The organism is Micromonospora sp. RTBAU3-60 (genome assembly GCF_054963695.1).
This window is the reverse complement of sequence record NZ_JBUEGB010000006.1, coordinates 112,029-225,536: the sequence shown is the minus strand read 5'-3', so window position 1 is coordinate 225,536 and position 113,508 is coordinate 112,029. Positions and strand designations below refer to the sequence as shown.

Annotated in this window: 100 protein-coding genes, 4 tRNA genes and 3 pseudogenes (2 of these 107 running past the window's edge); 71 read left to right on the top strand and 36 right to left on the bottom strand. The window is 73.8% G+C overall.

Going from position 1 to position 113,508, the window contains the following annotated elements; all coding sequences use genetic code 11:
• The 5 genes from ACY34I_RS08945 to ACY34I_RS08925 form a co-directional block, all read left to right on the top strand.
• Positions 1-14: the end of an ABC transporter permease gene (locus ACY34I_RS08945; protein ID WP_462754134.1), read on the top strand. It extends 1,171 nt beyond the left edge of the window; 14 of the gene's 1,185 nt are visible here — the last part of the coding sequence; its start codon lies off the left edge, out of view; it ends in the stop codon at positions 12-14.
• Between the two features lie 233 nt (positions 15-247).
• The gene (locus tag ACY34I_RS08940; protein WP_073834429.1) at positions 248-457 is read left to right on the top strand and encodes a helix-turn-helix domain-containing protein; all 210 of its coding nucleotides are present in this window, start codon (positions 248-250) and stop codon (positions 455-457) included.
• A gap of 220 nt (positions 458-677) precedes the next feature.
• The gene (locus ACY34I_RS08935) at positions 678-779 is read left to right on the top strand and encodes a 30S ribosomal protein bS22 (RefSeq protein WP_007465623.1); all 102 of its coding nucleotides are present in this window, start codon (positions 678-680) and stop codon (positions 777-779) included.
• 120 nt (positions 780-899) lie between these two features.
• Complete coding sequence (locus tag ACY34I_RS08930; RefSeq protein WP_462754133.1) at positions 900-1,970, top strand: NAD-dependent epimerase/dehydratase family protein; 1,071 nt, start codon at positions 900-902, stop codon at positions 1,968-1,970.
• A gap of 298 nt (positions 1,971-2,268) precedes the next feature.
• The gene (locus ACY34I_RS08925; RefSeq protein WP_462754160.1) at positions 2,269-3,126 is read left to right on the top strand and encodes a lysophospholipid acyltransferase family protein; all 858 of its coding nucleotides are present in this window, start codon (positions 2,269-2,271) and stop codon (positions 3,124-3,126) included.
• A gap of 12 nt (positions 3,127-3,138) precedes the next feature.
• Here the strand turns inward: ACY34I_RS08925 and ACY34I_RS08920 are convergent, their stop codons facing one another.
• The 3 genes from ACY34I_RS08920 to ACY34I_RS08910 all read right to left on the bottom strand — a co-directional run bounded on the left by ACY34I_RS08920 (position 3,139) and on the right by ACY34I_RS08910 (position 6,241).
• On the bottom strand, positions 3,139-4,017 hold the full coding sequence (locus tag ACY34I_RS08920; protein WP_462754132.1) for an HAD family hydrolase: 879 nt from the start codon (positions 4,015-4,017) through the stop codon (positions 3,139-3,141).
• 113 nt (positions 4,018-4,130) lie between these two features.
• Positions 4,131-5,000 (bottom strand): DUF5667 domain-containing protein, encoded by an 870-nt coding sequence (locus tag ACY34I_RS08915; protein ID WP_462754131.1) that lies wholly within the window; start codon positions 4,998-5,000, stop codon positions 4,131-4,133.
• Between the two features lie 278 nt (positions 5,001-5,278).
• Positions 5,279-6,241 (bottom strand): ECF subfamily RNA polymerase sigma factor, BldN family, encoded by a 963-nt coding sequence (locus ACY34I_RS08910; RefSeq protein ID WP_462754130.1) that lies wholly within the window; start codon positions 6,239-6,241, stop codon positions 5,279-5,281.
• Between the two features lie 550 nt (positions 6,242-6,791).
• On the opposite strand from ACY34I_RS08910, the gene ACY34I_RS08905 reads away from it, so the two are divergent.
• Genes ACY34I_RS08905 through ACY34I_RS08895 form a run of 3 tightly spaced genes read left to right on the top strand, consistent with a single transcriptional unit; the run spans position 6,792 to position 9,342 of the window.
• Complete coding sequence (locus ACY34I_RS08905) at positions 6,792-8,426, top strand: AMP-binding protein (RefSeq protein WP_462754129.1); 1,635 nt, start codon at positions 6,792-6,794, stop codon at positions 8,424-8,426.
• Positions 8,413-8,670 carry a glutaredoxin family protein gene (locus ACY34I_RS08900; RefSeq protein ID WP_462754128.1) on the top strand — a complete coding sequence of 86 codons (258 nt, stop codon included), beginning with the start codon at positions 8,413-8,415 and terminating at the stop codon, positions 8,668-8,670. Before ACY34I_RS08905 ends, ACY34I_RS08900 begins: the two co-directional genes overlap by 14 nt.
• A gap of 21 nt (positions 8,671-8,691) precedes the next feature.
• The gene (locus ACY34I_RS08895; RefSeq protein WP_462754127.1) at positions 8,692-9,342 is read left to right on the top strand and encodes an HAD family hydrolase; all 651 of its coding nucleotides are present in this window, start codon (positions 8,692-8,694) and stop codon (positions 9,340-9,342) included.
• 126 nt (positions 9,343-9,468) lie between these two features.
• On the opposite strand, the gene ACY34I_RS08890 is transcribed toward ACY34I_RS08895, so the two are convergent.
• On the bottom strand, positions 9,469-10,128 hold the full coding sequence (locus tag ACY34I_RS08890) for a response regulator transcription factor (protein ID WP_462754159.1): 660 nt from the start codon (positions 10,126-10,128) through the stop codon (positions 9,469-9,471).
• A gap of 52 nt (positions 10,129-10,180) precedes the next feature.
• The gene (locus ACY34I_RS08885) at positions 10,181-11,485 is read right to left on the bottom strand and encodes a sensor histidine kinase (protein ID WP_462754126.1); all 1,305 of its coding nucleotides are present in this window, start codon (positions 11,483-11,485) and stop codon (positions 10,181-10,183) included.
• A 376-nt stretch (positions 11,486-11,861) separates the two neighbouring features.
• Between ACY34I_RS08885 and ACY34I_RS08880 the strand changes: the two genes are divergently transcribed.
• Genes ACY34I_RS08880 through hemB form a run of 5 tightly spaced genes read left to right on the top strand, consistent with a single transcriptional unit; the run spans position 11,862 to position 17,540 of the window.
• Positions 11,862-12,632, top strand: coding sequence for a redox-sensing transcriptional repressor Rex (locus ACY34I_RS08880; RefSeq protein WP_462754125.1), 771 nt, complete (start codon positions 11,862-11,864; stop codon positions 12,630-12,632).
• Positions 12,629-14,002 carry a glutamyl-tRNA reductase gene (locus ACY34I_RS08875; RefSeq protein ID WP_462754124.1) on the top strand — a complete coding sequence of 458 codons (1,374 nt, stop codon included), beginning with the start codon at positions 12,629-12,631 and terminating at the stop codon, positions 14,000-14,002. Before ACY34I_RS08880 ends, ACY34I_RS08875 begins: the two co-directional genes overlap by 4 nt.
• Positions 13,999-14,967, top strand: a complete 969-nt coding sequence (gene hemC, locus ACY34I_RS08870) for a hydroxymethylbilane synthase (RefSeq protein WP_462754123.1) — start codon at positions 13,999-14,001, stop codon at positions 14,965-14,967. The genes ACY34I_RS08875 and hemC overlap by 4 nt, the downstream gene beginning before the upstream one ends.
• The gene (locus ACY34I_RS08865) at positions 14,964-16,544 is read left to right on the top strand and encodes a bifunctional uroporphyrinogen-III C-methyltransferase/uroporphyrinogen-III synthase (protein WP_462754122.1); all 1,581 of its coding nucleotides are present in this window, start codon (positions 14,964-14,966) and stop codon (positions 16,542-16,544) included. The genes hemC and ACY34I_RS08865 overlap by 4 nt, the downstream gene beginning before the upstream one ends.
• A gap of 12 nt (positions 16,545-16,556) precedes the next feature.
• Positions 16,557-17,540 (top strand): porphobilinogen synthase, encoded by a 984-nt coding sequence (hemB, locus tag ACY34I_RS08860; RefSeq protein ID WP_462754121.1) that lies wholly within the window; start codon positions 16,557-16,559, stop codon positions 17,538-17,540.
• Between the two features lie 25 nt (positions 17,541-17,565).
• Here hemB and ACY34I_RS08855 read toward each other — a convergent pair whose 3' ends face one another.
• Positions 17,566-19,089 (bottom strand): DHA2 family efflux MFS transporter permease subunit, encoded by a 1,524-nt coding sequence (locus ACY34I_RS08855; RefSeq protein ID WP_462754120.1) that lies wholly within the window; start codon positions 19,087-19,089, stop codon positions 17,566-17,568.
• Between the two features lies 1 nt (position 19,090).
• Positions 19,091-19,675, bottom strand: coding sequence for an NADPH-dependent FMN reductase (locus ACY34I_RS08850; RefSeq protein WP_462754119.1), 585 nt, complete (start codon positions 19,673-19,675; stop codon positions 19,091-19,093).
• A 57-nt stretch (positions 19,676-19,732) separates the two neighbouring features.
• On the opposite strand from ACY34I_RS08850, the gene ACY34I_RS08845 reads away from it, so the two are divergent.
• Positions 19,733-20,080, top strand: coding sequence for a MerR family transcriptional regulator (locus ACY34I_RS08845; protein WP_462754118.1), 348 nt, complete (start codon positions 19,733-19,735; stop codon positions 20,078-20,080).
• A 34-nt stretch (positions 20,081-20,114) separates the two neighbouring features.
• Positions 20,115-20,276 carry a hypothetical protein gene (locus ACY34I_RS08840; protein ID WP_462754117.1) on the top strand — a complete coding sequence of 54 codons (162 nt, stop codon included), beginning with the start codon at positions 20,115-20,117 and terminating at the stop codon, positions 20,274-20,276.
• Positions 20,277-20,310: 34 nt separating this feature from the next.
• Here the strand turns inward: ACY34I_RS08840 and ACY34I_RS08835 are convergent, their stop codons facing one another.
• From ACY34I_RS08835 to ACY34I_RS08825, 3 genes are all read right to left on the bottom strand, one after another.
• Positions 20,311-23,583, bottom strand: coding sequence for a lamin tail domain-containing protein (locus ACY34I_RS08835; protein WP_462754116.1), 3,273 nt, complete (start codon positions 23,581-23,583; stop codon positions 20,311-20,313).
• A gap of 93 nt (positions 23,584-23,676) precedes the next feature.
• Complete coding sequence (locus ACY34I_RS08830) at positions 23,677-24,693, bottom strand: GNAT family N-acetyltransferase (RefSeq protein ID WP_462754158.1); 1,017 nt, start codon at positions 24,691-24,693, stop codon at positions 23,677-23,679.
• 72 nt (positions 24,694-24,765) lie between these two features.
• Positions 24,766-26,160, bottom strand: a complete 1,395-nt coding sequence (locus ACY34I_RS08825; RefSeq protein ID WP_462754157.1) for a lytic transglycosylase domain-containing protein — start codon at positions 26,158-26,160, stop codon at positions 24,766-24,768.
• Between the two features lie 56 nt (positions 26,161-26,216).
• On the opposite strand from ACY34I_RS08825, the gene ACY34I_RS08820 reads away from it, so the two are divergent.
• Both ACY34I_RS08820 and ACY34I_RS08815 read left to right on the top strand, forming a co-directional pair.
• Entirely contained in the window at positions 26,217-26,438 is a 222-nt protein-coding gene (locus ACY34I_RS08820; protein ID WP_462754114.1) for an FmdB family zinc ribbon protein, read from the top strand.
• A gap of 159 nt (positions 26,439-26,597) precedes the next feature.
• Complete coding sequence (locus ACY34I_RS08815) at positions 26,598-29,384, top strand: ATP-binding protein (RefSeq protein WP_462754112.1); 2,787 nt, start codon at positions 26,598-26,600, stop codon at positions 29,382-29,384.
• 68 nt (positions 29,385-29,452) lie between these two features.
• Here ACY34I_RS08815 and ACY34I_RS08810 read toward each other — a convergent pair whose 3' ends face one another.
• Both ACY34I_RS08810 and ACY34I_RS08805 read right to left on the bottom strand, forming a co-directional pair.
• Positions 29,453-29,995 (bottom strand): phospholipase, encoded by a 543-nt coding sequence (locus ACY34I_RS08810; protein ID WP_462754110.1) that lies wholly within the window; start codon positions 29,993-29,995, stop codon positions 29,453-29,455.
• A 171-nt stretch (positions 29,996-30,166) separates the two neighbouring features.
• Positions 30,167-31,828, bottom strand: coding sequence for a glycoside hydrolase family 10 protein (locus tag ACY34I_RS08805; protein ID WP_462754108.1), 1,662 nt, complete (start codon positions 31,826-31,828; stop codon positions 30,167-30,169).
• A 554-nt stretch (positions 31,829-32,382) separates the two neighbouring features.
• Between ACY34I_RS08805 and ACY34I_RS08800 the strand changes: the two genes are divergently transcribed.
• The gene (locus tag ACY34I_RS08800; protein ID WP_462754106.1) at positions 32,383-33,888 is read left to right on the top strand and encodes an IS110 family RNA-guided transposase; all 1,506 of its coding nucleotides are present in this window, start codon (positions 32,383-32,385) and stop codon (positions 33,886-33,888) included.
• 4 nt (positions 33,889-33,892) lie between these two features.
• Here ACY34I_RS08800 and ACY34I_RS08795 read toward each other — a convergent pair whose 3' ends face one another.
• From ACY34I_RS08795 to ACY34I_RS08785, 3 genes are all read right to left on the bottom strand, one after another.
• Complete coding sequence (locus ACY34I_RS08795; RefSeq protein ID WP_462754104.1) at positions 33,893-34,618, bottom strand: methyltransferase domain-containing protein; 726 nt, start codon at positions 34,616-34,618, stop codon at positions 33,893-33,895.
• A 174-nt stretch (positions 34,619-34,792) separates the two neighbouring features.
• Positions 34,793-35,110, bottom strand: coding sequence for a hypothetical protein (locus ACY34I_RS08790; RefSeq protein WP_148793337.1), 318 nt, complete (start codon positions 35,108-35,110; stop codon positions 34,793-34,795).
• A gap of 38 nt (positions 35,111-35,148) precedes the next feature.
• A complete protein-coding gene (locus tag ACY34I_RS08785) occupies positions 35,149-36,786 on the bottom strand; it encodes an ABC-F family ATP-binding cassette domain-containing protein (RefSeq protein ID WP_462754102.1) in 1,638 nt (545 codons plus the stop codon).
• An 89-nt stretch (positions 36,787-36,875) separates the two neighbouring features.
• On the opposite strand from ACY34I_RS08785, the gene ACY34I_RS08780 reads away from it, so the two are divergent.
• The 3 genes from ACY34I_RS08780 to ACY34I_RS08770 all read left to right on the top strand — a co-directional run bounded on the left by ACY34I_RS08780 (position 36,876) and on the right by ACY34I_RS08770 (position 38,454).
• Positions 36,876-37,646, top strand: a complete 771-nt coding sequence (locus tag ACY34I_RS08780; protein ID WP_148793339.1) for an ROK family protein — start codon at positions 36,876-36,878, stop codon at positions 37,644-37,646.
• Positions 37,647-37,737: 91 nt separating this feature from the next.
• Positions 37,738-38,106 carry a tetratricopeptide repeat protein gene (locus ACY34I_RS08775; protein ID WP_462754100.1) on the top strand — a complete coding sequence of 123 codons (369 nt, stop codon included), beginning with the start codon at positions 37,738-37,740 and terminating at the stop codon, positions 38,104-38,106.
• A 93-nt stretch (positions 38,107-38,199) separates the two neighbouring features.
• Positions 38,200-38,454: a Smr/MutS family protein gene (locus ACY34I_RS08770; protein WP_148793341.1), complete on the top strand. Its 255-nt coding sequence runs from the start codon at positions 38,200-38,202 to the stop codon at positions 38,452-38,454.
• A 4-nt stretch (positions 38,455-38,458) separates the two neighbouring features.
• On the opposite strand, the gene ACY34I_RS08765 is transcribed toward ACY34I_RS08770, so the two are convergent.
• Positions 38,459-38,908, bottom strand: coding sequence for an iron chaperone (locus ACY34I_RS08765; RefSeq protein WP_148793342.1), 450 nt, complete (start codon positions 38,906-38,908; stop codon positions 38,459-38,461).
• Positions 38,909-39,054: 146 nt separating this feature from the next.
• A complete protein-coding gene (locus tag ACY34I_RS08760; RefSeq protein WP_462754097.1) occupies positions 39,055-41,433 on the bottom strand; it encodes a M28 family peptidase in 2,379 nt (792 codons plus the stop codon).
• Between the two features lie 268 nt (positions 41,434-41,701).
• Here ACY34I_RS08760 and ACY34I_RS08755 point away from each other — a divergent pair, with 268 nt between their 5' ends.
• The 7 genes from ACY34I_RS08755 to ACY34I_RS08725 all read left to right on the top strand — a co-directional run bounded on the left by ACY34I_RS08755 (position 41,702) and on the right by ACY34I_RS08725 (position 50,461).
• Complete coding sequence (locus ACY34I_RS08755; protein WP_462754095.1) at positions 41,702-42,943, top strand: PP2C family protein-serine/threonine phosphatase; 1,242 nt, start codon at positions 41,702-41,704, stop codon at positions 42,941-42,943.
• Positions 42,940-44,667 (top strand): sensor histidine kinase, encoded by a 1,728-nt coding sequence (locus ACY34I_RS08750; protein ID WP_462754093.1) that lies wholly within the window; start codon positions 42,940-42,942, stop codon positions 44,665-44,667. The genes ACY34I_RS08755 and ACY34I_RS08750 overlap by 4 nt, the downstream gene beginning before the upstream one ends.
• Positions 44,664-45,116, top strand: coding sequence for a response regulator (locus ACY34I_RS08745; protein ID WP_462754091.1), 453 nt, complete (start codon positions 44,664-44,666; stop codon positions 45,114-45,116). Before ACY34I_RS08750 ends, ACY34I_RS08745 begins: the two co-directional genes overlap by 4 nt.
• Complete coding sequence (locus ACY34I_RS08740; protein WP_462754089.1) at positions 45,109-45,918, top strand: inositol monophosphatase family protein; 810 nt, start codon at positions 45,109-45,111, stop codon at positions 45,916-45,918. The genes ACY34I_RS08745 and ACY34I_RS08740 overlap by 8 nt, the downstream gene beginning before the upstream one ends.
• A gap of 248 nt (positions 45,919-46,166) precedes the next feature.
• On the top strand, positions 46,167-47,207 hold the full coding sequence (locus ACY34I_RS08735) for a coiled-coil domain-containing protein (RefSeq protein WP_462754087.1): 1,041 nt from the start codon (positions 46,167-46,169) through the stop codon (positions 47,205-47,207).
• Between the two features lie 36 nt (positions 47,208-47,243).
• Positions 47,244-48,797, top strand: a complete 1,554-nt coding sequence (locus ACY34I_RS08730; RefSeq protein WP_462754085.1) for a fused MFS/spermidine synthase — start codon at positions 47,244-47,246, stop codon at positions 48,795-48,797.
• 71 nt (positions 48,798-48,868) lie between these two features.
• A complete protein-coding gene (locus ACY34I_RS08725; RefSeq protein ID WP_462754083.1) occupies positions 48,869-50,461 on the top strand; it encodes a serine/threonine-protein kinase in 1,593 nt (530 codons plus the stop codon).
• A gap of 62 nt (positions 50,462-50,523) precedes the next feature.
• On the opposite strand, the gene ACY34I_RS08720 is transcribed toward ACY34I_RS08725, so the two are convergent.
• Both ACY34I_RS08720 and ACY34I_RS08715 read right to left on the bottom strand, forming a co-directional pair.
• Complete coding sequence (locus tag ACY34I_RS08720) at positions 50,524-51,192, bottom strand: potassium channel family protein (protein WP_462754081.1); 669 nt, start codon at positions 51,190-51,192, stop codon at positions 50,524-50,526.
• Positions 51,182-52,516 carry a TrkH family potassium uptake protein gene (locus tag ACY34I_RS08715; protein WP_462754079.1) on the bottom strand — a complete coding sequence of 445 codons (1,335 nt, stop codon included), beginning with the start codon at positions 52,514-52,516 and terminating at the stop codon, positions 51,182-51,184. The genes ACY34I_RS08720 and ACY34I_RS08715 overlap by 11 nt, the downstream gene beginning before the upstream one ends.
• A 106-nt stretch (positions 52,517-52,622) precedes the next feature.
• On the opposite strand from ACY34I_RS08715, the gene ACY34I_RS08710 reads away from it, so the two are divergent.
• From ACY34I_RS08710 to ACY34I_RS08680, 7 genes are all read left to right on the top strand, one after another.
• Positions 52,623-53,738 (top strand): glycerophosphodiester phosphodiesterase, encoded by a 1,116-nt coding sequence (locus ACY34I_RS08710; RefSeq protein ID WP_462754077.1) that lies wholly within the window; start codon positions 52,623-52,625, stop codon positions 53,736-53,738.
• Positions 53,739-54,165: 427 nt separating this feature from the next.
• A complete protein-coding gene (locus tag ACY34I_RS08705) occupies positions 54,166-55,362 on the top strand; it encodes a substrate-binding domain-containing protein (protein ID WP_462754075.1) in 1,197 nt (398 codons plus the stop codon).
• A gap of 3 nt (positions 55,363-55,365) precedes the next feature.
• The gene (locus tag ACY34I_RS08700; RefSeq protein ID WP_462754073.1) at positions 55,366-56,109 is read left to right on the top strand and encodes an ABC transporter ATP-binding protein; all 744 of its coding nucleotides are present in this window, start codon (positions 55,366-55,368) and stop codon (positions 56,107-56,109) included.
• Between the two features lie 55 nt (positions 56,110-56,164).
• Positions 56,165-56,890, top strand: a complete 726-nt coding sequence (locus tag ACY34I_RS08695) for an ABC transporter ATP-binding protein (RefSeq protein ID WP_462754071.1) — start codon at positions 56,165-56,167, stop codon at positions 56,888-56,890.
• A complete protein-coding gene (locus ACY34I_RS08690; RefSeq protein ID WP_148793365.1) occupies positions 56,887-57,777 on the top strand; it encodes a branched-chain amino acid ABC transporter permease in 891 nt (296 codons plus the stop codon). The genes ACY34I_RS08695 and ACY34I_RS08690 overlap by 4 nt, the downstream gene beginning before the upstream one ends.
• Positions 57,774-58,889, top strand: coding sequence for a branched-chain amino acid ABC transporter permease (locus ACY34I_RS08685; protein ID WP_462754069.1), 1,116 nt, complete (start codon positions 57,774-57,776; stop codon positions 58,887-58,889). The genes ACY34I_RS08690 and ACY34I_RS08685 overlap by 4 nt, the downstream gene beginning before the upstream one ends.
• Positions 58,890-59,005: 116 nt before the next feature.
• On the top strand, positions 59,006-59,755 hold the full coding sequence (locus ACY34I_RS08680; protein WP_148793368.1) for an SDR family NAD(P)-dependent oxidoreductase: 750 nt from the start codon (positions 59,006-59,008) through the stop codon (positions 59,753-59,755).
• A 104-nt stretch (positions 59,756-59,859) separates the two neighbouring features.
• On the opposite strand, the gene ACY34I_RS08675 is transcribed toward ACY34I_RS08680, so the two are convergent.
• On the bottom strand, positions 59,860-60,672 hold the full coding sequence (locus ACY34I_RS08675) for a hypothetical protein (RefSeq protein WP_462754067.1): 813 nt from the start codon (positions 60,670-60,672) through the stop codon (positions 59,860-59,862).
• Positions 60,673-60,815: 143 nt separating this feature from the next.
• On the opposite strand from ACY34I_RS08675, the gene ACY34I_RS08670 reads away from it, so the two are divergent.
• From ACY34I_RS08670 to ACY34I_RS08655, 4 genes are all read left to right on the top strand, one after another.
• Positions 60,816-62,714: a BTAD domain-containing putative transcriptional regulator gene (locus ACY34I_RS08670; protein ID WP_462754065.1), complete on the top strand. Its 1,899-nt coding sequence runs from the start codon at positions 60,816-60,818 to the stop codon at positions 62,712-62,714.
• 37 nt (positions 62,715-62,751) lie between these two features.
• The gene (locus ACY34I_RS08665) at positions 62,752-64,938 is read left to right on the top strand and encodes a DEAD/DEAH box helicase (protein WP_462754063.1); all 2,187 of its coding nucleotides are present in this window, start codon (positions 62,752-62,754) and stop codon (positions 64,936-64,938) included.
• Between the two features lie 110 nt (positions 64,939-65,048).
• On the top strand, positions 65,049-65,279 hold the full coding sequence (locus ACY34I_RS08660) for a heavy-metal-associated domain-containing protein (RefSeq protein ID WP_148793376.1): 231 nt from the start codon (positions 65,049-65,051) through the stop codon (positions 65,277-65,279).
• Complete coding sequence (locus tag ACY34I_RS08655) at positions 65,272-66,267, top strand: hypothetical protein (protein WP_462754061.1); 996 nt, start codon at positions 65,272-65,274, stop codon at positions 66,265-66,267. The genes ACY34I_RS08660 and ACY34I_RS08655 overlap by 8 nt, the downstream gene beginning before the upstream one ends.
• Positions 66,268-66,280: 13 nt before the next feature.
• Here ACY34I_RS08655 and ACY34I_RS08650 read toward each other — a convergent pair whose 3' ends face one another.
• The 3 genes from ACY34I_RS08650 to ACY34I_RS08640 form a co-directional block, all read right to left on the bottom strand.
• Positions 66,281-66,697, bottom strand: a complete 417-nt coding sequence (locus ACY34I_RS08650) for a helix-turn-helix domain-containing protein (RefSeq protein ID WP_462754059.1) — start codon at positions 66,695-66,697, stop codon at positions 66,281-66,283.
• Between the two features lie 131 nt (positions 66,698-66,828).
• Positions 66,829-68,004, bottom strand: a complete 1,176-nt coding sequence (locus ACY34I_RS08645; RefSeq protein ID WP_462754057.1) for a class I SAM-dependent methyltransferase — start codon at positions 68,002-68,004, stop codon at positions 66,829-66,831.
• Positions 68,005-68,111: 107 nt separating this feature from the next.
• Complete coding sequence (locus ACY34I_RS08640; protein ID WP_462754055.1) at positions 68,112-69,758, bottom strand: DEAD/DEAH box helicase; 1,647 nt, start codon at positions 69,756-69,758, stop codon at positions 68,112-68,114.
• 302 nt (positions 69,759-70,060) lie between these two features.
• Between ACY34I_RS08640 and ACY34I_RS08635 the strand changes: the two genes are divergently transcribed.
• The gene (locus tag ACY34I_RS08635) at positions 70,061-70,705 is read left to right on the top strand and encodes a ferritin-like fold-containing protein (protein WP_462754053.1); all 645 of its coding nucleotides are present in this window, start codon (positions 70,061-70,063) and stop codon (positions 70,703-70,705) included.
• Between the two features lie 46 nt (positions 70,706-70,751).
• Here ACY34I_RS08635 and ACY34I_RS08630 read toward each other — a convergent pair whose 3' ends face one another.
• A complete protein-coding gene (locus tag ACY34I_RS08630) occupies positions 70,752-70,979 on the bottom strand; it encodes a DUF3107 domain-containing protein (protein ID WP_073834372.1) in 228 nt (75 codons plus the stop codon).
• Between the two features lie 65 nt (positions 70,980-71,044).
• On the bottom strand, positions 71,045-71,683 hold the full coding sequence (locus tag ACY34I_RS08625) for a TetR/AcrR family transcriptional regulator (protein ID WP_148793385.1): 639 nt from the start codon (positions 71,681-71,683) through the stop codon (positions 71,045-71,047).
• An 884-nt stretch (positions 71,684-72,567) separates the two neighbouring features.
• Here ACY34I_RS08625 and ACY34I_RS08620 point away from each other — a divergent pair.
• From ACY34I_RS08620 to ACY34I_RS08595, 6 genes and pseudogenes are all read left to right on the top strand, one after another.
• Complete coding sequence (locus ACY34I_RS08620) at positions 72,568-74,745, top strand: hypothetical protein (RefSeq protein ID WP_462754156.1); 2,178 nt, start codon at positions 72,568-72,570, stop codon at positions 74,743-74,745.
• Between the two features lie 46 nt (positions 74,746-74,791).
• A pseudogene (locus ACY34I_RS08615) lies at positions 74,792-75,763 on the top strand (alpha/beta fold hydrolase); the annotation flags it as partial.
• 158 nt (positions 75,764-75,921) lie between these two features.
• Positions 75,922-76,800: a DUF3152 domain-containing protein gene (locus tag ACY34I_RS08610; RefSeq protein ID WP_148793388.1), complete on the top strand. Its 879-nt coding sequence runs from the start codon at positions 75,922-75,924 to the stop codon at positions 76,798-76,800.
• A gap of 86 nt (positions 76,801-76,886) precedes the next feature.
• Positions 76,887-77,765: a DUF3152 domain-containing protein gene (locus tag ACY34I_RS08605; RefSeq protein ID WP_462754050.1), complete on the top strand. Its 879-nt coding sequence runs from the start codon at positions 76,887-76,889 to the stop codon at positions 77,763-77,765.
• Positions 77,766-77,872: 107 nt separating this feature from the next.
• The gene (gene moeZ / locus ACY34I_RS08600; RefSeq protein WP_148793391.1) at positions 77,873-79,054 is read left to right on the top strand and encodes an adenylyltransferase/sulfurtransferase MoeZ; all 1,182 of its coding nucleotides are present in this window, start codon (positions 77,873-77,875) and stop codon (positions 79,052-79,054) included.
• Positions 79,055-79,171: 117 nt separating this feature from the next.
• Positions 79,172-80,041, top strand: a pseudogene (locus ACY34I_RS08595) (prenyltransferase/squalene oxidase repeat-containing protein); the annotation flags it as partial.
• Between the two features lie 371 nt (positions 80,042-80,412).
• Here ACY34I_RS08595 and ACY34I_RS08590 read toward each other — a convergent pair.
• Together ACY34I_RS08590 and proB are read right to left on the bottom strand one after the other, a co-directional pair.
• On the bottom strand, positions 80,413-81,654 hold the full coding sequence (locus ACY34I_RS08590) for a glutamate-5-semialdehyde dehydrogenase (RefSeq protein ID WP_462754048.1): 1,242 nt from the start codon (positions 81,652-81,654) through the stop codon (positions 80,413-80,415).
• A 43-nt stretch (positions 81,655-81,697) separates the two neighbouring features.
• Positions 81,698-82,855 carry a glutamate 5-kinase gene (proB, locus tag ACY34I_RS08585; RefSeq protein ID WP_462754046.1) on the bottom strand — a complete coding sequence of 386 codons (1,158 nt, stop codon included), beginning with the start codon at positions 82,853-82,855 and terminating at the stop codon, positions 81,698-81,700.
• Positions 82,856-82,868: 13 nt separating this feature from the next.
• On the opposite strand from proB, the gene ACY34I_RS08580 reads away from it, so the two are divergent.
• From ACY34I_RS08580 to ACY34I_RS08570, 3 genes are all read left to right on the top strand, one after another.
• A complete protein-coding gene (locus ACY34I_RS08580; protein ID WP_148793399.1) occupies positions 82,869-83,180 on the top strand; it encodes an MGMT family protein in 312 nt (103 codons plus the stop codon).
• Between the two features lie 32 nt (positions 83,181-83,212).
• The gene (locus tag ACY34I_RS08575) at positions 83,213-84,583 is read left to right on the top strand and encodes an MFS transporter (RefSeq protein WP_462754044.1); all 1,371 of its coding nucleotides are present in this window, start codon (positions 83,213-83,215) and stop codon (positions 84,581-84,583) included.
• 120 nt (positions 84,584-84,703) lie between these two features.
• Entirely contained in the window at positions 84,704-86,176 is a 1,473-nt protein-coding gene (locus ACY34I_RS08570) for a pyridoxal phosphate-dependent decarboxylase family protein (protein WP_462754042.1), read from the top strand.
• 64 nt (positions 86,177-86,240) lie between these two features.
• On the opposite strand, the gene ACY34I_RS08565 is transcribed toward ACY34I_RS08570, so the two are convergent.
• The 4 genes from ACY34I_RS08565 to ACY34I_RS08550 form a co-directional block, all read right to left on the bottom strand.
• Positions 86,241-87,182 carry a hypothetical protein gene (locus ACY34I_RS08565; protein WP_462754040.1) on the bottom strand — a complete coding sequence of 314 codons (942 nt, stop codon included), beginning with the start codon at positions 87,180-87,182 and terminating at the stop codon, positions 86,241-86,243.
• A gap of 137 nt (positions 87,183-87,319) precedes the next feature.
• Positions 87,320-88,252: a hypothetical protein gene (locus ACY34I_RS08560; RefSeq protein ID WP_462754038.1), complete on the bottom strand. Its 933-nt coding sequence runs from the start codon at positions 88,250-88,252 to the stop codon at positions 87,320-87,322.
• Between the two features lie 160 nt (positions 88,253-88,412).
• Complete coding sequence (locus ACY34I_RS08555; RefSeq protein ID WP_462754036.1) at positions 88,413-89,600, bottom strand: hypothetical protein; 1,188 nt, start codon at positions 89,598-89,600, stop codon at positions 88,413-88,415.
• Positions 89,593-90,153: a SigE family RNA polymerase sigma factor gene (locus ACY34I_RS08550; RefSeq protein WP_462754034.1), complete on the bottom strand. Its 561-nt coding sequence runs from the start codon at positions 90,151-90,153 to the stop codon at positions 89,593-89,595. The genes ACY34I_RS08555 and ACY34I_RS08550 overlap by 8 nt, the downstream gene beginning before the upstream one ends.
• A 137-nt stretch (positions 90,154-90,290) precedes the next feature.
• On the opposite strand from ACY34I_RS08550, the gene ACY34I_RS08545 reads away from it, so the two are divergent.
• Both ACY34I_RS08545 and ACY34I_RS08540 read left to right on the top strand, forming a co-directional pair.
• Entirely contained in the window at positions 90,291-90,866 is a 576-nt protein-coding gene (locus tag ACY34I_RS08545; protein ID WP_148793411.1) for an NADH-quinone oxidoreductase subunit B, read from the top strand.
• Positions 90,867-90,925: 59 nt separating this feature from the next.
• On the top strand, positions 90,926-92,242 hold the full coding sequence (locus ACY34I_RS08540; protein WP_462754032.1) for a DUF2252 domain-containing protein: 1,317 nt from the start codon (positions 90,926-90,928) through the stop codon (positions 92,240-92,242).
• A 20-nt stretch (positions 92,243-92,262) separates the two neighbouring features.
• Here the strand turns inward: ACY34I_RS08540 and ACY34I_RS08535 are convergent, their stop codons facing one another.
• Positions 92,263-93,309 (bottom strand): glucose 1-dehydrogenase, encoded by a 1,047-nt coding sequence (locus ACY34I_RS08535; protein ID WP_462754030.1) that lies wholly within the window; start codon positions 93,307-93,309, stop codon positions 92,263-92,265.
• 106 nt (positions 93,310-93,415) lie between these two features.
• Between ACY34I_RS08535 and ACY34I_RS08530 the strand changes: the two are divergent.
• Both ACY34I_RS08530 and nuoH read left to right on the top strand, forming a co-directional pair.
• Positions 93,416-94,039, top strand: a pseudogene (locus ACY34I_RS08530) (NADH-quinone oxidoreductase subunit C); the annotation flags it as partial.
• Positions 94,040-94,311: 272 nt separating this feature from the next.
• A complete protein-coding gene (gene nuoH / locus ACY34I_RS08525; RefSeq protein WP_148793418.1) occupies positions 94,312-95,274 on the top strand; it encodes an NADH-quinone oxidoreductase subunit NuoH in 963 nt (320 codons plus the stop codon).
• A gap of 37 nt (positions 95,275-95,311) precedes the next feature.
• Here nuoH and ACY34I_RS08520 read toward each other — a convergent pair whose 3' ends face one another.
• Positions 95,312-96,358, bottom strand: a complete 1,047-nt coding sequence (locus tag ACY34I_RS08520) for a glutathione S-transferase family protein (protein WP_462754028.1) — start codon at positions 96,356-96,358, stop codon at positions 95,312-95,314.
• A gap of 152 nt (positions 96,359-96,510) precedes the next feature.
• Between ACY34I_RS08520 and ACY34I_RS08515 the strand changes: the two genes are divergently transcribed.
• The 9 genes from ACY34I_RS08515 to ACY34I_RS08475 all read left to right on the top strand — a co-directional run bounded on the left by ACY34I_RS08515 (position 96,511) and on the right by ACY34I_RS08475 (position 106,095).
• Complete coding sequence (locus ACY34I_RS08515; protein WP_462754027.1) at positions 96,511-96,942, top strand: ester cyclase; 432 nt, start codon at positions 96,511-96,513, stop codon at positions 96,940-96,942.
• A gap of 66 nt (positions 96,943-97,008) precedes the next feature.
• Entirely contained in the window at positions 97,009-97,617 is a 609-nt protein-coding gene (locus tag ACY34I_RS08510) for a NuoI/complex I 23 kDa subunit family protein (RefSeq protein ID WP_462754025.1), read from the top strand.
• Positions 97,614-98,213, top strand: coding sequence for an NADH-quinone oxidoreductase subunit J family protein (locus ACY34I_RS08505; protein ID WP_462754023.1), 600 nt, complete (start codon positions 97,614-97,616; stop codon positions 98,211-98,213). The genes ACY34I_RS08510 and ACY34I_RS08505 overlap by 4 nt, the downstream gene beginning before the upstream one ends.
• Complete coding sequence (gene nuoK, locus ACY34I_RS08500) at positions 98,210-98,653, top strand: NADH-quinone oxidoreductase subunit NuoK (protein WP_462754021.1); 444 nt, start codon at positions 98,210-98,212, stop codon at positions 98,651-98,653. The genes ACY34I_RS08505 and nuoK overlap by 4 nt, the downstream gene beginning before the upstream one ends.
• Positions 98,650-100,575, top strand: coding sequence for an NADH-quinone oxidoreductase subunit 5 family protein (locus tag ACY34I_RS08495; RefSeq protein WP_462754019.1), 1,926 nt, complete (start codon positions 98,650-98,652; stop codon positions 100,573-100,575). The genes nuoK and ACY34I_RS08495 overlap by 4 nt, the downstream gene beginning before the upstream one ends.
• Positions 100,572-102,077, top strand: coding sequence for a complex I subunit 4 family protein (locus ACY34I_RS08490; RefSeq protein WP_462754017.1), 1,506 nt, complete (start codon positions 100,572-100,574; stop codon positions 102,075-102,077). Before ACY34I_RS08495 ends, ACY34I_RS08490 begins: the two co-directional genes overlap by 4 nt.
• 114 nt (positions 102,078-102,191) lie before the next feature.
• Positions 102,192-103,655, top strand: coding sequence for an NADH-quinone oxidoreductase subunit N (locus ACY34I_RS08485; protein WP_462754015.1), 1,464 nt, complete (start codon positions 102,192-102,194; stop codon positions 103,653-103,655).
• Positions 103,656-103,806: 151 nt separating this feature from the next.
• The gene (gene htpX, locus ACY34I_RS08480) at positions 103,807-104,685 is read left to right on the top strand and encodes a zinc metalloprotease HtpX (protein ID WP_148793434.1); all 879 of its coding nucleotides are present in this window, start codon (positions 103,807-103,809) and stop codon (positions 104,683-104,685) included.
• Between the two features lie 150 nt (positions 104,686-104,835).
• Entirely contained in the window at positions 104,836-106,095 is a 1,260-nt protein-coding gene (locus ACY34I_RS08475; protein WP_462754013.1) for an MFS transporter, read from the top strand.
• Positions 106,096-106,382: 287 nt separating this feature from the next.
• Here the strand turns inward: ACY34I_RS08475 and ACY34I_RS08470 are convergent, their stop codons facing one another.
• Entirely contained in the window at positions 106,383-106,877 is a 495-nt protein-coding gene (locus ACY34I_RS08470) for a YajQ family cyclic di-GMP-binding protein (RefSeq protein WP_148793438.1), read from the bottom strand.
• A gap of 149 nt (positions 106,878-107,026) precedes the next feature.
• Between ACY34I_RS08470 and ACY34I_RS08465 the strand changes: the two genes are divergently transcribed.
• Positions 107,027-107,110: transfer RNA gene (locus ACY34I_RS08465), tRNA-Tyr, on the top strand.
• A gap of 129 nt (positions 107,111-107,239) precedes the next feature.
• Here ACY34I_RS08465 and ACY34I_RS08460 read toward each other — a convergent pair.
• Together ACY34I_RS08460 and ACY34I_RS08455 are read right to left on the bottom strand one after the other, a co-directional pair.
• Positions 107,240-107,974 carry a cation efflux transmembrane domain-containing protein gene (locus ACY34I_RS08460; RefSeq protein WP_462754011.1) on the bottom strand — a complete coding sequence of 245 codons (735 nt, stop codon included), beginning with the start codon at positions 107,972-107,974 and terminating at the stop codon, positions 107,240-107,242.
• Positions 107,974-108,303: an ArsR/SmtB family transcription factor gene (locus tag ACY34I_RS08455; RefSeq protein ID WP_462754009.1), complete on the bottom strand. Its 330-nt coding sequence runs from the start codon at positions 108,301-108,303 to the stop codon at positions 107,974-107,976. The genes ACY34I_RS08460 and ACY34I_RS08455 overlap by 1 nt, the downstream gene beginning before the upstream one ends.
• Positions 108,304-108,948: 645 nt before the next feature.
• Here ACY34I_RS08455 and ACY34I_RS08450 point away from each other — a divergent pair.
• The 8 genes from ACY34I_RS08450 to secE form a co-directional block, all read left to right on the top strand.
• Positions 108,949-111,477, top strand: a complete 2,529-nt coding sequence (locus ACY34I_RS08450; protein WP_462754007.1) for a putative bifunctional diguanylate cyclase/phosphodiesterase — start codon at positions 108,949-108,951, stop codon at positions 111,475-111,477.
• 95 nt (positions 111,478-111,572) lie between these two features.
• Positions 111,573-111,645 (top strand) — tRNA-Thr (locus ACY34I_RS08445).
• Positions 111,646-111,670: 25 nt separating this feature from the next.
• A tRNA-Met gene (locus ACY34I_RS08440) sits at positions 111,671-111,743 on the top strand.
• Between the two features lie 130 nt (positions 111,744-111,873).
• A complete protein-coding gene (gene rpmG / locus ACY34I_RS08435; protein WP_067301359.1) occupies positions 111,874-112,041 on the top strand; it encodes a 50S ribosomal protein L33 in 168 nt (55 codons plus the stop codon).
• Between the two features lie 123 nt (positions 112,042-112,164).
• Entirely contained in the window at positions 112,165-112,611 is a 447-nt protein-coding gene (locus ACY34I_RS08430; protein WP_462754005.1) for an FAS1-like dehydratase domain-containing protein, read from the top strand.
• Between the two features lie 2 nt (positions 112,612-112,613).
• Complete coding sequence (locus ACY34I_RS08425) at positions 112,614-113,006, top strand: MaoC family dehydratase (protein ID WP_148793712.1); 393 nt, start codon at positions 112,614-112,616, stop codon at positions 113,004-113,006.
• 126 nt (positions 113,007-113,132) lie between these two features.
• A tRNA-Trp gene (locus ACY34I_RS08420) sits at positions 113,133-113,205 on the top strand.
• A 212-nt stretch (positions 113,206-113,417) separates the two neighbouring features.
• Positions 113,418-113,508 carry the start of a preprotein translocase subunit SecE gene (gene secE, locus ACY34I_RS08415; RefSeq protein WP_148793447.1) on the top strand. The gene runs 305 nt beyond the window's last position, so only the first 91 of its 396 coding nucleotides appear in the window; it begins with the start codon at positions 113,418-113,420; the stop codon falls past the right edge of the window.

Genomic DNA, 113,508 nt, shown 5'->3' with positions numbered 1-113,508 from the left:
TGCGGGCCGAGTGACGCCTGCAGCGTCCGTGCCTGGGCGCGCCGGCACGAACCGGACGCGAGGCCCGCATGGGCGGAAAACACCAGGTCAAGGGCCAGGAAACGGCAAGCGTCCCATGATCAATCGGAGGAAGGGATCGCGCCGGTCACAGCCGCCCCGCTACCGTACTGGTAACACGCGCGTCGCTCGCCTGGCCGGAGCAACCGGCCCGGCGGCACGCGCCGGGCATGGGATGGGTCGGTGAGCCATGGCCGGGTCGCAATCCGACGGTCGGCTGTCGGATGTCAGGTTCCTGACCGTCGCCGAGGTGGCGACGGTGATGCGGGTGTCCAAGATGACGGTCTATCGCCTCGTGCACAGTGGTGAGCTGACCGCGGTCCGGGTCGGCCGCTCGTTCCGGGTGCCCGAGCACGCCGTGCACGAGTACCTCCGCGGCGCCTTCCAGGAGAGCGCCTGACCGCGGCGCCGGCCGCGCCGTCGAGTGCGACGTAACGGGCATCGACGGGGGCGCGTTGGTCCTGCTGACGCACTCCGGCTACCCTGGACCCGACCGTGACCGCACCCTGGTGTGCCCTGCCCACCACGTTGGTCCGGTCCGTTGTCCGCAAGCGGTCACCGGCACCACCCGCGGTGGTGTCATCTGGTCCGCCCCGCACGTTGCATCGAAAGGCTGTCGTATGGGCTCGGTGGTCAAGAAGCGCCGCAAGCGCATGGCTAAGAAGAAGCACCGCAAGCTGCTGCGCAAGACCCGCGTCCAGCGTCGCCGTCTCGGCAAGTGACCGGGGCCGGGCCCCGGCCCGGCGCTCGGCAGCACTTGCCAACTGTCGACCCTCGGAGGCTCAGGTGATCAGGCCGTGGACGTCCCGGCTCGATCCCGCCTGCCGCGCAAGGCGCATGACATGACCCCCGGTGGCACCTCGGGTGCTCCGGGGGTCGTCGTCGTGACCGGGGTCGGCCGCTACCTCGGCGCGCACGTGGCCGCCCGGCTCGCCGCCGACTCCCGCATCGACCGCGTCATCGGGGTCGACCCGGCGCCCAACCCCGAGTTCGCCGACCTGCTCGACGGCGTCGAGCGGATCCGTCTCGACCTCGACTCCCTCGGCGGTCTCCTCGCCGACCTCGAGGTGGACGCGGTGGTGCACCTGGCGCTGGTCACCGCGCCCGACCCGCAGCACGGCGGCCGGGCGGCGATGAAGGAACAGAACATCATCGGCACCATGCAGCTGCTCGCCGCCTGCCAGCGGGCGCCCCGGCTGCGCAAGCTGGTGGTCCGGTCGTCGACCGCCGCGTACGGCGCGTCGTTCCGCGACCCGGCGGTCTTCACCGAGGAGACCGAGCCGCGCGAGGTGCCGCGCGGCGGTTTCGGCCGCGACATCCTCGACATCGAGGGGTACGTCCGCGGCTTCCGCCGCCGCCGGCCCGACGTCACCGCGACCGTGCTGCGCTTCGCGCCGTTCATCGGCTCCACCGCGGACACCACCCTCACCCGTTACTTCGCCCAGCCGGTCGTGCCCACGGTCTTCGGCCGGGATCCCCGCCTCCAGTTCGTCCACATCGACGACGCCCTGGAGGTGCTGCACCGGTCGGTCGCCGAGGAGCACCCGGGGACCTACAACGTCGCCGGGCCGGGGGTGCTCTCCCTCTCGCAGGCGATCCGCCGGGCCGGCCGGGTGGCCGTACCGGTGCTGGAGCCGGGACTCTCCGGGGCCGTCGCGATCGCCCGCAGCCTGGGCTTCGGCCGTTACGGGTTGGACCAGGTCGACCTCTTCGTGCACGGTCGGGTGGTGGACACCAGCCGACTGGAGCACGAGTACGGCTTCACGCCCCGCTCGACCGCCGCCGCGTTCGACGACTTCATCCGCGCGCACCACGGCGGCGTGGTGGTGACCCGGGCCCAGCTCGCCACGGCCGAACAACTGGTGCTGGAGACCATCCGGCAGGTCCGCTCCACCCTCCGGGAGCGGCCGTGAGCGAGCGGAGCGAGCGAACCATCAGGCTCAGTAGCGCGGCGCCTCGCGCCGCCGCGGAGCGAAGCGAGGCGCCGGCGTGAGCGGCGCCGAGGAGCGGGGCGGGCCCCGTTACGACGTACCGCTGACCGTGCCCGGACCGGACGGGGAGCCCGCGCGGCGCAACGGACACCGCCGCCCGACGGCGACCGCCGCCGACCCGGCGCCGCTGGAGGAGCCGGACACCTCCGCGGACGAGCCGGCCGCGTCCGGGCCGGACGACGGCGCGACCGGCGGGCCGGTCGCCGCGCCGGGGCCGGCCGTGGCGGACCGCCCCGGGGACCACTGGGACCGGAAGGTCGCCAAGGGGCTCGCCTTCCTGCGGCGGCGGCTCTCCGGCGACTACGAGGTGGACGAGTTCGGCTTCGACCCGGACCTGACCGACGCGGTCTTCCACCCGCTGCTCCGGGTGCTCTACCGGGACTGGTTCCGCACCGAGGTCAGCGGCGTAGAGCACGTGCCGGACACCGGGGCCGGCCTGGTGGTCGGCAACCACTCCGGCACGGTGGCGCTGGACGCGCTGGTGCTGTCCGCGGCGCTGCACGACCGGCACCCGATGCGCCGCTACCTGCGGCTGCTCGGGGCCGACCTGGTCTTCCGGATGCCGGTGGTCTCCGAGCTCGCCCGTAAGACCGGCGGCACGGTGGCCTGCAACCCGGACGCGGAACGGCTGCTCGGCAACGGCGAGCTGGTCGGCGTGTTCCCGGAGGGCTTCAAGGGGGTCGGCAAGCTCTACGCCGACCGCTACAAGCTCCAGCGGTTCGGTCGGGGCGGCTTCGTTTCCGCCGCCCTGCGTACCGGCACGCCGATCGTGCCGGTGGCGATCGTCGGCGGCGAGGAGATCTATCCGATGCTCGCCGACATCAAGCCGCTGGCCCGGCTGCTCAAGCTCCCGTATTTCCCGGTGACCCCCACGTTCCCCTGGCTGGGGCCGCTGGGCATGGTGCCGCTGCCGAGCAAGTGGCTGATCGAGTTCTGCCCGCCGATCCCCACCGCGCACCTGCGCGACTCGGCCGATGACCCGCTGGTCGTGTTCAACCTCGCCGACCAGGTGCGGGAGACCATCCAGCAGACCCTGCACAAGCTGCTCGAACGCCGCCCCGACCCGTTCGGCCCCTGACCATCCGGGCGGTCAGCCGGGGCGGTGGCGGCGCCGGTGCAGCGCCAGGCCAGCGGTGACCGCGCCGGCGAGCAGCCCGGCGGCGGCCGTCGACGGTACCGCGATCTTGACCGCCCGGCGCCCGGTGCGGAAGTCGCGCACGGCCCAGCCGCGCTCGCGCGCCTGCCGCAACAGCGCCGCGTCCGGGTTGACCGCCACCGGGTGACCCACGGTGGACAGCATCGGCAGGTCGTTGGCCGAGTCGCTGTAGGCGGTGCAGCGGCCCAGGTCCAGCCCCTCCACCGCGGCGAGCTGAGTGATCGCCTCGGCCTTCGCCGGACCATGCATGAGGTCGCCGACCAGGCGGCCCGTGTACGCCCCGTCGACCACCTCGGCAACCGTGCCGATCGCCCCGGTCAGCCCGAGGCGGGCCGCGATCACCCGGCCGATCTCCACCGGTGCGGCACTGACCAGCCACACCCGCTCACCGGCGTCGAGGTGCCGTTGGGCCAGCCGGCGGGTGCCGGCCCAGATCCGCGGCGCCATCAGCTCGTCGAAGATCTCCTCGGCGAGCCGTTCCACGTCGTCCACCCGCCAGCCCTGGATGAAGGCGAGCGCCGCATCCTTCGCCTGGGACATGTCCCCGGCGTGCTCGGTGGCGAGCAGCCGGAACTTCGCCTGCTGCCAGGCGAACCGGGCCAGGTCACCCGTGGTGAAGTACTTTCGCGCGGCCAGCCCGCGGGCGAACCAGTAGATCGACGCGCCCTGCATCATCGTGTTGTCCACGTCGAAGAAGGCGGCGGCGGTGGGGTCGGGCGTCGGGGTGGTCGGGGATGCCTCCGGGGCCTCCGACCAGCCGGCGGTGTGGCCGTGGGCGTCGGTGCTGACCGTCACCTTCCGGCTCCGGGCCATGACCGCCTCCCTCCCCTCGGCGACCGCGGACGTCTTCCCCGGCGAGCCTATCCGGCGGCGTGTGACGGGCGGGTGTCCGCGCGGAGAAGTGTGGCGCGAACGGCGTCCAGTGGTCAGCGGTTGCCGGGGCAGCCGACCGGGGCGGGACCCAGCGCGTCGCTGGCGGCCGGCGCCGGTAGCCCGCAGGCGATCGCCGTGCGGAGCCCGTCGGACCGCCGACCCACCGCGTCGAGCAGGGCCAGCGACCGGCGGGTGCGGTCCCGCTCGGCGTGGTCCGCCCGGTCGAGCAGCCCGCTGACCGCGCGCCGCTGGCCGGTGAGGAACGCGTCGACCGCGTCCAGCGCGGCCAGGTCGGAGCGCTGCGCGGCCACAGTGGTCAGCAGGCGTACGCCCTGCCGGGTGTCGGCGTCCATGTCGTCGAGGACGGCGCTGAAGCCGAACCGGTCACCGTGGACGGTGGCCGCCTCGTCGAGCCGGGTCCGGGCGAAGTCGAGGAAGAGCTGGCCCCGGCTGATGTCCGAACTGGTCAGGGCGAGCTGGGCGCGCTCGGTCGAGCGCTTCATGCCGTACAGGGCGTCGCCGGGCAGCGCGTTCTCGCTTGCGAAGGAGATGCCGGAGAGGGCGACCGCCCCGGCGGCCACGCCGACCAGGATCGCGCCGCGGGCGCGGATCCGCCGGCCGGTCGCCGCCGGCAGCAGGGCACCACGGGTGCCGGTGCCCGCCGCGGCGGTCCCGCTCCGCGCCGGGCTGCCGACGCCCTCCCGCTCGGCGGTGGCGACCAGCGCCGCGCGCAGGCCGGCGCGGAAGTCCTTGTCGACCTCGACGGCCGGCCGGTCGGTGGCGAGCCGCTGGCCCACCGCGACGAGCGCGGCGAGTTCGTCGTCGGCCCGGGAACGGACGTGGTGCCGCCGGCCGCCGTTGGCCTCGTCGAGGAGTTGCGCGAATCGCTCGGCCCGCCGACGGGAGAAGAGGTTGCTGTCCACCGCAGGCACCCCCTCTCACTGGTCACGGCCGGGCGGCCGTGGTCGTCACCAGCGACCGGTGGCAGCGGACGCCGACGGCTGGCCGAGACGGCCGGCCGCGACCGCCGGACCGGGTGGCCCGGGGGACGCCGGACAACCACTGGTCGCACCCGGAGAAACGGACCGCGCCGGTCGGCGGTTACGGGGCCGTCGGCGACGAAATCACGAAGCGTGATCGTCGTCACGGACGGCGGACCCCGCGGCGCGGCGTCTCGTCCAGGTGCGGGGAGCGGTGCGGATCAGGGCTGGAAGCCGTCGGGCAGCAGCCGGGCCAGGGCCCGCACCGCCCGGTACTGCAACGCCTTGATGGCGCCCTCGTTCTTGCCCATGGCCCGGGCGGTCTCGGCGACCGAGAAGCCCTGGAGGAAGCGGAGCACGATGCACTCCTGCTGCTCCGGGTTGAGCTGCTTCACCGCGGTGAGCAGCGCGACGTTGGTGATGTGCTCGACGACCGCGGCCTCCGGGCTGCCCTCCGGGCCCCGGTCCTCCCGGTCGGCGTCGAGCACGTCGCCGGTGGTGACCTCCAGCCGGTAGCGGCCGGACTTGAAGTGGTCGGCGACCAGGTTGCGGGCGATGGTGACCAGCCACGCGCCGAGGTCGCGCCCCTGCCAGGTGAAGCTGCCGATCCGCTTGAGCGCGCGGAGGAAGGTGTCGGAGGTGAGATCCTCGGCGAGCTGCCGATTGCCGACCCGGAAGTAGACGAAGCGGAAGACCGTGTCGACGTAACGGTCGTAGATCAACCCGAACGCCTCGGCCTCGCCGGCCTGCGCCCGCTCGACCAGGGCCCAGACCTCGGTGGCCGGGTCGGACGGATCGGGGCGGCTCGGGTAGCCGGTGGCGGGTGCCGGGTCGGCGGGCACCTTGGGCAGCACCGCGGTGTCGGCGGCCGGCACCGCCGGCAGGATCGCGGTCTCCCCGGCCGACGGGTCGGCGGTCGCCGGGGTGTCGCCCGTGCGCCGGCCCTGCGCCGGCATGGTCGGCCGGGACGGGGCACCGAGTCGGCCGGCGGCCGGCTTCGCGTTGCCACCGGGCACCGCCGGGCGCTGCGGCGTCTCGTTGTGGTGGGAGCGGTTGCGCACCCGGCGGGCCCCCTCGCCGCGTGGCGCCCGGGCGGCGTCGTGCTCAAGCCGCTCGTTGACCGGGGTCCGCTGGGTCGGGCCGGTCAACCCGGTCGGCCGCTCCGCGTAGCCGAAGGTGGTCACCGCGCCTCCCCGATCCAGGTCGGGCACGGCCGCACCGGCCGCCGTGGCGTCGTGGCGGGGCCGGGTACGCCCCGGCCGGGCAGGATCGTCCCGGGACGTGCCGACGGGCGGCAGATCCCCTTGAGGTGCTGGTCCAATGCGCTCACAGGCACGGGGGCCTCCTCGGGCTGAGGGGTGTCGACTCACGGCAAATCGGGTGAGCCGACCCGAGTGATGATAGGGCCAACGTCACCCGCGCGTGGCAAGTCCGTTACACAGGGCGGAAGTATTTCCGCTCCCGTCGCACCGATGGCGGACCCGTTGTCCGTCGTGTGCGGTTGACTTTCGCATCGGAACCTGGTTCTGGGTGGAAAGTCCTGGTCGGAGCGATTTCGTCCCGCCCTCGGCGTGTCGCGGCGGCCGCCCGGCGGGGCGGCCCCTCATGCCCGGAAGTCGGGTCGTGCGGGCTGCCGCCCGGTCCCGTCGGGAGGACCGCTGCGGCACGACCGGCCCGGCCCGGCCCGTGCTCGGGCGTGGCCGGGCGGACGCGGCTGTGCCAGACTCAGCCACCGTGCAGGACGCAGCCGACAGCTCCGCGCCGAACCTCGCCGACCGGCTCCGCCGGGCGGCGGCCGCCCACGGTGACCGCCCCGCGCTGCATTGGCGCGACCAGACCCTGACCTGGTCCCAACTGGACGCCGCGGTCACCGACACCGCCCGCGCGCTGGCCGGGACGGTGCCGCCGGCGACCGCGGACGCCCACCCGCCCCGGGTCGCCATCGCCTTCGGCAACACCCCGGACTTCGTGGTCACGTATCTCGCCGTGCTCCGGGCCGGCCTGGTGGCGGTGCCGGTCAACCCGAGCTTCACCGCCCGGGAGCTGCGGCACGTGCTCGCCGACTCCGGGGCCGCCGCGCTGGTCTGCGCGGCGGAGGTCCGCGAGCGGATCGCCGGCGAGGACCTGCCCGCACTGGCCGCCGTGCACACCGCCCCGCCGGTCACCGACGGTGACGCTCCCGCCGACCTGCCCCGCCGGGGCGGGGCCGACCTCGCCGTCCTGCTCTACACCTCCGGCACCGAGGGCCGGCCCAAGGGCGCCATGCTGTCGCACCGCGCCCTGGCCGCCAACCACGAGCAGGTCGGCCGGATCGACCCGCCGGTGATCGGGCCCGACGACACCGTGCTGCTCGCCCTGCCGCTCTTCCACGCGTACGGCCTGAACTCCGGGCTCGGGGCCGTGGTGCACCACGGGGCGACCGGGGTGCTGGTCGACGAGCTGGGCCCGGATGGGGCGCTCGCCGACCTCGCCCGGCACCGGGTCAGCGTGCTGGTCGGCGTACCGTCGATGTTTCTGACCTGGGCCGACGCGGGCGACGCGGCGGCGACGGCGCTGGCCTCGGTGCGGGTGGCGGTGTGCGGTGCGGCCCCGCTGCCGATGGCGGTCGCGGCGCGCTTCACCGAGACCACCGGGCACCCGGTGCACGTCGGGTACGGCCTCACCGAGACCGCCCCGGTGCTCACCTCCACCCTGGTCGGCGGCGAGCCCACGCCCGGGTCCATCGGCCGCCCGCTGCCCGGCGTCGAGCTACGCCTGATCGGGCCGGACGGCGTCGACCTGTGGCGCGACGGTGTGCCCACCGCCGAGGAGGACGCCGACGAGCTGGACCTCTCCGACGACGCGTCGGGCACCGACCCGGGGCAGATCGTGGTCCGGGGCGACAACCTCTTCGCCGGCTACTGGCCGGACGGGCGGGGCGGGCCGGACGCGGACGGCTGGTGGGCCACCGGCGACGTGGCGTACGCCGACGACGCCGGGGACCTGTTCCTGGTCGACCGGCTCGGCGAGTTGATCCTGGTCAACGGCTTCAACGTGTACCCGCACGAGGTGGAGTCGGTGCTCCAGGCGCATCCCGGGGTAGCCGAGTCGGCCGTCCTCGGGGTGCCGCACCCGCGAACCGGCGAGACTGTCCGGGCGTACGTGGTGCGGGCGGCCGGTTCGGCGGTGACGGCGGAGGAGCTGCTCGGCCACTGCGCACGTAACCTGGCCCGGTTCAAGTGCCCGACCGCCGTCGAGTTCGTCGACAGCCTGCCGTACTCGGCGATCGGCAAGGTACGCAAGACCGAGCTCCGCCCGGTGGCGCCTCCGGTGCCGTCACCGGCGCCGCCGACCGAGATCCGCACGGAGGTACCCGATGTCCAGCCGTGACGCCCGGCTCACCCTGATCACCCGGCCCGGCTGCCACCTCTGCGAGGACGCGAAGGCGGCGCTCGACCGGGTGGTGGCCGTCACCGGGGACCGGTGGATCGAGAAGGACGTCACCGGCGACGTCGAGCTGGAACGCGAGTACGGCGACCGGCTGCCGGTGGTGCTGCTGGACGGCAAGGAGCACGGCTACTGGCGGGTCGAGGAGGGGCGGCTGCTGCGGGACCTGACCACCCCACAGCTCTGACCGGCCCCTTATCGTGCAGCGATGACCTCGACGCGCGGCCACCTGGTGTGGGACTGGAACGGCACCCTGCTCAACGACCTCGACCTGGTGGTACGCGCCACCAACGTCGCCTTCGCCAGCGCCGGCGGGCCGGCGGTCACCGCCGCCGAGCACCGGGTGCGGTTCCGCCGGCCGATCGCCGACTACTACGCCGAGATGCTGGGGCGGGCGGTCGACGACGAGACGTTCGGCCGACTCGACAGGATCTTCCACGACGCGTACCGGGCCGGGCTGACCAGCTGCGCGCTGGCCGCCGACGCCACCGCCGCGATCGCCGCCTGGCCGGGCAGCCAGTCCCTGCTGTCCATGTGGTTCCACGCCGAGTTGGTCCCGACCGTGCACACGTACGGGCTGACTCCGCACTTCGCCCGGGTGGACGGGCTGCGGGCCGCGGTGGGCGGGGGCCCCAAGGCCGAGTGGCTGGAGAAGCACCTGGCCGAGCTGGGGCTCGGCGGCCACCAGGTGGTGCTGATCGGCGACTCTCTCGACGACGCCGACGCCGCGCTCTCGGTCGGCGCCCGCTGCGTCCTCTACACCGGCGGCTTCTCCGACCCCGCCCGCCTCCGCGCCTCCGGCCACCCCGTCGCCGACACCCTCACCCAGGCGGTAACCCTCGCCCGCACCCTCCCCTGACCCTCCCTTGACCCGCTCTTGACCCCGTTGATCATGAAGTTGTTGTCCTCTGCGTCGGCGTGTCGCGACAACAACTTCATGATCAACGCGCGTCCGGGCCGGGGCGCGGCAGGGGTGCGGCAGGGGTTAGGCGCGGAGGTGGGTGAGGACGGCCAGGACGCGGCGGTGGTGGTTCGTGGCGTCCTGGGGGAGGTCGAGCTTGGTGAAGATGTTGCGGACGTGCTTCTCCACCGCGCCGTCGCTCACCACCAGGATCCGGGCGATCGCGGTGTTGGAGCGCCCCTCGGCCATCAGGGCGAGCACCTCCCGCTCGCGCGGCGTCAGCGAGGACAGCGGGTCGTCGCGCCGCCGCCGGACCAGCAGCTGGCCGATCACCTCGGGGTCGAGCACCGTGCCGCCGGCGGCCACCCGGCCCAGCGTGTCCAGGAACTCGTCGATCGCGGCCACCCGGTCCTTGAGCAGGTAGCCGATCCCGCCACCGCCGGCGCCGCCGGCGGTGGCGAGCAGGTCGTCCGCGTACGACACCTCGACGTACTGGGAGAGCACCAGGACGGGCGTACGGGGCACTCGTCGGCGTGCCTCCACGGCCGCCCGTAGCCCCTCGTCGGTGTGCGAGGGCGGCATCCGCACGTCCACCACCGAGATGTCCGGCCGGTGCCTCACCACCGCCTCGACCAGGGCGTCCCCGTCGCCGACGGCCGCCACCACCTCGTGTCCCGACTCGGTCAGCAGCCGGACCAGCCCCTCCCGGAGCAGTACGGCGTCGTCCGCGATCACCACCCGCATGGGTCCGCTGTCTACCACGTCCTCGGTCACCGGTCCGCCCTCCGGGTCGTCGTCAGCGGGGCAGTTCGGCGCGGACGAGGGTGGGCCCGCCGGCCGGGCTGGACACCTCGAGCACGCCGCCGGCCGCGCGTACCCGGTCGGCGATGCCGCTCAGACCGTGCCCCTTGGCCAGGTGGGCGCCGCCCACCCCGTCGTCCGTCACGCCGATCTCCAGCCGGCCGACCCGGCGGGTGACCTCGACCCGGCACGTGGTGGCGTGGCTGTGCTTGGCGACGTTGGTCAGCGCCTCGGCCACCACGAAGTACGCCGTGCTCTCCACCGCCGGGTCCAGCCGTCCGCCGGGCGTGCCCAGGTCGTCCTCGACCACCAGTTCGGTGGGGACCAGCGCGCGGGCGGCGAGGGCGGCCAGGGCGCTCGGCAGGCCCCGGTCGACCAGGATCGGCGGGGCGATGCCGCGGGAGAGGGCGCGCAGCTCGTCGAGGGTCTCCCGGGTCTGGGTGACCGCCTCGTCCAGCGTCCGGCGGGCCGCCTCCGGGTCGGCGGCGAGCTGCTGACGGGCCCGGCTGAGGTCCATGGCGAGGCGGACCAGCCGCTGCTGGGGGCCGTCGTGGATGTCCCGCTCCAGCCGGCGCAGCGCGGACGCCTCGGCGGAGGCGGCGGCCCGCTTCTGCTCCTCCAGCGTGGTGATCCGGTGCCGCATCTCGGCCACGCCGGTGAGCAGCGAGCGGGCCAGGCCGGCCTGGAGCCCGGCGCAGGCCCGGGCCACCAGCGGCAGGGTGAGCAGGCAGAACAGCCCGAACGAGGTGTTCAACGCGATCCGCGGCACGGGACCGACGCCCATCCCGAGCAGCTCGCTGAGGTCCTGCTGGCCCGGGCCGTGCGGGATCGCCCAGTCGTAGGCGACGTAGAGCGTGCCGCCGATGGCCACCGCCCACCACACCAGCATCAGCACGAACGTGGGCAGCGCCACCAGCAGCTTGACGAAGGCGTGCAGCAGGTCGAGCCAGGACTGGGCGTCCCGCATCGGCACCAGGAGCCGCCGCCAGTAGCCCGACCCGGGCACGGGGGTCAGGTACACGGGGCGGACCCGGGGCTGGCGCAGCACGGCGGGCAGCCGCAGCCGTTCGAGATCGGCCAGCGCCCGGGCCGCGTACAGGGTGCCGGCGAGGACGGGCAGGCCGAGCGTGGTCACCAGCAGCCCGGCGGTGAGGGAGATCCCCGCCACCGCCACCACGAAGCCGACGAGCGCCAACGGCAGGCCGGCCAGCACGTAGCCGGAGTCGCGCAGGAGCCGCCGGCCGAGGCCGGGGACGGGGGTGGTGGGGGTGGGCATGGTGGCCAGCGGTACTGCGGTCATGTCCCGAGGCTATGGGCCACGGGCCGCCGGACCCATCCCGTGGGCCGGCCTCTCCGGGGTGGGGTTCTCCCTACCGCCCGGGCCGATTTTCGTGACACAGCGCTACCGGGCGCGTGCGATTGGTCAGAGAAGTCGGGATTGAGCAATAATCGCCGAGCGGCGCCGACTAAGCGCGCTCAATCGATCTTGTGAAATGGAGGGGCAGGTGGAGGCACGTCGCGGGCCAGCAAGATCGCGATTTGTGCACCCCTTCACAAGCGCCTACTCTGTAGTTCCGACGCGCCCTGCTAGCACAGCCGGCACCATCGGTCGCCAGCGGGAGTCCCGGAACGACCGGCCACCGACGCTGGTCGAGGATCGCACCGCACGGAGTCTCATGAGTCAGCACCGTCACCCTGGCGCGCCCGGTCGCGCCGGTGCCGTACCGGCGCTCCCGGACCTGCCCGAGGCGACCGTCGCTCGGCTCCCGGAATACCTCCGTGCCCTGCACAATCTCGCCGAAACCGGTCACGAAACGGTGTCCAGCGAGGGACTGGCCAACGCCGCCGGGGTGAACTCGGCGAAGCTGCGCAAGGACCTCTCCCACCTCGGCTCGTACGGCACCCGCGGGGTGGGCTACGACGTCGCCCTGCTGATCGACCAGATCGAGTCGGTGCTCGGGCTCACCCAGTGCCGCTCGGTCGCCCTCGTCGGCGTGGGTAATCTCGGTCACGCTCTGGCCGGCTACGACGGCTTCGCCAGCCGCGGCTTCCGGATCGCCGCGCTCTTCGACGCCAGCCCGTCCCGAGTCGGCGAGGAGATCAACGGGCTGGTCGTCCGGCACGTCGACGAGCTGCCCCGGGTCGCCACCGAGGAGTCGATCTCGATCGGCGTGATCGCCACCCCGGCGTCGGCCGCGCAGGCGGTGGCCGACCAGCTGGTCGCGGTCGGCGTGACGAGCATCCTCAACTTCGCGCCGTGCGTACTCTCGGTTCCGGAGGGGGTCGACGTGCGCAAGGTCGACCTCGCGATCGAGCTGCAGATCCTGTCCTTCCACGAGCACCGCAAGGCGTCGCTGACCGCGCTCCCCGCCACCGGCGGGTCCGCCCTCACCGCCCTGCCCGGCGGTCTCGCGGCCACCGACAACCAGGAGGCGATCGGCACGTGAAACTGCTCGTCGTCGGCGCGTCCTACCGCACCGCCCCGGTCGCCACGCTGGAGCAGCTGGCGGTCCCGCCTGCCGACCTCACCCGCACCCTGGACCGCCTGGTCGCCCAGCCGTACGTCGCCGAGGCCGTGCTCGTCTCCACCTGCAACCGGGTGGAGGTGTACGCGGCCGTCTCCGGCTTCCACGGCGGCCTCGGCGACATCTGCGCGGTCCTGGCCGAGCAGGCCGGCTGCGCCCCGGCGGCGCTCGCCAACCACCTCTACGTGCACTACGACGCCGCCGCCGTCGACCACGTCTTCCGGGTGGCCGCCGGGCTGGACTCGATGGTGGTCGGCGAGGCGCAGATCCTCGGCCAGCTCCGGGACGCCTACCACTCGGCCAGCGGCGCCGACTCCGCCGGCCGGCTGCTGCACGAGCTGATGCAGCAGGCGCTGCGGGTGGGCAAGCGCGCGCACGCCGAGACCAACATCGACCGGGCCGGTCAGAGCGTCGTCACCGCCGCCCTGGACCTGGCCGCCGACCTGCTCGACGGCGACCTGGCCGGTCGGCCCGCCATGGTGGTCGGCGCGGGTGCGATGGGCTCGCTCGGCGTGGCCACCCTCTCCCGGCTGGGCGCCGGGCCGCTCACCGTGACCAACCGGGGCGCCGACCGGGCCGTCCGGCTGGCCGAATCGTACGGCGCGAACGCCGTGCCGATGGCCGAGCTGGTCGACGCGCTTTCCACAGTGGACATCGTAGTGGCCGCCACCGCGGCCACCGAACCGGTCCTCACCCGCGACGTGGTGACCCGGGCGCTGGCCCGGCGGGACGCCGGCCGGGGCCCGCTGGTCCTGCTCGACCTGGCCGTCCCGCGCGACGTCGAGGAGGGTGTCGCCGTGCTGTCCGGCGTCGAAGTGATCGACATCGACCGGATGGCGGCCATCCTCGCCGACGGCCCGGCCGCCGCCGACGCCGCCGAGGTGGCCCGGATCGTCAGCGGCGAGGTCGAGGCGTTCCTCAGCTGGCTGCGCGGCGCGGACGTGGCGCCCACCGTGGCCGCGCTGCGCGGACGCGCCGACGACGTGGTCACCGCCGAGCTGCGCCGGCTCGCCCAGCGCCGTCCCGACCTCACCGACGACCAGCGCGCCGAGGTCGCCCGCACCGTGCACCGGGTGGTGCAGCGGCTGCTGCACCAGCCGACCGTACGGGTGCGCCAGCTCGCCGCCGAGCAGGGCGGCGACCAGTACGCCGCCCTGCTGCGGGAGCTGTTCGACCTGGAGGTGCCGCAGACCTCCCCGGTCGACACCGTGCCCGACGTGGTGGCGACCGACACCGACGGCCGCCCGTCGTTCGACGCCGTGGACGTCCCACCCACCGGAGGTGCGCGATGACCGCCCCCCTGCGCCTCGGCACCCGGGGCAGCGCCCTGGCGATGGCCCAGTCGGGCCACGTGGCCGCGGCCCTCACCGCGGCCACCGGCCGCGAGGTCGAGCTGGTCGAGGTGGTCACCGCCGGCGACCGCTCCTCGGCCCCGGTGCACCGGCTCGGCGTCGGCGTCTTCGTCTCCGCGCTGCGGGACGCGCTGACCGCCGGCGTAATCGACTTCGCCGTCCACTCGTACAAGGACCTGCCCACGGCGGGCGCCCCCGGCCTGCACATCGCGGCCGTGCCGCCCCGGCAGGACCCTCGCGACGCGCTGGTCGCCCGCGGCGGCCGTACGCTCGCCGAGCTGCCGCCCGGCGCGCGGGTCGGCACCGGCGCGCTGCGCCGCATCGCCCAGCTGCACGCGCTGGGCATGCAGCTCGAGGTCACCTCGATCCGGGGCAACGTGGACACCCGGCTCGGCCGGGTGCTCGGCCCGGACGCCGACCTCGACGCCGTCGTGCTGGCCCGGGCCGGGCTCGCCCGGCTGGACCGGACCGACGTGATCACCGAGACGCTCGACCCGATGCTGATGCTGCCCGCGCCCGCCCAGGGCGCGCTGGCGGTGGAGTGCCGGGTCGACGACCAGGACCTGGTCGAGCTGCTCGCGCTGCTCGATCACGCACCGTCCCGCGCCGCGGTCATCGCGGAGCGGGCACTGCTGGCCACCCTGGAGGCCGGGTGCAGCGCGCCCGTCGCCGCCTACGGCGAACTCGCCGAGGGTGACGCCGGTGAGGAGATCTACCTGCGCGGGGCGGTGATCAGCCCGGACGGTACCCGTGACCTCCGGCTGTCCCGCACCGGAACGCCCGCCGACGCGGCGGAGATCGGCAAGGCACTCGCCGCCGAACTCCTCGAACTCGGCGCCGACTCGATCCTCGGCCAAGAAGGACACGCCGGTCCGGGGACCCAGCAAATTGGGAGCACAGAATGACCCGCACCCGTAAGCCCGCAGGCCGTATCGCGTTCGTCGGGGCCGGACCCGGCGACCCGGGCCTGCTGACCCGCCGGGCGCACGACGCCCTGGTCGACGCCGACCAGGTGGTGTACGACCGGGGGATCCCCGAGTCGCTGCTCGAGCACGTCCGTGCCCAGGCCAAGTCCGACGCCCAGTTCAGCCCGGCCGAGGGCGTACCGGGGGACGTGGCGAAGGTGCTGATCTCCGCGGCCCGCTCCGGGCAGAACGCGGTGCACCTGGTCGCCGGTGACCCGTTCGGCCACGACTCGGTGGTCAAGGAGGTGCAGGCGGTGGCGCGTACCGCTGCGCACTTCGAGGTGGTCCCGGGCGTCGGCCAGGCCGAGGGCGTGGCCACCTACGCGGGTGTGCCGCTGCCGGGGGTGCGGACCGTGGCCGACGTCGAGGACGTCACCGCGCTGGACTTCGACGCGCTGGCCGCCGCCGTCAGCCGGGGCTCGCTGGCCCTGGCCGTGGACGCCGGTGACCTGGCCGCCATCCGGGACGGCCTGCTGGCCGCCGGGGTGGACGGCACCACCGCCGTCGGGGTGACCGGTGACGGCACCGGCGAGACGCAGTACACCACCACGTCGACCGTGGACTCGTTCGTCGCGGCGGCGCTCGGCTTCACCGGGCGGGTCGTGCTCACCATCGGCGAGAGCGTCAGCCAGCGGGACAAGCTGAGCTGGTGGGAGAACCGGCCGCTGTACGGCTGGAAGGTGCTCGTTCCCCGGACCAAGGAGCAGGCGGGCGTGATGAGCGCGCGGCTGCGCGCGTACGGGGCGATCCCGTGCGAGGTGCCGACCATCGCGGTCGAGCCGCCGCGTACCCCCGCCCAGATGGAGCGGGCGGTCAAGGGCCTGGTCGACGGCCGGTACGCCTGGGTGATCTTCACCTCGGTGAACGCGGTCCGGGCGGTCTGGGAGAAGTTCGCCGAGCACGGGCTGGACGCCCGGCACTTCGGCGGCGTCAAGATCGCCTGCATCGGCGAGGCCACCGCGGACGCGGTGCGGGCGTTCGGCATCCAGCCGGAGCTGGTGCCCTCGGGTGAGCAGTCCTCGGAGGGCCTGCTGGCCGAGTTCTCGCCGCACGACGAGATCCTCGACCCGGTCGGCCGGGTGCTGCTGCCGCGCGCCGACATCGCCACCGAGACCCTCGCCGCCGGGCTCACCGAGCGCGGCTGGGAGGTCGACGACGTGACCGCGTACCGGACCGTCCGGGCGGCGCCGCCGCCGGCCGAGATCCGCGACGCGATCAAGTCGGGCGGGTTCGACGCGGTGCTCTTCACCTCGTCCTCCACGGTCCGGAACCTGGTCGGCATCGCCGGGAAGCCGCACGCGCGTACCGTTGTCGCCGTCATCGGGCCCAAGACGGCGGAGACGGCGACCGAGTTCGGCCTGCGGGTCGACGTGCAGCCTGCGCACGCCTCGGTGCCCGACCTGGTGGAGGCGCTCGCCGCCTACGCCGTCGAGCTGCGCGAGAAGCTCGCTGCCATGCCGGCCAAGCAGCGCCGGGGCTCGAAGGTGCAGGGCCCGACCGCCCTGAGGTTCCGCTGACAGGAGGCTCCCGTGCCGTACCCCGACATCCGGCCCCGCCGGCTGCGCCGTAACGCCGCCGTGCGACGGCTGGTCTCCGAGACCCGCGTCGACCCGGCCGAGCTGGTGCTGCCGATGTTCGTCCGGGAGGGGCTGACCGAGCCACGAGCCGTCGCGTCGCTCCCGGGAGTGCTCCAGCATTCCCGGGACTCGCTGCGCAAGGCCGCCGTCGAGGCGGTCCAGGCCGGCGTGGGCGGGCTCATGCTCTTCGGGGTGCCCGCCGAGCGGGACGCCACCGGCTCGGGCGGCATCGATCCGGACGGCATCCTCAACGTCGCCATCCGGGACGTCGTCGCCGAGGTGGGTGACGCCACCGTGGTGATGAGCGACCTGTGCCTGGACGAGTTCACCTCGCACGGGCACTGCGGCCTGCTCACCCCGGACGGCGACGTGGACAACGACGCCACCCTGGAGGCGTACGCCCGGATGGCGGTCGCCCAGGCCGACGCCGGGGTCCACGTGGTCGGCCCGTCCGGGATGATGGACGGCCAGGTCGGCGTGGTCCGCCGGGCCCTGGACGCTGCCGGCCACCAGGACATCGCGGTGCTGGCCTACGCGGTCAAGTACGCCTCCGCGTTCTTCGGCCCCTTCCGGGACGCGGTCGAATCGGCCCTGGAGGGCGACCGGCGCGCCTACCAGCAGGACCCGGCGAACCTGCGGGAGTCCCTGCGCGAGGTGGAGCTGGACGTCGCCGAGGGCGCCGACATGGTGATGGTCAAGCCGGCGCTGCCGTACCTCGACGTGGTGTCGGCGGTCCGCGCCGCGGTGGACGTCCCGGTCGCCGCCTACCAGGTCTCCGGCGAGTACGCGATGGTCGAGGCGGCCGCCGCGAACGGCTGGATCGACCGCGAGCGGGTGATCCTGGAGACGCTCACCTCGATCCGCCGGGCCGGGGCGCAGATCATCCTCACCTACTGGGCGGTCGAGGCAGCCAAGCTGCTCCGCGAACGCTACTGAGCGGTGACGGCCGGCGGCTGACCGGTCAGCCCTCAGCCGCCGCAGCCGTGCCCACCGAATCCGCCTGACCGGCGCGGGGCCGGGCCTCGGCGGGTCCGGTGTCGCCGGTCGCCGGGGTGGACCTGTCGGCGGGCAGCCGCCGGCTGGTCAGCCATGCCAGCGCCAGCAGCACTCCGGACGCCGCCAGCGTGAGCTGTACGGCCCGGGCCAGGTCGGCGGCGTACGCGGTCCGTTCGGCGGGCGCGAGCCGTGCAGCGGCGACGATCCCGTCCTCGCCCAGCCCGGGGGCGAACCGGCCCACCAGCCAGGCGAGCAGGGCCGCGATCAGGGCGGTGCCGGCGGCCACCGCGGTGTTCGAGACGGTGGTGAGCAGCGCCGTCCCGGACGGGATGTCGACCCGGGACAGCCGGCGGCTGGCCGCCGCCATGGTCGGCATCAACGTGGCGCCCGTGCCCAGTCCGGTCACCGCGCCGAGCGCCGCGAGCAACGGGTACGAGGTGTGCGCGTCGAGCACCGCCACCCGGGCCACCGTGCCGGCCAGCGCGGTCGCGATGCCGAGCCCGACGACCAGCCGCGGGGAGACCCGGTCCACCAGCCGGGTGGCGACCTGGAGCATCAGCCCGGTGGCCAGTGCCTGCGGGATGCCGATCGTGCCGGCGAGGGTGGCCGAGTCGCCCCGCACGATCTGCACGTACGCCGGAGCGATGAGGAACGAACCGAAGTAGCCGGCGGCGAACAGGCCGACCGTGGCCGCGCCGGCCGCCATGCCCGGGGTACCCAGCACGGACAGCCGCAGGAGCGGGTGCGGCACCCGGCCGGCCCGCCGGACGAACACCACCACCAGCGCAGCGCCGGCCAGGAGCGGGACCAGCACCGGTGCGCTCAGCAGCCCGCTCCGGTCACCGGTGACGCTGAGCCCGTACACGGCCAGGGCGAGTCCGGGACAGAGCAGCAGCAGCCCGGGTACGTCCAGCCGGGCGCCGGGCCGGGGGTCGGTGACCGGCAGCACCCAGCGGCCGAGCAGCACCGCCACCACCCCGATCGGCAGGTTGATCCAGAAGATCCACCGCCAGGAGGCGTGGTCGAGCAGCGTACCGCCGAGGATCGGCCCGACCAGCGGGCCGATCAGGACCGGCAGACCCGCCAGGCTCATCATCCGGCCGCGCCGATCGGGTGGCACGGCGGCCAGCGCGATCGCCATGCCGACCGGGTTGAGCAGGCCGCCGCCCAAGCCCTGGACGACCCGGAAGACGATCAGCGGGCCGACGCCCCAGGCGCAGCCAGCCAGCAGCGAACCGGCGGTGAACAGGGCCAGCGCGGCCAGGTAGGCGCGCCGGGCGCCGAACCGGCCGATCACCCAGGCCGCGGTGGGCATCACCGCGACCAGGGCGAGCGCGTACGCGCTGGTGACCCAGCCGATGGTGGGGAGATCGGCGTCGAACTCCTCCGTCAGCCGGGGCACGGCGACCACCATCACCGTGGTGTCGATGACGGCGAGCAGGCCGCCGAGGGTCAGGTACCAGCCGAGGCGGTAGGCGGCGCGGTCCATCTCAGCTCCCGTACGGCCGGTTGCGGCGGGCCGTCCGCAGCGCCTCGCCCCACCAGGCGAGCTCGTCGAGCGTCGCGTCGGCGGCCTTGCCCAGCGGCCCGTCGTCAACCAGCCGGCCCTGCTGGTCGAGGCGCTCCCACGGGGCGGTGAGCAACACCCCGGTGCGGATGGTGGCGGCGTGCAGTTCGGCGAAGACCAGCCGGAGCTGCTCGACCGCGCGGATTCCGCCCGAGCCGGCGCCGTACGAGACGAAGGCGACCGGCTTGGCGGCCCACTCCCGGTGGTGCCAGTCGATCGCGTTCTTGAGCGCGGCCGGGAAGCTGTGGTTGTACTCCGGGGTGACCACCACGAACCCGTCCGCGGCGGCCAGCCGGTCGGCGATCGGGCTGTCCGGGTTGCCGCCGGGCGGGGTGTCGGCGAGGGGGAGCGCCACTTCGGCCAGGTCGACCAGGTCGACCCGCACGTCGGTGCGGCGGGCGGCCCGGTCGGTGAACCAGTCGGCGACGAGCCGGCCCATCCGGGGCTGGCGGACGCTGCCGACGATCACGGCGACAGTGAGCGGGTTCCGGGAATCTTGCGTCGTCATGCGCTTGACGCTAAAACTGAAACAATTGTTGAAGTCAAGCTGCGCGGAGGGGTGACGGTGGGCACGTTGACGGTCGGCGAGGTGGCCCGGGAGAGCGGGGTGAGCGGTTCCGCGATCCGCTTCTACGAGCGGGAGGGCCTGATCGCGGCTACCCGGACCAGCGGCAACCAGCGCCGGTTCGAGTCCGACGCGGCCTGCCGGGTGCGAGTCGCCCGGGTCGCCCAGCGGATCGGCCTGAGCGTGGGCGAGATCCGGGACCTGCTGGCCGCTCTGCCGCCGCAGCCCGACCTGGCCGACTGGCAGACGCTGCACGACCGGCTGACCGCGGAAGCGGAACGGCGGATCGCCGAGCTGCACGCCGCCCTCGACGACATTCGCTCCGGCCGCCGGCTCTGCGACCTCTGACCCGCCGCCCGGCCGGGCGCGCAGCCGGATGCCCGTGGCGCGGCCACCGGAGACCTTCTACCGCGATCGGGCGGTCCGGGACGCCCTGCGTCGGCGCAGCCAGTGGGAGGTGCGGGTAGCCAAGTACCGGGGCGTACCGCCGCCGCCCCGGCCGCGACGGCGCACCTACGGGATCGGCCCGCCGCCCGGCAGTTGAGCCGGGCGACGGGCCGTTGTCGTGGACGCGAGCGTCAGTCGTCGTTCAGGATGGTGCCGACGGCGACCGGGTCGGCGAGCCGGAGCCCCGGCACGCCGGCCACGTACAGGGTGAGCTGCTCGTCCGCCTCGGCCTTCTTGTCACCGCGGACGGTCACCGGGAACGCCAGCGAGGTCTGGCCCGCCGCCAGCGTCCGGCAGCCCACGTACGGGTCGTAGTCCGACCCGGCCTGGGCGGTGGTGCCGTAGGTGGTGGCGCAGATCAGGGCCGGCTCGGACAGCGGCCGGGACACGGACACCGTGAACGTCAGGGTTGTGTCGCCCTTGTTGCCCTCCGCGACCGAGGCGTCGGCCACGCTCAGCGACGCCCGGGAGCGGAACCGGGCCACCTGCGGGTCGTGGTCGCTGGCACCCCGGTCACCGAGGCCTTCGGCGTCGGTCGGGTAGTCGGCGTTGATGTGCGCCGCGCGGATCTGCACCAGGTCGCCGTGGAGCTTGTCGTTGGCGAACAGGTTGTCCAGCGTCTGCGCCTGCCCGCTGAAGGTGTACGAGTACGCCGCCGCCGGCATGTCCGCCGCCAGATCGTCCCAGAGGTTGTGCATCCCCGCCTGGTACAGCGGGGCGAGCTGGTCCGACGGGGTCGGGTTCGCCCCGGTGGCGATCGGGTCGTCCGGCCGCGGGAAGACGTTCAGGTCACCGCCGTAGATGACCCGGGCGTCCGGGTCGCTCGCCTCGATGGCCTGCACCAGCGCGGCCCCGTACGCGGCCTGCTCCCGCCGCTGCCCGACCCGGCTGTCCGGCCCGGACGAGAAGTGGTTGCTGATCGCGTAGAGCGAGTAGTGCTCGGCCGAGCCCGGAGCCGCCGCCACGGTGAACTTGGCCAGCTGGGCCGCCCGGGTGTAGACGTTGGCGCCGTCCACGCCGGTGGAGCGGTCCACGTCGGCCGGCAGCACCGCGTTGAACGCCTTCGGGTTCTGCACGTCCGTGTTGGACGGCAGCCCCGCCGAGCGGTACTGCACGGTCGGGGTGGTGCCCAGCAGCGGGTCGGTCGCGGTGGCCTGGGCCAGGGTCAGCCGGTCCCTGCGGTAGAGGAACGCCGAGGTGATGCCCCGGGCGTCCGAGCCGGTCCGGTCGTACGCCGCCGCGTAGGCGGGGCCGCCGTTGGCCGCGATGGCCAGCGCCAGCTCCTGGACGGTGTCCGGCGCGCCGTCGGCGTTGTTCGTGTCCCCGCAGGCCAGCTTGCCGTCGACCACCGAGCAGATGTCCTGGTCCTCGGCCTCCTGCACCATGATCAGATCCGGGCTGTGCAGCGCCTGGACGATCTGCCGGGCCTCCACGTTCAGCCGGCTGGCGTACGCCTCTTCGCTGGCCGGCACGTAGTCGAACGGCGGGGTGACCCCGGTGCAGCCCGCGTTGCCGGCGAAGTCGCAGCCGTCGAACGGGTCGTCCCGGTAGTCGTACAGGTTCTCCAGGTTGTAGGTGGCGACCGCGACCTCGGCGTGCCGGTCCGCCGGCTGCGGCGGATTGTTCTCCGCCGGGTCCGCGCCACCGGTCAGCGTGAGCTGCTCCGGCTGCACGCTGTACTTGCTGAACGCGTACGAGATGGCCCCGTAGGCGTCCTCGGTGAGGGTGTCGTACGTGCGGGCCTCGGGCAGCAGCGCGGCCGAGTCCCCGGCGGTCGCCTTCACGCCGCCGGCGCCCAGCAGGATGCGCTGGTTGTTGCCGTTGTCGAAGAGCGTGCCCGGGATGTCGTCCAGCGGGTGCGCGTCCCGGAACACCCGGCGGGCGTACGGGTCGGTCCGCTGCATGATCGGGTCCTCGCGGTCCACCACGTAGATCTCGGAGTCGGCCGTCGAGGTGTAGATGTGCCGCGGCGCGGAGACGCCGCTGCCGGAGCGGACCCGCATCCGGGCACCCTCGTGCCGCTCCCAGTACCGGTTGGCGGCGGCCGCGTCGGCCGGCGGCACGGCGTCGTCGACCTGCACGACGCTGTCCACGTCCAGCCCCGAGTCGAGCTTGCGCACCAGCGAGGCGCTGGAGAGCTGGGTCTGGTTGAAGTATTCGGAGACCCGGCCGCGCAGCACCACCTCGTCACCGACGGTCGGGGCGTAGCCGCCGATCAGCGTGGTGAACGAGCCCATGAAGACGAAGATGCCGTCCGAGCTGAGCGGGTCGCCGTCCTCGGTGCCCGTGCGGCTCTGCAGGTAGAAGCCGTACTGGTCGGCCCCGGCGGAGCTGCGGGTGAGCGACTTCTGGGTGATCACGCCGCGCACGTCGTAGAGGACGGAGCTGGTGCCGTTGCCGCTGGCCGGGGCGAGCGGCGACCGATCGGTGCTGCCGTCCTCGTCGTCGCGGGTCGGACCCTGCACCTCGCCCACCGACAGCACCGCGGTGGCCTGCACGGTGAGGGTGCAGGTGGCGCTGCCACCGTCGGCGTCCGTCGAGGTCACGGTGACCGCGTACGAGCCGGCCGGGAGGCCGGTCGCGGTCAGCGTCGCGGTGGCCGTGCCGCCGACCCCGGTGGCCGGGCTGAACGCGGTACGGCTGATCGAGCCGCTCGCCGGCGCCGGGTTGACCCCGGTGACCGCGAGGTCGGTGACGGTGTCGTCGGCGTCGGTGGCGGTGACCTGGCGGGTCGCCGTGCCGCCCGCCTCGACGGTCAGGGTGCCGCCGCAGCTCAGCGCCGGCGGCTGGTCGACCGGGCCGCCGTCGTCGATGGTGTGGCTGCCCAGCCCGTCGAAGGTGTCGGTGGGGAAACCGGCCCACTGTGCGGCCGGGTCGAACGGATCCGACGGGGCGGTGTCGCCGGAGGTCACCGAGGGCAGCCGGCGCAGGGTGTTGTCGGCCGTGCTGGTGAGCCCGGTGCCCCACTCGGTGCCCGGGTCGACGCCGACCTGCCCGATCGAGTCGAGCACGCTGCCGCCCTTGCGCAGCACGACCGCGTCGTCGCCGTTGTAGAGCGAACCGCCGTACGTCTGATCGGCCTGGGCGAGGATCGCGGGCGCGGCCGTGGCGGCGGCGAAGACGAAGACGTCGCCGGGGGCGACCGTGCCGCTCAGCGCGACGTTCGTCGACGTGGTGGCGCCGTTGAAGAAGAACTGGAGCTGGTAGCTGCCGGCGGCCAGGTCGACCGGGGCGCCGGTGCCGTTGTAGAGCTCGATGGCCTTGTTGTTGGACAGGCCCTCGACGTACTCGGAGATGAACAGGTCGGTGGGCGCGGCGCTGGCCGCGGGGGGTGCGACGCCGATGGCCGTCACGGTGACGGCGGCGGTCGTCGCGAGCGCGGCGAAGGTGCGGCGCGGGCGCATGGTGCCTCCACGATGGTGGACGGGAACTAACGAACGTTAAGAGCCGGCCCGGTCCGGCGTCCATCCCCCGGGCGGCCCGTTGGTGAATTTCCGTCAGCGTTGACTGTCGAGCCGGTGCACCAGCTCGGCGACGTCGACGCCGTATTCGCACCACTCCCGGTCGGGGCGGTAGCCCAGCTCCGCGTTGACCTTCAACATCGCCTCGTTGGCCTGCGCGTTCCAGGTCTGCACCTCGGCCAGCTCCGGCTCGGCCGAGCGCAGCTCCAGCAGCATCCGCGCCTTGATGGCCCGGTCGATGCCGTAGCCGCGGTGGTCCCGGACGACGATGGTGTCGTACTGGTCGGCCCGGGTCGGGTGCTGCGCCGGCACCACCACCTCGGTCAGCCCGGCCACCTCGCCGGTCTGCTCGTGCAGGGCGAGCACGATGTAGGGCTTCATGCCCCGCCGGTGCAGCGTGTCCAGGCTGTCCCGCAGCCGCTGCGGGTCGTATGAGCTCGGCCGCAGCTCGCCGTCGTCCACGTCGCGCACCTCGGCCTTGGCCCGCGCGTACGCCTCGATCAGGTCGTCCGGCGGGCCGCCCGGGCAGAACTCGAGGTGGTAGCCGGCGCCCACGCCGGTGGCCATCTCGGCCAGCGCCGGCCAGTCCACCGTGCGCAGGTCGAGCACGCTGCGGGTCTCCACGTATTCCCGGATGAAGCCGAGCGCCTCGTAGAACGCCACGGCCGGGGTGTCGCCGACCACCTCCACGCCGATCGACTGGAAGCCCTCGTCCCAGACCCGGCGGGCGGCCACCCGCACCAGCTCGCGGCCGAGCCCGGAGCGCCGGGCGTCGGGGTGCACCAGCACCTCCAGCACCCCGATGCCGCCGAGCAGCAGCACGTTGACGTGCCCCAGCATCGGACCCGGGGTGCCGTCCGGGGCCGGCTCGTCGTGCGCGACCCAGGAGATCCGCCGTTCACCGGGCATGACCTCGGAGAGGTATTCCCGCAGGGAACTCTCCCGCCAGGGCGGGTCCTGCGGCAGGTCGGCCGTCAGGACCGCGTTCAGCGTGTCCAGCAGCGACGCGATCTCGGCGGACGACGCGGTTCGAGGGTCCCACTCGCGCACCATCACCCGTCTAGCTTGCCGGCAACGGCTGCTCGGGGGAAGGGTCCAGTTCTCGAATGTAGGCAACCGGTTACGTCACGTGCCGCTCAGCCGTCCGTACTCGTTCGCCTTGTTGAAGACGTCCTGGGCGTACCGGCGCACGTCGTTGTAGGAGAGGATGGCGTTCCACCAGTCGCCCGGGATGGTCATGTTCCGGCCGCCCTTGCACAGGTACTGGCCGGCGGCCAGGGCGGCGTCGTCGATGTCGTGCGGGTTCTTGGCGCCGTCGTTGTCGGCGTCCGTGCCGATCTCCTGCCAGGTGCTCGGGATGAACTGCATCGGGCCGAGCGCTCGGTCGTAGACGGTGTTGCCGTCGAGCACACCCTTGTCGGTGTCGAGGATCCGGGACCGCCCACCCTGCCCGTCGAGCAGGTCACCGAGGATTTCCGGCGAGGCGACGCCGTTGGGCTGCAGGGTGGCGCCGTTGGCCGAACCGTGCCGGGACTCGACGTATCCGATCGCGGCCAGCGTGGTCCAGCTGAGCTGGCAGCTCCGGTGCGTCTGTTCGAGCACCAGCTGGGCGTAGCCGTACGCCTGCAGGGCGACCACCGGGATGCCGGTCGGCCCGCTCACCCGCTGGGCCCACCCGGCCAGCACGTCGGCCGGGCGGCCGGTCGGCGTCGGCGTGGTCGGCTGCCCGCCGATCGGCGGCGTCCCGGTCGCCAGGCCGGGCAGCCCCGGGGGCAGGCCGGTCGCGCCGGGCGTCACGCCGCCCTGGGGTACGCCGCCCAGCGGCGCGGTCGCGGTGGCGTCGACGGCGACCGGCTGCGGCTTGCGGATGGCCGCCGGCACCAGCAGCGCGCCGGCCACCGCGGTGGCCGCGACCAGGACGAGCAGGAAGAGACCGGGTAGGGTGGTCCGCCCGCTCGGGCGGCGCGACCAGTCCCGGGTGGCCCGGCCCGCGGCGGCGGCGAGCCGCCGGGGCGGCATCCGGACCGCGTGCGCGAACGGCATCCGCCGCCGCCGACCGCCCGCCTTCGGCTCGGCGCCGCTCGCGGTGGTGGCGTCCGCCGAGCCCGGCTCCGGCTTCGCGTCAGCCGGGGCCAGCTTGGCATTTGTGTCGGTGGCGTCCGCCGTATCCGTTGCCGGCTTCGCGTCGGCCGGGGCCGGCTCGGGCTTGGCATTTGTGTCGGTGGCGTCCGCCGTATCCGTTGCCGGCTTCGCGTCGGCCGGGATCGGCTCGGACTTGGCCCCAGGGGCGTCCGCCGGGGTGGTCGGGGCCTTCGTGCCGTCGGCGGTGGCGGCCGTCGGCTGCGGCTTCGGGTCAAGGCCGTCGGCCGGCGTCGGCTGCAGGCCGCTCGCGGCGGGACTGGTCGGGCTCGGTTCCGTGGCCGGCCGCGGGCGGGGGACGGGAATCGGCCCGGCCGCCCCGTCGGGCGGTACGGCTGGTCGCAGGGGTCGAACCATCGATCGCTCCTCGCCGTCCACCACCCGTCGAGTATCACCCATGTCCGCCGTAACGTCAGACCCGGCCGTACGCTGGTGGCATGCCCCGGTACGAGTTCCGCTGCCGCGCCTGCGGCGACACCTTCGAGGTCAACCGGCCGATGGCCGAGGCCGGCCAGCCGGCGTCCTGCCCGCAGGGGCACGCCGACACCGTGAAGCTGCTGTCCACTGTCGCGGTCACCGGCCGCGGCGGCGGCGGCCCGGTGGGCGGGGGGTCCGCCCCGGCCGGCGGCGGCTGCTGCGGCGGTGCCTGCGGCTGCTGACGTCCCGGGCCGACCTCGGCTCGCCGGTTGATCCGACCGTGCCGCGGGGGTCACCCGGTGGCACCTTGGGTCGGGCTCTGCCCGGCCGTTCTCACGATGCGTGATCGCCTGACCATAGGGCAGCATGAAGCCCGACGTCACGGGGCGGAGGTTCCACGCATGTCGCCACGGATCGACCTCCCGAGCGGATGGGTGACCTTCGTGTTCACCGACATCGAGGGTTCCACCCGGCTGGCCCAGCTGCTCGGTTCCGGCTACCCGCCGGTGCTGCGGGAACACCGGCGGCTGCTGCGCCACACGCTGGCCGACGGGGCGGAGCTGCTGACCGAGGGCGACTCGTTCTTCCTCGCCTTCCCGGACGCGGCCGCGGCCGTCACCGCCTGCCTGACCGCCCAACGGGCCCTGACCAGCCACGACTGGCCCACGCCGGAGGCCGCACCGCGGGTCCGGATGGGCCTGCACACCGGATACGTGGAGCCCCGCGACGGCGAGTACGCCAGTCCCGAGGTGCACCGGGCGGCCCGGGTGGCCGCCGCCGCCCATGGTGGACAGGTGCTGTGCTCGGGGGCGACCGTCCGGCACGCCGACCCGCTGCCGGACGGAGCGTCCCTGTTGGACCTCGGGCTGCACCGGCTGCGCGGCTTCGACGACCGGGAGCGGCTGTTTCAGCTGCTGGCGCCCGGCCTGGAACGGAGCTTCCCCCGGCCGCGCACCGCCGACGCGGTGGCGCACAACCTGCCCACCCAGGTCACCTCGTTCGTCGGGCGGGAGGTGGAACGGGGCGAGCTGAAGCGGTTGGTCGAGACGTACCGGCTGGTGACGGTGCTGGGCGCGGGCGGCGCCGGCAAGACGCGGCTGGCGGTGGAGCTGGCCGCCGGGATCGTCGAGGCGTACCCGGACGGGGTGTGGTTCGTCGACGTCGCGGCGGTGACCGACCCGGGCCTCGTGGCGTTCGAGATCGCCGCGGTGCTCGGGCTCCGCCCGGAGCCCGGCCGGCCGATGGTGGACACCCTGGTGGAGTACGCGGCTGCCCGCCGGATGCTGGTAGTCCTGGACACCTGCGACGCCCAGCCGGCGGCCTCGGCCGAGGTGATCTCCCGCCTGCTGGCCGGTGCCCGGGACGTCCGGGTGCTCGCCACCAGCCGGGAGTCGTTCGGCCTCCCCGGTGAGGCGGTGTGGCGGATCCCGCCGCTGTCGGTGGACCCCCGCCCCGACGGCGCGGAGAGCGACGGGGTGGCCCTGCTGCTGGCCCGGACGGCGGCGGCCCGGGGCGGCCGGGCGCCGGATCCCGCCGAACAGACCGACCTGCGCCGGGTGGTCCGCCGGCTGGACGGGCTGCCGCTCGCCATCGAGCTGGCCGCGGCGCGGCTGCGGGTGCTCTCCGCCGGACAGCTCGCCGAGCGGCTCGACGACATGCTGGGCACGCTGGACGCCGGGCGGGACACGCCGGAGCCTTCCCCGCTGGCGGAGGCCGGGTGGCGCAGCGACCCGGTCGACCTGGTGGCGGCCGGACCCGCCCCGGCGACCCCCGCGGTGCACCGCTCTGCCGCCGAACGGCACCTGACCATGCAGGCCACGGTCACCTGGTCGTACCGGACGCTCGGGGCGCGCTCGGCCCGGTTGCTGCGCTGGCTGGCGGTCTTCGCCGGCCCGGTGGACCTGCCGACGGTGCAGTGGCTGCTCGACGAGGACCCGCTCGACCCGCTGTCGGTGCTGGTGGACAAGTCCATGGTGCTGGCCGAGCCGCACGCCTCGGGCAGCACCTACCGGATGCTCGACCCGATCCGGGCGTACGCGGCCCGGCGGCTGGTCGAGGCCGGCGAGGAGGAGACCGCCCGGGACCGGCACGTCGCCTGGTGCAGCCACGCCCTGCAACGCGTCCACCTGGGCCCGGACGGCCGGCCGGTCACCCTCTCCCTGTACGCGCTCGACCCGCTCGCCGGGGAGTTGCGGGCCGCGCTGCGCTGGTGCGCCACCGGCGGCAGCGCGCGTACCGGGCTGCGGCTGGCGGGCGGGCTGGACCAGTGGTGGCGCGAGCGGGGGCTGGCCCGGGAGGGACGCCTCTGGCTGTTCCGGCTGTACGGCCGGATGGCCGAGACCGGCGAGGTGATCCCGGAGGCGGAGCTGGCCGCGGCGTATCACATGCACTCGTTGCACGCCGGCGCGGACGGCGAGTTCGCCGAGGAGCTGCGCTACTCGCAGCGGGCCGAGGCGGCCGCCCGGCAGGCCGGCGACCTGGGGCTGCTCGCCCGGGTGCTGGCGGGCCGGGCCGCGCCGCTGGTCGACATGGGACAGTTCGCCGAGGCGGAACGGGTCTGCCGCGAGGTGATCGACTGGGCGTATGCCCAGGGCGTGGTCTCCGACGCCCTGCACGCCGTCTACAACCTCGCCGAGCTGCTCTGGCGGCGGGGCGCGCTGGACGAGGCGGCCGAGCTGCTCGGCGCGGCCCGCCCGGTCGAGGCGGCCCGCCCGGTCGAGCGGGGGCGCCGCTCGGTGGACATGCTCCTCGGCATGGTGGCGTTGGCCCGGGACGACCTGGTCGCCGCGCACGAGCACCTGCTGGCGGCGCTCCGGTCCCGGATGCACCAGGGCTACCTGGGCCGGGCCTGCGACACGGTGAACGCGATCGCGGTGCGCTGCGCGCTGGGCGGGGACCCGGTGACCGCGGCCCGGCTCTTCGGCGCGGCCCAGGCCACCCGGGCGAACCTGCGGGCCACCCCCGGCATCTACGGGCCGTACTGGCTGGCCCGGCAGGCGGAGCTGCGCCGGGCGCTCGGCGACGCGGCGTTCGACGCCGCGTACGGCGCGGGCGGTGAGCTGGCCCTGGAGGAGGCGGCCACCCTGGCCCTCGGCGTCGACCATCCCGACCTGGCCCCCGGCTCCCGCCGCTTCACCGCCCCCACCAGCTCCTTCGCCCCGGCCCCGCGCCGCCACACCGCAGGATGATCAAGAAGTTCGCGTCGGGATGCCGGCGGGAAGCGACGCGAACTTCTCGATCAACCGGGCGGGGTGGGTCAGGAGGACAGGGCGGCGCGGCGTTCGGCGTCGGCCTTCATGCGGGCGGCGCGGTCGATGTCGGCCTGCTGGACGGCGGCCACCGAGCCGAAGATGCTGACCGCCTCGTAGTACGTCCAGGCCAGGCTGTAGCAGGCCGGCCGGACGACTGCGTTGTAGGTGGCGCAGACCCGCTTGAGGTCCGCGTAGAAGGCGCTGTCGAGGCGCGATTTGTTGGCGGAGAAGACGCCCATCGCCTTGTAGTTGCGGTAGCCGAAGTCGTGCCGGTAGCAGGAGAGGCTGAAGTTGAAGCCGAGCGGGTTGTCCGGGCTGGACGAGCAGTAGTCGGTCGACCAGTCGAAGGCGTACGCGGACCAGGCGGCCTTGTTGAGCCGGCCAGCGTTCCAGGCGTTGTAGCTGGTGGCGCTGGTCTGGGTCCAGCTCGACAGCACGCTGAGCTTCTGGTCGCGGCTCACCGCGGCGTGCGCGGGCGAGGCGACACCGACCGCGGTGAGCAGCGCGAACGCGCCGGAAGCGAGGACGGTGGCGAGACGTCGGGACACGGGAACCTCCGCGGAGTGGGCGTCGGGACGGGTGCCGGCGATCGCCGGACGTCGACCAGTATCGATCAATGCCCCGACGGAAAGCGATCATGGAGGCGACCGGTTGGTGACATGCGTCGAAACAGACGAATGCCCCCGGTCGCCGGAGCGGCCGGGGGCATTCGAGGCGGGTCAGTCCACGACGCGCGCCGGGCTGGCCGGGCCCTCGTGCCAGCCCCGGTCGAGCGGGGTCACGTGGTACGTGTAGCTCTGACCGGCCGCCGCGTCGGCGTCCACCCAGGACTGCACGTCACCGTCGGTGCCCTGGACGGTCGCCACCAGGTGGGACGCGTCGGCGAAGTCGCACGCCCCGGCCTTCCCGGTGCCGTCGAAGCGGTAGATGGCGTACGAGGTGGCGGTCCCGAAGGGCCCCTTGCCGTTCGCCGGCTGCCGCCAGGTCAGGTGCACCCCGTCGGCCTGCCGGTCAGCCCCGGTGATCACCGGGGAGAGCAGCGGCTTGGCCGGCAGCTGCGCCATGGCCGGCACCAGCGCCGGGCGGGAGTAGTGCTCGGCGGCGTAGATGTCGGTCGCGCCGAGCCGGTTCGCCTTCACCTGCACCGCGGAGAAGTGCACGTTGCCGAGCACCTCCGGGTACGACCGGTTGAGCGTCAGGTGGTCCGACAGCTCGTTCGGGTTCATCCAGAACGACCCGTACGCCGGTTCACCGCTCTTGTAGTCGGCCTGTCCGATGTAGAGCTGAACGTTGGTGCCGCGCACCTGCTCGGCCCACCACGGCACCAGCCGGGCGTAGTCGGCGGCCGGGTACTGGCCGATGTACCAGTAGAGCTGCGGCACCACGTAGTCGATCCACTCCTCCTTGATCCACTTACGGGTGTCGGCGGAGATGATGTCGTACGACTGCGAGCCGGTGGTGTCCGAGCCGTTCGGGTCGGCCGACTTGTTCCGCCAGATGCCGAACGGGCTGACGCCGAACTTCACCCACGGCTTGACCGCCTTGATCTTGGCGTTCATCTCCTGGATCAGCAGGTTGATGTTGTCCCGCCGCCAGTCGGCCTGGTTGGTGAAGCCCCGGTTGTACTGCGCGAAGGTGGCGTTGTCGGGGTACTGGTACGTGCCGCTCGGGTACGGGTAGAAGTAGTCGTCGAAGTGCACGCCGTCGATGTCGTACCGGTTGACCGCGTCCATCATCGCGGTCTGGACGAACTCGCGGACCTCCGGGATGCCGGGGTTGTAGTAGAGCCGGCTGCCGGCGACCCCGGCCGGCGGGTACGCGAACACCCAGTCCGGGTGCTGGCGGGCCGGGGCGTTCGGGGCGAGCTTCGACAGGTCCGCGCCGGCGCCGCCCGGGGCTGGCATGGAGACCCGGTACGGGTTGAACCAGGCGTGGAACTCCAGGTTCCGCTTGTGCGACTCCTCGACGAGGAACGCCAGCGGATCCCAGCCCGGGTCCTGGCCGCGTACCCCGGTCAGGTACTCCGACCACGGCTCGTACGGCGAGGGCCAGAACGCGTCGGCGGTCGGGCGGACCTGGACCACGACGGCGTTGTGGTTGAGCTGCTGGGCCAGGTCGAGCCAGCCCAGGTACTCGGCCTTCTGCTTGGCGACCTGGTCCGGGTCGGTCCAGGAGGCCTTGGTGGGCCAGTCGATGTTCGTCACCGAGGCGATCCACATGGCCCGGAACTGCCGCTTCGGGGTGGCCGGGTCGGTGACGCAGGTGGTTGAGGTGGTGTCGGTCGCCGTGTCGCTCTCCGCGGCGCTGGCGGGGGTGCCGGCGACGAGCGCGCCGAGCAGCGCCACGGCCAGCCCGGCCGCTCTGAGCCGAGTTGCCTTCATGCGGTGCGGTTCCCTTCGTTGGGCTCCGGGAGGGTTCGGGTGGCGACGGACGCCGGGGCGCGCCTCCGGAAAGATTCGCCGCAGAGCTTTCGCCGCCGGTAGGAAAATTTCATCAATCACGGGACGGCGCAAGACCTGCGGACGGATCGATGGGCAGGTCGGACCGAACGCCCGAGGGTGACCGTCGGCACAGAGCCGACCGTGACCTCTTCGACACGGGTGGTGTCGGATTGCCGCCATGGGTCGCTGACCACCCCGCCCCTCCGGTGGCGCGGATCCGGGCGGGGGCGCGGCGGGCTCATGTAAAGGACTCCGGTGCTTGATCAGCCCGGTGGTTCTGGGGTTGCATGAGCATCCCGGTTGGTTCGGTGGGTGGCGTCGAGTAGGGCTCTGAGGGCTTCGCCTCGTTCGACTGATTGCCACTGCTGGCCTGGCCACGGATGCCCCGGATGAGGGAAGTGGGCCGACCCTGTCGAGGTCGGGTCCGGTTGCAGCACATGAGTGGGAGCCGTCGTCGGGGCGCTCTGCCTCCTTGGGACCGTGGCGGTGAAGGGGTGCCCTTGCTCGGGCCGCCGGAGTCGGCGGTGGCCGGTGAGCAGGAGGTAGGGATGGTGCAGCGGCGGCTGGTGGGCATTGATCTGGGTATCGCCTCGGCGCATACGGTGCGGGTGCTGGACGAGGCTGGCCGGCAGGTGTGTCGCCGGCGGTGTGAGCCGAGCGTGGAGAGCTTGACGGCGATCGAGCAGGCGGCGTTGGCTGGGGCGGACGGGACCCGGTTGGAGGTGGTGATCGAGCCGACGGGTCCGGCGTGGCTGCCCGTCGCGGTGTTCTTCACCGCCTGGGGGCACACGGTGTTCCGGGTGTCCTCGGCGCGTGCGGCGGACCTGCGTCGGTTCCTGTCCCGGCACGCCAAGTCCAACGGTATCGACGCCGACACGTTGGCTCGCCTGCCGTTGGTCGATCCGGACGGGGTTCGGCCGCTGCGGCTGCCGGCAGCCGAGCAGGCGGCGTTGGACCGGCGGGTGCGGGCGTGTGACCGGCTGACGCAGGCGGCCTCGGAGCACAAGGTCCGGCAGTTGATGCCGTTGACTCCGTTGACGGGGGACCTGGGCAAGGCCGACCTGGCGGTGCTGGCCCGCTGGGCCGACCCTCGGGCCCTGCTCAAGGTCGGGCCCGTCCGGCTGACCGCGGTGATCGTTAAGGCGTCACGCCATCAGCAAGGCGCCGCCCGGGCTGAACAGTGGCTGGCCTCAGCCCGCGCCGCGGTCGACCTCTACGCCGAGCACCCCGCGGTCGCATTGGCTGACCTGGCCGCGGAAGTCGCCACCGAAGTCCGCCTGTTGGCCGCGATAGACGCCGAGCTGGCCGCCCACGCCACCGCCAGGGAGGACGCCTACCGATGGGCTGACCCTGGGCAGTTGGCCCGCAGTCTGCCCGGTCTGGCCACCGTCGGCGGCCCGGTCCTGGCCACGGTCATCGGCGACGCCGCCCGGTTCCCCTCCGGCGCGCACTTCAAGTCCTACCTCGGCCTGGCGCCCCGCGCGTCGGAGACCGGCAACACCGACCGCAAAGGCCAGCCCATGTCAAAGGCGGGATCCCGGCTGGCCCGCGCCGCGTTGATCCGCGCCGCCGACCACGCCCGCAAACAAGACCCGCAACTGGCCAAGATCTACTACACGCAGATGGTCGAACGCGGCGCGGAGCATCTCAAAGCCCTCTGCGTGGTCGCTGGCCGCCTCGCCGAACGCGCCTGGACCGTCATGCGCCGCGGCATGCCCTACGTCATCTGCGATACCGACGGCACACCCATCGACCCCGCCGACGCGAAGAAGATCATCGCCGAGCAGTGGACCGTCCCCACCGACGTCCGCACCCGCCGACGCAGCACCAAAACCACCACCACAAAGGTGGGGAAGGCCCCTCAACGAGTCCTCGCGGGACATGTCAGGTCAGACGCGCGAAGCGCCGACAAACGAGGCGACCTTCCCCACCCACGATCGTCCAACCACTCCACCACGAAGGTCAAGCCAGCCACCACCTTGACAGCTGACCCTCGATAGGGCATCAGTCGAAGAAGCGGGCCAGGTGGTAGGGGGGTGGGGGTGGGGCGTCGGGGGCCAGGGGAGTGAGGTCGGCGAAGACGGAGGCGCCGTCGCAGCCGACGTGCAGCGGGTACCAGCGTGGGGTGCCGGGCGGGCGCTGACCGCAGATGCCCTTGAAGGTCTGCACGTCCAGCAGCCGTACGTGGGTGGGGTCGGCGACCGCGTTCACGTGCCGCCACCAGGGGCTCATCACGTGCAGCACGCCCCCCGGCCGCAGCGCCCGGTGGCACTCGTCGAACAACGGCAGGAAGTCGATCAGGTGTTCCATGATGTGCACCGCGAAGAACACGTCCACCGAGTCGTCGGCCAGCGGCAGGGAGCCGGACAGGTCGGCCACCGCGTTCACCCCCGGCGCCGGATAGATGTCCAGCCCCAGGTTGCCCGGCCATTGCTTGGTCGCCCCGCAGCCCAGGTCCACCACCACCGGCGCCCGCCCGGCGACGGTCACCCGGCCCCAGACGCCGAGCACCCCGGCGAGACGGCCCACCATGTCCCGGACCAGGCGCAGCTCGGCCGGATCGGCGACCTCGCCGCTCAGGTGCGCGACCCCCCGGTCGAAGCGCACCTCCACGGGGAGCGCGCGCAGCCGCTCGTCGTGCCGGGCCAGATCGGCCCACGCCTCGACGAGGAACCCGTCGATCATCCTCAGCCGCTCCGCCGAGAGTGGGGACTGCGCCATCGTGACCATGCGGCACCTCCGGGCGCGCGATACCCGCATCCTCGCCCGATATGCCTCGAATCGCCGGTCGGCGGGCACCGAGGCGCCCCGGCGACCGCCGGCGCGGGGCCGGCGACCGGCGTTACCGAGGCCGGTGACCGGCCGGCGCGAGCCCGGCGACGCAGAGCGGGGCCGGCGGTCGGGTCAGCCGGAGAGGCTACGGCGGCCCCGGTTGGCGCCCCGGACCCGCTGGCGGGGCGGCGCCACGGCCGGCTTGGGCCGCTTGAGGTGGTAGCGGTGCAGCTCGTTGTTGCCGGGCAGGGAGGGGTCCTCGCTCATCGCGACCAGTTCCCAGCCCTGGTCGCCGGCCCGATTGAGGTGGGCCAGCGCGGTGTCCCCGTAGGGGGTGACGTCGACCATGGAGCCGTCCGGGCCGTACCAGACGAACACGACCTCCCACCCGGTGTCGGTGGTGGCCGCCTGGCGACGGCGGACCAGCAGCGCGTACTCCCACTTGAGCATGGGCTCATTGTCACCCCGCGCGACCGGGCCGGCACGGATCAGTCCTCGGCGATCCGTCCGGCGTCGACCCGCAGCCGCCGGTTGACGCTCACCGCGTCCAGCATCCGCCGGTCGTGGGTCACCAGCAGCAGCGTCCCCGGGTAGCTGGCCAGGGCCGACTCGAGCTGCTCGATCGCCGGCAGGTCCAGGTGGTTGGTCGGCTCGTCCAGCACGAGCAGGTTCACCCCGCGCCCCTGGAGCAGAGCCAGCGCGGCCCGGGTCCGCTCGCCGGGCGAGAGGGTCGCCGCCGGCCGCAGCACGTGGTCCGCGCGCAGGCCGAACTTGGCCAGCAGCGTCCGCACGTCGGCCGGGCTCAGCTCCGGTGCGGCGGCGCCGAAGGCGTCCACCAGGGGCTGGTCGCCGAGGAAGAGCCCCCGGGCCTGGTCGACCTCGCCCACCACCACGCCCGGGCCGAGCGCGGCGTGGCCCTCGTCCAGCGGCAGCCGGCCCAGCAGCGCGGCGAGCAGGGTGCTCTTGCCGGAGCCGTTCGCCCCGGTGATCGCCACCCGGCCGGCCCAGTCGATCTGGAGGTCCACCGGGCCGAGGGTGAAGCCGCCCCGGCGTACGACGGCGCCCCGGAGCGAGGCCACCACGGTGCCGGCGCGGGGCGCGGCGGCGATCTCCATCCGCAGCTCCCACTCCTTGCGCGGCTCCTCGACCACCTCCAGCCGCTCGATCAGCCGCGCCGTCTGCTTGGCCTTCGCCGCCTGCTTCTCGGTGGACTCGGTGCGGAACTTGCGGCCGATCTTGTCGTTGTCGGTGGCCTTGCGCCGGGCGTTCTTCACGCCCTTCTCCATCCAGGCCCGCTGCATCCGGGCCCGGGCCTCCAGGTCGGCGCGGGTCTCGGCGTACTCCTCGTACTCCTCCCGGGCGTGCCGGCGGGCCACCTCCCGCTCCTCCAGGTAGGCTGCGTAGCCGCCCCCGTAGTGCCGGACCTGCCGCTGGTGCAGGTCCAGCTCCACCACCCGGGTCACCGTCCGGGTGAGGAACTCCCGGTCGTGGCTGACCAGCACGGTCCCGGCCCGCAGCCCGGTGACGAACCGCTCCAGCCGGTCCAGCCCGGCCAGGTCCAGGTCGTTGGTGGGCTCGTCGAGCAGGAAGACGTCGTACCGGCTGAGCAGCAGGGAGGCCAGCCCGGCCCGGGCCGCCTGGCCGCCGGAGAGGGCGGTCATCGGGTGGTCCAGGTCGACCGCCAGCCCCAGCTCGGCGGCCACCTGCTCGGCCCGCTCGTCCAGATCCGCGCCGCCGAGGTCGAGCCAGCGCTCCAGGGCCTCGGCGTACGCGTTGTCGGCGCCCTCGGCCCCGGCGGTGAGCGCCTCGGTCGCCGCGTCCAGCGCGGCCTGCGCCGCCGCCACCCCGGTACGCCGGGCCAGGAAGTCCCGGACCGTCTCGCCCGGCCGGCGCTCCGGCTCCTGCGGCAGGTAGCCGACCGTGGCGGTGGGCGGGTTCAACGCCACCGAGCCCTGCTCGCGTGGCTGGAGCCCGGCGAGGGTACGCAGCAGCGTGGACTTGCCGGCGCCGTTCACCCCGACCAGCCCGATCACGTCGCCGGCGGCGACGACCAGGTCCAGGTCGGCGAAGAGCAACCGGTCGGCGTGTCCGGCGGTGAGGTCCTTGGCGATCAACGTGGCGCTCATCAGGTGATCGAGCCTACCGGCGCGCCACGCCGCGGTCGATCGGACAACCGGGGCTCGGAACGTGACGAAGCTGAGGGAGACTCACTGCCGTGGTGACCACTCTGGCGATCGACTGTGGCGGTGGCGGGATCAAGGCGTCGGTGCTGGACGCCGCCGGGACCATGCGGGCCCGCCCGGTACGGGTGCCGACGCCGTACCCGCTGCCGCCGTCGCTCTTCGTCAAGACCCTGCTGGACCTGGCGGGCAGCCTGCCGGCGGCGGACCGGCTCACGGTCGGGATGCCCGGCATGATCCGGCACGGCGTGGTGGTGGCCACCCCGCACTACGTCACCCGGTCCGGGCCGCGCAGCAAGATCGACCCGAAGCTGGTGGCCGAGTGGTCCGGGTACGACGCGCGCAGCGCGCTGGCCGAGGCGTTCGGCATCCCGGCGCTGGTGCTCAACGACGCCGAGGTGCACGGCGCGGGCGTGGTCGCCGGGACCGGCTGCGAGCTGGTGCTGACCCTCGGCACCGGGCTGGGCAGCGCGCTCTTCGACGGCGGGGTGCTCGCCCCGCACCTGGAGCTGTCGCACGCGCCGGTGCGCTGGAACACCACCTACGACACGTACATCGGGGAGCCGGAACGCCGGCGCCTGGGCGACGCGTTCTGGTCGCGGCGGATCCGGCAGGTGGTGGAGGGGCTGCGCCCGGTCTTCCGCTGGGACCGGCTCTATCTTGGCGGGGGCAACTCGCGGCTGATCCGCCCCGAACAACTGGCCCGGATGGGCGACGACGTGGTGGTCGTCCCGAACACGGCCGGGATCGTGGGCGGTGTCCGGGCCTGGGAGCTGGTCGGCGACCGGTACGACCCGACGAGCTGACCGCCAACTTCGATCGCCGGAACACTCGCGGTCCCGCTGGTGTTGTGCCAGCGTCGGATAAAGGGCGGTGCGACACGAGGAGGTGGGTCGAGTGGATCTTCTGGCGGAGTACCGGCGGGCGACCATGTTCTTCGAAGCGGGTGACCCGACCGGAGCGGCCCGGCTGCTCGAGCCGATCGTCGAGGCGGAGCCCGGCAACTCCTCGGTACGGCAGCTGCTGGCCCGGGCCTACTTCCAGTCGGCCCAGCTCACCCGGGCCGAGGAGCAGCTCCGGGAGCTGGTCGACCGGGACCCGAGCGACCACTATGCGCACCACGTGCTGGGCCGGACGCTGGAACGGCTGAACCGGCCGGTCGACGCGCTGCGGCACCTGCGCATCGCGGCGGCCATGCACTCGACCAACGCCGACTACGCCGAGGCGCTGCGCCGGGTGGAGAGCCGGGTCAGCGGTGGTCGCTGACCGCCACTGATACGAGACGGCGAAGGGCAGCCCGCGACGGGCTGCCCTTCGCCGTCTCCGGGTCCGGAGACCCGGCGCGCCTACGATGGGCTGGTGAAGCTCAAGCTCGATCTCCACGACATCTACAACAAGGGCCACGACATTGATCGCGCGCTGCGCGGGATCATGGACGAGGCGGTGGCGAAGAAGGCCACCCTGGTGGAGATCATCCCGGGCAAGGGCTCCGGCCAGCTCAAGAAGCGGGTGCTGCGCTTCCTCGACCAGAAGGACGTCAAGCAGCTCTACCACCGGGTCGAGAAGGACTCGAAGAACTTCGGCCGCCTTTTCGTGCACTTCCGCTGGAAGTAGTGCCTCAGGAGACCGCGGCCTGCACCACCTCGACGATCTTCTTCTCCACCGCGGGGCTCCACTTCTGGATCGCGTACGACACCGGCCACAGGTCCCCGTCGTCGAGGTTGGCCGCGTCCTGGAACTCCAGCGTCGAGTAGCGGGTGTTGAACTTGCCCGAGTTCTTGAAGGCGACGACGATCTTGCCGTCCGCGTTCGCGTAGGCGGGCATCCCGTACCAGGTCTTCGGCGACAGCTCCGGGGCGGTGGTGGTCACCGCCATGTGCACGCGCTCGGCGAGCGCACGATCCTCCGGCGTCATCTTCGCGATGCTGTCGAGGGTCGCCTGCAGGTCGTCGGCCTTCTTGGCGCCCTTCTTGCCCTCGGCGCGCAGCTCGGCGGCGCGCGCCTTCATCGCGGCACGCTCCTCGGCGCTGAAGCCGGCGGACTCGGTCTGGGGGTTCTTCGTGGGCATGTCCAGGTTGCCTTTCGACGCTCAAGGCTCGGCGCGATGCCGGCCATGAGAAAGGCTAGGCACGACGACAACCGGCCGCTTCTTGATTCCTGATCGGATCGGGCGCCGGCCGAGGCGGCCCGCCGCCCCCGGCCCGGAAGCGCGGGTCACAGCGGGTACGTGCGGGCCACCGCCAGCATCTCTGAGCTGTGCGAGCCGACCACGCCGACGTCGGGCGGGCGGGGCCGGAACCCGGGTACGCGGGCCAGGCCGTCGCTGGCGTCCATGACCCGCAGCAGCGGCCGGTGCCCGGGCGCCACCACCAGGGTGATCTCGACGCCCTCCGGTGGCGGGGCGTGGAACACCATGCCGAAGCCCCACGGGTGGTCCCTGGTGTATCGGCCGATGCCCAGCGCCATCCCGTTGACGGTCGCCGACTCCACCCCCGTCCCCGAGTCCACGTGCAGCGAGAGCAGCCGGACCGGGCGTTGCGGGGTCACCCGGACCCGCAGGGTGCGCTGCTCCCCGACGGTGGTGTCGGCGAGCACCTGCAACGTCGGGGCGGGCAGGTCGGCCGCTCGCGCCGGGCCGCTGCGGAGCCTGGCGTCGCCCAGCGCGGGGAAGTCGTCGGCCGCGGAGACGATCCCGTCGACGTACCCGGCGGTCCACGGCTGCGGCTCGGCCTCGCGGCTGAGCCACTGGGCCTCGCCGGTGCCGGCGTCCAAGGCGTACATCAGGTGGGTCGGCACCGGGTGGGCGGCGTCGAAGCGGTCCACGGCCAGGCCGACCCCGGCGAGCACCACGGCGGCGAGCCCGGCGGCGGCCGCCGGCAGCGGAGCCAGCCGGCGGGCCCGCAGCGCCAGCAGGCCGCGCTGGCCGCCGGCCTGCGGGTGCAGCAGGTCGACCACCGGCAACGCGGCCAGGCCGAGCAGCACCGCGAACAGCGCCGCCACCCCGCCCATCGCCATGCCGAGCGCCGGGAAGAGCAGCACCACGGTCGGCAGCAGGATCACCACGGCGACCGTGCCGGCCAGGGTCACCGCGATCATCGGCCCCGGACCGTCCAGCCGGGTGGCCAGCGCCGCCAGGCCGGCGAGGGCGCCGGCCAGCGCGGGCAGGGTGGTCAGGTACGCCCCACCCGGCACCAGCACGGCGAGCAGCACTCCGAACAGGGCCAGCCAGGTCAGCCCGCCGAACGCGAGGGCGGCCGGACCGGCCCACCGGCGGGTCAGCGCGTACCAGGTGAGCAGGACCGCCGCGGCGAGCGCCACCACGGCGAGCCGGTACCAGACCGGCCGGTACGGGTCGAGCAGTTCGGCGTACCCGGGGCGGAGCGCGGTGACCGCGGTCCAGAGCAGCCACGCGCCCAGCGGGGCCACGACGACCGGCACGAGGGCCAACCCGACGCCGGCGGCGAGCCGGCCGGTGCTGGCCCGGCCGCGCCGGCGCAGCAGCCAGCCGAGCCCGCCGACCGCGACCAGGGCGAGCAGCGCCAGCGGCAGGGTGAGCCAGCCGGGGTAGCGGACCAGGCCGCCCGGCACGGGGAAGTAGGTCGCGTCGTGGTCGGAGCCCAGTTTCGTCAGGTCGGTCCGGCCGAACTCGCGGGCCAGCCCGAGGGCGTTGTCGCCGTGCATCTGGAGGCTGCCCCGGTCCATCGCCGCCGGGACGTCCAGCGGCGTGTGGTAGACCGCGCCCCCGTCGATGTATGCCGAGTTCAGCCCGACGAAGTCGTGGTCCAGGAAGGCGGTGAAGTCGGTGTCGTTCGGCAGCACCCGGTAGATCTCCACCGCGAACGAGGTGCCCACCGGGTGTGGGGCGGCCCGGCCGAAGACGTCCACCAGCTTCGCGTTGTCCCGGGACGTCTCGAACATGACCACCGGGCCGGTGGAGCCGCGCGCCTCCAGGTTGAGCACCACCCCACCGCCGGCGGCGAGCGGGTGGCTGGCGGCGAAGGCCGACGCGCCGCAGAGGCACGCCTCCTCCGCGTCGGTGAGCACGAACACGATGTCGTTGCGGGGGCGCGGGCCGGCGGTCAGGGCCCGGGCCACCTCCAGGATGCTGGCGGTGCCGGCGGCGTCGTCGTTCCCGCCCGGGCCGGACTGCACCGAGTCGTAGTGGGCCACCAGGAACACCCGTCCGGTGGAGGCGGTGCCGGGCAGCCGGGCCACCACGTTGCGTACCCGGGCCACGGTCGCCCCGCCGGCGGCCCCTTTGAGCTGCCCGGCCTCCGGGGCGACGGTGTCCTGCACCTCGGTCTCCAGGCCGAGGCCGCGCAGCACGGCCACCAGGTGCTCGCGGACCTGGTCGTTGGCCGGGCTCCCCGCCACGTGCGGCCGCGCGGCGATGACCTTGACCTGGTCGTACGCCCGCTCGGCGCTGAACTGGTCCGCGGGCGCGGCGGCGGGGCGCGGCGCCGGGGTGGCCAGGTCGACGAGGACGCCCGCGCCGACGGCCAGCAGCGCGGCGAGCGCCGCGGCGGCGGCGAGCAGCCGGCGGCGCGGCCGGGCCAGCGCCCGGTCGGCCGGCCGGGTGGGGGGTACGCCCACGGGAACTCCTCGGGGTGGTCGGAGGTGGCCTCATCCTGCCCCCCGACCGACCGCGGCGACACTCCCCACCCGGGCAGGCCCCGGCGGGCGTGCCGGGGCCGGACCAGCCGCGCCGCGTAACATCGGTCTCCTGCCCTGCCGCTGCCCCGAGGGTGGGTCCGCCCGCCCCGGCGCCGGTCGTGTTGTGTGCGACCGTTGTCTGATACAGGATCAGCAGGGCACTCGGAAGGAGTCCGACATCACCAGCGAACTCCCGCGTCTCGCCGCGGTGACCCGGCCGCACCGGGGACCCGGTCTCCCCGGGCCCCCCGTCGCCCCGCGCGCCGTTCCGCAGGGCGGTTTCGGGCACCACCCCAACGTGCCGCCCGGCGAGCGGCTGAGGGTCCTGCTGGTCGAGGACGACGAGGGCGACGCCTTCCTGGTCGGCGAGCTGCTCGCCGAGACCAACGCCAACATCGACCTGCTGGTCGCCACCAGCCTCAGCGAGGCCCGGCAGCGGGTGCCCGGGGTCGACTGCGTCCTGCTCGACCTCGGCCTCCCCGACGCGCAGGGCCTGGACGGGCTGCGCCGGGTGCTGGAGATGGCCAGCGGGGCGGCGGTCTGCGTGCTCACCGGCCGTTCCGACGAGCACCTGGGCATCGTCGCGGTGGCCGAGGGCGCCCAGGACTACCTGGTCAAGGGCCAGGTGGACGGGGTGCTGCTGGCCCGCGCCCTGCGCTACGCGGTGGAACGCAAGCGGGCCGACGAGAACGCCCGCCGGCTGCGCGAGGTGGAGCTGCGCCAGGCCGAGTCCGCCCGCCTGGAGCGGGGCCTGCTGCCGCAGCCGCTGATGACCACCGACCAGGTGTCGGTGCACACCTTCTACCGTCCCGGCCGGCACGCCGCGCTGATCGGCGGCGACTTCTACGACGTGGTGCAGACCCGGCCGGACCGGATCGACCTGATCGTCGGCGACGTGTGCGGCCACGGCGTGGACGAGGCCGCCCTCGGCGTCGAGCTCCGGGTGGCCTGGCGGGCCCTCGTGATGGCCGGGGTGCCGGACGACGAGGTGCTGCCCGCGCTGGAGCAGGTGCTGATGAGCGAGCGCCGGCTCCAGGAGATCTTCGCCACGGTGGCGACCACCCGGCTCGACCTGGCGGCCAACCGGGCCACCGTCCGGCTCGCCGGGCATCCGCCGCCGCTGCTGCTCAGCGGAGGCAAGGTCGCCCCGGTGCCGGCCCGCAACGGCCTGCTGCTCGGGGTGCGACCGCGCCGGCCCGTCGCGTTCGACCTGGAGTTCGACACCCGCGACTGGTCCCTGCTGATGTACACCGACGGGCTCATCGAGGGCCGGGTGGGCACCGGCGACGACCGGCTCGACGTACCGGGTCTCACCGACCTGCTCGCCAACGAGGCGGTGCCCCTGCCCGAGCTGCCCGGCTGGCTGGTCGGCCGGGCCGAGCAGCTCAACGGCGGTCCGCTCGCCGACGACGTCGCCATGCTGCTGGTCAGCCGGGGTGACGGCCGGTGAAGGCGTACCGGGCGGGCTGGACCCTGCGGCGCCGGGTGGTCGCGCTGCTCAGCGTGGTCCTGCTGCTGCTGCTCGGGCTGGCCACGGCCGAGGCGCTGGTCGCCGAGAAGAACCGGCAGAACATCGACGCCGTCCTGATCAAGACCGGTCCGCTCCGGGTCCAGGCCCAGGAGCTGATGAGCGCCCTGCTGGACCAGGAGACGGCCGTCCGCGGGTTCGCGGTGAACGGCGACCGCAAGGACCTCGCCCCGTACGAGGCGGGCCTGCGCCGGGAGCGCGACACGGTCGCCTCGATGGAGAAGCTGGCCGCCGACTACCCGGACGTGCGGCGCGAGCTGTCGGTGGTGGAGCAGCGGGCGGCGCGGTGGCGCACGGATGTCGCCGAGCCGGTGATCACCACGGTCGAGCGGAGCGGTCCGGAGGCCGGGCAGGCGCTGATCACCGACCAGACCCGGCAGCAGTTCGAGGGCGTCCGGGCCTCGGTCGACACGCTCCAGGAGGCGATCGTCGTCGTCGGGCAGCAGACCACCGACCGGGTCAGCAGCACCAGCAACCTGCTGGTCGTGCTGCTGATCGCCGCGGCCCTGGTGGTGGCGGTGGCCGGCGCGGTGCTGCTGCTCTCGCTGGACCGGATCCTGATCCGGCCGCTGGGCGCCCTGGTGGGCCAGGTACGCGAGGTCGCCGACGGCGACTACCGGCACCACATCGAGGGTTCCGGGCCGCCGGAGTTCCGCCTCCTCGCCGAGGACATCGACGGCATGCGGCAGAAGATCGCCCGGGAGCTGGACGAGGTACGCGAGGCCCGGGAGAGCATCGAGTGGGTCAACAGCCAGCTCCAGAAGCAGGCCGAGGAGCTGACCCGGTCCAACCGTGACCTGGAGCAGTTCGCGTACGTCGCCTCGCACGACCTGCAGGAGCCGCTGCGCAAGGTGGCCAGCTTCTGCCAGCTCCTCCAGCGGCGCTACGCGGGCCAGCTGGACGAGCGGGCCGACCAGTACATCGCGTTCGCCGTCGACGGCGCGCAGCGGATGCAGCGGTTGATCAACGACCTGCTCGCGTTCTCCCGGATCGGTCGCCTCACCATCGGCTTCACGGAGGTGGACCTCAGCAAGGTGATGGGCGACGTGGCCGCCCAGACCGAGGCGGCCCGCCAGTACTCCGACGCCGAGCTGACCTGGGACGAGCTGCCGGTGATCCGCGGCGAGGAGCCGCTGCTGACCAACCTGCTGGCCAACCTGGTGAGCAACTCGATCAAGTTCCGTCGCCCGGACGTGCCGCCGAAGGTGCACGTGTCGGCCCGGCTGGTCAGCGACGAGTGGGAGATCAGCTGCCAGGACAACGGCATCGGGATCGAGCCGGAGTTCGCCGACAAGATCTTCGTCATCTTCCAGCGGCTGCACTCCAAGGACGCGTACCCGGGCACCGGCATCGGCCTGGCCATCGTCAAGAAGATCGTGGAATATCACGGCGGCCGGGTCTGGGTGGACACCGACACCGAGGAGGGCACGGCGATCCGGTTCACCCTGCCCGCGGACGTCGAGGCGGCGTCGGCGGCGGACGGGGACGAGCCGGCGGCCAGTGCGGAGTCGACCGGGGACCCGGCGGCGACGGGGGACGGTGCGGCGGCGCCTGTCGGTCGGCAGCCGGACGCGGGACGGGAGGAGACGCCCGCGGGGGCGACCCGGGACGGTACAACGGGGGACATGAAGGAGACGGTGGGATGACCGCGCCGGCAGACGGCAAGAGTCCGATCGAGGTCCTGCTGGTCGAGGACGATCCGGGCGACGTGCTGATGACCCAGGAGGCGTTCGAGGAGCACAAGCTCCGCAACCGCCTCACCGTGGTCTCGGACGGCGCCGAGGCGCTCGCCTACCTGCGCCAGGAGGGCCAGTACGCGGACGCGATCACCCCCGACCTGATCCTGCTCGACCTCAACCTGCCCCGCCGGGACGGTCGGGAGGTGCTGGAGGAGATCAAGAAGGACGAGGAGCTCTGCCGGATCCCGGTCGTGGTGCTCACCACCTCCCAGGCCGACGAGGACATCCTGCGCAGCTACCAGCTGCACGCCAACGCCTACGTGACCAAGCCGGTGGACTTCGAGCGTTTCATCTCGGTGGTCCGCCAGATCGACGAGTTCTTCGTCAGCGTGGTCAAGCTGCCGCCGCGTGGCTGAGTCGCTGCTGGCCGACGTCGGCGACCTGCTGCGGACGGCCGCGGCGGAGGTCGTGGTACCGATGTTCCGCCGGCTGGACGACGCCGACGTCTCCGAGAAGGCCCCGGGTGAGGTGGTCACCGTCGCCGACCGCCAGGCGGAGGAGCTGATCTCCGCCGGGCTGCGGCGGCTGCGCCCCGGCTCCGTGGTGGTCGGCGAGGAGGCGGTCGCCGAGGACCCGGACCTGCTGCGGCACCTGCGCGGCGCCGGCGACGTCTGGGTGGTCGACCCGATCGACGGCACCGCCAACTTCGCCGCTGGTCGGCGTCCGTTCGCCCTGATGGTGGCGCTGCTGGCCGACGGCCTGCCGGCGGCCTCCTGGGTGTACGACCCGCTGGCCGACACGATGGCGGCGTGCCGGGCCGGCGCGGGCACCTGGCTGGACGGCACGCCGGTGCGGATCAGCCGGACGGCGCCGGAGGTCGGCGCCCTGCGGGGCACCGCGATGACCCGGTTCCTGCCGCCGGAGACCCGGCGGACCGTGGAGGCGGGCGGCGAGCGGATGGGCGAGCTGCTGCCCGGGCAGCACTGCGCCGGGCGGGAATACCTGGACATGCTCACCGGCGCGCAGCAGTTCGTCCTCTTCTGGCGCACCCTGCCCTGGGACCACGCGCCCGGCACGCTGCTGGTACGGGAGGCCGGCGGGGTGGCCCGCCGCTTCGACGGGACCGACTACCACCCGGCCGACGACGGCCGGGGCCTGCTGGTCGCGGCCAGCGAGGAGATCTGGGACGACGTCCGCGCGGCGCTACTGGCTGGGTGAGCGAGCGGCCCGCCCCAGGTGTTGAGAGGGGGCCCCGGTCCAACCGGGGACCCTTCCTTTCGCCGTCCGCGACGGGACTGGCACGCTGCGTCGACGATTCGTGTCGGCCGAGGTCGGGGGCCTGGCGCGGCACGAGTGGTCCGGTATCGTGACGGCGGTCTCCGCCAGCGGGCCGCCGTCCGGGGCCGGCGGAGCAGCCGCCGCGCGGCGGCCAACCGAGGGCCGGCGGTCGACGGAAGGACGCTCTCGTGCCCAGGACCAGGCTCATCCGGCGGCGCGTCCGCCGGCCGTTGCTCGCCCTGCTCGCCGCGGCGGCCCTGCTGCTCGGCGCCGGCCTCGTCGCGGCCGGGCCCGCCGCCGCGGCACCCAGCCCGAGCGCGCCCGACGAGGGGGGCAGCAAGCAGCTCCGGGCGGCCCTCGAGGCGGCGGCGAAGGGCCACATCGAGGCCAAGGCCCGGCTCGACAACTCCAAGCGGCGGCAGAAGGAGTTGACCGGGCAGCTCGCCCAGCTCGAGCTGCGCCTAGTCGAGCTGACCTCGCAGGTGGGTGAGGTGGCCGCGCAGTCGTACCGGCTGGGCCGGCTGACCCCGGTGTCGGCGCTGCTGGCCAGCACCGATCCGGACTCCTTCCTCAAGCGCGCCGCCGAGCTGGACGTGATGGCCCAGCGGGACGGCACGCGGCTGCGCGCGCTGCACGAGGCGAAGGCCGAGGCGGCCCGGGCCAAGCTGGCCATCGACACGGAGATCCGCGAGCAGCAGAAGCAGTTGGCGATCCTGGCGAAGAAGAAGCGGGACGCGGAGGTCGCGCTGGCCAAGGTCAGCTCCGGCAGCAGCGCCGGCTTCAGCGGCGGCGCCGGGTCGGCGAAGCCGGCCCCGCGCAACTCCGACGGCTCGTGGCCGTCCGAGTCCTGTTCGGTGGACGACCCGACGCCGGCCGACGGCTGCATCACCCCGCGCACGTTGCACATGCTCCAGCAGGCCAAGGCGGCCGGCTACAAGCGGTACGTCTCCTGCCACCGCAGTGGTGGCGGCGGCGAGCACCCGAAGGGGCGGGCGTGTGACTTCTCCGCCGCCAGCGGCGGCTTCGAGAACGTCTCGGCCACCGGTGGCGACAAGGCGTACGGGGACAGCCTCGCCAGCTATCTCAAGAACAACGCGAGCAAGCTCGGCGTCATGTACGTGATCTGGTACCGGCAGATCTGGATGCCGAACACCGGCTGGCGGTCGTACAGCGGCGGGGGCAGTCCGGCCGCCGACCACACAAACCATGTTCATGTTTCGATGTACTGACCCGGGTCGCTGGGAACGCTGCGTAGCATCGCCACGGTGAGCAGCACATCGTCCGACGTCGAGGTGGGGTTGGCGCCGAGCGCCCCGGCCCCGCCCCGGGCCCTGCCGAACGGGCTCGCCGCGTTCCTCGTCTTCCTCTCCAGCGGGGCCGTGCTGGTGCTGGAGACCGTCTCGCTCCGGCTGGTCGGCCCGTACGTCGGGGTGACCCTCCAGGTGACCAGCGCGGTCATCGGCATGGCGCTGGGCGCCATCGCGTACGGGGCGTGGATGGGCGGGTGGCTCGCCGACCGGTGGGACCCGCGCACCCTGCTCGCCCCGGCCCTGGTGCTGGCGGGCATCGCCACCGCGGTCACCCTCCCCGTCGTCCGGTACGCCGGCGAGGCGCTGCGCGGCAGCGCGGCGAGCGGGGTGCTCCTGTTGACCGCACTGGCGGTGCTGGTGCCGGCGGCGCTGCTGGCCGGGGTGACCCCGCTGGTGGTCAAGCTCCAGCTCGCCGACCTGCGCCGCACCGGGCAGGTGGTCGGCCGGCTCTCCGGCATCGGCACGCTGGGCGGGATCACCGCCACCCTGGTCACCGGCTTCGTGCTGGTGGCGGCGCTGTCCAGCACGGTGATCGTGCTCGGGCTGGCGGCGGTGCTCGGGGTGACCGGGCTGGTGCTCGGGGCGTACCTGCGCCGCCGGTCGGGGACCGGGCTGCCCGGCCCGACCCGGGTGAAGGCCGCCCTGGCGGTGCTCGGCCTGGCCGCGGCGGGCCTGTCCGCGGTCGCCCCGAACCCGTGCGACGTGGAGACCGCGTACCACTGCGCGAAGGTGGAGACCGACCCGCAGTGGACGCAGGGGCGCGTGCTCTACCTCAACTCGGGCGAGCACTCGTACGTCGACCTGGCCGACCCGACCCGCCTGAAGTACGCGTACACCCAGTGGATCGGCCTGGTCGCGGACCTGGCCGCGCCGGCGGGGCAGCGGCTCGAAGCCCTGCACCTCGGCGGCGGTGGCTTCACCATGCCGCGCTACCTCGCCGCGACCCGGCCCGGCACCGACAACCTGGTCTTCGAGATCGACGGCGGGCTGGTCGACCTGGACCGGCGGGAGCTGGGCGTACGCACCGGGCCGCAGCTGCGGGCCCGGATCGGGGACGCCCGGGTGCTGGTCGGCGCCGAGCCCACCGACAGCCGCGACTTCATCGTCGGCGACGCCTTCGGCCATTTGGTCGTGCCCTGGCACCTGGCCACCCGGGAGATGGCCGCCGAGGTCCGTCGGGTGCTCCGACCCGGCGGGATCTACGTGCAGAACGTCATCGACGTGCCGCCGGGCCGGTTCATCCGGGCCGAGCTGGCCACCGTCCGGGCCGAGTTCCGGCACGTCGCGCTGATCGCCCCGCCCTACGGGATCGAAGGACGGTCCGGCGCTAACTTCCTCATCGTCGCCTCGGACGCGCCGCTGCCGCTGGCCGGCGTCCAGAGCCGGCTGGGCTTGCTGCCCGAGCCGGCCGGCCTGCTCTCCGGCGGGGAGCTGACCGGGTACGTCGGCGACGCGCTGGTGCTGACCGACGACTACGCCCCGGTGGACCAGCTCCTCGCGACTGCCTGAACGGATGATTTTCCTGACCGATTCCGACCCCTCAGGTGTACGGCGGTCCTGTCCGGGCAACAGGACCGACCATGGGTGCAGCGGTGAGGGGCGGCGCGCAGCTGCTGGGTGAGCGGTACCGGCTGGTCGAGCAGCTCGGTGCGGGGGGCATGTCGGTGGTCTGGCGCGGCTACGACGAGGTGCTGGGTCGCCAGGTGGCGGTGAAGGTGCTCGCCTCCCGGCTGGCCAGCGACAAGGCGTTCCGGCACCGGATCCGGATCGAGGCGCAGGCCGCCGCCCGGCTCTGCCATCCCAACATCACCAACGTGTACGACTACGGCGAGTCCGAGCAGGCCGGGTTGACCGTGCCGTACGTGGTGATGGAGCTGGTCGACGGCGGCCCGCTCAGTGCCCGGCTCGGCCGCGGCGGGCAGCTGCCCTGGCGGGAGGCGGTGACCATCGGCGCGGAGGTGGCGTCGGCGCTGGCCACCGCGCACGCCCGGGGCGTGGTCCATCGGGACGTGACCCCCGGCAACGTCATGCTCACCCCGACCGGGGTGAAGGTCGTCGACTTCGGCATCTCGGCGCTGGCGGGGGAGAGCGAGAAGGATCCGGACGGCGCCCTGCTCGGCACGCCCGCCTACCTGGCCCCGGAGCGGCTGGACAACGGCCAGGTCTCCCCGGCCACCGACGTGTACGCGGTCGGCCTGCTGCTGTACCGGATGCTCACCGGCCGGCTGCCCTGGCAGGCCAGCACCACCACCCAGATGCTCCGGGCCCACATGTACCACGACCCGGAGCCGATGCCGCCGGTGGTCGGCCTCCCCGACGAGGTCGCGCGGCTGGTCCGGCAGTGCCTCGCCAAGCGCCCCGAGGACCGCCCGGCGACCGCCGAGGTGGCCCGTACGCTCGCCGACGCGGCCGGCATCGCGGCGATCGTGCCGGTCTCCCCGGCGCTCGGTCAGTTCGATCCGACGCTGGTGGAGAACGCGGGAACGACCATCCTGCCCTGGTCGGCGGAGACCGACGCGTTGCCCTTCTCTGCGATCCGCACCCGCACCCGGGCCGCTTCCCGGCGGCGCAAGGTGGAGGCCGGGGTGGCCGCCGCCGGCCTGGTCGCGGTCACCGCCACCCTGTGGGGGTTGACCTCGAAGAGCCCGGCCAGCGGCGGGGTCGAACCGACCCAGGCCCGGATGGACCTGCCGCAGTCGATCCCCTGCGCCGTCGACTACTCGCTGCAGCGGGACTCCGGCAAGGACTTCACCGCGGAGCTGACCCTGACCAACACCGGCAGCCGGGAACTGCGCGACTGGACGATGAGCTTCACCTTCCCCGGTCGGCAGACCGTGACGAAAGCCCAGCCGGCGGTCGACCAGCAGGGGCGGGTCGTGCAGCTTCACGCACCGGCCACCGACCCGGCGCTCGCGCCGGGCGCGTCCCGGAAGATCTCGCTGAGCGGTAGCTACACGGGGGGCAACCTGCTGCCGGTGGAGTTCAAAATCGGCGACAGCAGCTGCGGCGTGCAGGTCTCCGGGGTGGCTGGTTCGGTGCCGCCCACCACCGTGCCCCCGACGCCGGCGAAGCCGCCGACGAAGGCGGCCCCGAAGGCCGGCGCGGCGAAGAGCAGCGGCAGCCGGGCGAAGCCCGGCAAGGGCAAGGAGGACGGTAAGGGAAAAGGCAAGTGACCGAGGGAAAGGGGGAGCACGGCGGCAAGGACAAGGACGCGAGCAGGAAGAAGAAGTGACGCTCAGCCGAGCGAGGCGAAGCGCTGCACCTGGCCGATGCTGCCCTCCACGATGAGCACGCTGTCCCGTTGCAGCACGGTGTCCGGACCGGCGTAGCGGAACGGCTCGTCGGGCAGCTTCGCGCCGACCACCATCACCCCGTACCGGTCCGCCGGGGAGAGCTCGCGCAACGGCCGCCCCACCATCGTCGGCGGTACGCGTACCTTGGCGATCGCGAAGTCGTCGCCGAACTCGATGAAGTCCAGCATCTTGCTGATGATCAGGTGCGCGACCCGTTCGCCCGTCTCCGCCTCGGGAAAGATCACGTGGTGGGCCCCCACCGAGCTGAGGATCTTCGCGTGCTTCTCGGAGGTGGCCCGGGCCCAGATCTGCGGGACGCCCAGCTCGGTCAGGGCCAGCACGGTCAGCACGCTCGCCTCCACCGAGGCGCCGATGGCGACCACGACCCGCTGGAAGTCCGCCACGCCGATCTGGCGCAGCACGTTCTCCTCGGTGGAGTCCGCCTGCACCACCCGATCCAGCCGCGCCGACCAGTGCTGCACCCGCTCCTGGCTGCCGTCGATGGCCAGCACGTCGTGATCGAGGTGGGCCAGCGAGCCGGCCAGCCGCGAGCCGAACCGGCCGAGGCCGATCACCACGATGCCGCTGTCGTCCGTCTTCCTAGCCGACAATGGGTTGCTCCTCCGGGTAGCGGTACAGGCGTCGTCGGGTGTTCAACGCGATCGCCGACCCGAGGGTGAGCGGGCCGACCCGGCCGATGTACATGAGCGCGGTCAGCAGGGCCTTCCCGGCGTCGTTCAGCTCCGGGGCGAGCCCGACCGACAGCCCGGTGGTGCTGAACGCGGAGGTGACCTCGAAGAGCACCGCGTAGTAGCGGGCATGCCTGCTCGCCGCGATCACCACGGCCGTGCCGGCGACGACCAGCGCCACGCTGATCAGCGCCACGGTCAACGCCTGCCGCTGGCTGGCCGTGGCGACCCGCCGGCGACCCACCGTCACGTCCGGTTCGCCGCGCAGTTCGGCCCAGATGACGAAGGCGAGCAGGAAGAAGGTGGAGACCTTGATGCCACCGGCGGTGCTGGCGCTACCACCGCCGATGAACATCAGGACGATGAGCAGGGGGTAGCTCTCCTCGCTGAGCCGGCCGACGTGGATCACGTCGAAGCCGCCGGTGCGGCTCAGCGCGATCTGGGTGAACGCGGCCAGGAACTTCCCCCGGGCATCGTAGGTGCCGATGGTGGCGGGATTGCGCCACTCGGCGAACAGCAGGGCGGCGAAGCCGAACGTGATCAGCGCCCCGGTGCCCCAGATCGTCAGCTTGGTGGCGACCGCCCAACCTCTGGGCCGCCGCCACTCGCGTACCGCCTCGAAGAGCGCCGGGAAGCCCAGCCCGCCGATGATCGCGCCGAGGCCCAACGGCAGGACCACCCAGGGATCGCGGGAGAAGGCGACCAGGCCGTCGGAGTAGAGGGTGAAGCCGGCGTTGTTGAACGCCTGGATGGCATGGAAGGCGGCCGACCACAGGGCGTACCCAAGGGGGTAGTCGTAGGTGAGCCACAGCCGGCCGGTGAGCACCGCCGTCATCACCGCCTCGGTGACGAAGACCGTCGCCACGATCCGCAGCAGCAGCCGGCGGACGTCGCCGACGCCGAACTCGGCGGTCTCGGCCTGCACCAGCAGCCGGTTGCGCAGGCCGAGCCGCCGGGAGACCACCAGGATCACCAGCGCCGCGACGCTCAGGATGCCCAGGCCGCCGAGCTGGGTGAGCACGGTGATCATCGCCAGGCCGAAGTCGTTCCAGTAGTTCGGGGTGTCGTTGACGGCCATGCCGGTGACGGACACCGCCGAGGTGGCGGTGAACAGCGCCGTGATGAACGGGGTGTACCGGTGGTGGCTGGTGGCCCAGGGCAGCATCAACAGGCCGGTGCCGAGCAGGATCGCCGCCAGGAACCCGAACGGCACCAGCCGCACGGGGTGACGGAGCAGACGGCGCACGAGGTCATCTTCCGTCCGGAGGTTCACCGGCAGGTCAGGAACCGACCAACTGCCGGACAGCCCCGACCGGTCTGCTGTCCGTACCCATCGACGACAGGAGACGGCGTTGCGACGTACCCTTTCCGCCCTCGGCATGGCCGGCACGCTGCTCGCGGCCGCCGTGGTGGTGCCGGCCGTGGCCGCCCAGGCCCGGCCCGAGGCCGCCGCCGAGCAGTCCCGGGCGGACAATCGCCCCATCGTGATCGGCCATAGGGGCGCGAGTGGCTACCGCCCCGAGCACACCCTGGAGGCCTACCGGCTGGCGATCCGGATGGGCGCCGACTACATCGAGCCGGACCTGGTCTCGACGAAGGACGGCATCCTGGTCGCCCGGCACGAGAACGAGATCTCGGGTACGACCGACGTGGCCGCCCACCCCGAGTTCGCCGCCCGCCGGACGACCAAGAGCATCGACGGGGTCAGCGTCACCGGCTGGTTCACCGAGGACTTCACCCTGGTCGAGTTGAAGACGCTGCGGGCCAAGGAGCGGCTGCCCCAGGTGCGGGTGGCCAACACCGCGTTCGACGGGAAGTTCGAGGTGCCGACGTTCCAGGAGGTCATCGACCTGGCCCGGGCCGAGTCGAAGGCCCGCGGCCGGACCATCGGCGTCTACCCGGAGACCAAGCACCCCAGCTACTTCGCCTCGAAGGGGCTGCCGCTGGAGGAGCCGCTGGTCGCGGTGCTGACGGCCAACAAGCTGACCCACCGCAACGACCCGGTCTTCATCCAGAGCTTCGAGACGGCCAACCTGCGCAAGCTCAACGGCATGATCGACGTCAAGCTGGCCCAGCTGCTCGACGCCACCGGCCGTCCGTATGACTTCACCCTCGCCGGCGACACCCGGACCTACGCCGACCTGGCCTCCGCCGCCGGCCTGGCCTGGATCGCCGAGTACGCCGACGGAGTCGGCGCGAACAAGAACCTGATCGTCCCCCGGGATGCGGCCGGCAAGCTGCTCGCCCCGACCACGGTGATCCGGGACGCGCACCGGGTGAAGCTGCTCGTGCACGCCTGGACGTTCCGCGCCGAGAACCAGTTCCTCCCGGTCGACTTCCGCATCGGCACCGACCCGAACGCCCGCGGCGACATCACCGCCGAGTACGAGCTCTTCTTCAAGCTCGGCCTGGACGGCGCCTTCGCCGACCAGCCGGACACCGCCGTGGCGGCCCGCGCCGGCCGCTGAACGGCGTCGCGCCGGGGCGCTCGGGACCCGGCGCGGCGCTCCGGCGACGTGGGGTGTCCGGCGATGTCCGGGCACCCCACGTGCCGTTCTGGTTCGCGCGTCGTGATCGACTCCGTATCGGGGATCTGGCGGTGTCGGGGTCCCGCTGACACCGCAACCTCGCGTATCTGGAGTGGATCTAGACGAGGGGCCCAGCGGCCCTTGCGGGTGGCCGCTCCGCGATGGCGGGGCGCGACACACCGGGCGGCGCATCGATGGCGGCGGAGGCCATCCGGAGTCGGCGCGGTTACGCGGTGATGTCGGGGGTTGTTACATGCGGCCATCCTGCCCCGATCACTTGTGTGTTTCCGCCACATAGCCCGTGGGTGACGTCACTTCTAGCGTGAGCCGACAACTGACGTTCCCCCTGTCCTCACCTGGAGTCGCAATGACGATCCGGCACACGCGACGGGTGTTCCTTTCCGCCGCCACGATGATGGCGGCCGCGGTGGCCGTCACGGCCTGTGGCAGCCCGCAGGACACCGCCTCCGGCGGCGGCGACGCCGCCCCGGTCAAGGTTGGGCTGGTGTACTCCCAGTCCGGGCCGCTGGCCAGCTACGGCAAGCAGTACATCGAGGGTTTCAAGGCCGGCCTCGACTTTGCTACCAAGGGCACCGGCAAGGTCGGTGACCGGAAGATCGAACTCACCGAGGTCGACGACGCGGGTGACCCGGCGAAGGCGGTCTCCGCGGCCAAGGACCTGATCGGCAAGGGTGCGAAGATCATTGCCGGCTCCACCTCCTCGGGTGTGGCCCTCCAGGTGGCCCCGATCGCCGCGCAGAACAAGGTGCTCTTCATCTCCGGGCCGGCCGCCACCGACGCGGTGACCGGGGCGAACAAGTACACGTTCCGCTCGGGCCGGCAGTCCTACCAGGACGTGGTGACCGCCAAGTCCTTCATCGGCGACGCCACCGGCAAGAAGGTGGTCGTGTTCGCCCAAGACGGTGCCTTCGGTGACGCGAACGAGGCCGCCGTCAAGGCGGTGATCGGCGGCGCCGGCGCGACCGTGAGCAGCGTCCGGGCCCCGGCGAGCGCCACCGAGTTCACCCCGTTCGCCAGCCAGATCAAGGCCGCCAAGCCGGATCTGCTCTTCGTCGCGTGGGCCGGCACCACCGCCCCGGCGATGTGGCAGACCCTCGACCAGCAGGGCGTACTCGCCTCCACCACGGTCGTCACCGGCCTGGACATCCGGGCCTCCTGGCCGACCTTCGGCGCGGCCGGCAGCAAGATCTCCTTCCTGTCGCACTACTTCGACGGAGCCAGCGACACCGAGGCCGCCAAGGCGCTGAAGGGCAAGGTCGGCACGGTGGACCTGTTCCACCCGGACGGCTTCGCCGCCGCCCAGATGGTGGTCCGGGCCGCGCAGGAGGGCGGCGACGACGTCGACAAGATGATCAAGGCGCTGGAGGGCTGGCAGTTCGACAGCGTCAAGGGCCAGATGACCATCCGGCCCGAGGACCACGCGCTGCTCCAGCCGATGTACCAGGCCAAGCTCACGGGCAGCGGCACCGCCTACACGGCGACCGCCCAGAAGACCCTGACCGGTGACGAGACCGCGCCGCCGGTCACCCAGATGAAGGGCTGATCCGTGCTCGCCACCCGCGGTCTGACCTGGCGGATCGGTGAGGTCGCCATCGTCGACAGCGTCTACCTCGACCTCGCGCCCGGCGAGTTCCTCGGCGTGATCGGTCCGAACGGCGCCGGCAAGACCTGCCTGTTCAACCTGATCACCGGCCTGCGCCGGCCCACCGAGGGGCGGATCCTGCTGGACGGGGAGGACGTCACCGCTCTCCCGCCGCACCGGCGGGCCCGCCTCGGGCTGGGGCGTACCTTCCAGGCGTCCTCGGTGTTCGGCTCGCTGACGGTGCGGGAGAACGTCCGGCTCGCCGTACAGGCGCACCGGGGTGGCTCGATGAAGCTGTGGCGGCGGGCAGCGGCCGACCGGGACGTGGCCGCCGCCGCCGACGCGGCGCTCGACCGGGTCGGCCTCGCCCACCGGGGTACGGCGCTCGCCGGCACCCTGGCCCACGGCGAGAAGCGCAAGCTGGAGATCGCCCTGCTGCTCGCCGGGGAGCCCCGGGTGATGCTGCTGGACGAGCCGATGGCCGGGGTCAGCGCCGAGGACGTGCCCGAGCTGGTCGCCGTCATCAAGTCGTTGACCGGCGACAGCGAGCGGTCGGTGCTAATGGTGGAGCACCACATGGACGTGATCCTGGAGCTGGCCGACCGGATCGCGGTGATGCACCACGGGGCGCTGCTGGCCTGCGACACCCCGGACACGGTGATGGCCAACGCCACCGTGCAGGAGGCGTACCTGGGGGAGGCCCTGTGAGCGCGAGGAGTGAGCCGGGTTTGCGAGCCCCGCAGTCGCGAACGGAGGTGGCACCGTGACGGAACCTGTCCTCAGCGTCGAGAACCTGTCGGTGCGGATCGCCGGGCTGCACATCCTCCAGGGGGTGTCGTTCGAGGTCGCGTCCACCGGGGTGACCGTGCTGCTCGGCCGCAACGGCGTGGGCAAGACCACCACCCTGCGGGCCGTCGTCGGGCTGACGCCCCGCAACGGCGAGGTGCGCGGCACGGTCCGGATGGGTGCGCGCAGCCTGCTCGCCCGCCCCACCCACCGGCTGGTCCGCGACGGCCTCGGCTACGTGCCGGAGGACCGCTGCGTCTTCGCCGGCCTCACCGTCGCGGAGAACCTGCGGCTCGCCGAACGGCGGGGCACCACCCCGGCGTACGACAAGGTCTTCGCGCTCTTCCCGGAGCTGGACCGGCGCGGACGGCAACGGGCCGGCTCGCTCTCCGGCGGGCAGCAGCAGATGCTCGCCATCGGCCGGGTGCTGCTCAACGACAACCGGCTGCTGCTGATCGACGAGCCGACCAAGGGGTTGGCGCCCAAGGTGGTGACCGAGGTGGCCGAAGTGCTGGAGCGGGTGGCGGAATCCGTGCCGGTGCTGCTGGTCGAGCAGAACCTGGCGGTGGTCCGGCGGCTGGCGAAGGACGCGGTGGTGCTCTCCGCCGGCAAGGTGGCCTGGACCGGGAACGCGCAGGAACTGCTGCTGGAGACCGCGCTGACCAAGTCGCTGCTCGGGGTCGGCGCGGAGGTGAAGGCATGAGCACGGTGATCCTGCTGACGCTGACCGGGCTCGGCCTGGCGGCGCTCTACTTCCTGGTCGCCTCCGGCCTGTCCCTGGTCTTCGGCCTGGCCGACGTGCTCAACTTCGCGCACGGCCTGTTCCTCGGCGTCGGGGCGTACGCGACCTGGTGGGCGGCCGGCAACCTGCCCGGCGCCGGCTCGGGCGGGTTCGGGTTCGTGGTGGCGGTCGCCTTCGGCGTGCTCGCCGGGGCGCTGGTGGCGGTGCTGGTCGAGCTGGTGCTGATCCGGCCGCTCTACTCCCGCACCATCGAACAGGTGCTGGTCACCGTCGGCCTGTCGCTGGCCGGGGTGGCGCTGCTCCAGGCCACCTGGGGCGCCGACGCGCGGCCGTTCCCGCGTCCCGCGTGGACCCGCGAGGTGACCTCGATCCTCGGCGCGAACGTGCCGAACGCCGGGCTGCTGCTGATCATCGCCGCGGTGCTGGTGCTCGGCGGGCTGCTCGCCTTCCTCCGCTTCACCCGGTACGGCCTGATCATCCGGGCCGGCGTGGAGAACCGGGAGATGGTGACCGCGCTCGGCATCGACGTCCGCAAGGCGTTCACCCTGGTCTTCGCGATCGGCGGGGCGGCCGCCGCACTGGCCGGCGCGCTCGGCGGGGTCTACTTCGGCACCGTCTCGCCCGGGCAGGGTGGCTCGCTGCTGATCTTCGCGTTCATCGTGGTGGTGATCGGCGGGATGGGTTCGGTGGTCGGATCCGCGTACGCGGCGGTCGCGGTCGGGCTGCTGCAACAGTTCGTCAACTACTACGGCACGTCCGGGCTGGGCGACCTCTGCGTGGTCGGGCTGCTCGCCGTGGTGCTGCTGCTGCGTCCGCAGGGCCTGGCCGGAAAGGTGGCAACGGCATGACCGAGGTGAAGAGCCCCGAGGTTGCGGCGCCGCCCGCGCAGGTGCCCGACGAGCTGGCCCCCGGGCGCTCCCGCTGGCACGGACTGCGCCCGTACGCGCCGCTGGCCGCCCTGGTGGTGGCGGCGATCGTGCCGTACTCGACGGTGAACCTGCCGGGCGTCTTCGAGGGGCCGCTGAACTCGCCGGGCACCCTGCAACTGCTCGCCATCTGCCTGGTGTTCGGCGGCCTCGCGGCCGGGTACGACCTGCTCTTCGGGCGGACCGGGATGCTCTCCTTCGGGCACGCGCTCTACTTCGCCGCCGGCGTGTACGGCACCGACGTGCTGGTCACCCGGGCCGGGCTGCCGCTGTGGCAGGCGGCGCTGCTCACGATCACCGGCGGGACGGTCCTCGCCGCGCTGCTCGGCGCGGTCGCGCTGCGTACCGTGGGGATCGCGTTCGCCATGGTGACGCTGGCCTTCGCCCAGGTCGGGGCGATCCTGGTGGCCCGCGACTTCGGCGGCCTCACCGGCGGCGAGGAGGGGCTGCCGCTGGACGTCACCGGGCTGCCGTCCGCCCTGGTCGGGGTCGCCAACACGGTGAACCTCTACTGGCTGGCGCTGGCGTACCTGGCCCTGGTGGTCTTCGTGGTGCACCGGGTGAGCGGCTCGCCCACCGGGCGGGTGCTGGCCGGGCTGCGCGACGACGAGCGCCGGATCGGGGTGTTGGGGCTCGACCCGTACCGGTTCAAGCTGGTCGCGTTCACCCTGGCCGGCGGGCTGGCGACGGCGGGCGGGGTGGTCTACTGCCTGATCGTGGGTGGTGCGAGCCCGCACGTGACCTCGTCGGAGCTGACCCTGTCGCTGCTGGTCATGGTGGTGCTCGGCGGTCCCGGCACCCGGTGGGGCCCGGTGCTCGGCGGCGTCCTCTACATGTACCTGGACCACCGGCTGACCGCCTTCGGCACCAGCGACGCGGTGAACAGCCTCCCGGCGTTCCTCAGCCACCCGCTGAGCCAGCCCTTGTTCGTCCTGGGCACGGTGTTCATCCTGGCCGTCTACTTCTTCCCCGGCGGCCTGGCCAGCCTCCGCACCCGCCTGCACCCCCTCCTGACAGCCCTCCGCCGCCGCTGACCCACCGCGGGCCGCCCCCGCCCGCCCCGTTGATCATGAGGTTATTGTCGCGACACGCCGTTGGCGGCGGCGATAACTTCATGATCGACGAAGGTTGAGCGGAGGGGAGGCGGCCGGTGGGGGAGAGCAGGTTCGCGGTGGTGAGCGGGGGTGGGACCGGGATCGGGGCCGCCGTCGCGGGGGGACTTGTCGCCGACGGGTACGACGTGCTGATCGTGGGGCGGCGGGCGGACGTGCTGTTGGCCACCGCCGAACGGATCTCGGCGGAGTGCGGCCGGCCGGAGGCGGTCAGTGCGGTCACCGCCGATCTCACCGACCCGGCACAACTCGCCGGGGTGGTCTCGGCGGTGGGGGAACGGACCGTCGACGCGGTGGTGAACAACGCCGGTGGCTACCTGGGCGGCCCGACCGACACCCTTGCCGACGTGGCGGCCTGGTGGCGGGCCAACCTGGACGCCAACGTGCTCACCGCCGTCCTGCTCACCGAGGCGCTGCGCCCCGCCCTGCGCCGCCCCGGCGGCCGGGTGCTGCTGATCAGCTCGATCGCCGCCCAGCGCGGCGGGGCCGGGCCGTACTCGGCGGCGAAGGCGGCGCTGCACGGCTGGGCGTACGACCTGGCCACCCAGCTCGGTCCGGAGCAGATCACGGTCAACGTGGTCAGCCCCGGGTACGTCGCGGAGACCGAGTTCTTCGGCGACCGGATGACCCCGGACGGGCACGCCAAGCGGGTCGCGGCCACCCTGGTCGGGCGGGCCGGCGTACCGGACGACATCGCGGCGGCCGTCCGCTACCTGGTCAGCCCCGCCGCCGGCTACGTCACCGGCCAGGTCCTCGGGGTCAACGGCGGCTCGGTCCTCGGTCGCTGAAGTGAGGAGGGGTCCGCGCTTGACGCCAGGCATCAAGCGGGAACCCCTCCGGTCACGGCAGGGCGGCGACCCCCCGTGTGGCCGCCGCCCCGGCGCGTCGTCGGTCAGCTGTTCAGCAGTTCGTACGCCAGCGCGGGCGCCTTGGTCACCGCGCTCCCGGTCGGCGCGGTGATCTTCGGCGTGCTGCCGAAATCGGTGTAGGCGACGACGTACTGGTACGCCTTGCGGCCCCCGGCCGCGGGCATCTCCAGCACCAGCGAGGACAGGTGCCCGTCCGACCCGACCAGCGCGGTGAACGGCACCTGCTTGCCGGCCTCGCCGAGCGCCGCCGCCTCGCCCTCGTCCAGCGCCTTGGCCGCCTCGCCGCCGGTCACGTCGATGACCCCGGCGTACTTCCCGGGGCCCTGCTGCTCGACGGCGGTCGCCGCGTCGATCAGCGGGCCGGCGTTGCCCTGGTCCGCGCCGTCGTAGCTCGGCACGCCGCCGCCGTCGGTGAGCTTGGTCCTGTCCAGCGCCATCCACTTGTCCGGGAGCTTCGGCAGGCCCGGGCGGCCGCTGAACTTCGCCTTCATCCAGACCTGGTCCTCGATGACCAGGAACGACATCTTCACGGTGACGCCGTCCTCCGGCGGCATCGCCATGTTCATCTCCATCGCCTTCGACGCCGGGTCGATCCGCCCGCTCAGATCGCTGGAGGCGTCCTTGCCGGTGAACCGGAAGGCGCCCGCGGCCTCGTCGGGGACCGCGTCGAGGAGCGCCTGCTTCGGGTTGGCGGTCGGGCTGGTGGCCGAGCCGTTCCCCGGCGCGGCGTCGTTCTTCGGTCCGCAACCCCCGAGCAGGGTGGTGGCGGCCAGCATGGCCGCGACCGTGCCCAGCGTCCGGCGGATGGTTCCGGCGCTGCCCGTTGCCTGTGTCATCGCAGTTCTCTTTCTCGCTTGCGTGGCCTCTGCCGACGACGATGCTGGGGGCCGCGACGGTGGTTCGGCTGCCGATATGCTGCCGTCCGACTGCCGTGCACTGCCGGTCCGCACGGCCGGGGGTGTAGGAGCGGGGAAGTCGCATGTCAGAGGCGTTGCGCTTCGAGATCCTCGGTCCGCAGCGGGCCTGGTACGCCGACCGTCCGCTCGACCTCGGCGCCGGCAAACAGCGGGCCGTGCTCGCCGTGCTGCTGCTCTCCGCCGGCCGCCCGGTCTCCACCGGACAACTCGTCGAGGCGGTCTGGCCGGAGGAACCGCCCGCGAACGGCCCCAACGTCGTGCAGAAGCACGTCGCCGGACTGCGCCGGGTGCTGGAGCCGGACCGGTCCCCCCGTACGCCCGGGCGGGTGCTGACCCTCACCGACGCCGGCTACCTGCTGCGGATCCCGCCGGAGTCGGTGGACGCGGCCCGCTTCGAGCGCGGCGTGCAGCGGGCCCGGCAGCAGCACGCGGCCGGGCGTACCGCCGAGGCGCTGGCGGAGCTGACCGCCGCGCTGGACCTGTGGCAGGGGGAACCGTTCACCGGGTTCCCCGGGCCGTACTTCGACACCGCCCGGCACCGGCTGGTGGAGCTGCGGGCCGTCGCCCTGGAGACCCGCGTCGAGCTGGCACTGGAGAGCGGGCGGCACCGCGAGCTGGTCGGCGAACTGGTCGAGCTGGTGGCCGAGTTCCCGGTCCGGGAACGGCTGCGGCACCAGCTCATGCTGGCGCTGTATCGCAGCGGCCGGCAGGCGGAGGCGCTCGCCGCGTACCGGGAGTTCGCCGGGCTGCTCCGCGAGGAGTACGGCATCGAGCCCGGCGAGGTGCTCCAGGAGTTGCACGGGCGGATGCTGCGCTCGGACGCCACGCTGCTGCCCGCGCGCACCGCACCGGCCTCGGCCCCGGCCGTGCCGGCTCAGTCGGCGCGCCCGGTCGAGGCGGTCGCCGTCGCCACGGCCGCCGCGCCGCTCGCAGCCGGGGACCCGACCGCGGCCGCCGCACCGGGGGCATCCGGGAACCCGGCCCCGCCGGCCGCACCGGGGGCATCCGGGAACCCGGCCACGCCAGCCGTGCCGGGGGCGTTCGAGAACCCGGACCCGCCCGCCGCGCCGGTCGCGTTCGAGAACCGGACCGAAGCTGAGCCGGTCGCTGTGGCGGGGCCGTTCGGTCCCGCGCAGCCGGTTCCGGCCCCGCCGCCGGCGCCGCCGTCGGACCGGGGTGCCGGCCTGGTCCCACCGCCGGCCGGCTGGCTGCCGCCCGGCACCGGGCCGGCGCAGGTCTGGCCCGCCGGCCCGCCGCTGGGGCCGGTGCCGATGCCCGCGGTCCCGCGTGCCGGCGTGCCACCCTGGCTGAGCATCGGTACCACCGTGGTGGCGGTGCTCACCGCCCTGGGCTCCTTCGGCTTCCTCACCTGGCTGGTGGTGCTCCTGTACGCGGTCTGGCGACGGAGCTGGCGCAACGGTCTCGCGGCGGCCTACTACCTGACCACGGCAGCGACCTGCCTGAGCACCGTCGGCACCAGCGAGACGGAAGACGTAACGGATTTCGAGGCCTTCCTGATCACCATCTGGCTGATCACCTGGCTGGCGGGCGCGGTGCACGTCGTGCTGCTCAACGGCCGGCTGCTCGGCTGGTTCCGCGTCCGCTGGCGTCGCCGGCCGACGACGGAGGACCGCCGGCTGCGCCGGGAGCACGCCCGCTACCTGCTCTACCACTACCCGACGGCGCGCGGGGAACTGCACATCGGCCGCCCCGACCTGCCCCGGGCGTACGACGATGGTGGTCTGGTCGACATCAACGCGGTGGCGGACCAGGTGCTCCTCGGGTTGCCCGGGCTGAGCCCGACGCAGGCGCAGCATCTGATGCTGGATCGGCGGGTGCGCGGCGCGTACGCCTCGATGGAGGAACTGGCCGCCCGGTGTCTGCTGCCGCCCGCCGTGAGCGAACCGCTCCGCGAGGTGCTGCTCTTCCTGCCGCCTCCGTCGGCCTACCGGCCCGCGTGATCCCGGCTGTCGCCCGGATGCCTGCTAGAAATGCCGGATGAGCCAGGATCGGGTGGCCGTACGGGAGCGGGCCGAGGCGGTGCTGCGGCGGCTGGCGGGCGAACACGCCCGGCTGCGCGAGGACCAGTGGCGGGCCATCGAGGCGCTGGTGGTGGACCGCCGGCGCGTGCTCTGCGTGCAACGTACGGGCTGGGGCAAGTCGGCCGTCTACTTCGTGGCCACCGCGCTGCTCCGCCAGGCCGACGCCGCCGGACCCGCCGCCGACGGGGGAAGCGAGGCAGCCGGCCCCACGGTGATCGTCTCGCCGCTGCTGGCACTGATGCGCAACCAGGTCGAGTCGGCGGCCCGGGCCGGCATCCGGGCCCGCACCATCAACTCGGCCAACCTCGACGAGTGGGACGAGATCACCGCCGAGATCCACGCCGGGGCGGTCGACGTGCTGCTGATCAGCCCGGAACGCCTCAACAACCCGGACTTCCGCGACGGCGTGCTGCCGAAGCTGGCCGCCACCACCGGGCTGCTGGTGGTGGACGAGGCGCACTGCGTCTCCGACTGGGGGCACGACTTCCGGCCGGACTACCGCCGGCTGCGGACCTTCCTCGGCAACCTGCCCGAGCGGACCCCGGTGCTCGCCACCACCGCCACCGCCAACGCCCGGGTCACCGCGGACGTCGCCGAGCAGCTCGGTACCGAGCTGACCGCTCCGGCCGCGCAGCGACCGGACGTCCTGGTGCTGCGCGGCACCCTCGACCGGGAGTCGCTCCGGCTCGGTGTGGTCGACCTGCCGAGCCCGGCCCACCGGCTGGGCTGGCTCGCCGACCACCTCGACGGGCTCCCCGGCTCCGGGATCATCTACACCCTCACCGTCGCGGCGGCCGGCGAGACGGCGGAGTTCCTCCGCGCCCGAGGCTGGCAGGTGGCCGCGTACACCGGCCAGGCCGACGACGCCGACCGCCGCGCCGCCGAGCAGGACCTGCTGGACAACAAGATCAAGGCGTTGGTCGCCACCAGCGCGCTCGGCATGGGCTTCGACAAGCCCGACCTCGGCTTCGTGGTGCACCTCGGCGCGCCGCCCTCGCCGATCGCCTACTACCAGCAGGTCGGCCGGGCCGGCCGGGCCGTGGAGCACGCCGAGGTCCTGCTCCTCCCGGGTGCCGAGGACGCGGCCATCTGGCGATACTTCGCCTCGCTCGCCTTCCCGCCCGAGCAGCAGGTCCGCGCGGTGCTCGCCGCGCTGCACACCGACCGGCCGATGTCCACCCAGGCCCTCGAACCGATCGTCGACCTGCGCCGGACCCGGCTGGAGCTGATGCTCAAGGTGCTCGATGTGGACGGCGCGGTCCGCCGGGTGCGCGGCGGCTGGCTCGCCACCGGCGAGCCCTGGGTCTACGACGAACCCCGGTTGCGCCGCGTCGCCCAGGCGCGCACCGCCGAGCAGCAGGCCATGCTCGGGTACGCGAGCACGACCGGCTGCCGGATGCGCTACCTGCGGGAATGCCTGGACGACGGCGGGGCGGGCGACTGCGGCCGCTGCGACAACTGCGCCGGCCCGGTGGTCGGTCCCGAGGTCAGCGACGCCGCGCTCACCGCCGCGCAGACCTTCCTCGGCCGCCCCGGCGTGGCGATCGCGCCGAAGAAGCTCTGGCCGACCGGCCTCGACGCGGTGGGCGTACCCCTCAAGGGGCGCATCCCCCCGGCGGAGCAGGCGCTGCCCGGCCGGGCCGTGGGTCGCCTCTCCGACCTGGGCTGGGGTGGCCGGTTGCGCGGCCTGGTCGGGCCGGACGCGGCGGACGGCCCGGTCCCCGACGACGTGGCGGCGGCGGTGGTCGAGGTGCTGAAGGCGTGGGCGCACGGCGACGACCCGTGGCCGCGCCGGCCGGTCGCCGTGGTGGCGGTCGATTCCCGCACCCACCCGGCGCTGGTCGGTTCGCTCGCCGAGCGGATCGCCACCGTGGGCCGGCTGCCGCTGCTCGGCCGGGTCGCCCGGACCGGTCCGTCGGGCGCCGCGGGGCCGCGCGGCAACAGCGCCCAGCGGGTACGCGCCCTGCACGACGCCTTCGCGCTGCCCGACGAACTGGCCGACGCCCTGGCCGGGCTGGCCGGGCCGGTGCTGCTCGTCGACGACATGGTCGACTCCGGCTGGACCATGACCATGGTGGCCCGGCTGCTGCGTCGGGCCGGCGCCCCGGAGGTGCTCCCGCTGGCCCTCGCGGCCGCCGGCTGACGTTGTCGTCCACCGGCCGGGGAAAGTTCCCGGGCCGCCCGGATTGCGAGCGTCGCCACCGTCACCGACGGTCAGCCGAGCGGCACCGCACCTGGCGGTACCGTGGGCGCATGACCGAGCAGCGACCCGTCACCCAGACGTACGCCGTCACCGGGATGACCTGCGAGCACTGCGTGCGGGCGGTGACCGAGGAGCTGTCCGCGCTGCCCGGCGTCGAGGAGGTCCGGGTCGACCTCACCGCCGGCACGGCCACCCTCACCAGCGTCGAGGCGCTGCCGGTCGAGACCGTCCGGGCCGCCGTCGAAGAGGCGGGCTACGAACTGGCCGGCGGCGTTGCCTGAGTCGCCGTCCGTCACCGCTCCCGAGGCCCCGGCCGAGCCGGCGCCCGCGCCCGGCCGCGACCTGCCGCCCGGGGAGGGCGTGGTGGACCGGGACACGCTGCGGCTCGCCCTGGTGGTGGGCGGGCTGGTGCTCGCCGTGCTGCTCGGCTTCGGCCTCGGCCGGCTGAACCCGCCGCCGACCACCGCGTTCGGCGCCGCCCCGACCACCGCGACGCACACCCACGCGCCGGGCACCGGCGCGCACTCGCACGGCGGGGCCACGGTCACCCAGGGCGACGACGTGGACGCGGCCGGGCTCTCGCTCAGTTCGGCCGGCTACACGCTCACCCCGTCGACCGTGGACTTCACCGCCGGCCGGGCCGGTGAGCTGCGGTTCCAGATCCGGGACGAGCGGCGGAAGCCGGTCACCCGGTTCGCCGTCGTGCACGACAAGCCGATGCACCTGATCGTGGTGCGCCGCGACCTCACCGGCTACCAGCACCTGCACCCGACGATGGCGGCGGACGGCACCTGGTCGGTGCCGCTGACCCTGCCTGAGGCCGGGGTCTGGCGGGCGTACGCCGACTTCACCGCGGTCGCCGACGACGGCCGGCAGACCGCCGTCACCCTCGGCACCGACCTGGCCGCGCCCGGCGGGTACGCGCCCCGGCCGCTGCCGGCCCCGGCCACCTCGACCACGGTCGACGGGTTCACCGTCGGGTACGAGGGCACCCCGAAGGCGGGGGCGGCCGTGCCGCTGCGGTTCCAGGTGCTCACCTCCGGCGGCGCGGCCGCGCCGCTCGAGCCCTACCTCGGCGCGTACGGCCACCTGGTCGCGCTGCGCGAGGGCGACCTTGGCTACGCGCACGTGCACCCGGAGACCCAGCGGGACGGGGAACCGGTCACGTTCTCGTTCAGCGCGCCGGGGCCGGGCCGCTACCGGATGTTCCTCGACTTCCAGGTCGGCGGCGTGGTGCGTACCGCCGCGTTCACGGTGACGGTCGACTGAGAAACCGCCGGCGTCAGCCGGCCCGGCGGACCGGGCGGCGGGCCAGGTAGCGGAGCAGGTCGCGGATGTGGTGCTTCTCCTCCGCGGGGACGTGGGGATCGGCCAGCCGCTCCAGGATCACCCGGACGTCCGCCTCGACCGGGGCGTCCTCCAGGCGCCGGCGGGGGACCGGGCCGGCGTCGGGGAGACCGAGGGCGCGGAAGGCCGCCGCCACCGGCAGGTCGAGCGCGGCGCAGAAGCCGCGCACCTTGGCCAGTTCGGGGTAGTCCTGCCAGTCGCCGGCCAGCCAGCGGAACACCGTGGACCGCCCCACGCCGGTGTGCGTGGCCAGGTCGGTTACCGTCCAGCCGCGCTCCTCGCGGGCGTCGTCGATGGCGCGCCGCACGAAGCGGGCGAAGGCCATCTGCGGCGAAACTTCTGCGGAACCCATCCCCCGGGTCTTCCCTTTCCGGCCGGAGCACCCCTCGGTGCGCCTCCGAGGGTAGTACGAAGGGACGGCGAAGTAACCGACTGATCGGCCGGGTGACTCAATGGCCGGGACGACACATCGGTTGCCCCCGGTCAACTAACGTGACCCGCGGCCGCCCCGGCCGGCGAGTCCGCGAGCAGCGCCTCCAGGCGGGGTGTCACGCCCCACTGGTCGATCAGCTCCCGGTACTCCGCCCGCTGGTCGGCGGCCGGCGGGTTGCCGGTGCGGCGGGCCCGGATCAGCAGGTTGCGCGGGGTGTGCCGGGAGTCGACGAACTCCACCACCTCGGCGCGGTAGCCGTGCAGCCGGAGCAGGCCGGCCCGCAGCGCGTCGGTCAGCACGTCCGCGAACCGCTCGCGCAGGATGCCCTGCCGGGTGAGCAGCCCGTACGGCCCCGGGGCCGTACGGGAGCGGAGCTGGGCCGCCACGTCGTGGTGGCAGCAGGGGGCGGCCAGCACCCAGCGGGCGTTCCACCGGACCGCGCGGGCGAGCGCCTCGTCGGTGGCGGTGTCGCAGGCGTGCAGCGCCAGCACCAGGTCGGGTGCCGGCTCGACCACCGCGTCCGCGATGGTGCCGGCCACGAAGCTGACCCGGTCGGCCCAGCCCAGCCGCTCGGCCAGCTCGCTGTTGCGTCGGCGCTGGTCCTCGCGGACGTCCACCCCGACCAGCGTCACGTCCAGCCCACGTTGCATCAGGTAGCGGTGGGCCGCGAACGTCAGGTACGCGTTGCCGCAGCCGAGGTCGACCACCCGCAACGGTCCGGTCAGGTCGTCGGGCAGGGTGGCCGCCAGCGCGCGCAGGAACGCGTCCACCTGGCGGCGCTTGGCCGCCGAGCCGCCGATCTCGGCGAAGATCGGGTCGCCCGGGTCGAGCAGGTAGTCCTTGGTCCGGTCGTGGGCGCCCGGCTCCGGCGCCGGTCGGCTCGCCACGGCCCGGTGCACCTGCGCCTCGCCGGACTTGGTCACCCGGAGCTGGAGCGTGCTGTCGGCCGTCTCCACGTGCCAGTTGCCGAAGGGCTCGGCGAGCAGCGCGTCGATCGCCGCGCCGGCCTCCGCGCCCGGCGCCACGTTACGGGTGTACGGCCGGGCGCCGTCCGAGGTGGAGATCTGCAGCCGCGGGCCGGCCTTCAGGGTGACCGGGCGCAGCTCGGCGCGGACCACCGAGGGGCGCTGGCCGCGGCGCCGACCGGCGGCGACCGCCCGGGTCAGGGCGGGGTCGAGCAGCAGCGCCCGTACCTCGGTCAGGGCGGCGTCCAGCGGTTCCGGCATGGCCTCATCTTCCTCGTCGTCGGGCAGTCTGTTGATCCACCCCAGGTACGCGACATGGGGGTGTCAGGCAGGTCCTGACACCCCCATGTCGCCGAAGCGGGTGTGAATCAGTCGGCGGTCGCCTCGGCCGGCGTACCGCTGCCCGCACCACCGCCACCACGGCGGCGCCGGCGGCGGCGCGGCTTGGCTGCCGCCTCGCCCTCAGCGGCGGCCGACGCGGCCGGCTCGGTCCCACCCTCCGTGGTGACCACCGCAGTGGGCTCGCCGGCGAGCACCTCGCCGGCCCGGCGGCGCCGGCGGCGGCGCGGTGTGCGGGTGCCCTCGGACGCCTCGGCACCGGTGTCGCCCTCGGCGGGCGTCGCGCCGGCGTCGCCGCCCCGACTCCGCTGGCGCTCGCGGCCCCGGCCCTCGCCGCGCCGCGAGCCGCGCTCGCCGCGCCGCGACCGGCCACCGCCCAGGTCCTCCTCGACCTCCGCCGACAGCCCGGCGCGGGTGCGCTCGGCGGTCGGCAGCGTGCCGGTGATCTCGCGGGAGATGTCCAGGTCGGTGTAGAGGTGCGCGGAGGTGTGGTACGTCTCCGGCGGCTCGGGCATGTCGAGCCCGAGGGTCTTGTCGATGATCCGCCAGCGCGGCATGTCGTCCCAGTCGACGAAGGTCACCGCGACGCCGGTCGCTCCGGCCCGGCCGGTACGGCCGATCCGGTGGGTGTAGGTGTCCTGGTCCTCAGGGCAGTCGTAGTTGATCACGTGAGTGACGCCGGTGACGTCGATGCCCCGGGCCGCCACGTCGGTGGCGACCAACGTGTCGATCTTGCCGGCGCGGAACGCCCGCAGCGCCCGTTCCCGGGCGCCCTGGCCCAGGTCGCCGTGCACGGCGGCCACCGCGAAGCCGCGGAAGTCCAGGTCCTCGGCGACCCGGTCGGCGGCCCGCTTGGTGCGGGTGAAGATCATGGTCAGGCCTCGGCCCTCGGCCTGGAGGATGCGGGCGACGATCTCGACCTTGTTCATCGAGTGGGTGCGGTAGGCCAGCTGCTGGGTCTGCGGCGACGGACCGGTCTCGGCGGTGTGCCCGGCGTGGATCGTCACCGGCCGGCGCAGGAAGCGCCGGGACAGGGCGACGATCGGGTCCGGCATGGTGGCCGAGAAGAGCATGGTCTGCCGGTCCTCCGGCAGCATCGCGAGGATCTTCTCGACGTCGTCGAGGAAGCCCAGGTCGAGCATCCGGTCGGCCTCGTCGAGCACCAGCGCGTGCACCCGGTCGAGCCGCAGGTGCTTCTGCTTGGCCAGGTCCAGCAGCCGGCCCGGGGTGCCGACCAGGATCTCGACGCCCTTGCGCAGCGCCTCGATCTGGGGCTCGTAGGCCACGCCGCCGTAGATCGGCAGCACTCGGACGCCCCGGGTGCGGCCGGCGGCGTCGAGGTCCCTGGCAACCTGGATGCCCAGCTCGCGGGTGGGTACGACGACCAGCGCCTGCGGCAGGCCGTCGCTGCCCTCGGACGGGGCGAACACCCGCTCCAGCAGCGGGATGCCGAAGCCGAGGGTCTTGCCGGTGCCGGTCGGCGCCTGGCCGATCAGGTCGACGCCGCGCAGCGCGATCGGCAGCGCGTACTCCTGGATGGCGAACGCGCGGGTGATGCCGGCGGCCGCGAGGGCCTCGACGGTCTCCTGGCGGGCGCCGAGCTCGGCGAAAGTGGGAGCTTCCGGACGAACCGGAGCGGTGGGGGCCAGTTCCTGGCCTTGAATCTGCTCGCTCATATGGATTTGGGGGTGCCCTCTCGTGGTGCGCCCCTCATGTCCTCAGGGCGCGGTCGGTTTGGCGCGGGCCACACGGTCGGGGGCGGTACGCCGAGCCGGACCGGGCCGCACGCGCGCCGGGGACCGGTGCTGATCAGCTCAGCTGATCGAATCGGTGCCCACGGCAACTGTGTCATCCTACCTGAACGGCTCCTGGGCCGTTCTGATTCCGCTGCTGGGTGGCCGTCCGGGGCCGCTAGATGTGACCTGGGCCACATATTGACGGGGGACTCGTGGTGGCGGCCGGACGGTAGCCTGCGCTCGTGCCCGCCCCCGAACCCGCCCTGGTCGACCTGCTCGGCCTCGTGGCGTACGGCGAACTGCTCGCCTTCGACCGGCTCGCCGCCGACGCCCGCCTCGCCCCCGACCTGCCCCGGCGGGCCGCACTCAGCGAGATGGCCGCCGCCGAGATCGCGCACTACCGGTGGATCGCCGACCGGATCACCGCGCTGGGCGTACGGCCCGACGAGGCGATGGCCCCGTACGTCGAGGCGTTGCAGGCGTACCACGACTCGACCGAGCCGAAGGACTGGCTGGAGGCGGTGACCAAGGCGTACGTCGGGGACGGCATCTCCGACGACTTCCTGCGGGAGATCGCGCACGGGCTCGACGGGTCGGACCGGCAACTCGTCCTCGACGTGCTGCACGACTCGCGGTACGCCGAGTTCGCCGCCGCCGAGATCCGGGCGGCCATCGAGGCCGACCCCTGGGTGGCCAACCGGCTCTCCATGTGGGCGCGGCGGCTGGTCGGGGAGGCGCTCTCCCAGGCCGGCCGGGTCGCCGCCGCGGACCGGGGCGCGCTCACCGCGTTGATCGCCCGCCGGGAGGCGGTGGACGTGCCGGCGCTGTTCCGCCGGCTGACCGACGCGCACACTGCGCGGATGACCGCCGCGGGGCTGAACAACTGAGGCCCGGAGCCGCCGTGGCGCCCGCCGCGGCGGCTCCGGCGGGAAATCAGCGGACGGTGAACCCGACCGCGCGGGGTGCGGCCTCGGCGATCTCGACGTAGGCGACCTTGCCGACCGGCACGATGACCCGCCGGCCCTTCTCGTCGGTCAGGGAGAGCGTGCCCTCCCCCTTGGCGATCGCGTCGGTCACGATCTGCTCGACCTCGGCCGGCGACTGCCCGCTCTCCAGGACCAGCTCACGCGGCGCGTACTGCACGCCGATCTTGACCTCCACGGTGCCTCCTCAACTGGGGCGAATGAGCCGCCGTGAGAAGGCTATCCGATCTGGCGTACCGATGTTCAGGCTGACTCACCTTGCAGCGGGAAGCTGGCGATGCCCCGCCAGGAGAGGGCGGCGACCAGGGCCTCGGCCTCCGCCTTGGGCACCTGCCGGCCGCCGGCCAGCCAGAACTGGGCGGCCGTCTCGGCGGCGCCGACCAGGCCGGAGGCGAGCAGCTCGGCGTGCGCCCGGCTCACGCCGGTGTCCGAGATGATGGTGTCGGTGATCGCGGCGATGCAGCCCTGCTCGACCCGCTCCACCCGCTGCCGGACGGCCGGGTCGTTGCGCAGGTCCGACTCGAAGACCAGCCGGAACGCCTCGCTCTCGTGGTCGACGAAGTCGAAGTACGCGCGCACCGACGCGCCGACCCGCTCCTTGTTGTCGTTGGTGCCCCGCATCGCGTCGCGCACCTTCGCCACGATGGCGTCGCAGTGCGTGTCCAGCAGCGCGAGGTAGAGCTCCATCTTGCCCGGGAAGTGCTGGTAGAGCACGGGCTTGGAGACTCCCGCCCGCTCGGCGATGTCGTCCATCGCGGCAGCGTGGTAGCCCTGCGCGACGAACACCTCCTGGGCGGCGGCGAGCAGCTGCTTGCGGCGCGCCGAGCGGGGCAGGCGGGTGGGCCGGCCGGCGGTCTGTGCACCGTTCCCCACAGCGGTCATGGGAACCTCCGAGTTTCATCGTACGAGCCGGCACTTATCACCCGAACCGGTCGGGGCTGGTGAACCCGTCGCGGAATTGGCCCGCCGCTGTAACTTATCGCCACTGTCGCCACACGGTAGCCTCAGCGGGGGCGACCAAGGAGCGCGCGGTGAGTGAATCAGGGCAACCCGGAGCCGCCACCCCGGGAGAGCACGGCGACGGGACGGGTCAGCGGGATGACCTGGCCCGGGCCGGCAACGGGTGGGCGCCCCCGGCGACCGGCTGGGCCCGGAGCGGGGAGCCGCCCCTCGCCTGGCCCCGCGCCGATCTCGCCGGTTGGGCTGCCTCGTCGCCCCGCCACGGGGACCTCCCGGCCCCGCTGCCCGGGCTGCCCGCCGAGGAGCCGTCGGGCCGGGTCAACGGCCGCCATGTCAACGGCGTGCACCACGCCGGGGAGGAGTCGCCCGTGACGCGCCAGGCGCCGGTGAGTGCCCCGCCCGTCGACGAGCCTCGCCGGGAGACCGACCGCGACCGCCTGGCCGTGCCGGTCCAGCGGCCCGCCCCCGCAGTGGAGCAGCCGTCCGCCGAGGCGGAGCCGCCGCCGGCGCGGCACTCGTCCGACGAGGCGCTGCCCGGCCGCGCGTCGCGCCGGGCGGAGGGCGGGAACCCCACCTCCGCGCCGCCGGCCCTCCAGGTGCCGCCGGTCGGTGCCGCCGCCTCGGGCTTCGAGGTGCCGCCCGGCTTCCACGCCCCGACCACCGAGCGGGCGGCCGCCGAGCCGCCCCCGTCGCTCTCCCGGGGCTGGGCCGACCAGGCGCCGGGCGAACCGCCGGCCGAGTCACCGTCGGCGCCCCGCGGCTGGGCCGACCGGGGTCCGGCCGAGTCGCCGGCGGAACCGCCGTCGCTGTCGCGCGGCTGGGCGCCGGCTGAGCCGCCGGCCGAGCCGCCGTCGCTGTCCCGCGGCTGGGCCGAGCGTCCTTCGTCGGCGCCGCCCGCCGGCCCGGTCGAGGAGCCGCGTGCCACGTCGGCCGACGACCGGGGTGCAGGGCCGGCGGACGAGCGCCGGCCGTCGCCGGCCGAGGAGCCGGAGTGGTCCGAGCCGGGCTGGGGCGGTGGCTGGGCGCCGCCGTGGTCCCGCGAGGCGGAACCGGCCGGCCGCCGGGCCCGGGAGGACGAGCCGACGGGTCGCCGCGCCCGCGAGGAGGAGCCGGTCGGCCGCCGGGCCCGGGACGAGGAGCCGGTCGGCCGCCGCGCCCGCGAGGAACGCGCCGCCGAGTGGGCGCCCGAGCCGGCCCGCGCCGAGCAGTCCGCGCCGTACGAGCCGCCGCGCGGGGAGCCGACCCGCGCGTACGAGCCGGTCCGCGCCGACCAGCAGTCGGGGTACGGGCCGCCGCGCCCCGAGTCGGCCCAGCCGCAGGAGGCGCCCCGGACCGACGAGGAGTCTCGCCCGGCGTACGAGCCGGTGCGCGAACGACCCTCCTGGGCCGGGCCGCCGGTGCCGGTGACCCCGTTCAGCGCGCCGCCGCACGCCGCCCCGACCAGTGCGCCGCCGCACGCCGCCCCGACCAGCGCCCCGCCGGTCCCGCACGCCGCCCCGACGAGCGCCCCGCCGGTCCCGCGCGAGGCTCCGGCCAGCGTCCCGCCCGCCGGATACGCCCCAGCCTCAGGCACCCGGTCGGCCGAGGAGCGGGAGGGCACGCCGTACCGGCCGCGCGCCGGCGAGACGCCGGGCCCCGCCGCGACCGCCGGCGGTGCGTCCCGCTTCGATCGCACCCCCGCGCCCGCCCCGACGAGCGCGCCCCCCTACGCGGCCCGCCGGTCCGCCCCCGAGCCGGTGTCGACGGCCGAGCCGGTCGCCGATCCCCGGCTGGCGGAGGCTGCGGCGGTGCTGCCGCAGCGCGTCCCCGCCGAGCCGGACGTGCCCGTCGTGCCGGAGCCGCCAGCCGTGGAACCGTCCGCCGAAACCCCCGAACTCGCCCGCATCGCCACTCACCTGCGCCGTGACGACGAGCCCGCGCCGCTGCGCGAGCGGCCCGAGGGCTTCGACGTCAATGCCATCCTCGACGCCGTCCGGGAGGTGGCCGGCGTCCGGGACGCCGCGCTGCGCCGGACCCCGGCCGGGGCGCACAGCCTCCGGCTCGACCTCGCCGACGGCGCCGACCCGGCCGAGGTGAGCCGGGTGGTGGCCCGTCTGCTCCAGGAGCGGATGGGGCTGGCCGCCGCCCCGCAGAACCTGCCCGGTGCCCCCGCCGCCGCGCCGCCGCCGGTCCGTCGACGGTCGAGTCAGGCGCGCGGGGAGCGTGCCTCCGGTGAGCCGCGCACGGCGGAGGACCGCCCGGGCGCGGCCCGACCGTCCCCGAGCCCGGAGGACCGCGCCGGCGCGGCGCGGCCCGTGCCGAGCCGATCGGCGGAAACCCCGGAGGGCCGGTTCGGTGCGCCCGAGGCGCGGACCGGCCGGCTCGCGGAGGCGCCGGCCCCGGCTGCCGAGCCGCCCCGCCGGCGCCGGCAGGGCGCGACCCACCAGGGCCGGGCCGCGGTGGAGGAGTCGTCCCTCGCCGCCGCCCCGACCGGGGCGGCCACCGGCAGCCCGGTCACGCTCGGCGCGTCGTACTCGGGCGGGCACATGACCACGACGGAGACCGCGCCGTCGCGACCGCTGGAGACCGGCGGCGCGCCGGGGCCCCGGGTGGTGATCGACCACGTCCTGGTGAGCACCTTCGGGCTCGACGCCACCGTGGAGGTACGCCTGATCGCCGGGGACCGGACGGCGGAGGGGCACGCCACCGGGCCGGCCGTCGACGGGTACGTGCTGCGGCTCTGCGCGGTGGCCGCCGCGGCGGCGGTGGACGAGTTGCTCGGCCGCGCGGCCCTGACCGCGGAGCGGGGGCGCTGCTTCGTCGAGCACGCCGCGGTGGTGCCGTTCGGCAACTGCGAGGTGGCGACCGTGGTGGTGCTGCTGGTCTGCGACGGCTGGGTGGAGCAGTTGGCCGGTTCGGCGCTGGTGGCCGGGGATCCCCGGCAGGCGGTGGTCCGGGCGACGCTGGCCGCGGTGAACCGCCGGCTGGAGGCCCTGCTCGCCTGAGCCGAAGGCCGGTGTCGGACGGCCGGGGCGCGGGAACACTGGAACCATGAAACGTGCCGCCCTCTGGCCGGACCAGCTCCTGCCGGCGCACCACGTCCCACCGCCCTGGCCCGGCCGGGCGGTACGCCTCGACGGCACCGTGACGTACGTCCGGGACACCCCAGCCACCGGCCCCGACGCCGAGCCGGCGCTCTACGTGCACGGCCTGGGCGGCTCGTCGCAGAACTGGACGGACCTGGCCGGCCTGCTCGCCGACCGGCTCGACGGGCAGGCGATCGACCTGCCCGGCTTCGGCCGCAGCGAGCCCGGCCGGCGGTACACGGTGCCGGCCTTCGCCGAGCGGGTGGTCCGCTGGATCGAGCACAGCGACCGGGGCCCGGTGCACCTGTTCGGCAACTCGCTCGGCGGCGCCATCTCGGTACGGGTGGCGGCCCTGCGGCCGGACCTGGTCCGGACGCTGACCCTGATCTCCCCGGCGCTGCCGTTCCTGGACTTCCGTCGCTCGTTGCAGGGGCGGATGCTGCCGTTGCTGGCGATCCCCCGGGGGGAGCGGCTGGCCGCCTGGCGGCTGGCCCAGCTCGCCCCCGAGGTGATGGCCCAGGAGGTGATGGAGGCGTGCATCGCCGACCTGACCCGGATCAGCGAGCAGCGCCGGCAGGAGGCGATCGAGGAGATCCGGATCCGCTACGAGGCGGCCCACTACGCCGCCGCGTACGTCCGCACCTTCCGTGGCCTGGTCTCCAGCTTCCTGCGGTCGTACCTGCCAGGCGCCGGTTCGCTGTGGCGGCTGGCGGCGGCAGTGCGCGCCCCGACCCTGCTGATCGGGGGACGCCAGGACCGGCTGGTGGACGTCCGGGTGACGCCGCGGGCCGCCCGGGTGATCCCGGACAGCCGCCTGCTGATGCTCGACGGGGTCGGGCACGTGGCCCAGTTGGAGGTGCCCCGAACGGTGGCGCGGGCCGTCCTGGCGCTGCTCGCCGAGGCGAGTTCCGGCGCCGCGCCGGCCGAGCCGCGCGGCACGGCCGAGTCGCGGGGCAGCGCAGTGTCCGCCGAATCGCGGGGCGGGGCAGTGTCCGCTGAGGCCCTGGCCGGCGCGGTGCCCGTCGAGATCCGGGACGACCTGCTCGCCGGAACGGAGGACAGCGCGCTCCGCCGCGACATGGCAGGCTGAGCCGGATGCCTCCCTCCTCCCGCCCGGGCCGCTCCACCGCGCCGGTTGCCGCCGGTCGCCCGGCCGGCCGCTGGCGGTCCGCGATCGTGGTGCTCGCGTTCCTGACCGCCGCCGGGATAGCCGTCGCCGCCGTGGTGCAACGGCCGTCGGCCGGTGCCGCTGAGGTGCTGGTCAGCGACGACTCGGTGGCCCAGCCGCCGGCGCCGAGCGCCCCACCGACGCCGTCCGCCCCGGTGAGCCCGTCGTCGACGCCGAGTCCGACCAGCCCGGCGCCGGTGCTGACCCTGCCCGGTCCGGTGCCGGCGCACGGGCGGGGCAGCTTCGCGTACGACGACCGGCCGGGCGAGGTGCTGGGCCGGGCGGGGGTGCTGCGGCGCTTCCGGGTGGCGGTGGAGGATGGCTCCGACGAGGACGTGTCCGCCTTCGGCGACGCCGTGCAGCGCGCCCTGGCCGGGCCCGGGAGCTGGGTGGACAGTGGCCGGCTCCGGTTGCAGCGGGTGGCCCCCGGCGCGCGGTACGACTTCACCGTCTACCTGGCGACCCGGGACACCGCGGGGCGGTTGTGTCTGGCCGGGGGGATCGACATCCGGGTGGGCGGACGGCCGTACACGTCCTGCCGGGTGCCCGGCAAGGTGGTCATCAACCTGGACCGCTGGCGTACCTCGGCGCCGCACCTGGTGGCGGCCAAGGTGCCGCTGGACACCTACCGGCTCTACGTGATCAACCATGAGGTCGGCCACCAGTTGGGGCACCATCACGAGGGGTGCCCGCGGGCCGGGAAGCCGGCGCCGGTGATGCAGCAGCAGACCCTCTTCCTCGACGGCTGCCGGCCGAACCCGTGGCCGTACCTCGACGGCAGGCGCTACACCGGCCCGGCGGTCTGACGTTCCCTTTTGGCGATGATGAGAACCATTCGCGTAACCTTGGGCAAACGCGGCTGATCGCCCGAATTGCATGACACGCTGGTGTCATGACCTCCTCGTCCCCTTCCGACCCGGACGCCGAGACCGGTCATCCATGGTCCGGCGGTCCGGCCCGGCTCGACTTCGACCGCCCGCCGGCCCAGCCCGGGACCACCTTCCCGGTCCAGCCCGGAGGGCGCCTGCTGCGGTGGCGACGCCGCCGTACCGTCCTGCTCCTAGCCGCCCTGCTGGTGGCGGGCGGCGGCGCGGCCGGTCTGCCGGTCCTGGTCCACCGGTCCGCCGGCCGGCCCCCGGTGGCCACCTCGAACCAGCGGCCGGCGAACGGCGGTCCCCGGGTGGCCGCGAGCGGCTACCCGACCGCCGGGCCCGGCAGCTTCGCCGCCGCCGACGGCCGCTCCCCGGTACGGGGGCACGAGGGGCCGCTGCGCCGCTACCGGATCGAGGTGGAGCAGGACACCGGACAGGACGCGGACGAGTTCGCCGCCACGGTGGACGCGGTGCTCGGCGACCCGCGGAGCTGGATCGCCTCGGGGGAGCTGCGGGTGCAGCGGGTGGCCGAGGCGGCCGCCGCCGACTTCACCATCTACCTGGCCACCCCGGCCACCTCGGAGCGGATGTGCGCCGACGGCGGCCTGAGCACCCAGCGGTACACCTCGTGTCGGCTGCCCGGCCGGGTCGTCATCAACCTGGCCCGCTGGATGGACGCGGTCCCGGACTACGGCGCGCCGCTGGAGGTCTACCGGACGTACGTGATCAACCATGAGGTCGGGCACGAGTTCGGCGAGCTGCACCAGGCCTGCCCCGGGCCGGGCGAGCCGGCCCCGGTGATGCAGCAGCAGACGTACGGGCTGGACGGCTGCGTCGCCAACGCCTGGCCGTACGTGGACGGCATCCGCTACGAGGGGGAGTTGACCGACGGGGTCTGAGTTATTCCCGCTCCCGCATGTCGGGCGACGTGGCGCTCATCATGGCCGATCCCTACCACGGCGAGTGACAATTACCCGGTCCCACCGCCGATCCCGGGGAGTCCACCGTGTCGCTGCCCCCGCTCGTCGAGCCCGCCGCCGAGCTGACCGTAGACGAGATCCGTCGCTACTCGCGCCACCTGATCATCCCGGACGTCGGGGTCGAGGGACAGAAACGGCTGAAGAACGCCCGGGTGCTCTGCGTCGGCGCCGGCGGTCTCGGCTCGCCGGCCCTGCTCTACCTTGCCGCCGCCGGCGTCGGCACCCTCGGCATCATCGACTTCGACACCGTCGACGAGTCCAACCTCCAGCGGCAGGTCATCCACGGCGTCTCCGACGTCGGCCGGTCGAAGGCCGAGTCCGCCGCCGCCTCGATCCGTGAGATCAACCCGCTGGTCACCGTGGAGATCCACAACACCGCGCTGGACCGGGACAACGTCAAGGAGATCTTCTCCCAGTACGACCTGATCGTCGACGGCACCGACAACTTCGCCACGCGCTACATGGTCAACGACGCGGCGGTGCTGCTCGGCAAGCCGTACGTCTGGGGTTCGATCTACCGGTTCGACGGCCAGGCGTCGGTGTTCTGGGCCGAGCACGGCCCCTGCTACCGCTGCCTCTACCCGGAGCCGCCGCCGCCCGGCATGGTCCCGTCCTGCGCCGAGGGTGGCGTGCTGGGCGTGCTCTGCGCGTCCATCGGGTCGATCCAGGTCAACGAGGCGATCAAGCTGCTCACCGGCATCGGCGAGCCGCTGGTCGGCCGGCTGATGGTCTACGACGCCCTGGAGATGAGCTACCGCAAGATCAAGGTCCGCAAGGACCCGGACTGCGTGCTCTGCGGCGAGAACCCGACGGTCACCGACCTGCTGGAGGACTACGAGGACTTCTGCGGCGCGGTCTCCGTCGAGGCGCAGGAGGCGGTGGTCGACTCGACCATCACCGCCCTGGAGCTGAAGGAGTGGCAGGACGCCGGCAAGGACGTCTTCCTGATCGACGTCCGGGAGCCCGCCGAGTACGAGATCGTCCGGATCCCCGGCGCGACCCTCATCCCCAAGGGCGAGATCATTTCTGGCGAGGCGCTCGCCAAGCTCCCGCAGGACAAGCAGATCGTGCTGCACTGCAAGTCCGGCGTCCGCTCCGCCGAGGCGCTCGCCGCGCTCAAGGCGGCCGGCTTCAAGGACGCGGTGCACGTCCAGGGTGGCGTGCTCTCCTGGATCAAGCAGATCGATCCGTCGCTGCCCGCGTACTGAGTCGGCGAGGGCCGGCGTCATGAGACTCGCCGAGCAGGGTCTCCTGACACCAGCCCTACGGGCCCTTCCGGGATGCCGGGAGGGCCCCCGCGTACCCGCCGGTGAGCCGGGCCATCCTTGGCCGAGATACCGAGGCGGGAGGACGTTCCCGCAGGTAGCGTCTCCGTCGTGGTCGATCTGGACGCCGCCATCGGCTTCGTCGTGGCGCATGGGGACGCGGTGGACCGCGCCCGCCTCTCCCGGCTGCGCACCGGTGCCCCGGTGCCGGCCGAGCTGCTCGACGCGGCCGAGGCCGGGCAGGCACCCGGCGGCGGCTGGCCGGCCGTGCTCGACGGCGAGGTCGCCTCGGTCGACGCGACCTGCTTCCGGCTGGCCGAGCTGGACGACCTCGGGGGGCTCAGCCGTCCGGCAGCCCGGCACGCCCTGGACTGGCTGGCCGCCCGGCAGTTGCGCGACGGCGGCTGGGACGAGGACCCGTCGCTGGCCGGGTTCGCCCCCGAGTGGGCGACCCCGGGCGACCCGGAGGCGCAGCTCTTCCTGACCGCGAACGCCGGGTTCTGGCTGACCGTCGCCGGGCTGGACGCCCGCGCCGCCGGCCCACTCGACCACCGGGTCGGCGGGGCGTACGCCGGGGTGGTGCAGGCGGCGGCGCAGGCGCTGGCCGCGCAGCTCGCCCCCGACGGGAGTTGGCCGTCCTTCCTGCCCGCCGGCTGGCTGGCCGCGGCCGTGCTGCACCGCCAGCAGATGTACTACGAGTCGGCGCGGATCCAGGCGGTGCTGGCTGAGCGGATCCCGCAGATGTCCCCGGCCGACGTGGCCTGGCTGGCCGCCACGCTGCGCCGGGTCGAGGTGGGCGAGGAGCAGTGGCTGCTGGTGGCGGCGCGCCAGCGGCTCGCCGAGACCCAGCGCAGCGACGGCGGCTGGGACAGCGACGACGGCCACCAGTTCGACGTGCACACCACGTTGCGCGCGATCCGGGCCTGCCGCCCGAGCGCTCCCGAGGCCCCGGTGTCCGGCACCCCGTTCGTGCCGCCGCAGCCGGCCGCGCTGCCGGATCCGCCCGCGATGCCGGCGCCGCGCCCGGCACCCCCGGCGGGCGCTGTGCCGGCGCCGGCTCCCGTGCCGGCGCCAGGTCCCCGGCCGGCCGTCGCGTCGCCCGCCGTGCCGCCGCCGCACCTCGCCGCGCCGCCCGTCGCGGCGGGACCGGCGGGGTCGCCGGTCCCGCCGGTGCAGGCCGGGCCGCCGGTCGCGCCGGTGCCGCCGCCGCTGGTGCCGCTGCCTCCGCCGGAGCCCGCCGCGCCGCCCGAGCGGGCCGCGCCCACCGCCTAGGCGGGCGCGGCCGGCCGGCGCGCAGGCCGTCAGCGCAGGTGGCCGTCCCCGGTGACCACGTACTTGGTGCTGGTCAGCTCGGGCAGCCCCATCGGGCCCCGGGCGTGCAGCTTCTGCGTGGAGATGCCGATCTCGGCGCCGAAGCCGAACTCGCCCCCGTCGGTGAACCGGGTGGACGCGTTCACCATCACCGCCGCCGCGTCCACCCGGGCCACGAACTCCCGCGCCGCCGACTGCGAGTCGGTGACGATCGCCTCGGTGTGGCCGGTGCCGTACCGCCGGATGTGTGCCACCGCCGCGTCGAGCGAGTCGACGACGGCGACGGAGATGTCGGCGGAGAGGTATTCGGTGGCGAAGTCCTCCTCGGTGGCCGGGACCACCGCGGCGGAGTGGGCGGCCACCCGGGCGTCGCCGTGCACGGTCACCCCGGCCTGCGCGAAGGCGTCGAGCATCGCCGGCAGGAACGCGTCCGCGACGTCCGCGTGGACCAGCAGCGACTCGGCGGTGTTGCAGGTGGAGAGGCGTTGGGTCTTGGCGTTCAGGGTGACCGCCACGGCCTTGGCGACGTCGGCGGCGGCGTCCACGTAGACGTGGCAGTTGCCCACCCCGGTCTCGATCACCGGCACGGTCGATTCCTCGACCACGGTGCGGATCAGCGAGGCCCCGCCGCGCGGGATCAGCACGTCGACCAGGCCCCGGGCGCGCATCAGCTCCTTGACCGAGTCCCGCGAGGTGGCGTCGAGCAGCTGCACCGCGTCCGCCGGCAGGCCGGCTCCGGCGATCGCGTCCCGGAGCACGGCGACCAGCGCGGCGTTGGAGTGCGCCGCCGAGGAGGAGCCGCGCAGCAGCGCCGCGTTGCCCGACTTCAGGCAGATCCCGGCCGCGTCCACGGTCACGTTCGGCCGGGCCTCGTAGATGATGCCGACCACCCCGAACGGCACCCGGACCTGCCGCAGCTCCAGCCCGTTCGGCAGGGTCGAGCCGCGGAGCACCTCGCCGACCGGGTCGGGCAGCGCGGCCATCTGGCGCAGCGCGTCGGCGATGGCGGCCACCCGGCCCGCGTCGAGCGCCAGCCGATCCAGCACCGCCGCGGTCAGCCCGGCCTCGCGCCCGGCCGCCAGGTCCGTCGCGTTCGCGGTCAGGATCTCCGGGGTACGCGCCACCAGCGCGTCGGCCATCGCGTGAAGCGCGGCGTCCTTCACGGTACGGGTGGCGACCGCGAGGGCCTCCGCCGCGTCCCGGGCCCGCCGGGCCTGCTCGACGACGCTCATCCTGCACTCCTCGGGGGTCGGTGGGACGCCATGCGTCCCGGATTCACAGCAGCACCAGGTCGTCGCGATGGACGACCTCACGTTCGTACGCCGGGCCCAGGGCCGCGGCGAGTTCCGAGGTGGAGCGCCCGAGCAGCCCGGGCAGTTCCACCGCGTCGTAGTTGACCAGCCCCCGGGCCACCGGCGCGCCCGCGGTGTCCACCAGATCGACCGGGTCGCCGGCGGTGAACGCGCCGTCCACGGCGGTGATCCCGGCCGGCAGCAGGGACTTGCGCCGGCCCACCACCGCCTGCACCGCGCCCGGGTCGAGGTGCAGCCGCCCACGGGGTGCGGTGGCGTGCGCCAGCCAGAACAGCCGGGCGGCCGGCCGGCGGCTGCTCGGGTGGAAGAACGTGCCGACCGGCTCGCCGGCCAGCGCCGAAGCGGCCAGCGGGGCGGCGGTGAGCACCACCGGGATGCCGAAGCCGGTGGCGATCCGGGCCGCCTCGACCTTGGTCACCATGCCCCCGGTGCCCACCCCGGCCCGGCCGGCGCCGCCGATGTCCACGCCCGCCAGGTCGCCCTCGCCGTGGACTTCGGCGATCCGGGTGCTGCCCGGGCGGGCCGGGTTTCCGGTCCAGAGCGCGTCCACGTCCGACAGCAGCACCAGCAGGTCGGCGTCGACCAGGGCGGCGACCAGCGCGGCCAGCCGGTCGTTGTCGCCGAACCGGATCTCCTCGGTGGCCACCGTGTCGTTCTCGTTGACGATCGGCACCGCCCGCAGGTCGAGCAGCTTGCGCAGGGTTCGGTACGCGTTGCGGTAGTGCGCCCGCCGGGTCACGTCGTCGACGGTCAGCAGCACCTGCCCGACGGTGCGACCGTGTCGGGCGAAGCTGGCCGCGTACCGGCCGATGAGCAGGCCCTGCCCGACGCTGGCGGCGGCCTGCTGGGTGGCCAGGTCGCGCGGGCGCCGGGCCAGGCCGAGGGGGGCGAGGCCGGCGGCGATCGCGCCGGAGGAGACCAGCACCACCTCGCGGCCGGCGCCGGCCAGCGCGCCGAGGGTGTCGACCAGGGCGTCGACCCGGGTGTCGTCCAGGCCGCCCGCCGCCGTGGTCAGCGAGGACGAGCCGATCTTGACGACGATCCGGCGGGCCGAGGTTACTGCTTCACGCACCCGACCATTCTGCGCGTCCGGGTCGGCGAGGCCCCGTCGCGTTCCCATATCGTGGCAGCTCGTGACACCTGACGAGTACGTCGAGGCGGTGCTCGACCTGGTCGAGCGGATCCCGCCGGGCCGGGTGATGTCGTACGGGGCGGTGGCCGACGCGCTCGCCGAGCGCTCGGGGCGGGCCTCGGCCCGGCTGGTCGGCTCGATCATGGCCCGGCACGGGGGCGGGGTGCCCTGGCATCGGGTGGTGAACTCGGCCGGGCGGCTGCCACCCGGGCACGAGGTGGAGGCGCGGGCGCGGCTGCGCGCCGAGGGCTGTCCGCTGCGCGGGGCGGGGGTGGACATGGCGGCATCATGGTCGCCCGACGAGACGATGTGATCCCGGCCATAACGTGAGTAGCATTCGGCTCCATGGACGCGACGGCGCAGGGGCCGCTGCCCCGCCGGGTGCACCTCGGGTACGCGCTGGGCTCGCTGGTCACCGGGGCGTTCGGCACCGTGCCCGGGCTGCTCCTGCTGCCGTACCTCACCGACACGCTGGGCGTCGCGGCCGGCGTTGCCGCCCTGCTGGTGCTCCTGCCCAAGGCCTGGGACGTGCTGGTCAACCCGGTGGCCGGCCGGATCTCCGACCGGACCCGGTCCCGTTGGGGTGCCCGCCGGCCGTACCTGCTCGGCGGTGGGCTGGCGCTGGCGGTGCTCTTCGCCTCGATCTTCGCCGCGCCGTTCGGGGCCGGCCCGGCCGCCGGGGCGTACGTGGCGGTGGCGTTCCTGGCCACCGCGACCGCGTTCGCCTTCTTCCAGGTGCCGTACGTGGCGATGCCGGCCGAGCTGACCGGCGACCCGGCGGAGCGTACCCGGCTGATGAGCTGGCGGATCGCGGTGCTGGCGCTGGCCATCCTGGTCTCCGGCGCGGTGGCCCCGGCGGTGGTGACCGCCGGCGGGGACGGGGTGCCGGGGCACCGCTGGATGGGGCTCTTCGTCGCCGCGCTGATCGGGGCCGGGGCGGTCGGGGCGTTCCTCGGCACCCGGTCCGCACCCACCGGGACGGTGGGGGAGAGCGAACCGAGCCTGCGCGCCCAGCTCGCGGTCGCCGGCCGGAACCGGCCGTTCCGGGCCCTGCTGGTCTGCTTCGTGGTGCAATCCGCCGGGGTGGCGACCGTGCTGGCCGGGGTGAGCTACTTCGCCGGCCAGGTGCTCCGCGCCCCGGAGACCGGGCCGACCCTGCTCTTCGCCTGCTTCGTCGGGCCGGCGCTGCTCGTCATGCCGCTCTGGACCCGGGTGGGCGCGCGGGTCGGCAAGCGGGCCGCCCTGGTCGCCGCGTCGCTGCTCTTCGCGGCCGGCGCGCTGGCCCTCGTCGCCGCGCCCGCGCTGCCGGCCGTCGGGGTCTACGCCGTGGTCGCGCTGATCGGCGTCGGGTACGCCGGCCAGCAGGTCTTCGCCCTCGCCATGCTGCCGGACTGCATCGCCTACGACACCGCGCGCACCGGCCGCCGGCAGGCCGGCGTGTTCACCGGGCTCTGGACGGCCGGGGAGACGTTCGGTCTCGCCCTCGGCCCGGGCCTCTACGGCCTGGTCCTCCAGCTCTCCGGCTACGTGTCGTCGTCGACCGGGGTCGCCGCCGACCAGTCCGCCGGCGCCCGCCTCGGCGTGCTGCTCGGCTTCACCGTCCTCCCGGCCCTGCTGGTCGCCGCCCCGGTGCTGCTGCTGCGCGCCTACACCCTGACCCCCGCCCAGCTCGGTGCCGGCCCGGCGCGGTCGGCTGCCGCGCCGGCGGGCGCATGAACCGCGACCGGGCGGGCCGGCCGCGGCGAGTGAGTGTCAGCAGGGGCCTCCTCCACCACGCACGGCGTTGACCGGGGCCCCTGCCCTGCCGACCGCCACGAGAAAGGGCGTCACGAGTCGATGATCGAGGAAGGGACGGGCGCGCTGCCCGTCGAAGGGGTGCCCGCGGAACAGGTGCTGGCGGAGATCCGGGCCCTGCGCGCGGCCGACCGGCCGACCCACGGCGGGCGGCTGTTCGCCTACGTCTACGACCCCGGCGTGGCAGGGCTGGACGAGCTGGCCCGGGCCGCGTACGCGGAGAGCGCCCACGTCAACGGGCTCGACCCGACAGCCTTTCCGTCCCTGCTGGCGATGGAGAACGCCCTGGTCGGGGCGGCCGCCCGGCTGCTCGGCGGTGGCCCGGGCACGAGCGCCCCGGAGGTGGTCGGCAGCGTCACCGGCGGCGGCACCGAGTCACTGATCCTGGCCGTCAAGGCGGCCCGGGACGCCCGGCCGGACCTCGCCGCGCCGCGGATCGTGGTGCCGGCCAGCGGGCACGCCGCGTTCGCCAAGGCGGCCCACTACCTGCGGGTGGCCCTCGACACCGTGCCCGTGGACCCGGCCACCCTGCGGCCGGCAGTGGCGGACGTGGCCGCCGCGATCCGGCCGGAGACCGTGCTGGTCGCCGCCTCCGCCCCCGCGTACGCGCACGGCGTGATCGATCCGGTCGCGGAGATCGCGGCGGTGGCGGCGGCGGCCGGGGTGCGCTGCCACGTGGACGCCTGCTTCGGCGGCTGGACGCTGCCCTGGCTGCGGCGGCTCGGCGCGCCGGTGCCGGCGTTCGACTTCGCCGTCGACGGGGTCACCTCGATCTCCGTCGACCTGCACAAGTACGCGTACGCCCCGAAGGGGGTGTCGGTGCTGCTGCACCGGGACGCCAGGCTGCGGGCGCCGCAGTACTTCGGGTACGCGGACTGGCCCGGGTACACCATGGTCAACCCGGTGATCGCCTCCACCAGGTCGGGCGGGCCGATCGCCGCCGCGTACGCCACCCTGCGCCACCTCGGCGAGGCCGGCTACCTGCGGCTGGCCGCGCGGACCCGGGAGGCGGTGTCCGGGCTGGCCGACGCGGTACGCGCCGTCGACGGGCTGCGGCTGCTGGCCGAGCCGGAGTCGACCGTGGTCTGCTTCACCAGCGACGACCCCGGTCTCGACCTGTTCGTGCTGGTCGACGAGCTGACCGCGTGCGGCTGGCACACCCAGCCCCAGCTCGCGTACGCCGGGCTGCCGGCCAGCGTGCACCTCACGGTGACCGCGGCGGTGGCCCCGCGGGTGGCCGAGTTCGGCCCGGCGCTGGCCGGCGCGGCGGCGGCCGCGCGGGCGGCCGGCCCGGTCGCGCTGCCGCCGGAGGTGCGTGCGCTCGCGGCGTCGCTGACCCCGGAGGAACTCACCCCGGAGTTGATCGCCGGACTGGCCGCCGGCCTCGGGCTCGGTGCCGGGCCGGCGCCGGACCGGATGGCGGCCGTGAACACCCTGCTCGACGCCGCCCCGGTGCCCCTGCGGGAACGGCTGCTGGTGGAGTTCGTCGGGCTGTTGCAACGCCCCACCTGGTGAGTGCCGCTCGCGGCCCGACGCTGTCGTCCGGCCGGGGAAGCACCCCCGGCCGGACGACTGTCGTTCAGTTTGCCGTGACGGTGAACGAGGTGGTGTCGTCGGTCGGGTCCACGTCGGTCAGGCTGATCGGATAGCTCGGCTCGACCGTGTAGGACCCGGTGCCCAGCTCGCCGGCCGGGGTGCCGGCGGGCGCGGTGAGAATGACGTCGACGCTGCGCTCCTCGCCCGGCATGAACCGGCCCTCCGGCACGGTGAACGCTTCAGGGAAGCTCGGCAGGTCCTGCGGCTCGATGTGATCCACCCAGACGCCGGCCGGCAGGCTGGCTCGGACGTTGAGGAGGAGCGAGGGCGCGTCGTTGCCGTACCGGACGGTCACCGGCATCCGGCCCTTGAGGCTCCCGTCGGGCTGCCGGTCGAGCGTGACCGCGCTGGCGCGGAGCGAGATGTCGGTCTGCGTCGCCTGCACGTATGGCTTCGGCTTGTTGATGCCGCCCTTGGTGGAGCGGAAGAGGGTGGTGAAGGGAGCGCTGGCCACCGGCTGCTCCGAGTTTCCGACCAGCACACCGACGGAGCCGTCGTCGACGACCATGGCGTAGTCGCGCGGGGTGGTGAGGACCTGGATCTTCAGGCCGTACGTCTGGCTGGCACCGGGCTCGAGCCACGTGGTGGAGCCACCGCACATGATGCGAAGGCGGACTCCGACGCCCGAGGCGGACCACCAGCAGGTGTCGGACGGGACCAGGTCACCCGCCGACGCGCCGGCCGGTTCGAGGAAGGTCAGGTTGAACTGAGTGGCGGTCGGGCCGTTGTTGGTGACCGTGGCGCTCAGGGTGCCGACGTAGCCCCGGTCGGTCGGCTCCAGCACCAGCCGCTGCGCGGTGACGGAGAGCGTGTCGCTGGACTGGCTCGGCGCGGCGGCGGCCGGCGCCCCGGCGGCGAGCACCGCCAGCGCGGAGCCGAGCAGGCCGGCCGCGATTCGGCGTCCGACAGGCATGGTGATTGGCATGGATGTTCCTCCCCGTGGTTGGTGTCACGCCGTTGCCGGCGGGCATCGATCAGCACCATAGCGATGCTGATCCACTATGGGCGCCCCAGATGGACGAAACGGGCCCGGCGCATCGCGCCGGACCCGCCGTCACGTGGTCAGCCCGCCTCGACCGCCGTCAGCGGGAACGAGGTGGTGTTGTCCGCCGGGTCGACGTCCGGCATGGAGCTGCCGTAGAAGTAGCTCGGGCTGAGCGTGTACGAGCCGGTGCCCAGCGCGCCGGCCGGGGTCCCCGCGGGGGCGCTGAGGTAGACGTCGAAGGCCCGCTCCTCACCGGGCATGAACCGGCCTCCCGGCACGACGAAAGAGTCCGGGAAGCTCGGCATGTCCTGCGGCTCGATGTGGTGGACGATGACGCCCGCCGGGAGGGCGGCGTTGACGTTCAGGTGGAACGACGGGGCGTCGTTGCCGTACCGGACGGTGACCGGCATCCGGCCGAGCAGGCTGCCGTCGGCCTGCCTGGTCAGCACCACGGCCTCGCCGCGGATGGTCAGGTCCGTCTCGGTGGCCTGCACGTACGTCCGTGGGCTGCGCACGCTGCCCGTGGTGGACTCGAACAGGGTGGTGAACCGGGCGGTGCCCGACGGATCGGTGGCACCCGCCGGCACCACCGCGATGCGCCCGTCCCGGGACACCATCGGGTAGTCCCGGGCGGTGGTCCAGACGTGGAAGCCGAGCTGGAACGTCACGCTCGCCCCCGCCTCGACCCGGCCGCCGTAGCAGCTGTTGACCAGCCGGTTCTCCACCAGCCGCTCGTAGAAGCACGGGCCGCCGGGCTCAATGGTGGTGAAGGAGGCCCCGGCCGGCTCGGTGACGACCAGGTCCACCGAGGTGGCGGTCGAGCCCGGGTTGGTCACCGTCGCGGTCATCGTCCCGACGTACCCCCGGTCGGTCGGGGTCAGGACGAGCTGCTGGGCGGTGATGCTGGGCCGAGCCGTCGCGGTCGCGGCGGTGGCGGGTGCCGCCAGGGTGAGCAGGGCGGCGGCCCCGCCGAGCAGCGCGGTGGCGACCCGTGCCTTACGTGTGGTCATTGCTGTTCCTCCCGTGATCCCCGTGGGTGGGCGGCGGCGCTTCCGTCCGCCCGATGGTGGGGACACGTCTCTGCCAAGTCGCCGGTTGCAACCTGATTTGTCGCGAATGCGACGCGGCGACCCGGGCCACCGGGTCGCCGCGTCCGCAGGGGGTGTACGCCTAGCCGGCCGTGTGCAGCTCCACCGCGTTGTCCTTCGGCTTCAGGTCCGTCCAGTACTGCTCCTGCGAGTCGTAGTGGATGACGCGCAGGAGCGCTGGCCCGCCCATCGGCACCGGGCCGATCAGGAACCGGAAGGTGTACGTCTTTCGTCCCCCGGCCGGCAGGCTGTCCAGCACGCAGGCGTCGGACCCCTCCGATCGCACCGGCCGGCACCGGGTCACGTCACCGCCCGAGGGCCTACCGACGCTGGAGAAGTCGGTGAAGCCGAGCCGGGGCACGTCCACCGGCCCCTTGTTGACCACGGTGACGGTCACCGACCCGAGCCGCCTGCCCACATTGTCCGGCGGCTCGAGCACGAGGTCACCAGCGGTCAGGGTGAGGTCGGTCAGCCTGGGGTCGATCCCGAACTTCGTCGGCCCGGCGGTCTGGGCGAACCGGTCGCCGGTCCAGGCGTACGTCCGCCACTGCCGCTGTGGCGCCCACTCAGGAGTGCTGCAGCAGGGCTGGATGTCGGCCACCCGCACCCGGACCTTCCCGTCGGCCTGCACCGAGAACTCGGTGATGTCATCCATCCCCTCGCGGGTGCCGACGATCCGGCCCATGGTGACGATGCGGCCGGTCTCGTCCCGGTCGAAGGCCAGCACCTGCTTGGCCTTGGCCTCGCCGAACCGGCAGCCGACCAGGCCGACTGTCTCGGTGGCGCCGTCGCCGTCGAGATCGCCGTAGCGGAGTTCATCACCCAGCAGCACCGGCCGGTAGTCCGGCTCCGGCTCGGCCCGCAGCCGCACATCGTGGGTGGTGCAGGTCTTCGGGGCGTACGATGGCCAGGTGGGCAGGTCGAGGCGGGCGGCCAGCAGTTGTGCCCTGCTGATCCGTCCGTCCGGCGCGGCCCGGGTGGGGCTGGCCGTGCTCGGCGTCGGCGACGGGGTGGTGGCAGACGGGGTCGAGCCGGGAGTAGCGGCTGGCACGTGCGGCGGACGGTCGCGCCGATGCAGCGCCGCGTTCGCGGTGACCGGGATCGCCACGGCGAGCACCACGGCCGCCGCGGTGACGACCGCGGTACGCCGCCGCCGACGGCGTACCGTCTCCCGTACCGCTGCCGGGCCGACCGGCCGCACCGCCGGCGCGTACGCCGCGCGGAACGCGGCGAACTCGCCGCCGACCAGGATGTCCTCGAACTCACTCATGGTCGTCCACCTCGTTCGTGCCGGTCAGTTGCGCGGCCAGCGCCGCCCGGCCCCGGTGCAGCCAGGACTTGACCGTGCCCTCCGGCACCCCCTCCTGCAGGGCGATCTGCGTGACGGAGAGGTCCGCCAGGTAGTGCAGCACCACCGCGCGCCGCTGGCTGGGCGGCAGCTGGGCCAGGGCGGCGGTCAGGGCCACCCGGTCCGGGTCCGGCCCGGGCACGTGCTCCTCCCGCTGCCGGCGCAGCCAGGCCTGGGCGGTCCGCAGCCGCCGCCAGCGGCTGGTGGCGAGGTTCCAGGCGACCCGGCGTACCCAGGCCACCGGGTCGTCGTAGCGGGACACCCGGGACCAGCGGGCGAACGCCCGGCAGAACGCCTCCTGGACCAGGTCCTGGGCCTGTGAGAGGTCCCCGCAGTACGCGGCGAGCTGGAGCGTCAGGGACCGGAAGTGCGCATGGTAGAGCCCGTCGAAGTCGATCGCCTCGGCCCGCTCCGGGCGCTCCGCGGTCCGCTCAGGTGGCGGCTCACCGAGCCGCGGTTCCCTGGTCACCGTCATCTGGTCCTCCCCGTGCGCGTCGCCGCCGACGCGATCGACATCCGTCACACGCATCGACGCCGGCGACGGTTGCGCGGGTTGCCACCTCCGGCGCTGTGGTTGACTGTCACATCGGGGACAGGTGAGGGAGGCCTGAGGTGCAGGTTCCGGCGGTGCTCGGCGAGCCGATCCGGTTCGTGCTGAACTGGGGCCGGCGGTACTCGCTCTGGGTGTTCAACTTCGGGCTGGCCTGCTGTGCCATCGAGTTCATCGCCACCAGCATGGGCCGCCACGACTTCATCCGGCTCGGGGTGATCCCGTTCGCCCACGGCCCCCGGCAGGCCGACCTCATGGTGGTCTCCGGCACGGTCACCGACAAGATGGCCCCGGCGATCAAGCGGCTCTACGACCAGATGCCCGAGCCGAAGTACGTGATCTCGTTCGGCGCCTGCTCCAACTGCGGCGGCCCGTACTGGGACTCCTACTCGGTGACCAAGGGAGTCGACCAGCTCATCCCGGTCGACGTCTACGTGCCCGGCTGCCCGCCCCGCCCGGAGGCGCTGCTGCACGGCATCCTCCGGCTGCAGGAGAAGATCGCCGCCGAGGAGTCCGGCATCGGCGGGGTGGCCCGCCCGGACCGGCTCGCCCCGCCGGTCGACCCGCGGCCCGCGGAGAGCACGCCGCGCCCGGTCGAATCCCTCACCGCGCCGCCGGTCCGCCCACCGGCCGGCTGACGTCGCCCCCGCCGGCCGGTCGAGGTCGCCGTTGGCGGCCGGGGGCTAGCGTGCGGGCCATGACCCAGTCTGCGGACAAGCGCTGCGCCTTCATCGTCGACGTGCTGACCGAGGAGTTCGGCGCCTCGATGGCGCTCGACCCGGCGGCGTTCCGCCGCAAGTTCCGCAAGATGGCCGCCTCCCCGTTCGCGTTCTACCGGGGCAGCGCGTCGCTCTTCTACGCCGACCAGCGCGGCGACTTCGTCAGCGACCGCTACCTCGACGACCGGACCAGCCGGGTGTGGATCCACGGCGACCTGCACGCCGAGAACTTCGGCACCTACATGAACGCCTCCGGGCAGCTCGTGTTCAACGTCAACGACTTCGACGAGGCGTACGTCGGGCCGTTCTCCTGGGACCTGAAGCGGTTCGCGGCCAGCGTGGCCCTGCTCGGCTACGCCAAGGCGCTCTCCGACCGGGTGATCGGCGAGCTGGTCAGCGGCTTCGCCCGGTCGTACCTGACCGAGCTGCGGGCCATCGCGGCCGGCGGGGACGACGCGATCGGTTCGATCACCCTGGCCAACGCCGACGGCGTGCTGCGCCGGGTGCTCCAGCAGGCCCGGCTGAACACCCGGGTGGACCTGCTCGCCGAGCAGACCACCATCGACAACTACGACCGCCGGTTCTCCCTCGGCGACGGCGTCTTCGAGGTCGACGCCGCGACCCGGGAGAAGGTCTGCGCCGCGTTCCACGACTACCTGGCCACCCTGCCGGCGGCCACCGCCCGGCTCCGCCCGGTCGCCGCCACCATCAAGGACGTGGTGCTGCGCAAGGGCGTCGGCATCGGCTCGGCCGGGCTGCCCTCGTACAACCTGCTGCTGGAGGGGCACACCCAGGCGCTGGAGAACGACGTCGTCATCTACATGAAGCAGGCCCAGGTGCCGGCGGTGGCCCGGCACATCGACGACGAGCGGGTCCGGTCCTACTTCCGGCACCAGGGGCACCGGACCGCCGAGTCGCAGCGGGCGCTGCAGGCGTACGCCGACCCGTGGGTGGGGTTCACCGAGCTGGACGGGGTCGGCCAGCTCGTCGCCGAGGTGTCCCCGTACGCGGCCGACCTGGACTGGGCCGACGTGAACGAGCCCGAGGAACTCGCCGGGGTGCTCACCGACCTCGGCCGGGCGGTGGCCCGGATGCACTCCGTCGCCGACGACGAGTCCAGCCACGACCTGGTCGACTACTCGACCGAGGAGGCGATCGTCGCCGCGGTCGACGCCGACGCGGAGGGCTTCGTCCGGTACCTGGTCGACTTCGCGCACGCGTACGGGATCCGGGCCCGCGAGGACCACCAACTCTTCGTCGACCTGTTCCGCAACGGCCGGCTGCCCGGCATCTGAGCCGCGGGCCGCCCGGCCGCTCAGGCCGTGAAGTCCAGCACCACCTTGATGTCGTCCGGTCCGGTGGCGTACGCCTCGGTGTACGCCGCCACCGGCACGCGGCGGGTGATCAGCGAGTTCAGCCAGCCCTGGTCGGCCCGCGCGAGGGACTCGGCGGCCATCTCCCAGTGCCGCCGGTTGGCGTTCACCGAGCCGAAGACCACGTTGTTCTCCAGCACCAGCTCGCGGTTGAGCGCGCCCGCGTCGAAGTCGATGGTCCGGCCGCCGCTGGACACCCCGGTGAGGCAGACGATGCCGGTCGGCCCGGCCTGGCACATCGCGTCCATCACCACCACCGGCGCGCCGGTGCACTCCACCACCACGTCCGGCGCGAAGTCCAGCTCGCTCACCCGCGAGGTGTGGTAGGTCGCGCCGAGCGAGCGGACCAGCTCCGGCTTCGGCCCGCTGGTGGCCCGGTCCAGCACGTGCACGGACAGCTGGCGCTGGGTGGCGAGCAGCGCGGCCAGCAGGCCGATCGGCCCGGCCCCGGTCACCAGCACGGTCTGCGGCTTCCACTCGGCGCGGCGGCCGATCCGCTCGATGTGGTCCCAGGCCTTCGCCAGCACGCTGGTCGGCTCCAGCAGCATGCCCACCGGGGCGAGCATCGGGTCCAAGCCGACGGCGAACTTCGGCTGCACCCGCCACCGGTCCCGGGCGAACCCGGGGAGCCCCTTGATGCCGTGCTCGGTGTACTGCCCGTTGCGGCACATGTCCCACTCGTCCACCGCGCAGTTCTGGCACGGCACCGGGTCGGGGTGCCGGACGATGCCGGCCACCAGGTCGCCGGGCCGAAGGGTGCCGGTCGGGTCCTCCAGCACCCGGCCCAGCGCCTCGTGGCCGAGCACGAGCCGCTCCTGCCCGGGCGGCGCCTCGCCGTAGGCGCCGGAGATGATCTCCTGGTCGGTGCCGCAGATGCCCACGGCCAGCGCCTCGACCAGGATTGCCCCCTCCTCGGGGGGCGGTTCGGGCCAGTCGGGATCGCAGCGCAGCGAGTTCGGGACGCCGGGAGTCACAGTCACAGCACGCACGGTGAACATCCTTCCCTGCCGGGCGGCCGCCCGCCCGCAAAGCGGCGGAACCGGCCGGAGCACGCGGGCGGCTCGACGCGAGTCGGGACGCCATAGGATCAGCGGCATGACTCCGGAAGAGGTCGGCCAGCGGTTGGTCGCGCTGCTCGCGCCGGTCGAGGTCACCGCGTCGGTCTCCGGTGGCCAGGCGTACGCCCGCGCCACCGTCGACGTACCCCCGGCGAGCTGGCGGGACGCGGTGCGCGCGGCTCGCGACGATGCCCAGCTGGGCCTCGACTTCTTCGACTGGCTGTCGGCGGTGGACGAGCTGGCCGAGGGTTTCGACGTGGTGGCCCACCTCTGGTCGACGCGGCACCGGCATGGGTTGCTGCTGCGCACCCGGGTGCCCCGGGAGGCGCCGGTCGTGGCGTCCGTGGTCGACCTCTTCGCCGGCGCGGGCTGGCACGAGCGGGAGACCCACGAGATGTTCGGCATCGGCTTCGACGGGCATGGCGAGCTGCGCCCGCTGCTGCTGCCGCCTGAGTTCGAGGGGCACCCGCTGCGCAAGGAGTTCGTGCTCGCCTCCCGGGTCGCCAAGCCCTGGCCGGGCGCGAAGGAGCCGGGAGAGTCGGAGGCCGGCGGCGGTCGCCGGCCGATCCGGCCGCCGGGCGTACCGGCGCCGGGGGAGTGGGGGACGACGCCCACGCCCGCCGGCGCGGCCGGGGTGGGCGAGGGCCCGCGCGGGGGTACGCCCGCCCGCCCGGCCCGGGAACGCCCGCCACGCCCCGCCCCGGGCGAGCGCCCGGCCCGCCCGACCACTGCGGAGCGACCGGCGGGCCCGACCCGGTCCACTTCGGCCGAGCGGCCGGCGGGCCCGGCCCGGGGTACGCCCGGGGAGCGACCGGCGGGTCCGGCCCCGGCCGGGCCCGGGGCGCCGGGCCGGCCGACCCCGGGCGAGCCGCCGACCGGCCCGCCCCGGCAGGAGCCGGCCGCCGAACCGGGGACCGAGGAGGGGGACGGCTGATGCCCGCCTGGTTGGAGCTGGTCCTCCGGGTGGCCGGCGTGCTGGTCGCGTTCCTCACCCTGCCCCTGATCGTCGGGCAGGCCGAGCACAAGGTCATGGCGCACATGCAGGGCCGGCTCGGCCCGATGTACGCGGGCGGCTTCCACGGCTGGGCGCAGCTCATCGCCGACGGCGTCAAGTTCGTGCAGAAGGAGGACGTCACCCCGCGCGACGCCGACCGGCCGGTGTTCCGGCTGGCCCCGGCGGTGGCGCTGGTGCCGTACCTGCTGGCCCTGCTGGTGATCCCGCTCGGCCCGGGCGACCTGGTCGGGCAGCCGCTGGACATCGGCCTGTTCTTCGTGCTGGCCGTGGTCGGCATCGGGGTGCTGGCGGTGCTGATGTCCGCCTGGGCCTCGGCCAACAAGTACAGCCTGCTCGGCGGGCTGCGCGGCGCCGCCCAGCTGCTCGGCTACGAGCTGCCGCTGGTGCTGGCCGCCGCATCGGTGGCGATGGCGGCGGGGACGCTCAGCCTGCCCGGCATCGTCGAGGCGTGGCGGCCGTGGTGGCTGCTCTGGCAGGCGCCGGCCATGGTGATCTTCTTCGTCGCCGGGCTGGCGGAAATCCGGCGGCCGCCGTTCGACATGCCGGTGGCCGACTCCGAGCTGGTCTTCGGCTACATGACCGAGTACACCGGTCTGCGCTTCGCGTTCTTCCTGCTCGCCGAGTACGTCGGCATCGTGGTGATCGCGGCGCTGACCACCGTGCTTTTCCTCGGCGGCTGGCAGGGCCCGTTCGCGGACGCCCAGCTGGGCTGGCTGTGGACCCTGCTCAAGGTCTTCGCCGTGGCCTTCGTGATCATCTGGCTCCGGGTGTCGTACCCGCGGCTGCGCGAGGACCAGCTCCAGCGGCTCTGCTGGCTGGTGCTCGTCCCGCTGGCCCTGGCCCAGCTCGTCCTGACCGCCGCCGTCCGGCTGGCGATGTGAGGAGGGCCCCCGCCTGACGCAGGGGCCCTCCGGAGACTCAGCCGACCCGCAGCGGGGTGTGGGCGGGGTCGACGGGTTCGGCCGGCGGCGGGGGCGGGGTGCCGTCCCCGAAGGGTCGACCGCCCAGGGCCTCCCGGCCGTGCGGGGTGAGCCAGCCCGACAGGTCCGGGCCGAGCGGCACGATCCCGGTCGGGTTGATGTCCCGGTGCACCTCGTAATAGTGCCGCTTGATGTGGTCGAAGTCGACGGTGTCGCCGAAACCAGGGGTCTGGAACAGGTCCCGGGCGTACGCCCAGAGCACCGGCAGCTCGGTCAGCTTCTGCCGGTTGCACTTGAAGTGGCCGTGGTAGACCGGGTCGAAGCGGACCAGCGTGGTGAACAGCCGTACGTCCGCCTCGGTGATCGTGTCACCGACCAGGTAGCGCTGCCCGCTCAGCCGCTCGCTCAGCCAGTCGAGCCGGTCGAAGAGCCGGCGGTACGCGCTCTCGTACGCCTCCTGGCCGCCGGCGAAGCCGCACCGGTAGACGCCATTGTTCACGTCCTTGAACACCACGGCGTTGACCTCGTCGATCTCGTCCCGCAGCCGCTCCGGGTAGAGCTCCGGCGCGCCCTCGCGGTGGTACGCGGTCCACTCGGTGGACAGGTCCAGGCCCATCTGCGCGTAGTCGTTGGTGACCACCTGCCCGGTCGGCACGTCCACGATCGCCGGCACGGTGATGCCCCGGTCGTATCCGGGGAAGCGCTTGAAGTACGCCTCGGCCAGCCGCTCGATGCCGAGCACCGGGTCCCGCCCGCCCGGGTCCAGGTCGAAGGTCCAGCTCCGCTTGTCGTGGGTCGGCCCGGCCACCGCCATCGAGATCGCGTCCTCCAGCCCGAGCAGCCGGCGGGCGATGATCAGCCGGCTCGCCCACGGGCAGGCCCGGCTCACCGCCAGCCGGTACCGGCCGGGTGTCACCGGCCAGCCGTCCCGCGCGTCGGCGGTGATCCGGGTGGCGATGTAGCGCTGGTCGCGCGTGAACTCGCCGCCCGGCTCGACGTACTTTCCGCCGGTCCGGTTCAGGATCTCGTCGCCGCTCTGGGTCACGGTGCCACCTCGGTTCGTGACTGCGGGGCTCGCAACCCCGGCTCACTCCTCGCGCTCACGTCGCTGCCTCCTGTCGCTGTCGTCCCGTCCCATCATGGTCGTTCCCGCCCGGTCCGGCAGGCCCGCCCGGAGGCGGGGACTAGGCTGCCGCGGTGACCGATGTGGAGGCCGTGGCCCGACGCTTCATCACCGACGTGTGGAACGCGACCCGTGAGGAGACCGCGTACGAGCTGGTCGCCGAGGACTGCCCGGGGCTGGGCGGGACCGGGCCGGCGGCCGCCCTGGCCTGGCACCGGGACCGCCGGGCGTCCTTCCCGGACCTGCGCTACAAGATCGTCGAGGTGGTGGCCTCCGGCGACCGGGTGGCTGTGCACTGGCGGGCCGCCGGCACACAGGCCGGGCAGTTCGGCCCGGTGCCGCCGACCGGCCGGGTGGTCAGCTACTCCGGGGCGACGTTCCTGCGGTTCGACGACAGCGGCCGGATCGTGGACGTGTGGAGCGTCAACGAGCTGTTCCAGGTCCTCCAGCAGCTCGGCGTCGAGATGCTCCCGCCCCCGCCCGGGCTCACCGCGATCGGGGAGTGATCCGCAGCCACCGTACCGCCGCAATGCCCCGGGTGGTGGTCGCGCGCACCCGGGCCACAGGGCAGGATGGGCGGCATGAGCGAGCGCAGTGAGCGCACTGGTGTGCCCGGTGGCGGGCTGGCGAAGGGGCTGGCGGTCACCCTGCGGACGATGACCCGACGCTCGACCACCCAGCAGTACCCGGACGTCGCCCCCGAGTTGCCGCCCCGTTCGCGCGGGGTGATCGCGCTGCTCGAGGAGAACTGCACGGTCTGCATGCTCTGCGCCCGGGAGTGCCCGGACTGGTGCATCTACATCGACTCGCACAAGGAGGAGGTGGCGGTGCCCGGCGCCGCCCGCCCCCGCCAGCGCAACGTGCTCGACCGGTTCGACATCGACTTCTCGCTCTGCATGTACTGCGGCATCTGCGTCGAGGTCTGCCCGTTCGACGCGCTCTACTGGTCGCCCGAGTTCGAGTACGCCGAGTACGACATCAAGGACCTGCTGCACGACAAGGACCACCTCGGCGAGTGGATGGGCACGGTCCCGCCACCGCCGGCCCACGACCAGCGCGGCGAACCCTCGAAGGAGGAGACCACCGCCGCCCGCAAGGCCGCGGCCCCCGCCGCGCGTCCGGCCCCGTCCCGGGTACGCCCCGAGCCCGGCGCCGACCAGGGCGAGGGCACGCCGTCATGACCGGTGCGGACGTGCTGCTGCTGGCCCTCGGCGCGGTGGCGGTCGGTGCCGCCGCGCTGGTGGTGGGCACCCGGCACCTGGTCCGGGCCGGCCTCTGGCTGGTGGTCTGCCTGGGCGCGCTGGCCGGCGACTACCTGGTGCTCACCGCCGAGCTGGTGGCCTGGGTGCAGGTGCTGATCTACGTCGGCGCGGTGGTGGTGCTGCTGCTCTTCGCGGTGATGCTGACCCGCGCCCCGATCGGCGCCTCCGCCGACCTGGACCGGCCCGGCTGGCCGGCCGCGCTGATCGGCGGCGGCAGCGGCCTGGGTCTGGCCGTGCTGCTGGTCCACGCGTTCCGCTGGTCCCGGGTGGACCTGCCCGCCGCGGGCACCGCCGACCGCCTGGGCGAGCAGGTCTTCCGCTCCTGGGTGCTGCCCTTCGAGCTGCTCTCGGTGCTGCTGCTCGCCGCCCTGGTGGGCGCGATCGTGCTGTCCCGCGTCGACATCGGCCGGCCCGGCGCGCCGGGCCGTCAACGCCGCCCGGCCGGCGGACCTTCGGCCCGACCCGAGCCGGCCGGTGCCATGGCCACGGTCGCCGAGGAGGGTGGGCGCGGGTGAGGCCGATCATCCCGTACGTCACCGCCGCGCTGCTGTTCGGCCTCGGCGGTTACGGCGTGCTGCGCCGCCGCAACGCCGTCCTCGTGCTGATGGCCGTCGAGCTGATGCTGAACGCGGTGAACCTGATCCTGGTCACCGCCGACACCACGGTCCGGGCCCAGCTGCCGCACTCCGGTCAGGTCTTCGCGCTCTTCGTGATCGTGCTCGCCGCCGCCGAGATCGGCGTCGGGCTGGCCATCGTGCTCCAGCTCTACCGGCTGCGGGCCAGCGTGACCGTGGACGACGTGCCGTTGACCGAGCCGCCGGGGGCCGTGCCCGCCGGCGCGCCCGCCGGCCCGGCGAGCTCGCCGTCGGGCGGGCCGGCCACCGACGCGCCCGCCGGCCCGGCGAGCTCGCCGTCGGGCGGGCCGGCCACCGACGCGCCGGAGGGGGAGAAGTGACCGGACTGCTCGCGGCGGCGCTGCCGGGCGTACCCCTGCTGGTGGGCCTGGTCGGGCTGTTGCTGCCGCCGTCGCCCAGGGGCGCGGCGACCGGCGAGGACCGGGCCCGGCGGGTGGCGATCGCGCTCGGCGTGGCCGGTGCGGCGGTGGCGCTGCTGGCGGGGGTGGCGCTGCTGGTCCGGGTGGACCGCCCGGTCGAGGGCGGCACCACCTGGGTCGAGCTGGGCGGGCTGACGGTCACCCTCGGCTACCGGCTGGACGGCGTGGCGGTGCTGGTGGCCACGGCGGTGGCCGCGGTGGCCCTGGCCGTGCAGGTCTACTCGATCGGCTACCTGAAGCGCGGCCCGCACGACGACGTCGAGGTGGACCACCGCTACCCGCCGTACGCGGCGCAGATCAGTCTCTTCACCGCCGCGATGCTGACCGTGGTGGTCTCCGGCGACCTGATCCTGCTGCTGGTCGGCTGGGAGGTGATGGGCCTCTGCTCGTACCTGCTCATCGCCCACGACCGGCGGCTGCCCGAGGCGCCCGCCGCCGCGGTGAAGGCGTTCCTGGTCACCCGGGTGGGTGACGTCGGCTTCCTGCTCGGCATCGCGCTGCTCGGCGTCGCCGCGGGCAGCTTCCGGATCGCCGACGTGCTGGCCCACCACTACTCCACCGGCACGCTCACCGCCGCGTGCCTGCTGCTGCTCGCCGGGGTGGCCGGCAAGAGCGCCCAGTTCCCGCTGCACACCTGGTTGCCGGACGCGATGGCCGGCCCCACCCCGATCTCCGCGCTGATCCACGCCGCCACCATGGTCGCCGCCGGCGTGTACGCGGTGGCCCGGCTCTTCCCGCTCTTCGCGCAGGCCCCGGCCGCCCTCGCCGTGCTGGGCGTGATGGCGGCGGTCACCCTGCTGCTGGGCGCGTTCGCCGCCACCGCGCAGGACGACATCAAGCGGGTGCTGGCCTGGTCGACGGTCTCCCAGATCGGCTACATGACCGGCGCGCTCGCCGTCGGCGCGCCCGCGGCGGCACTGTTCCACCTGCTCACCCACGCCGCGTTCAAGGCGCTGCTGTTCCTCGCCGCCGGCGCGGTGATCCACGCCGTCGGCACCACCCTGATGTCCCGGATGGGCGGCCTCCGCGCCGCCATGCCGGTGACCTTCTGGTGCACGGTGATCGGCCTCGGTGCGCTCGCCGGGGTGCCGCCGCTGTCCGGCTTCTGGAGCAAGGACGGCGTGCTCGCCGCCGCCGAGGCCGCCGCGCTGGAGGGCAGCGGCCCGAGCTACGCCTGGGTCGGCTGGCTGGTCTGGCTGGCCGGGCTGCTCGGCGTCGCCGTCACCGCCTGGTACGCCACCCGCCTGCTGCTGCGCGCCTTCCTCGGCGCGGCCCGGCTCCCGCTGGCCCACCCGCACGACCCGCCCGCAGTGCTGCGCTGGCCGGTGCTGCTGCTCGCGATTCCCGCCGCGCTGCTCGGCCTGGCCGCCTTCGCGCCGTGGTTCGCCGACCGCCTCCGCGTTCCGGCCGACCGCACCGGGGAGGCCGTCGAGCTGGTCCACCTCGCGCCGAACCTGCTGCTGCCGCTGGTGCTGCTGCTGGCCGGGGCCGGCGTCGCCTGGGTCGGCTGGCGCCGCGACCCGGCCGCCGATCCGGCCCGCTTCCTGGGTCCGCTGCGGCCGGTCTTCGCCCGGGCGTTCCGCCTCGACGACGTCCAGCACGCCCTCGTGGTACGCCCGACGACCGCGCTGGCCCGGGCCGTGCGTGCCGGGGACGAGCTGGGGGTGGACGGCCTGGTGGAGGGGAGCGGCCGGGCCGCGGTCGAGCTGGGCGGCGGGCTGGCCGCCCTGCACCGGGCGGCGCTGCCGCGCGCGGCGGCCGGCGTGCTGGCCGGCGCCCTGCTGATCGGCCTCGCCGTGGCGCTGATCGGAGTGGCCTCATGACGTTCGGGGAGTTCCTGCTGGTCGCGGTCCTCGCGGTGCCCGCGCTGGGCGCCGTCGCGGCGGCCGCCATGCCCGGCGACCGGGCCGGGCGGCTGGTGGGCACCGCCGCCGCGGGGCTGACGCTGCTCGCCACCCTGCCGCTGGTGGGCGGCGACCACGGCTGGTTCGGCTACGGGCCGTCGCCCGCGGTGCAGCCCTGGCACCAGCTCGACCTGCCCTGGGTGCCCGGCCTCGACCTGCGCTTCCACCTCGGGGTGGACGGCATCTCCTGGCCGCTGGTGGTGCTGACCGCGCTGCTCACCCTGCTCTGCTGCGGCTACACGCTGTGGCGGGTGCCCGAGGGCGGTGGCAGCGGGCGGGCCCTGGTCGCGCTGCTGCTGGTGGTCGAGGTGGGCATCCTGGGCACCTTCCTCGCCCTCGACCTGGTGCTCTTCTTCCTCTTCTTCGAGGTCGTCCTCCTCCCGATGTACGCGATCATCGCCGGTTGGGGCGGCGACGACCGGCGGCGGGCGGCCCGCAAGTTCGTCCTCTACACCCTCTTCGGCTCGGTGCTGCTGCTGGTCGGCGTCTACGTGGTGGTCGCGGCCGCCGGCACCGCCGACCTGGTGACGCTGACCGGCGGGTCCGGGCTGCCCTGGGGCACCCAGCTCGCCGCGTTCACCCTGCTGGCGCTGGCGTTCGCGGTGAAGAGCCCGCTCTGGCCGTTGCACTCCTGGCTGCCCGACGCGCACACCCAGGCGCCCACCGTGGGCAGCGTGATCCTCGCCGGGGTGCTGCTCAAGATGGGCACGTACGGCCTGATCCGGGTGGCGGTCGGGGTGGCCCCGGAGGGCGCCCGCTGGGCCGCCCCGGTGCTCGGGGTGCTCGCCGTGGCGGCGATCCTCGTCGGGTCCCTGGTCTGCCTCGCGCAGGACGAGCTGAAGCGGCTGATCGCGTACTCCAGTGTGGGACACATGGGCTTCGTGCTGCTCGGGGTGGCCACGCTCACCGCCACCGGCCTGCAGGCCGCGCTGATCGGCAACATCGCGCACGGCGTGATCACCGGCCTGCTCTTCTTCCTGGCCGGGGCGGTCAAGGACCGTACGCACACCGGGTCCCTCGCCGAGCTGTCCGGGCTCCGGGAGACCGCGCCCCGGCTGGCCGGGCTGCTCGGCTTCGCGGCGGTCGCCTCGCTGGGGCTGCCCGGGCTGGCCGGCTTCTGGGGGGAGGCGTTCGCCGTCATCGCGGCCGTCCGGCGGGGCGGCGGGCTCTGGACCACCCTCGCGGTGCTGGCCGCGCTGGGCGGGGCGCTGACCGCCGCGTACTTCCTGCGGCTGCTGCGCCGGGTCAGCCACGGGCGGCCCAGCCCGGCGGTCGGGCGGCTCGCGCCGGGGCTGGCCGGCGCGGAGTTGACCGCCTGGGCGCCGCTGGTGCTGCTCGCCCTCGCCGTCGGCCTGGCCCCGGCCCTCGTGCTGTCCTACGCCGCCGACCCGGTCAACGCGCTGCTGGCGGTCTTCGATTGAGCGCGGGGCGTGCGGCGGAGCGGAATTCCGCAGCCGCGAACCAAGGTGGACTCCGGTGAGCGCGAGGTGTGCGGCGGAGCGGAGCCCCGCGGTCGCGAACAAAGGTGAGGCCGGATGAGTCTGGTGCAGAGCGTGGACCACGTGGCGCTGCTGCCGGCCTACCTGGCCGCCGGCACCGCCGTACTCGTGCTCCTGGCCGACCTGCTGGTGGCCCGGGCCGGCGTCACCGTGGCGGTGGCCGCCGTCGGCGCGGCGGCCACCGCGCTCGGCGCGGCCGGAGTCGGTGCGGGCGACGAGCGGCGCACCTTCTGCGTCGGCGCCGACTGCTCCTACATCTTCGGTGGCCGGGCCGCCCTGGTCGCGGCGGTCGTCGCCCTGCTCACCCTCGGCGTGCTGGCGCTGTCCGGTCCGCTGTTGCGGGCTGGCCGCACCCCGGTGGGGGAGTACGCGTTCCTGCTCGCCTGCGCGATGACCGGCGGCGTGCTGCTCGGCGCGGCCGGCGACCTGATCACCCTGGTGGTGGCGCTGGAGACGCTCACCCTGCCGCTCTATGTGCTCGTCGGGCTGCGCCGGGGCAGCCTGGCCGGCGCCGAGGCGGCGGTGACCTTCTTCGTGGTCAGCGTGGTGGCCACCACCCTCACCCTGCTCGGCGCGGCGCTGCTCTACGCGGTGACCGGCGCCCTGCACCTGGACCGGCTCGGCGCCATCCTCGCTGCCGACGCCCACGTGCGCGACCTGCCGCTCACCACGGTCGCCGTGGCGCTGGTGGTGGCCGGGCTGGCGTTCAAGGTCGCCGCCGTGCCGTTCCACGCCTGGGCCCCGGCCACGTACGACGGCGCGCCACTGCCGGTCGCCGCGTACCTGTCGACGGCCTCGAAGCTGGGCGGGGTGGTGGCCCTGCTCGCGGTGGTGCAGCGGGCGCTGCCCGCCACCGTCACCGGGCCGGTGCTGGCCCTGCTCGCCGCGCTCACCATGACCGTGGGCAACCTGGTGGCGCTGCGCCAGCGGCGCACCGTCCGGCTGCTCGCCTGGTCCTCGGTGGCCCAGGCCGGCTACGTCCTCGCCCCGCTGGGCGCGTTGGCGCTGGCCGCCGGCCGCACCGCCGACGCCCGCGCGGCGGCGTACGCGGCGGCCGTCGCGTACCTGGTCTTCTTCGTGCTGCTGGAGTTGGCCGCCTTCGCCGCGGTGGTGGCGCTGCGCCCGGCGGACGGCGACGGCGGCACCCTGGCCGACCTGCGCGGGTCGGCCCGCCGCCACCCGTGGGTGGGCGGGGCGTTCGCGCTCGCGCTGGTCGGGTTGGCTGGCCTGCCACCGGGCCTGGCCGGCCTGTTCGCCAAGGTGACCGTGGTCCGGGCCCTGCTGGCCGGGCACGCCGGTTGGCTCGCCCTGGTGGTGGCCCTGAACGCGGTGCTCGGCCTGGCCTACTACCTGCGCCTGATAGCCACTCTCTACGCGGCGCCCGGCCCGGCCACCGCCCGGCCCGCCCGGCTGGTGGTCGCGGCCCTCGGGGTGGCCACCGCCCTCGCCGTGGTGGTGGGCTTCGCCCCGCAGTTGGTGCTGGACCTGGCCGGGCGCTGAGCGGCGGTTTGTCCCTCGGTGCCCAATCGGCACAGCGGCCACACAGAAATCCTCAGCCAACTCTCAGTCATGGGCGGGATGGTTGACGGGTACCGGTGGTGTTGAACCGGTCGGCGGATCCCGCACGGATCCGCGCACCGAAGGAGCGATCGTGCATCACAACCGTCTGAAGACCGCAGCGCTGCTCGGCCTGTTGACCTCGCTGATCCTCGCGGTCGGCTACTGGTTCGGCGGGAGCGGTGGCCTCGTCATCGCCGTCGTCGTGTCGTTGCTGATGAACGGCGTGACCTACTTCTACTCCGACAAGCTCGCACTGCGCTCGATGGGGGCGCAACCGGTCAGCGAGGCACAGTTCCCCGAGCTGTACCGGATGGTCCGCGAGCTGTCCACCCAGGCGGGCCAGCCGATGCCCCGCCTGTACGTGAGCCCCACCGCCCAGCCCAACGCGTTCGCGACCGGGCGCAACCCGCAGAACGCGGCGGTCTGCGTCACCCAGGGGATCGTGGAGATCCTCGACTACCGCGAGCTGCGCGGCGTGATCGGGCACGAGCTGTCCCACGTCTACAACCGGGACATCCTGATCTCCAGCGTGGCGGCCGGTCTGGCCGGCATCATCACCATGCTGGCCAACATCGCCTGGTTCATCCCGCTGGGCTCCTCGGACGACGAGGACGGCCCGAACCCGGCGGTTCTGCTGCTCACCCTGATCCTCGGCCCGATCGCGGCCACCCTGATCCAGCTGGCGATCAGCCGGAGCCGTGAGTTCCAGGCCGACCAGTCGGGCGCCGAGCTGAGCCGGGACCCGCTGGCCCTGGCCAGCGCCCTGCGGAAGATTCACATGGGTACGCAGATGCGCCCGCTGCCGCCGCAGGGCCAGCTCACCAGCACCGCCCACCTGATGATCGACAACCCGTTCAAGCGGGGTGGCGGCATCGCCGCCATGTTCGCCACCCACCCGCCGATGGAGCAGCGGGTGGCCCGCCTGGAGCAGATGGCCCGCAACGCCGGCCCGGTGCAGTTCCAGCGCTGACCGCGCTCGTCTCCGCCCGCGTCCCGAGCCCGGGACGCGGGCGGAGCCGTGTCCGGACGTGTGAGCGAACCGACCATTCCCACGGCGAGCTGCGGCGTTAGGGTCAAAGGGGCTTCTCGCCCGTTACCTGTCTCCCCCGGAGGTGCTTCCTTGGCCGCCCTGCGCCAGTACCTGGGCGTCTGGCGGATCCCCGGCGCACCGATGCTGCTGATCCTCGGCATCATCGGCCGCCTCGGGATCGGCATGACCCCGCTCGCGCTGCTGCTCGTGGTCGAGGAGGTGACCGACCGGTACTCCCTCGCCGCGGTCGCCGGCGGCATCTACGCGCTCGCCGGCGCCGCGCTCAGCCCGATCGCCGGGCGGATCGCCGACCGGGTCGGTCCCACCCCGGTGCTGCTGGTCACCGCGATCGCCCACCCGCTCGCCCTCTTCGGCCTGCTCGGGGCCAGCCGGTCCGGCGCCGACAACCTCGCCCTGATCTACCTGGCCGCCGGCGTCGCCGGGGCCACCTTCCCGCCGCTGACCGCCGCCATCCGGGGCGCCTGGAACGACCTCACCGCCCCCACCACCGGCCGCGCCCACCTGCGCAACACCGCGCTCGCCGCGGAGACCTCGCTCTTCGAGGTCGTCTTCGTGCTCGGCCCGCTGCTGGTGGCCGGGTTCGTACTGGCCGCCGACGCCGCCGCCGCGCTGGTCGGGTCCGCCGTGGTCACCCTGGTCGGGACCACCGCCGTCGCGCTCGGCCGGGTGATGCGGGGCTGGCGCCCGCACCCGCGCGAGCACCAGGCGAAGGGCCTCGGCCCGCTGCGGGTCGGGGGCTTCCCGGCCCTGCTGCTCTGCGTCGCCAGCCTCGGCATCGCGTTCGGCGCCGCCGGCGTGATCGTCCCGGCCTTCGCCGGGCAGGCCGCGGCCGACGACCCGGAGAGCCTGGCCGGCGTGCTGCTCGCCGTCTGGGGGATCGGCAGCGCCGTCGGCGGCTTCTGGTTCGGAGTACGCCGACCGGCCGCCAACATGACCCGCCAGTTCGCCTGGCTGCTCGGCGCGGTGGCGGCCAGCTTCGCCGTGTACGCGGTGATGCCGGCCCCGCTGGCGCTCGGCGTCGCGCTGGTGCTCGGCGGGGCCACCATCGCCCCGGCGCTGACCCTGGAGAACACCCTGGTCGGCCGGATCGCCCCAGCCGGCATGCTGAACGAGGCGTACACCTGGGTGGTCACCATGTCGGTGGCCGCGAGCGCGGCCGGGGGAGCGGTGGCCGGGCTGATCGTCGACCACGCCGGCGGCGTGCCCTGGGCCTTCCTCTTCGCCGGGGCGGCGGTCGCCGTCGGGGCCGCCGTCGCCGCGCTGCCCGCCGGCCCCATCGCCCGGGCCGAGGCCACGGCGGTACGCGCCGAACACGCGGTCGTCGCCTGACCTGCCCCCTCGCGGTCCGTCCGGGGATCGAACCGGCCCCCGGACGGGTACAGCCTCGGCATGTTCGTCTTCTTCTCGAACCGGATCGGCTGCCTCGGCTCGATCCTGATCAGCGCCATCGTGACCGTGATCCTGCTGCTGATCTTCGCCCGCTGACCGGGTCCGGCTCTCCTCCGCCTGCCCCACAGCGGCGAGGCCGCGGTGTCCCCGCGGGTCGTAAGGCGCGACGTCCGGGATGTGGTGCGGCGCTGGCTCGGCCGGCCCCCAGAAGGGGCCGGCCGAGATCCTCAGCGGTAGTTGGTGAACTGAAGGGCGACCCCGAAGTCCTCGCCCTTGAGCAGCGCGATGACGGCCTGGAGGTCGTCCTTCTTCTTGCCGGTGACCCGCAGCTGGTCGCCCTGGATCTGCGCCTGGACGCCCTTCGGGCCGTCCTCCCGGATCTTCTTGCTGATCGCCTTGGCCTTGTCCGAGTCGATGCCCTGGATCACCTTGGCGTCGATCTTGAAGACCTTGCCGGAGGACCGCGGGTCGCCGGCGTCCAGCGACTTGAGCGAGATGTTCCGCTTGACCAGCTTCTCCTTGAAGACGTCCAGGGCGGCCCGGACCCGCTCCTCGGTCTCCGCCTGGAGGCTGATCGCCTCCTCGCCCGACCAGGAGATCTCCGCCCCGGTGCCCCGGAAGTCGAACCGCGTCGCGAGCTCCTTCTCCGCCTGGCGGAGGGCGTTGTCGACCTCCTGCCGGTCGACCTTGCTCACGATGTCGAACGACGGGTTCGCTGCCATGCTCATGCTCCTGCTGTCCGGCGGTCTGTCCTGTTCCGTCCCCCGCTGACCAGCGGTGGGACCCCCTGACGGTACCCGGTTGCGGCGCCCTGGGGGGCAACCGCTATCCTTGCAACCGCTGCCGCGCGATAGCGTGGTGGCAACGCCCTGGCGGGTTGCCCGAGCGGCCAATGGGAGCGGACTGTAAATCCGTCGCGAAAGCTACAGAGGTTCGAATCCTCTACCCGCCACCAGGTGCGAGAACGGCCCCGTGAGCTGCGGAAACGCACTCCGGGGCCGTTCTCGTCCGGCCCAGCTCGATCCAGCGCTTCACGAACGCCCGCTTCGACCATGTCTCGCTCGCGATCGGGCATGCAGGAAGCTCACTTGGCCTCTCCTGAGCAGCAGGAACAGCCGGGCTCGCTCCCGCAGGCGTCGGTGCCCTCAGCCTGACCAGTGAGCGAGCTCGCGCCGCTCACGGGCACCGCGCAGCAGGCGTCCCCACGCCATGCCTCTCGCCCCTCCTTGATCGCCACCGCGGCGATGACCAGCGCGGCCAGCGGATCGGCCCATGACCAGCCGAACAGGCTGTTGAGGCCCAGGCCGACGAGCAGCACGGCCGACAGGTAGGTGCAGAGCAGCGTCTGCTTGGAGTCGGCCACGGCCGACCGGGAACCCAACTCACGACCGGCCCGCCGCTGCGCGTAGGACAGCACCGGCATGATGAGCAGCGACAGGGCGGCCAGGACCAAACCCATGGTGGAGTGTTCCGCCTCTCCGCCGCCGGCGAGCGCGCGCACCGACTCGACGGTGACGTACCCGGCGAGCGCGAAGAACGACACCGCGATGATCCGCAGTGCGACCTTCTCCCGCGCCTCGGGGTCACGTCCGGCGAACTGCCACGCCACCGCTGCCGCCGAGGACACCTCGATGACCGAGTCGAGACCGAAGCCGATCAGCGCGGTGGAGGATGCGGCCTTGCCGGCGGCGATCGCGACGACCGCCTCGATCACGTTGTAGGTGATCGTCGCCGCCACCAGCAGCCGCACTCGCCGAGCGAGCAGCGCACTCCGAGCTGAGCGGCCGCCGGGCTGGATCTGGAGCAGTGGGGCCGACATCAGCAGCAGCCCTGCTGATCGGCGTCCGCGCATACCGTCGGGTCGACGGCCAGGACCAGGTTCAGCAGGTCACCGAGCGCATGCGCGAGTCGCGCGTCGGCCAGCTCGTAGCGGGTCCGCCGCCCCTCGGGCACGGCCACGACCAAGCCGCAGCCCCGCAGGCAGGCCAGGTGGTTGGACAGGTTCTGGCGGGTCGTGCCCAGCAGGTCGGCCAGCTCCGCCGGATAGCCCGGAGCGTCCCGCAGCGCCAGGAGCAACCGCGCCCGGGTGGGGTCGGACAGGGCATGGCCGAACCGGGCGAGCACCTGCCCGTACGTCAACGTCTCCACTCCGCCAACAGTACAGCGCCTGCTGTATTAAGCGCTAGCTGTACGCATCCGTGGCCGGAGTGAGGGGGTGACGGAAAGATGACGTCAGGGGTCTGGATTTCGGCTCCACGCATGTATGGTGGCCTATGGCCGACGGTGCGGGTCGGTGCCAGGCGTTCTCGGTCTGCCCCGGAGGGCTACGGACGGGACCCTCGGGGGTCGGATGATCGATTTGCGGTTTAGGTCGGAATCCGCGCTGGGTGAAGGGTTCCACCGCTCCAGGACGGCTCTGATCTGGCCGGGTGTGCCGTGGGGTGTGGGCCGAACGGCGAAACCTGGCCGCCCCCCGGGGCCGGGCCGGGTCCCGGCGCTTTCCTATGTGCGCGCCCTGTGGCACGATCGTGGAACCCTTAACCCCTGTGACACTCCCCCGACAGGAGTAATCATGTCTGGTCGAAGGTTGGGCCGACTGCTTGGCTCGGTCCTCGCGATCGCCGCCGCCGCAGCGATCGGGTTCAACTTCGGGCTCTTCAACGACGTTGCCGGTCGCCACGTGCAGGCGGATCTCATTTGGACCTCCGCCCCCGCGGACACTGGTTACTGACTGACGCGGGGAAACATCTGACGGGCAAGGAGCCTGTACGTCCGTAGCCCGTAGGGAGTGCCATGGCCGGTCGTGAACGCTCGCGACGGAGATCTACGGATCACGCCTGGCTCATCACCGGACCACTCGGTCTGCTCGCGGTCGTCTGCGCCACGATCACCGGGTTGGTCTCGGAGCAGCCGCTCGGTAAGTGGACGCTGGCTGCGGCGCTGCTGGTCATCATGGTCGTTGTTGGCATTCCGGTGCTCAACTTCGTGGTCCGGCGCCAGTCGTTCGGCATGACCCTGACCGAGATCCCACTCGTCGTGGCGCTCTTCCTGCTGCCGCCGCTGACGGTTGTGGTGATCTACACCGTCGCGTCGATGGTCACCCAGGCCCGGCATCGCCTCCCGCCGGCAAAGTTCTGGTTCAACGTCGCCAAGGCGGCCGCCGGCACCTCCCTGGCCGGGCTCGTGCTCCAGGCCCTTCCGCCCATGCGGGGCGTGGGGCCTGGCACATGGATGATCCTGTTCACCGCCGTCGCCTCGGTGATCGTCGTCAGCCTTGGCGGCATCGTCGGGGTGCACACCCTCCTGCAGGGCTGGCAGGCCGGGCGAGACGCGCTCCGCACCGCCCCGCCGGCGTTGCTCACCGCCGCGATCAACACCTCGATGGGTCTGATGATCCTGATCGCGATCAGGACCACGTGGTGGTCGGTGCTGCTGCTCGCGGCGCTGGCGGCGGCGCTCGTCCTGGTCTACCGGTCCTACGCGGAGTTCTTCCGGCAGCACCGCACCCTCGCTCAGATGTACGACCTGACCCGCGCCACCGCCGAGCGCGGTCAGGACGGCACCCTCGCGGACGCCCTCCTCGGCCGGGTGCGAGCACTGATGCAGGCCGAGTACGCCACCCTCTGGTTGCCCGCGCAAGGTCGGCATCCCGAGTTGCTGCTCACCGCCCGGGTCGACGACCAGGGCCTGCTCGACGTGGTCTACACGCCTGCGGTGCTGCGGGAGCGGGCGGCAACGGAAGGCCGCACGGTGGCGGTCGGCCGGGCTTTCGATGCGGAGCGGGAGGCCCGCCGGGCCGCACACGACGCCAAGGTCAAGGACGTCATCGTGGTGCCCCTGCGTTCGGGTCAGGCGGTGATCGGCACGCTTGAGGTCGTCAACCGGCTGAGCGACGTGGGTCACTTCACCCAGAGCGACATACCGGTCTTCGAGACGGTCGCCGCGCATGCCGCCGTCGCCCTGGAAAACTCCCGCCTGGTCGACCGGCTGCGGCACGACGCGAACCACGACGCGCTGACCAAGCTCGCCAACCGGCGTCGGGTCACCGCGGCGGTGGCCGAGGCGGTCAAGATCGCGGCACCCGGCGAGGTCGTGGCCCTGCTGCTGTTCGACGTCGACCGGCTGCGCCAGGTCAACGAGTCGCTCGGTCACGCGGCCGGCGACAAGGTCCTCGTCGAGGTCGCCGAGCGGCTGCGCGCCTGCGTGCCCTCCTCGGCCCTGGTCGGTCGCGCCGGCGGCGACGAGTTCCTGGTGACCCTGCGGCTGGAGAGCGCCGAGGCGGCGCTGGAACTGGCCGGGCAGTTGCGGGAGCAGATCCGCGACGAAATGGTCTTCGACGCGCTCACCCTCGACGTGGACACCGCGGTCGGGGTGGCCGTGCATCCGGACCACGGCAGCGACGCGGTCACCCTGCTCCAGCGGGTGGACCTGGCGACGTCGGCGGCGAAGTCCGTCCCGGGCAGCGTGCAGCTCTACAACCCGGCGCTGGAGTCCCGCTCGTTGCGCCGGCTCGGCCTCGCCAGCGACCTGCGTCGCGCCTTGGACGCCGGCGCCCTGGAGGTCTACTTCCAGCCCAAGGTGACGCTCCGGGACCGGCGCCTGGTCGGGGTGGAGTGCCTGGCCCGCTGGGAGCATCCGGCCCACGGCACGGTGGCACCGGAGGACTTCGTGGCGGTGGCCGAGCACACCGGGCAGCTGGGCCGGCTCACCGAGTTCGTGCTCCGGGAGAGCCTGCGCCGCAGCCGGGACTGGAGCTACGGCGAGCGGGCGCTTGCCGTGTCGGTCAACCTCGCTGCCCGCACCCTCGCCGACCAGCATTTCCCCACCCTGGTGCAAGAGCTGCTGGACGAGTACGGTGTGCCGCCGCAGCGGCTCACCCTGGAGATCACCGAGGCCGGGGTGCTGGACGGCACCGAACGCCCGATACCCACCCTGCGGCGCCTACGTGACCTCGGCGTCCGGCTCTCGGTGGACGATTTCGGCACCGGCAACTCGTCCCTGGCCCAACTGCGCCGGCTGCCGGTGCACGAGGTGAAGGTCGACCGCTCCTTCGTGCAGGGGATGGCGACCGACCCGAGCGACCTGGCGATCGTGAACGCCGTGGTGACGCTCTCTCAGCAGTTCGGCCTAGCCGTGGTGGCCGAGGGGGTGGAGAGCGAGCTGACCCTGGAGCTGCTCCAGGACATCGGCTGCGAGATCGGCCAGGGCTTCCTGTTCAGCCGGCCCCTGCCCTACGAGCGGCTGGAGGCCTGGTTCGGTGCCCAGGTCGAGCCCGAGGCGATCTCGGTCGGCGATCTGCCCCGCCTGCGCGTGGTGCCCTGAGCTGCGGAAACGCGGCGATGGGGGATCCGATTTCACCTCGGGGGCGCGGTCGTGTACTGTTTCCCCTGCGCGACACCCACGGGGTGATCGGGCAGGCCCCCTTAGCTCAGTCGGCAGAGCGTCTCCATGGTAAGGAGAAGGTCTACGGTTCGATTCCGTAAGGGGGCTCAAAGGGTCCGGCTGGACCCGCCACGGCGGTGTAGCTCAGATGGCAGAGCAAGCGGCTCATAATCGCTGTGTCGCCGGTTCAAGTCCGGCCACCGCTACTCTCGTCCTCCGGGTCACCCGGTGGTCGGTGGGATGGGCGCCACAGGCGCCCACTTTGCGTGTCCGCGCCGTCAGCGCGTAGGCTGATGCGCCGTAGTTGTTACCCGTTAGCGAGGAAGGCACTCCGCCGTGGCGAAGGCGACCGATGTCCGGCCGAAGATCACTTTGGCGTGTGTGGAGTGCAAGGAGCGCAACTACATCACGCGCAAGAACCGTCGTAACGACCCGGACCGCATCGAGCTGAAGAAGTTCTGCCCCCGGGACGGCAAGCACACCATCCACCGCGAGACCCGCTGACCCGCGGCCGGCTCCGCCGGCCCGGTCCCGCAGCATCTCCGAAAGCCGATCCGCACGGCCAGCGGCCCCGAGCCGCCCGGCCCGCGCGGATCGGCTTTCGTGTTTTCCGTGTAGGTTCGCGGCATGTCCCTGGACCCGTCCTTCGTCGGCCGGACCTATCCGCCGACCGCCCCCTACCAAGTGGGCCGAGAAAAGATCCGCGAGTTCGCCACCGCCATCGGCGCCACCGATCCGGCCTACCACGACCCGGAGGCCGCCCGGGCGCTCGGCCACCCCGACGTGGTGGCCCCGCCGACCTTCCCCGTGCTGGTCACCATGGCCGCCAGCCAGCAGATCATCGAGGACCCGGCGCTGGGCGTCGACTACAGCCGGGTCGTGCACGGGGACCAGCGGTTCGCGTACACCCGGCCGGTGGTGGCCGGCGACGAGCTGGTCTGCGTGAACATCATCGAGGAGATCACCACCCGGGGCGGGCACGGCTTCCTGACCACCCGCACCGACGTGAGCACCGCCGCCGGTGAGCCGGTGGTCGCCGTCTGGTCCAAGCTCGTCGTACGCGGGGAGGCGTGACCGTGGAACTGCCCACCCAGACTTTCCGGGTGACCCGTGCGGACCTGGTCCGCTACGCGGGCGCCTCGGGCGACTTCAACCCGATCCACTGGAGCGACCGGACCGCCACCAAGGTGGGCCTGCCCGGCGTGATCGCCCACGGCATGTTCACCATGGCGCTGGTCGGCCGGGCGGTCACCACCTGGGCCGGCGCGCCGGACGCGGTGGTCGACTTCGGTGTCCGGTTCACCCGGCCGGTGGTCGTCCCCGACACCGACGAGGGCACCGAGATCGAGGTCAGCGCGGTGGTCAAGGGGGTCACCGAAGACGGCCTGACCAGGCTCGACGTCACCGCCACGTGCCTGGGGGAGAAGGTCCTGTCGCAGGCTCGGGCGACCGTCCGGACGCCCCGCTGACCAGTCTGTCGACGCGCGAGGGGCAGACCGGTTGGGAAAGTCGCACGACTACCCGTACACTGGTCCGCCGTGGGGCAAGTGACCCCTGCCCGGCACTGCGTGTCCGGGTGGGGTGAGTTGCCGCACAGGGGTGTAGCTCAATTGGCAGAGCAGCGGTCTCCAAAACCGCAGGCTGCAGGTTCAAGTCCTGTCACCCCTGCGCCTCAGGCCTGACCGTTCCGTGGGTCGCGCCGCCGCAGGGCGGCGTTCGGCCCGTGGTGGTGGCGCCGGCGGGGTGGTTCCGAGGCATTCGGGGCCCTCCCGGTCGGTCCGCCGGCCGCGGCCCGTCGCGGGACGGTTGGTCCGGCCGGCGTGAGCACACGTCGCGCACGCCCATCGGCGTGCGACCCGATATCCCGCACGGAGGGCGAAGTGGCCGAGAACAAGCGGCGCGGCGAGGACGCCGGCGACGAGCGTCTGCCTGAGGACGCGGTCGTCGACGACGTGACCGCCGAAGACGACG

Excerpts from the sequence above, each read along its gene's own strand:
- ACY34I_RS08940 (WP_073834429.1), top strand. The coding sequence starts at position 248 with ATGGCCGGGTCGCAATCCGACGGTCGGCTGTCGGATGTCAGGTTCCTG.
- ACY34I_RS08935 (WP_007465623.1), top strand. The coding sequence starts at position 678 with ATGGGCTCGGTGGTCAAGAAGCGCCGCAAGCGCATGGCTAAGAAGAAG.
- ACY34I_RS08930 (WP_462754133.1), top strand. The coding sequence starts at position 900 with ATGACCCCCGGTGGCACCTCGGGTGCTCCGGGGGTCGTCGTCGTGACC.
- ACY34I_RS08920 (WP_462754132.1), bottom strand. The coding sequence starts at position 4,017 with ATGGCCCGGAGCCGGAAGGTGACGGTCAGCACCGACGCCCACGGCCAC.
- ACY34I_RS08900 (WP_462754128.1), top strand. The coding sequence starts at position 8,413 with ATGTCCAGCCGTGACGCCCGGCTCACCCTGATCACCCGGCCCGGCTGC.
- ACY34I_RS08895 (WP_462754127.1), top strand. The coding sequence starts at position 8,692 with ATGACCTCGACGCGCGGCCACCTGGTGTGGGACTGGAACGGCACCCTG.
- ACY34I_RS08890 (WP_462754159.1), bottom strand. The coding sequence starts at position 10,128 with ATGCGGGTGGTGATCGCGGACGACGCCGTACTGCTCCGGGAGGGGCTG.
- ACY34I_RS08885 (WP_462754126.1), bottom strand. The coding sequence starts at position 11,485 with ATGACCGCAGTACCGCTGGCCACCATGCCCACCCCCACCACCCCCGTC.
- ACY34I_RS08880 (WP_462754125.1), top strand. The coding sequence starts at position 11,862 with ATGAGTCAGCACCGTCACCCTGGCGCGCCCGGTCGCGCCGGTGCCGTA.
- hemC (WP_462754123.1), top strand. The coding sequence starts at position 13,999 with ATGACCGCCCCCCTGCGCCTCGGCACCCGGGGCAGCGCCCTGGCGATG.
- ACY34I_RS08865 (WP_462754122.1), top strand. The coding sequence starts at position 14,964 with ATGACCCGCACCCGTAAGCCCGCAGGCCGTATCGCGTTCGTCGGGGCC.
- ACY34I_RS08855 (WP_462754120.1), bottom strand. The coding sequence starts at position 19,089 with ATGGACCGCGCCGCCTACCGCCTCGGCTGGTACCTGACCCTCGGCGGC.
- ACY34I_RS08850 (WP_462754119.1), bottom strand. The coding sequence starts at position 19,675 with ATGACGACGCAAGATTCCCGGAACCCGCTCACTGTCGCCGTGATCGTC.
- ACY34I_RS08835 (WP_462754116.1), bottom strand. The coding sequence starts at position 23,583 with ATGCGCCCGCGCCGCACCTTCGCCGCGCTCGCGACGACCGCCGCCGTC.
- ACY34I_RS08830 (WP_462754158.1), bottom strand. The coding sequence starts at position 24,693 with ATGGTGCGCGAGTGGGACCCTCGAACCGCGTCGTCCGCCGAGATCGCG.
- ACY34I_RS08820 (WP_462754114.1), top strand. The coding sequence starts at position 26,217 with ATGCCCCGGTACGAGTTCCGCTGCCGCGCCTGCGGCGACACCTTCGAG.
- ACY34I_RS08815 (WP_462754112.1), top strand. The coding sequence starts at position 26,598 with ATGTCGCCACGGATCGACCTCCCGAGCGGATGGGTGACCTTCGTGTTC.
- ACY34I_RS08805 (WP_462754108.1), bottom strand. The coding sequence starts at position 31,828 with ATGAAGGCAACTCGGCTCAGAGCGGCCGGGCTGGCCGTGGCGCTGCTC.
- ACY34I_RS08795 (WP_462754104.1), bottom strand. The coding sequence starts at position 34,618 with ATGGTCACGATGGCGCAGTCCCCACTCTCGGCGGAGCGGCTGAGGATG.
- ACY34I_RS08790 (WP_148793337.1), bottom strand. The coding sequence starts at position 35,110 with ATGCTCAAGTGGGAGTACGCGCTGCTGGTCCGCCGTCGCCAGGCGGCC.
- ACY34I_RS08785 (WP_462754102.1), bottom strand. The coding sequence starts at position 36,786 with ATGAGCGCCACGTTGATCGCCAAGGACCTCACCGCCGGACACGCCGAC.
- ACY34I_RS08765 (WP_148793342.1), bottom strand. The coding sequence starts at position 38,908 with ATGCCCACGAAGAACCCCCAGACCGAGTCCGCCGGCTTCAGCGCCGAG.
- ACY34I_RS08745 (WP_462754091.1), top strand. The coding sequence starts at position 44,664 with ATGACCGCGCCGGCAGACGGCAAGAGTCCGATCGAGGTCCTGCTGGTC.
- ACY34I_RS08725 (WP_462754083.1), top strand. The coding sequence starts at position 48,869 with ATGGGTGCAGCGGTGAGGGGCGGCGCGCAGCTGCTGGGTGAGCGGTAC.
- ACY34I_RS08705 (WP_462754075.1), top strand. The coding sequence starts at position 54,166 with ATGACGATCCGGCACACGCGACGGGTGTTCCTTTCCGCCGCCACGATG.
- ACY34I_RS08690 (WP_148793365.1), top strand. The coding sequence starts at position 56,887 with ATGAGCACGGTGATCCTGCTGACGCTGACCGGGCTCGGCCTGGCGGCG.
- ACY34I_RS08685 (WP_462754069.1), top strand. The coding sequence starts at position 57,774 with ATGACCGAGGTGAAGAGCCCCGAGGTTGCGGCGCCGCCCGCGCAGGTG.
- ACY34I_RS08675 (WP_462754067.1), bottom strand. The coding sequence starts at position 60,672 with ATGACACAGGCAACGGGCAGCGCCGGAACCATCCGCCGGACGCTGGGC.
- ACY34I_RS08670 (WP_462754065.1), top strand. The coding sequence starts at position 60,816 with ATGTCAGAGGCGTTGCGCTTCGAGATCCTCGGTCCGCAGCGGGCCTGG.
- ACY34I_RS08665 (WP_462754063.1), top strand. The coding sequence starts at position 62,752 with ATGAGCCAGGATCGGGTGGCCGTACGGGAGCGGGCCGAGGCGGTGCTG.
- ACY34I_RS08660 (WP_148793376.1), top strand. The coding sequence starts at position 65,049 with ATGACCGAGCAGCGACCCGTCACCCAGACGTACGCCGTCACCGGGATG.
- ACY34I_RS08650 (WP_462754059.1), bottom strand. The coding sequence starts at position 66,697 with ATGGGTTCCGCAGAAGTTTCGCCGCAGATGGCCTTCGCCCGCTTCGTG.
- ACY34I_RS08645 (WP_462754057.1), bottom strand. The coding sequence starts at position 68,004 with ATGCCGGAACCGCTGGACGCCGCCCTGACCGAGGTACGGGCGCTGCTG.
- ACY34I_RS08640 (WP_462754055.1), bottom strand. The coding sequence starts at position 69,758 with ATGAGCGAGCAGATTCAAGGCCAGGAACTGGCCCCCACCGCTCCGGTT.
- ACY34I_RS08625 (WP_148793385.1), bottom strand. The coding sequence starts at position 71,683 with ATGACCGCTGTGGGGAACGGTGCACAGACCGCCGGCCGGCCCACCCGC.
- ACY34I_RS08610 (WP_148793388.1), top strand. The coding sequence starts at position 75,922 with ATGCCTCCCTCCTCCCGCCCGGGCCGCTCCACCGCGCCGGTTGCCGCC.
- ACY34I_RS08605 (WP_462754050.1), top strand. The coding sequence starts at position 76,887 with ATGACCTCCTCGTCCCCTTCCGACCCGGACGCCGAGACCGGTCATCCA.
- ACY34I_RS08590 (WP_462754048.1), bottom strand. The coding sequence starts at position 81,654 with ATGAGCGTCGTCGAGCAGGCCCGGCGGGCCCGGGACGCGGCGGAGGCC.
- proB (WP_462754046.1), bottom strand. The coding sequence starts at position 82,855 with ATGGGAACGCGACGGGGCCTCGCCGACCCGGACGCGCAGAATGGTCGG.
- ACY34I_RS08575 (WP_462754044.1), top strand. The coding sequence starts at position 83,213 with ATGGACGCGACGGCGCAGGGGCCGCTGCCCCGCCGGGTGCACCTCGGG.
- ACY34I_RS08570 (WP_462754042.1), top strand. The coding sequence starts at position 84,704 with ATGATCGAGGAAGGGACGGGCGCGCTGCCCGTCGAAGGGGTGCCCGCG.
- ACY34I_RS08565 (WP_462754040.1), bottom strand. The coding sequence starts at position 87,182 with ATGCCAATCACCATGCCTGTCGGACGCCGAATCGCGGCCGGCCTGCTC.
- ACY34I_RS08560 (WP_462754038.1), bottom strand. The coding sequence starts at position 88,252 with ATGACCACACGTAAGGCACGGGTCGCCACCGCGCTGCTCGGCGGGGCC.
- ACY34I_RS08555 (WP_462754036.1), bottom strand. The coding sequence starts at position 89,600 with ATGAGTGAGTTCGAGGACATCCTGGTCGGCGGCGAGTTCGCCGCGTTC.
- ACY34I_RS08550 (WP_462754034.1), bottom strand. The coding sequence starts at position 90,153 with ATGACGGTGACCAGGGAACCGCGGCTCGGTGAGCCGCCACCTGAGCGG.
- ACY34I_RS08540 (WP_462754032.1), top strand. The coding sequence starts at position 90,926 with ATGACCCAGTCTGCGGACAAGCGCTGCGCCTTCATCGTCGACGTGCTG.
- nuoH (WP_148793418.1), top strand. The coding sequence starts at position 94,312 with ATGCCCGCCTGGTTGGAGCTGGTCCTCCGGGTGGCCGGCGTGCTGGTC.
- ACY34I_RS08510 (WP_462754025.1), top strand. The coding sequence starts at position 97,009 with ATGGGCGGCATGAGCGAGCGCAGTGAGCGCACTGGTGTGCCCGGTGGC.
- ACY34I_RS08505 (WP_462754023.1), top strand. The coding sequence starts at position 97,614 with ATGACCGGTGCGGACGTGCTGCTGCTGGCCCTCGGCGCGGTGGCGGTC.
- ACY34I_RS08490 (WP_462754017.1), top strand. The coding sequence starts at position 100,572 with ATGACGTTCGGGGAGTTCCTGCTGGTCGCGGTCCTCGCGGTGCCCGCG.
- ACY34I_RS08485 (WP_462754015.1), top strand. The coding sequence starts at position 102,192 with ATGAGTCTGGTGCAGAGCGTGGACCACGTGGCGCTGCTGCCGGCCTAC.
- ACY34I_RS08470 (WP_148793438.1), bottom strand. The coding sequence starts at position 106,877 with ATGGCAGCGAACCCGTCGTTCGACATCGTGAGCAAGGTCGACCGGCAG.
- ACY34I_RS08460 (WP_462754011.1), bottom strand. The coding sequence starts at position 107,974 with ATGTCGGCCCCACTGCTCCAGATCCAGCCCGGCGGCCGCTCAGCTCGG.
- ACY34I_RS08450 (WP_462754007.1), top strand. The coding sequence starts at position 108,949 with ATGGCCGGTCGTGAACGCTCGCGACGGAGATCTACGGATCACGCCTGG.
- ACY34I_RS08430 (WP_462754005.1), top strand. The coding sequence starts at position 112,165 with ATGTCCCTGGACCCGTCCTTCGTCGGCCGGACCTATCCGCCGACCGCC.